The sequence below is a fragment of the Agrococcus carbonis genome, assembly GCF_900104705.1.
GTDB lineage: Bacteria > Actinomycetota > Actinomycetes > Actinomycetales > Microbacteriaceae > Agrococcus > Agrococcus carbonis.
In genome coordinates this window covers 1,784,809-1,897,002 of record NZ_LT629734.1, presented here as the reverse complement: position 1 = coordinate 1,897,002, position 112,194 = coordinate 1,784,809, and the positions used below count along the sequence as shown (strand labels likewise).

General features: G+C 73.5%; 101 protein-coding genes, 5 tRNA genes and 1 pseudogene (2 of these 107 cut by a window edge). 36 read left to right on the top strand and 71 right to left on the bottom strand.

Annotated features, from left to right (window positions below; genetic code table 11):
- Positions 1 to 3,286, bottom strand: partial view of a DNA-directed RNA polymerase subunit beta gene (gene rpoB / locus BLT67_RS09165; protein ID WP_092666731.1) — the 5' portion only. It extends 185 nt beyond the left edge of the window; the window shows 3,286 of its 3,471 coding nt (coding positions 1-3,286); its start codon is at positions 3,284 to 3,286; its stop codon lies beyond the left edge, outside the window.
- 253 nt (positions 3,287 to 3,539) lie between these two features.
- On the opposite strand from rpoB, the gene BLT67_RS09160 reads away from it, so the two are divergent.
- The gene (locus BLT67_RS09160) at positions 3,540 to 4,370 is read left to right on the top strand and encodes a spermidine synthase (protein ID WP_172802008.1); all 831 of its coding nucleotides are present in this window, start codon (positions 3,540 to 3,542) and stop codon (positions 4,368 to 4,370) included.
- Positions 4,371 to 4,376: 6 nt separating this feature from the next.
- Here the strand turns inward: BLT67_RS09160 and BLT67_RS09155 are convergent, their stop codons facing one another.
- The 6 genes from BLT67_RS09155 to BLT67_RS09130 form a co-directional block, all read right to left on the bottom strand.
- The gene (locus BLT67_RS09155) at positions 4,377 to 4,931 is read right to left on the bottom strand and encodes a hypothetical protein (RefSeq protein WP_092666730.1); all 555 of its coding nucleotides are present in this window, start codon (positions 4,929 to 4,931) and stop codon (positions 4,377 to 4,379) included.
- Complete coding sequence (locus tag BLT67_RS09150; protein WP_092666729.1) at positions 4,928 to 5,500, bottom strand: hypothetical protein; 573 nt, start codon at positions 5,498 to 5,500, stop codon at positions 4,928 to 4,930. Before BLT67_RS09150 ends, BLT67_RS09155 begins: the two co-directional genes overlap by 4 nt.
- Entirely contained in the window at positions 5,497 to 6,000 is a 504-nt protein-coding gene (locus BLT67_RS09145) for a hypothetical protein (RefSeq protein ID WP_092666728.1), read from the bottom strand. Before BLT67_RS09145 ends, BLT67_RS09150 begins: the two co-directional genes overlap by 4 nt.
- Positions 5,984 to 7,282 carry a hypothetical protein gene (locus BLT67_RS09140; protein ID WP_092666727.1) on the bottom strand — a complete coding sequence of 433 codons (1,299 nt, stop codon included), beginning with the start codon at positions 7,280 to 7,282 and terminating at the stop codon, positions 5,984 to 5,986. The genes BLT67_RS09145 and BLT67_RS09140 overlap by 17 nt, the downstream gene beginning before the upstream one ends.
- Positions 7,279 to 7,608 (bottom strand): hypothetical protein, encoded by a 330-nt coding sequence (locus BLT67_RS09135; RefSeq protein WP_092666726.1) that lies wholly within the window; start codon positions 7,606 to 7,608, stop codon positions 7,279 to 7,281. Before BLT67_RS09135 ends, BLT67_RS09140 begins: the two co-directional genes overlap by 4 nt.
- 79 nt (positions 7,609 to 7,687) lie before the next feature.
- Positions 7,688 to 8,635, bottom strand: a complete 948-nt coding sequence (locus BLT67_RS09130; protein WP_231945459.1) for a VOC family protein — start codon at positions 8,633 to 8,635, stop codon at positions 7,688 to 7,690.
- A gap of 181 nt (positions 8,636 to 8,816) precedes the next feature.
- Here BLT67_RS09130 and BLT67_RS09125 point away from each other — a divergent pair, with 181 nt between their 5' ends.
- From BLT67_RS09125 to BLT67_RS13740, 3 genes and pseudogenes are all read left to right on the top strand, one after another.
- Complete coding sequence (locus BLT67_RS09125) at positions 8,817 to 9,389, top strand: hypothetical protein (RefSeq protein WP_092666725.1); 573 nt, start codon at positions 8,817 to 8,819, stop codon at positions 9,387 to 9,389.
- Between the two features lie 75 nt (positions 9,390 to 9,464).
- Positions 9,465 to 9,923, top strand: coding sequence for a SprT-like domain-containing protein (locus BLT67_RS09120; protein ID WP_092666724.1), 459 nt, complete (start codon positions 9,465 to 9,467; stop codon positions 9,921 to 9,923).
- A gap of 137 nt (positions 9,924 to 10,060) precedes the next feature.
- Positions 10,061 to 10,675: pseudogene (locus BLT67_RS13740) on the top strand (spermidine synthase); the annotation flags it as partial.
- A 44-nt stretch (positions 10,676 to 10,719) separates the two neighbouring features.
- Here BLT67_RS13740 and BLT67_RS09110 read toward each other — a convergent pair.
- The 6 genes from BLT67_RS09110 to BLT67_RS09085 all read right to left on the bottom strand — a co-directional run bounded on the left by BLT67_RS09110 (position 10,720) and on the right by BLT67_RS09085 (position 17,625).
- Positions 10,720 to 12,210 carry an MFS transporter gene (locus BLT67_RS09110; RefSeq protein WP_092666722.1) on the bottom strand — a complete coding sequence of 497 codons (1,491 nt, stop codon included), beginning with the start codon at positions 12,208 to 12,210 and terminating at the stop codon, positions 10,720 to 10,722.
- 52 nt (positions 12,211 to 12,262) lie between these two features.
- Entirely contained in the window at positions 12,263 to 14,020 is a 1,758-nt protein-coding gene (locus BLT67_RS09105) for an SGNH hydrolase domain-containing protein (protein WP_092666721.1), read from the bottom strand.
- Positions 14,021 to 14,166: 146 nt separating this feature from the next.
- Positions 14,167 to 15,210, bottom strand: a complete 1,044-nt coding sequence (gene mgrA / locus BLT67_RS09100; RefSeq protein WP_092666720.1) for an L-glyceraldehyde 3-phosphate reductase — start codon at positions 15,208 to 15,210, stop codon at positions 14,167 to 14,169.
- A complete protein-coding gene (locus BLT67_RS09095) occupies positions 15,207 to 15,692 on the bottom strand; it encodes a hypothetical protein (protein WP_092666719.1) in 486 nt (161 codons plus the stop codon). The genes mgrA and BLT67_RS09095 overlap by 4 nt, the downstream gene beginning before the upstream one ends.
- A 78-nt stretch (positions 15,693 to 15,770) precedes the next feature.
- The gene (locus BLT67_RS09090; protein ID WP_092666718.1) at positions 15,771 to 16,310 is read right to left on the bottom strand and encodes an NUDIX hydrolase family protein; all 540 of its coding nucleotides are present in this window, start codon (positions 16,308 to 16,310) and stop codon (positions 15,771 to 15,773) included.
- An 85-nt stretch (positions 16,311 to 16,395) separates the two neighbouring features.
- Positions 16,396 to 17,625, bottom strand: coding sequence for a hypothetical protein (locus BLT67_RS09085; protein WP_092666717.1), 1,230 nt, complete (start codon positions 17,623 to 17,625; stop codon positions 16,396 to 16,398).
- Positions 17,626 to 17,694: 69 nt separating this feature from the next.
- On the opposite strand from BLT67_RS09085, the gene BLT67_RS09080 reads away from it, so the two are divergent.
- Positions 17,695 to 18,309 carry an alpha/beta hydrolase gene (locus tag BLT67_RS09080; protein ID WP_092666716.1) on the top strand — a complete coding sequence of 205 codons (615 nt, stop codon included), beginning with the start codon at positions 17,695 to 17,697 and terminating at the stop codon, positions 18,307 to 18,309.
- Positions 18,310 to 18,346: 37 nt separating this feature from the next.
- Entirely contained in the window at positions 18,347 to 19,039 is a 693-nt protein-coding gene (locus tag BLT67_RS09075; RefSeq protein WP_157674301.1) for a LysR family transcriptional regulator substrate-binding protein, read from the top strand.
- 40 nt (positions 19,040 to 19,079) lie between these two features.
- Here BLT67_RS09075 and BLT67_RS09070 read toward each other — a convergent pair whose 3' ends face one another.
- From BLT67_RS09070 to BLT67_RS09050, 5 genes are all read right to left on the bottom strand, one after another.
- Entirely contained in the window at positions 19,080 to 20,600 is a 1,521-nt protein-coding gene (locus tag BLT67_RS09070; RefSeq protein WP_092666714.1) for an MFS transporter, read from the bottom strand.
- Positions 20,597 to 21,832, bottom strand: coding sequence for an amidohydrolase (locus tag BLT67_RS09065; RefSeq protein WP_092666713.1), 1,236 nt, complete (start codon positions 21,830 to 21,832; stop codon positions 20,597 to 20,599). The genes BLT67_RS09070 and BLT67_RS09065 overlap by 4 nt, the downstream gene beginning before the upstream one ends.
- A 139-nt stretch (positions 21,833 to 21,971) precedes the next feature.
- Positions 21,972 to 22,062 (bottom strand) — tRNA-Ser (locus tag BLT67_RS09060).
- A 40-nt stretch (positions 22,063 to 22,102) separates the two neighbouring features.
- A complete protein-coding gene (locus BLT67_RS09055) occupies positions 22,103 to 22,615 on the bottom strand; it encodes a GNAT family N-acetyltransferase (protein ID WP_092666712.1) in 513 nt (170 codons plus the stop codon).
- Positions 22,612 to 22,980, bottom strand: coding sequence for a VOC family protein (locus BLT67_RS09050; protein ID WP_092666711.1), 369 nt, complete (start codon positions 22,978 to 22,980; stop codon positions 22,612 to 22,614). The genes BLT67_RS09055 and BLT67_RS09050 overlap by 4 nt, the downstream gene beginning before the upstream one ends.
- Positions 22,981 to 23,073: 93 nt before the next feature.
- On the opposite strand from BLT67_RS09050, the gene radA reads away from it, so the two are divergent.
- Positions 23,074 to 24,435: a DNA repair protein RadA gene (gene radA, locus BLT67_RS09045; protein ID WP_092666710.1), complete on the top strand. Its 1,362-nt coding sequence runs from the start codon at positions 23,074 to 23,076 to the stop codon at positions 24,433 to 24,435.
- A 117-nt stretch (positions 24,436 to 24,552) separates the two neighbouring features.
- Here radA and BLT67_RS09040 read toward each other — a convergent pair whose 3' ends face one another.
- From BLT67_RS09040 to BLT67_RS09025, 4 genes are all read right to left on the bottom strand, one after another.
- Positions 24,553 to 25,218: a hypothetical protein gene (locus BLT67_RS09040; protein ID WP_157674300.1), complete on the bottom strand. Its 666-nt coding sequence runs from the start codon at positions 25,216 to 25,218 to the stop codon at positions 24,553 to 24,555.
- A 25-nt stretch (positions 25,219 to 25,243) separates the two neighbouring features.
- Positions 25,244 to 25,768: an amino-acid N-acetyltransferase gene (locus BLT67_RS09035; protein WP_172802007.1), complete on the bottom strand. Its 525-nt coding sequence runs from the start codon at positions 25,766 to 25,768 to the stop codon at positions 25,244 to 25,246.
- 64 nt (positions 25,769 to 25,832) lie between these two features.
- Positions 25,833 to 28,034 carry a bifunctional metallophosphatase/5'-nucleotidase gene (locus BLT67_RS09030; RefSeq protein ID WP_172802006.1) on the bottom strand — a complete coding sequence of 734 codons (2,202 nt, stop codon included), beginning with the start codon at positions 28,032 to 28,034 and terminating at the stop codon, positions 25,833 to 25,835.
- A gap of 170 nt (positions 28,035 to 28,204) precedes the next feature.
- Positions 28,205 to 30,685, bottom strand: coding sequence for an ATP-dependent Clp protease ATP-binding subunit (locus BLT67_RS09025; protein WP_092666707.1), 2,481 nt, complete (start codon positions 30,683 to 30,685; stop codon positions 28,205 to 28,207).
- 202 nt (positions 30,686 to 30,887) lie between these two features.
- Between BLT67_RS09025 and BLT67_RS09020 the strand changes: the two genes are divergently transcribed.
- A complete protein-coding gene (locus tag BLT67_RS09020) occupies positions 30,888 to 32,414 on the top strand; it encodes a CPBP family intramembrane glutamic endopeptidase (protein WP_092666706.1) in 1,527 nt (508 codons plus the stop codon).
- A gap of 3 nt (positions 32,415 to 32,417) precedes the next feature.
- Here the strand turns inward: BLT67_RS09020 and BLT67_RS13595 are convergent, their stop codons facing one another.
- The 7 genes from BLT67_RS13595 to BLT67_RS08985 all read right to left on the bottom strand — a co-directional run bounded on the left by BLT67_RS13595 (position 32,418) and on the right by BLT67_RS08985 (position 39,034).
- Positions 32,418 to 32,711 (bottom strand): hypothetical protein, encoded by a 294-nt coding sequence (locus BLT67_RS13595; RefSeq protein ID WP_092666705.1) that lies wholly within the window; start codon positions 32,709 to 32,711, stop codon positions 32,418 to 32,420.
- A gap of 47 nt (positions 32,712 to 32,758) precedes the next feature.
- Positions 32,759 to 33,034: a hypothetical protein gene (locus BLT67_RS09010; RefSeq protein ID WP_092666704.1), complete on the bottom strand. Its 276-nt coding sequence runs from the start codon at positions 33,032 to 33,034 to the stop codon at positions 32,759 to 32,761.
- A 62-nt stretch (positions 33,035 to 33,096) separates the two neighbouring features.
- Positions 33,097 to 34,854: a lysine--tRNA ligase gene (locus tag BLT67_RS09005; protein WP_331712123.1), complete on the bottom strand. Its 1,758-nt coding sequence runs from the start codon at positions 34,852 to 34,854 to the stop codon at positions 33,097 to 33,099.
- A gap of 64 nt (positions 34,855 to 34,918) precedes the next feature.
- Entirely contained in the window at positions 34,919 to 35,776 is an 858-nt protein-coding gene (gene panC, locus BLT67_RS09000) for a pantoate--beta-alanine ligase (protein WP_231945458.1), read from the bottom strand.
- Between the two features lie 53 nt (positions 35,777 to 35,829).
- Positions 35,830 to 36,525: a DUF2520 domain-containing protein gene (locus BLT67_RS08995; RefSeq protein ID WP_092667605.1), complete on the bottom strand. Its 696-nt coding sequence runs from the start codon at positions 36,523 to 36,525 to the stop codon at positions 35,830 to 35,832.
- Positions 36,522 to 38,543, bottom strand: a complete 2,022-nt coding sequence (locus tag BLT67_RS08990) for a PH domain-containing protein (protein ID WP_092666702.1) — start codon at positions 38,541 to 38,543, stop codon at positions 36,522 to 36,524. The genes BLT67_RS08995 and BLT67_RS08990 overlap by 4 nt, the downstream gene beginning before the upstream one ends.
- Positions 38,540 to 39,034: a PH domain-containing protein gene (locus tag BLT67_RS08985; RefSeq protein WP_092666701.1), complete on the bottom strand. Its 495-nt coding sequence runs from the start codon at positions 39,032 to 39,034 to the stop codon at positions 38,540 to 38,542. Before BLT67_RS08985 ends, BLT67_RS08990 begins: the two co-directional genes overlap by 4 nt.
- 100 nt (positions 39,035 to 39,134) lie before the next feature.
- Between BLT67_RS08985 and BLT67_RS08980 the strand changes: the two genes are divergently transcribed.
- Positions 39,135 to 40,130, top strand: coding sequence for an LCP family protein (locus BLT67_RS08980; RefSeq protein ID WP_157674299.1), 996 nt, complete (start codon positions 39,135 to 39,137; stop codon positions 40,128 to 40,130).
- Between the two features lie 92 nt (positions 40,131 to 40,222).
- Here the strand turns inward: BLT67_RS08980 and BLT67_RS08975 are convergent, their stop codons facing one another.
- The 9 genes from BLT67_RS08975 to tilS all read right to left on the bottom strand — a co-directional run bounded on the left by BLT67_RS08975 (position 40,223) and on the right by tilS (position 48,381).
- Positions 40,223 to 40,690, bottom strand: a complete 468-nt coding sequence (locus BLT67_RS08975; protein ID WP_092666699.1) for a DUF3180 family protein — start codon at positions 40,688 to 40,690, stop codon at positions 40,223 to 40,225.
- The gene (folK, locus tag BLT67_RS08970) at positions 40,687 to 41,187 is read right to left on the bottom strand and encodes a 2-amino-4-hydroxy-6-hydroxymethyldihydropteridine diphosphokinase (RefSeq protein ID WP_092666698.1); all 501 of its coding nucleotides are present in this window, start codon (positions 41,185 to 41,187) and stop codon (positions 40,687 to 40,689) included. The genes BLT67_RS08975 and folK overlap by 4 nt, the downstream gene beginning before the upstream one ends.
- Positions 41,184 to 42,422, bottom strand: a complete 1,239-nt coding sequence (folP, locus tag BLT67_RS08965; protein ID WP_092666697.1) for a dihydropteroate synthase — start codon at positions 42,420 to 42,422, stop codon at positions 41,184 to 41,186. The genes folK and folP overlap by 4 nt, the downstream gene beginning before the upstream one ends.
- Positions 42,423 to 42,424: 2 nt before the next feature.
- Positions 42,425 to 42,991, bottom strand: coding sequence for a GTP cyclohydrolase I FolE (gene folE, locus BLT67_RS08960; protein WP_172802005.1), 567 nt, complete (start codon positions 42,989 to 42,991; stop codon positions 42,425 to 42,427).
- The gene (ftsH, locus tag BLT67_RS08955; RefSeq protein ID WP_092666696.1) at positions 42,991 to 44,946 is read right to left on the bottom strand and encodes an ATP-dependent zinc metalloprotease FtsH; all 1,956 of its coding nucleotides are present in this window, start codon (positions 44,944 to 44,946) and stop codon (positions 42,991 to 42,993) included. The genes folE and ftsH overlap by 1 nt, the downstream gene beginning before the upstream one ends.
- 138 nt (positions 44,947 to 45,084) lie before the next feature.
- A complete protein-coding gene (locus BLT67_RS08950; RefSeq protein ID WP_092666695.1) occupies positions 45,085 to 45,819 on the bottom strand; it encodes a hypothetical protein in 735 nt (244 codons plus the stop codon).
- Between the two features lie 56 nt (positions 45,820 to 45,875).
- The gene (gene hpt, locus BLT67_RS08945; RefSeq protein ID WP_092666694.1) at positions 45,876 to 46,436 is read right to left on the bottom strand and encodes a hypoxanthine phosphoribosyltransferase; all 561 of its coding nucleotides are present in this window, start codon (positions 46,434 to 46,436) and stop codon (positions 45,876 to 45,878) included.
- Between the two features lie 81 nt (positions 46,437 to 46,517).
- Positions 46,518 to 47,279, bottom strand: a complete 762-nt coding sequence (locus BLT67_RS08940) for a hypothetical protein (RefSeq protein ID WP_092666693.1) — start codon at positions 47,277 to 47,279, stop codon at positions 46,518 to 46,520.
- A gap of 109 nt (positions 47,280 to 47,388) precedes the next feature.
- Complete coding sequence (gene tilS, locus BLT67_RS08935; protein WP_092666692.1) at positions 47,389 to 48,381, bottom strand: tRNA lysidine(34) synthetase TilS; 993 nt, start codon at positions 48,379 to 48,381, stop codon at positions 47,389 to 47,391.
- A 47-nt stretch (positions 48,382 to 48,428) separates the two neighbouring features.
- Here tilS and BLT67_RS08930 point away from each other — a divergent pair, with 47 nt between their 5' ends.
- Positions 48,429 to 48,974 (top strand): inorganic diphosphatase, encoded by a 546-nt coding sequence (locus BLT67_RS08930; protein ID WP_092666691.1) that lies wholly within the window; start codon positions 48,429 to 48,431, stop codon positions 48,972 to 48,974.
- Between the two features lie 109 nt (positions 48,975 to 49,083).
- On the opposite strand, the gene BLT67_RS08925 is transcribed toward BLT67_RS08930, so the two are convergent.
- On the bottom strand, positions 49,084 to 50,499 hold the full coding sequence (locus tag BLT67_RS08925) for a M23 family metallopeptidase (RefSeq protein ID WP_092666690.1): 1,416 nt from the start codon (positions 50,497 to 50,499) through the stop codon (positions 49,084 to 49,086).
- Positions 50,500 to 50,749: 250 nt separating this feature from the next.
- Between BLT67_RS08925 and BLT67_RS08920 the strand changes: the two genes are divergently transcribed.
- The 4 genes from BLT67_RS08920 to BLT67_RS08905 all read left to right on the top strand — a co-directional run bounded on the left by BLT67_RS08920 (position 50,750) and on the right by BLT67_RS08905 (position 52,329).
- Positions 50,750 to 50,822: transfer RNA gene (locus tag BLT67_RS08920), tRNA-Glu, on the top strand.
- 56 nt (positions 50,823 to 50,878) lie between these two features.
- Positions 50,879 to 50,956: transfer RNA gene (locus BLT67_RS08915), tRNA-Asp, on the top strand.
- A 58-nt stretch (positions 50,957 to 51,014) separates the two neighbouring features.
- A tRNA-Phe gene (locus BLT67_RS08910) sits at positions 51,015 to 51,090 on the top strand.
- Positions 51,091 to 51,309: 219 nt separating this feature from the next.
- On the top strand, positions 51,310 to 52,329 hold the full coding sequence (locus BLT67_RS08905; protein ID WP_092666689.1) for a TerC family protein: 1,020 nt from the start codon (positions 51,310 to 51,312) through the stop codon (positions 52,327 to 52,329).
- A gap of 42 nt (positions 52,330 to 52,371) precedes the next feature.
- On the opposite strand, the gene BLT67_RS08900 is transcribed toward BLT67_RS08905, so the two are convergent.
- From BLT67_RS08900 to BLT67_RS08870, 8 genes are all read right to left on the bottom strand, one after another.
- On the bottom strand, positions 52,372 to 53,052 hold the full coding sequence (locus tag BLT67_RS08900; protein ID WP_092666688.1) for an NADPH-dependent F420 reductase: 681 nt from the start codon (positions 53,050 to 53,052) through the stop codon (positions 52,372 to 52,374).
- 78 nt (positions 53,053 to 53,130) lie between these two features.
- Positions 53,131 to 53,589 carry a pyridoxamine 5'-phosphate oxidase family protein gene (locus BLT67_RS08895; RefSeq protein ID WP_231945457.1) on the bottom strand — a complete coding sequence of 153 codons (459 nt, stop codon included), beginning with the start codon at positions 53,587 to 53,589 and terminating at the stop codon, positions 53,131 to 53,133.
- A 155-nt stretch (positions 53,590 to 53,744) separates the two neighbouring features.
- Positions 53,745 to 54,365, bottom strand: a complete 621-nt coding sequence (locus tag BLT67_RS08890; RefSeq protein ID WP_092666687.1) for a 1-acyl-sn-glycerol-3-phosphate acyltransferase — start codon at positions 54,363 to 54,365, stop codon at positions 53,745 to 53,747.
- Between the two features lie 56 nt (positions 54,366 to 54,421).
- Complete coding sequence (locus BLT67_RS08885) at positions 54,422 to 55,549, bottom strand: fatty acid desaturase family protein (protein WP_092666686.1); 1,128 nt, start codon at positions 55,547 to 55,549, stop codon at positions 54,422 to 54,424.
- 166 nt (positions 55,550 to 55,715) lie between these two features.
- Entirely contained in the window at positions 55,716 to 57,911 is a 2,196-nt protein-coding gene (locus tag BLT67_RS08880) for an acyl-CoA dehydrogenase family protein (RefSeq protein ID WP_092666685.1), read from the bottom strand.
- Between the two features lie 243 nt (positions 57,912 to 58,154).
- Positions 58,155 to 59,651 carry an amidohydrolase gene (locus BLT67_RS08875; protein ID WP_092666684.1) on the bottom strand — a complete coding sequence of 499 codons (1,497 nt, stop codon included), beginning with the start codon at positions 59,649 to 59,651 and terminating at the stop codon, positions 58,155 to 58,157.
- Between the two features lie 124 nt (positions 59,652 to 59,775).
- A complete protein-coding gene (locus tag BLT67_RS13420) occupies positions 59,776 to 59,934 on the bottom strand; it encodes a hypothetical protein (RefSeq protein ID WP_157674297.1) in 159 nt (52 codons plus the stop codon).
- 75 nt (positions 59,935 to 60,009) lie between these two features.
- A complete protein-coding gene (locus BLT67_RS08870) occupies positions 60,010 to 60,276 on the bottom strand; it encodes a hypothetical protein (protein WP_092666683.1) in 267 nt (88 codons plus the stop codon).
- Between the two features lie 143 nt (positions 60,277 to 60,419).
- Between BLT67_RS08870 and BLT67_RS08865 the strand changes: the two genes are divergently transcribed.
- On the top strand, positions 60,420 to 61,394 hold the full coding sequence (locus tag BLT67_RS08865) for a helix-turn-helix domain-containing protein (protein WP_092666682.1): 975 nt from the start codon (positions 60,420 to 60,422) through the stop codon (positions 61,392 to 61,394).
- A 15-nt stretch (positions 61,395 to 61,409) separates the two neighbouring features.
- On the opposite strand, the gene BLT67_RS08860 is transcribed toward BLT67_RS08865, so the two are convergent.
- The 4 genes from BLT67_RS08860 to glgX all read right to left on the bottom strand — a co-directional run bounded on the left by BLT67_RS08860 (position 61,410) and on the right by glgX (position 69,258).
- Positions 61,410 to 62,432, bottom strand: a complete 1,023-nt coding sequence (locus BLT67_RS08860) for a hypothetical protein (RefSeq protein ID WP_157674296.1) — start codon at positions 62,430 to 62,432, stop codon at positions 61,410 to 61,412.
- A gap of 47 nt (positions 62,433 to 62,479) precedes the next feature.
- On the bottom strand, positions 62,480 to 64,324 hold the full coding sequence (treZ, locus tag BLT67_RS08855) for a malto-oligosyltrehalose trehalohydrolase (protein ID WP_092666680.1): 1,845 nt from the start codon (positions 64,322 to 64,324) through the stop codon (positions 62,480 to 62,482).
- A 225-nt stretch (positions 64,325 to 64,549) separates the two neighbouring features.
- Positions 64,550 to 66,892, bottom strand: a complete 2,343-nt coding sequence (gene treY / locus BLT67_RS08850) for a malto-oligosyltrehalose synthase (protein WP_092666679.1) — start codon at positions 66,890 to 66,892, stop codon at positions 64,550 to 64,552.
- A gap of 14 nt (positions 66,893 to 66,906) precedes the next feature.
- Positions 66,907 to 69,258 (bottom strand): glycogen debranching protein GlgX, encoded by a 2,352-nt coding sequence (gene glgX, locus BLT67_RS08845; protein ID WP_231945456.1) that lies wholly within the window; start codon positions 69,256 to 69,258, stop codon positions 66,907 to 66,909.
- 187 nt (positions 69,259 to 69,445) lie between these two features.
- Here glgX and BLT67_RS08840 point away from each other — a divergent pair, with 187 nt between their 5' ends.
- Entirely contained in the window at positions 69,446 to 70,261 is an 816-nt protein-coding gene (locus tag BLT67_RS08840; protein ID WP_092666677.1) for a methyltransferase domain-containing protein, read from the top strand.
- A 4-nt stretch (positions 70,262 to 70,265) separates the two neighbouring features.
- On the opposite strand, the gene BLT67_RS08835 is transcribed toward BLT67_RS08840, so the two are convergent.
- The 3 genes from BLT67_RS08835 to BLT67_RS08825 form a co-directional block, all read right to left on the bottom strand.
- The gene (locus tag BLT67_RS08835) at positions 70,266 to 70,739 is read right to left on the bottom strand and encodes a YbaK/EbsC family protein (protein ID WP_092667602.1); all 474 of its coding nucleotides are present in this window, start codon (positions 70,737 to 70,739) and stop codon (positions 70,266 to 70,268) included.
- A gap of 96 nt (positions 70,740 to 70,835) precedes the next feature.
- Entirely contained in the window at positions 70,836 to 71,954 is a 1,119-nt protein-coding gene (locus tag BLT67_RS08830; protein WP_172802003.1) for an ABC transporter permease, read from the bottom strand.
- A complete protein-coding gene (locus BLT67_RS08825) occupies positions 71,951 to 73,036 on the bottom strand; it encodes an ABC transporter ATP-binding protein (protein WP_092666676.1) in 1,086 nt (361 codons plus the stop codon). Before BLT67_RS08825 ends, BLT67_RS08830 begins: the two co-directional genes overlap by 4 nt.
- A gap of 159 nt (positions 73,037 to 73,195) precedes the next feature.
- Here BLT67_RS08825 and BLT67_RS08820 point away from each other — a divergent pair, with 159 nt between their 5' ends.
- The 3 genes from BLT67_RS08820 to BLT67_RS08810 all read left to right on the top strand — a co-directional run bounded on the left by BLT67_RS08820 (position 73,196) and on the right by BLT67_RS08810 (position 75,917).
- The gene (locus tag BLT67_RS08820) at positions 73,196 to 74,107 is read left to right on the top strand and encodes an EamA family transporter (protein WP_231945455.1); all 912 of its coding nucleotides are present in this window, start codon (positions 73,196 to 73,198) and stop codon (positions 74,105 to 74,107) included.
- 211 nt (positions 74,108 to 74,318) lie between these two features.
- Positions 74,319 to 75,254, top strand: a complete 936-nt coding sequence (locus tag BLT67_RS08815; RefSeq protein WP_092666675.1) for a GNAT family N-acetyltransferase — start codon at positions 74,319 to 74,321, stop codon at positions 75,252 to 75,254.
- A gap of 162 nt (positions 75,255 to 75,416) precedes the next feature.
- Entirely contained in the window at positions 75,417 to 75,917 is a 501-nt protein-coding gene (locus tag BLT67_RS08810) for a hypothetical protein (protein ID WP_092666674.1), read from the top strand.
- 69 nt (positions 75,918 to 75,986) lie between these two features.
- On the opposite strand, the gene BLT67_RS08805 is transcribed toward BLT67_RS08810, so the two are convergent.
- The 6 genes from BLT67_RS08805 to BLT67_RS08780 all read right to left on the bottom strand — a co-directional run bounded on the left by BLT67_RS08805 (position 75,987) and on the right by BLT67_RS08780 (position 80,211).
- Complete coding sequence (locus BLT67_RS08805) at positions 75,987 to 76,760, bottom strand: LmeA family phospholipid-binding protein (protein ID WP_157674295.1); 774 nt, start codon at positions 76,758 to 76,760, stop codon at positions 75,987 to 75,989.
- A gap of 139 nt (positions 76,761 to 76,899) precedes the next feature.
- Positions 76,900 to 76,973: transfer RNA gene (locus BLT67_RS08800), tRNA-Gly, on the bottom strand.
- A gap of 285 nt (positions 76,974 to 77,258) precedes the next feature.
- Positions 77,259 to 77,576: a GNAT family N-acetyltransferase gene (locus tag BLT67_RS08795; protein WP_092666672.1), complete on the bottom strand. Its 318-nt coding sequence runs from the start codon at positions 77,574 to 77,576 to the stop codon at positions 77,259 to 77,261.
- Between the two features lie 38 nt (positions 77,577 to 77,614).
- A complete protein-coding gene (locus BLT67_RS08790; protein WP_092666671.1) occupies positions 77,615 to 78,481 on the bottom strand; it encodes a TerC family protein in 867 nt (288 codons plus the stop codon).
- A 44-nt stretch (positions 78,482 to 78,525) separates the two neighbouring features.
- A complete protein-coding gene (locus tag BLT67_RS08785) occupies positions 78,526 to 79,575 on the bottom strand; it encodes a lipoate--protein ligase family protein (RefSeq protein ID WP_092666670.1) in 1,050 nt (349 codons plus the stop codon).
- Positions 79,576 to 79,767: 192 nt separating this feature from the next.
- Entirely contained in the window at positions 79,768 to 80,211 is a 444-nt protein-coding gene (locus tag BLT67_RS08780) for a DoxX family membrane protein (RefSeq protein ID WP_092666669.1), read from the bottom strand.
- A 138-nt stretch (positions 80,212 to 80,349) separates the two neighbouring features.
- Here BLT67_RS08780 and BLT67_RS08775 point away from each other — a divergent pair, with 138 nt between their 5' ends.
- Entirely contained in the window at positions 80,350 to 81,045 is a 696-nt protein-coding gene (locus BLT67_RS08775) for a helix-turn-helix transcriptional regulator (RefSeq protein WP_092666668.1), read from the top strand.
- Between the two features lie 43 nt (positions 81,046 to 81,088).
- Here the strand turns inward: BLT67_RS08775 and BLT67_RS08770 are convergent, their stop codons facing one another.
- Positions 81,089 to 81,970: an alpha/beta fold hydrolase gene (locus BLT67_RS08770; RefSeq protein WP_092666667.1), complete on the bottom strand. Its 882-nt coding sequence runs from the start codon at positions 81,968 to 81,970 to the stop codon at positions 81,089 to 81,091.
- A gap of 237 nt (positions 81,971 to 82,207) precedes the next feature.
- Here BLT67_RS08770 and BLT67_RS13805 point away from each other — a divergent pair, with 237 nt between their 5' ends.
- Positions 82,208 to 83,299, top strand: coding sequence for a sugar transferase (locus tag BLT67_RS13805; RefSeq protein WP_092666666.1), 1,092 nt, complete (start codon positions 82,208 to 82,210; stop codon positions 83,297 to 83,299).
- On the opposite strand, the gene BLT67_RS08760 is transcribed toward BLT67_RS13805, so the two are convergent.
- Together BLT67_RS08760 and BLT67_RS08755 are read right to left on the bottom strand one after the other, a co-directional pair.
- Positions 83,286 to 84,527 carry a type III PLP-dependent enzyme domain-containing protein gene (locus BLT67_RS08760; RefSeq protein WP_092666665.1) on the bottom strand — a complete coding sequence of 414 codons (1,242 nt, stop codon included), beginning with the start codon at positions 84,525 to 84,527 and terminating at the stop codon, positions 83,286 to 83,288. The genes BLT67_RS13805 and BLT67_RS08760 overlap by 14 nt on opposite strands.
- Before the next feature lie 100 nt (positions 84,528 to 84,627).
- Positions 84,628 to 85,197, bottom strand: coding sequence for a TetR/AcrR family transcriptional regulator (locus BLT67_RS08755; protein WP_092666664.1), 570 nt, complete (start codon positions 85,195 to 85,197; stop codon positions 84,628 to 84,630).
- Positions 85,198 to 85,297: 100 nt separating this feature from the next.
- On the opposite strand from BLT67_RS08755, the gene BLT67_RS08750 reads away from it, so the two are divergent.
- A complete protein-coding gene (locus BLT67_RS08750) occupies positions 85,298 to 86,200 on the top strand; it encodes an alpha/beta fold hydrolase (RefSeq protein WP_092666663.1) in 903 nt (300 codons plus the stop codon).
- Between the two features lie 86 nt (positions 86,201 to 86,286).
- Here the strand turns inward: BLT67_RS08750 and BLT67_RS08745 are convergent, their stop codons facing one another.
- A complete protein-coding gene (locus tag BLT67_RS08745; protein WP_231945454.1) occupies positions 86,287 to 88,545 on the bottom strand; it encodes an ATP-binding cassette domain-containing protein in 2,259 nt (752 codons plus the stop codon).
- A gap of 267 nt (positions 88,546 to 88,812) precedes the next feature.
- Between BLT67_RS08745 and BLT67_RS08740 the strand changes: the two genes are divergently transcribed.
- The 3 genes from BLT67_RS08740 to BLT67_RS08730 all read left to right on the top strand — a co-directional run bounded on the left by BLT67_RS08740 (position 88,813) and on the right by BLT67_RS08730 (position 92,627).
- A complete protein-coding gene (locus BLT67_RS08740; protein WP_092666662.1) occupies positions 88,813 to 90,534 on the top strand; it encodes a thiamine pyrophosphate-dependent enzyme in 1,722 nt (573 codons plus the stop codon).
- A 135-nt stretch (positions 90,535 to 90,669) separates the two neighbouring features.
- The gene (locus tag BLT67_RS08735; protein ID WP_092666661.1) at positions 90,670 to 91,248 is read left to right on the top strand and encodes an NADPH-dependent FMN reductase; all 579 of its coding nucleotides are present in this window, start codon (positions 90,670 to 90,672) and stop codon (positions 91,246 to 91,248) included.
- Positions 91,249 to 91,319: 71 nt separating this feature from the next.
- Positions 91,320 to 92,627, top strand: coding sequence for a uracil-xanthine permease family protein (locus BLT67_RS08730; protein ID WP_092666660.1), 1,308 nt, complete (start codon positions 91,320 to 91,322; stop codon positions 92,625 to 92,627).
- Positions 92,628 to 92,785: 158 nt separating this feature from the next.
- Here the strand turns inward: BLT67_RS08730 and BLT67_RS08725 are convergent, their stop codons facing one another.
- Positions 92,786 to 94,354: an MFS transporter gene (locus BLT67_RS08725; protein ID WP_092666659.1), complete on the bottom strand. Its 1,569-nt coding sequence runs from the start codon at positions 94,352 to 94,354 to the stop codon at positions 92,786 to 92,788.
- A 122-nt stretch (positions 94,355 to 94,476) separates the two neighbouring features.
- Here BLT67_RS08725 and BLT67_RS08720 point away from each other — a divergent pair, with 122 nt between their 5' ends.
- A complete protein-coding gene (locus BLT67_RS08720) occupies positions 94,477 to 95,778 on the top strand; it encodes an MFS transporter (protein WP_407922503.1) in 1,302 nt (433 codons plus the stop codon).
- A gap of 76 nt (positions 95,779 to 95,854) precedes the next feature.
- On the opposite strand, the gene solA is transcribed toward BLT67_RS08720, so the two are convergent.
- Positions 95,855 to 97,021, bottom strand: coding sequence for an N-methyl-L-tryptophan oxidase (gene solA, locus BLT67_RS08715; protein WP_197674412.1), 1,167 nt, complete (start codon positions 97,019 to 97,021; stop codon positions 95,855 to 95,857).
- A 146-nt stretch (positions 97,022 to 97,167) separates the two neighbouring features.
- Between solA and BLT67_RS08710 the strand changes: the two genes are divergently transcribed.
- From BLT67_RS08710 to BLT67_RS08695, 4 genes are all read left to right on the top strand, one after another.
- The gene (locus BLT67_RS08710) at positions 97,168 to 98,346 is read left to right on the top strand and encodes an LLM class flavin-dependent oxidoreductase (protein ID WP_092667597.1); all 1,179 of its coding nucleotides are present in this window, start codon (positions 97,168 to 97,170) and stop codon (positions 98,344 to 98,346) included.
- The gene (locus tag BLT67_RS08705) at positions 98,343 to 98,957 is read left to right on the top strand and encodes an FMN reductase (protein ID WP_092666657.1); all 615 of its coding nucleotides are present in this window, start codon (positions 98,343 to 98,345) and stop codon (positions 98,955 to 98,957) included. The genes BLT67_RS08710 and BLT67_RS08705 overlap by 4 nt, the downstream gene beginning before the upstream one ends.
- On the top strand, positions 98,954 to 99,424 hold the full coding sequence (locus tag BLT67_RS08700) for a MarR family winged helix-turn-helix transcriptional regulator (protein WP_092666656.1): 471 nt from the start codon (positions 98,954 to 98,956) through the stop codon (positions 99,422 to 99,424). The genes BLT67_RS08705 and BLT67_RS08700 overlap by 4 nt, the downstream gene beginning before the upstream one ends.
- Before the next feature lie 69 nt (positions 99,425 to 99,493).
- On the top strand, positions 99,494 to 100,636 hold the full coding sequence (locus tag BLT67_RS08695; RefSeq protein WP_092666655.1) for an aminoglycoside phosphotransferase family protein: 1,143 nt from the start codon (positions 99,494 to 99,496) through the stop codon (positions 100,634 to 100,636).
- Here the strand turns inward: BLT67_RS08695 and BLT67_RS08690 are convergent.
- Both BLT67_RS08690 and BLT67_RS08685 read right to left on the bottom strand, forming a co-directional pair.
- Positions 100,621 to 101,283, bottom strand: a complete 663-nt coding sequence (locus tag BLT67_RS08690) for a response regulator transcription factor (RefSeq protein WP_092666654.1) — start codon at positions 101,281 to 101,283, stop codon at positions 100,621 to 100,623. The genes BLT67_RS08695 and BLT67_RS08690 overlap by 16 nt on opposite strands.
- Positions 101,268 to 102,881 carry a sensor histidine kinase gene (locus tag BLT67_RS08685; RefSeq protein ID WP_157674294.1) on the bottom strand — a complete coding sequence of 538 codons (1,614 nt, stop codon included), beginning with the start codon at positions 102,879 to 102,881 and terminating at the stop codon, positions 101,268 to 101,270. The genes BLT67_RS08690 and BLT67_RS08685 overlap by 16 nt, the downstream gene beginning before the upstream one ends.
- 115 nt (positions 102,882 to 102,996) lie before the next feature.
- On the opposite strand from BLT67_RS08685, the gene BLT67_RS08680 reads away from it, so the two are divergent.
- The 6 genes from BLT67_RS08680 to BLT67_RS08655 all read left to right on the top strand — a co-directional run bounded on the left by BLT67_RS08680 (position 102,997) and on the right by BLT67_RS08655 (position 108,489).
- A complete protein-coding gene (locus BLT67_RS08680; protein ID WP_092666652.1) occupies positions 102,997 to 104,220 on the top strand; it encodes a phosphotransferase family protein in 1,224 nt (407 codons plus the stop codon).
- A gap of 79 nt (positions 104,221 to 104,299) precedes the next feature.
- A complete protein-coding gene (locus tag BLT67_RS08675; protein ID WP_092666651.1) occupies positions 104,300 to 104,653 on the top strand; it encodes a hypothetical protein in 354 nt (117 codons plus the stop codon).
- A gap of 76 nt (positions 104,654 to 104,729) precedes the next feature.
- Positions 104,730 to 105,149, top strand: coding sequence for a MarR family winged helix-turn-helix transcriptional regulator (locus BLT67_RS08670; RefSeq protein ID WP_092666650.1), 420 nt, complete (start codon positions 104,730 to 104,732; stop codon positions 105,147 to 105,149).
- Positions 105,146 to 106,411 carry an MFS transporter gene (locus BLT67_RS08665; RefSeq protein ID WP_092666649.1) on the top strand — a complete coding sequence of 422 codons (1,266 nt, stop codon included), beginning with the start codon at positions 105,146 to 105,148 and terminating at the stop codon, positions 106,409 to 106,411. Before BLT67_RS08670 ends, BLT67_RS08665 begins: the two co-directional genes overlap by 4 nt.
- Positions 106,412 to 106,519: 108 nt before the next feature.
- A complete protein-coding gene (locus BLT67_RS08660) occupies positions 106,520 to 107,773 on the top strand; it encodes a peptidoglycan recognition protein family protein (RefSeq protein WP_231945453.1) in 1,254 nt (417 codons plus the stop codon).
- A 245-nt stretch (positions 107,774 to 108,018) separates the two neighbouring features.
- Positions 108,019 to 108,489, top strand: coding sequence for a DUF427 domain-containing protein (locus tag BLT67_RS08655; RefSeq protein ID WP_092666648.1), 471 nt, complete (start codon positions 108,019 to 108,021; stop codon positions 108,487 to 108,489).
- Between the two features lie 22 nt (positions 108,490 to 108,511).
- On the opposite strand, the gene BLT67_RS08650 is transcribed toward BLT67_RS08655, so the two are convergent.
- The 3 genes from BLT67_RS08650 to BLT67_RS08640 form a co-directional block, all read right to left on the bottom strand.
- Positions 108,512 to 109,315 carry a sulfite exporter TauE/SafE family protein gene (locus tag BLT67_RS08650; RefSeq protein WP_092666647.1) on the bottom strand — a complete coding sequence of 268 codons (804 nt, stop codon included), beginning with the start codon at positions 109,313 to 109,315 and terminating at the stop codon, positions 108,512 to 108,514.
- A 58-nt stretch (positions 109,316 to 109,373) separates the two neighbouring features.
- A complete protein-coding gene (locus BLT67_RS13730) occupies positions 109,374 to 110,228 on the bottom strand; it encodes a cytochrome b/b6 domain-containing protein (protein WP_231945451.1) in 855 nt (284 codons plus the stop codon).
- A 1,118-nt stretch (positions 110,229 to 111,346) separates the two neighbouring features.
- A protein-coding gene (locus tag BLT67_RS08640) for an electron transfer flavoprotein subunit alpha/FixB family protein (RefSeq protein WP_092667594.1) crosses the window boundary here: on the bottom strand, positions 111,347 to 112,194 show its 3' portion. The gene runs 148 nt beyond the window's last position; 848 of the gene's 996 nt are visible here — the last part of the coding sequence; the start codon falls outside the window, past its right edge; the stop codon is at positions 111,347 to 111,349.

Here is a 112,194-nt window from a genome sequence, read left to right as displayed (position 1 = left end):
CGGGCTCCTGGATGTTCTCGCCCTTGACGATGGCCTCGTACACCTTCACGCGGCCGACGATGTCGTCCGACTTGATGGTGAGCAGCTCCTGGAGCGTGTAGGCGGCGCCGTACGCCTCGAGCGCCCAGACCTCCATCTCGCCGAACCGCTGGCCGCCGAACTGGGCCTTACCGCCCAGGGGCTGCTGCGTGATCATCGAGTAGGGGCCGGTCGAGCGGGCGTGGATCTTGTCGTCGACCAGGTGGTGCAGCTTGAGGATGTACATGTAGCCGACCGAGATCGGGTACGGGTACGGCTCGCCCGAGCGGCCGTCGAACAGCTTCGCCTTGCCGGAGCCGTCGATGAGGCGCACGCCGTCGCGGGTCGGGAGCGTCGCGTCGAGCAGCCCGATGATCGACTCCTCGGTGGCGCCGTCGAAGACCGGCGTCGCGACCTTGGTGCCCGCAGGCGCCTCGAGCGTCGCCGGGTCGAGGCCCTTCGCCCACTCGGGGGTGCCCTCGACCTTCCAGCCCGTCTTCGCGATCCAGCCGAGGTGCGTCTCGAGCACCTGGCCGAAGTTCATGCGCTTCGGGATGCCGAGCGGGTTGAGCACGATGTCGACGGGCGTGCCGTCCTCGAGGAACGGCATGTCCTCCTCGGGCAGGATCTTGGCGATCACGCCCTTGTTGCCGTGGCGGCCGGCGAGCTTGTCGCCCTCGGTGATCTTGCGCTTCTGCGCGATGTAGACCACGACCTTCTCGTGCACGCCCGAGCCGAGCTCGTCGTCGCCGTCCTCAGCGCGGAACTGCTTGACCGCGATGACCGTGCCCTGCTCGCCGTGCGGCACCTTGAGGGAGGTGTCGCGCACCTCGCGGCTCTTCTCGTTGAAGATCGCGCGCAGCAGACGCTCCTCGGCGCTCAGCTCGGTCTCGCCCTTCGGCGTGACCTTGCCGACGAGGATGTCGCCGGGCACGACCTCGGCGCCGATGCGGATGATGCCGCGCTCGTCGAGGTCGGCCAGCAGGTCGGGGCCGACGTTGGGGAGGTCACGCGTGATCTCCTCCTTGCCCAGCTTGGTGTCGCGGGCGTCGACCTCGTACTCCTCGATGTGGATCGACGAGAGCACGTCGTCCTTCACCAGGTTCTGGCTGAGGATCATCGCGTCCTCGTAGTTGTGGCCCTCCCACGGCATGAACGCCACGAGCAGGTTCTTGCCGAGCGCGAGCTCGCCGTCCTCCGTCGCCGGGCCGTCGGCGATGACCTCGCCGGCCTCGATGCGGTCGCCCGCCGAGACGATGACCCGGTGGTTGTACGACGTGCCCTGGTTCGAGCGGTCGAACTTGCGCAGGAAGTACTGCTGCGTGCCGCCCTCGTCGAGCTGCACCGTGACGAGGTCGGCCGAGACCTCGGCGACCACGCCCGACGCATCCGCCGTGATGACGTCGCCGGAGTCGATCGCGGCGAAGCCCTCCATGCCGGTGCCGACGAGCGGCGCCTCGGAGCGGACGAGCGGCACGGCCTGGCGCTGCATGTTCGCGCCCATGAGCGCGCGGTTCGCGTCGTCGTGCTCGAGGAAGGGGATGAGGCTCGTCGCGACCGACGCCATCTGGCGCGGCGAGACGTCCATGTAGTCCACCGTCATCGGGTCGACGAGCTCGACCTCCTCGCCCTTGCGACGGGCGACGACTCGCTCCTGCGTGAAGCGCTTGTTCTCGTCGATCGGGTTGTTCGCGTGCGCGACGACGAACTCGTCCTCCTCGGAGGCGGTCAGGTAGTCGACCGTGTCGCCCACGACGCCGTTCTCGACGCGGCGGTACGGCGTCTCGATGAAGCCGAACGAGTTGATGCGGCCGAACGTCGCGAGGCGGCCGATCAGGCCGATGTTCGGGCCCTCAGGGGTCTCGATCGGGCACATGCGGCCGTAGTGCGAGGGGTGCACGTCGCGCACCTCGACGCCCGCGCGCTCGCGCGAGAGGCCGCCGGGGCCGAGCGCCGAGAGCGTGCGCTTGTGGGTCAGGCCCGCGAGCGGGTTGTTCTGATCCATGAACTGCGACAGCTGCGACGTGCCGAAGAACTCCTTGATCGCGGCGCTCACCGGGCGCACGTTGATCAGGGTCTGCGGCGTGATCGCCTCGATGTCCTGCGTCGACATGCGCTCGCGCACGACGCGCTCCATGCGGGCCAGGCCCGTGCGGACCTGGTTCTGGATGAGCTCGCCGACCGCGCGGATGCGGCGGTTGCCGAAGTGGTCGATGTCGTCGACGTCGAGGCGGATCTCGACCGGCTCGCCCTTGCGGACGCCCGGCAGCGTGGTCTCCTCGGCGTGCAGCGCGACGAGGTACTTGATCGTCGCGACGATGTCCTCGACCGAGAGCACCGAGTCGCTCATCGGCGCGTCGATGCCGAGCTTGCGGTTGATCTTGTAGCGACCCACCTTCGCGAGGTCGTAGCGCTTCGGGTTGAAGTAGAAGTTGTCGAGCAGCGCGCGGGCGGCCTCGGCGGCCACCTGCTCGCCCGGACGCAGCTTGCGGTAGATGTCGCGGAGGGCGTCCTCCTTCGACATCGGCGCGTCCTTCTCGAGCGTCGCCATGATCGACTCGTAGCCGGCGAACTCGGTCGCGATGTCCTCGCTCGTGAGGCCGAGGGCCTTGAGGAAGACGGTGACCGACTGCTTGCGCTTGCGGTCGATGCGGACGCCCACGGCATCCCGCTTGTCGATCTCGAACTCGAGCCACGCGCCGCGCGAGGGGATGACGCGCGCCGAGTAGACGTCCTTGTCGGAGTTCTTCTCGGGCGTGCGCTCGAAGTAGACGCCGGGGCTGCGCACGAGCTGCGAGACGACGACGCGCTCGGTGCCGTTCACGATGAACGTGCCCTTCTCGGTCATGAGCGGGAAGTCGCCCATGAAGACCGTCTGCGACTTGATCTCGCCGGTCTCGTGGTTCATGAACTCGGCCGAGACGTAGAGCGGCGCCGCGTAGGTCTTGCCGCGCTCCTTGCACTCGTCGATCGTGTACTTGGGCACGTCGAGCACCGGCTCCGAGAACGAGAGCTGCATCTTCTCGCCGAGGTCCTCGATGGGCGAGATCTCCTCGAAGATCTCCTCGAGGCCGGACTCGGCGTGCACGTGGTCGCGGCCGGACTCCGACGCCTCTGCGAGGCGGGCCTTCCAGGCGTCGTCGCCGATGAGCCACTCGAAGCTCTCGGTCTGCAGTGCGAGCAGGTCGGGGACGGTCAGGGTGTCCGTGATCCGCGCGAAGCTCAGGCGGCTCGCGTTTCGACCGGTCTTGGGGCTCAGTTCAGCCAAGGCAGATACCTCCGGGCCGGGAAGGGTTGCGGGTCTTCCCGGGATCGTGTCGTCGGTGAGAGACTCGTCAACACCCTGAAGCGCCCGGTGAGGGCGCGCGCCGACCGCAATATGAAGGCAGAGGGGATGTCTGTGAGCGCAACGCTCAACACTACGCCGCGCCCGCGCGAAAGTCCAGCCGCGACGGCGTGTCGGCTGGCAGGCCCGGCGCACCCGGTGCTAGCGGGCGCGCCGCACGCGGGAGAATGGCCGCATGACGACCCCCAGCCGCCGCCTCTCGAGCGGCCTGCACGCCGAGATGCGGTTCTCGGGGTCGGGCGGCTGGCAGCTCGTGGTCGACGGCACACCGCAGTCGCACGTCGACCCCGAGCGGCCCGAGCTGCTCGTGTACGAGTACGTGCAGCAGATGGGCCACGCGATCGACGCGCTGCCGGCCGGCCCCATCACCGCGGTGCACCTCGGCGCGGGTGCCCTCACCCTCCCCCGCTACGTCGAGGCGACGCGGCCGGGCTCGCGCCAGCAGGTGATCGAGCTCGAGCCGCTGCTGGTCGAGCTCGTGCGCGAGGTCGCGCCGCTGCCCCGCGGCGCGAGCGTGCGCGTGCGCTACGGCGATGCGCGCGAGCAGCTCGCGCGGCTGCCGCGCGGGCTCACGGGCGCGGTCGACCTCGTAGTGGTGGATGTGTTCTCCGGCGCGCAGACGCCGGCGCACGTGACGACGGTGGAGTTCCACGAGCTCGTGCGGCAGCTGCTCGCGCCGACCGGCGTCGTGGTGGTGAACATCGCCGACGACCGCACGCTGGCGTTCGCGAAGCGGCAGCTCGCGGCGCTGCTCGAGGTGCACGCCGAGGCGGCGGCGCTCGCCGACCCCGGCATGCTCAAGGGCCGGCGCTTCGGCAACGTCGTCGCGGTCGCGGGCGCCGAGCTGCCCGACCTCGACGCGGTCGGGCGCGCGCTGCGCCGCGACCCGCTGCCCGGCAAGGTCGTGGCCGGCGCCGAGCTGCGCCGGTTCCTCGGCGGCGCGCTGCCCGCGCGGGACGCGGACGCGACGCCGAGCCCAGCACCCGGGCGGGGCGTCTTCGGCTGAGCCGGCTCAGCCGGCGGCGGGCCGGAGGACGAGGCCCCGCAGCAGCTGGTCGAGCGGGCCGTCCTCTGCGGCGACGGGGGTCGGGGCCGCGTCGATCACCTCGATGAGCGCGATCGTGCCGTCCATCCGAGCGATGCGGCGCGAGATCGCCAGCATGCCCTGCTCGGTCTCCGCGAGCAGCTCGGCGGCCAGCGCCTCGTCGCAGCCCGTGCCCTCGATGCTGCGCACCGCCTGCGCACCGCCCTCGGCGCCGGCGAGCACGAAGGCCTCCGCCGGCTCGCCGGCCGCGTCGGCGAAGTAGAGGTGGGCGATCGCCTCCGGCGCCTGCGGCGACGGCAGCAGCCACAGCCGCTCGGCCGCCGCCTCGCGCGGCCCCAGCACGGCCGCGACCTCGGTGGCCCGGCCGATGATCGCGCGCCGCAGGTCCTCGCGGCCGTGGACCCGCGCATCCGCCACCCGCGCCGCCCAGGTGAAGACGTCGGCGTCCTCGCCGTCGGGGAACGCCAGGGGCACCCGCAGCCACTGCGTCGCCTCGAGGTCGAACGCGTACTGCATGCTCATCGCCAGCGCACCGTCTCCATGATCGTGTCGAGCAGCTCGACGTGGCCGCGCACGAGCTCGGCGTCCGTCCCGTCGGCGTGGGTGACCGAGCCGATGAACGCCAGGCCCTTGCGCTGATGCGGCTCGGGCAGCGGCATCCCGTAGAGCACGGTCACCGACCGCGCCATCGAGAGCTCGCCCTGCCCCCGCTGCTCGCGCTCGCCGCGGAACCACGGGCCAGCGGGGGTGTCGAAGCGCTCGAGCGTCGTGCCCGTGGTGGTCGCGAGCGCCTGCTCGAAGGTCGCCGGCGGCGGCGCGACGAACTGGCGCACGGCGATCGACATCGGCAGCAGCATCCGCTCGTCCTGCTCGGCGCGCAGGAAGACCTGACGGGCGAGCTGCGCGCGCAGCGCCGCCCACTGCTGGCGCAGGAGCTGCCGCATCTGCGCGTCGAGGTCGGGGCGCCCGATCGCCCGGAACCTCGCGCTGACGAAGCGCTGCACCTGGGCCAGGCCGTCATCGTCGACGGGGAAGCCGCGCCAGCCCGGCGGCAGCATCAGGTGGTAGCCCGTGGGCGAAGCGATCGTCATGCGCGCATCCGCCGTCCTTGCTCCGTCATCGCCCGGGCGCCGAGGGCGATCATGAGCACCATCGTCGCGATGCCGATCGCCAGGCCGATCCAGTGATCACCGGGCACCGTCTCGTCGACGCCGCGGTGGTCGGTCGAGACGACGGTCGGGAAGAGCAGCATCATGGCGAAGGGCAGGCAGATCGAGCCGGCCGCGACCAGGTTGATGGCGCGAGTGAGCCGACCGGTCTCCTCGGGCCGCACGAGCGCCGCCATCGGCACGAACGCCAGCAGCGTGACGGAGGAGACGGCGATCGGCAGCCACGGCTCCACCACGAACAGCGGCCACTCGACGATGTGGCCGTAGAGGTAGCCGAGGTCCTCGGCCATGCGGCCGCCGGTGAGGACCAGCCCGCCGACGAGGTAGCCCAGGAGCGTGAGGATGCCCAGGCCCGCGGCGGCGATGCCGACGGCATCGAGACGGGCGACCCAGCGCCCGCGCGCGTCAGCGGATCGGGCCATCGTCGACCGTGACCTGCTCCGCACCGAAGAAGCTCGAGAGGGCGCCGGTCGTGGTCGCGACGCCATAGCCGAACTCACCGACCCACAGATTGGTGTTCGCGCTCTGCAGCCACGGGGTCGGCATCGCGCGCGCCGTGTCGTCGGCGAGCTGGGCGAGCGTGCTCGCGTACGGCGAGGTGCGCATGGTCTGCACGAAGGTCTGGACCTGCGCGGTCTGCGCGCCGCCGAGGCGCATCGCCGTGAGCGGGTTGGTGAACACCCCCGGGTGGGGCAGCGCGGCGCGCGCGGCCGCCGGCGCGCGGAACCACTGCCAGGCGGTCGAGATGTTGCGGAACGGCGTGGAGAACCGCATCGCCGGCAGTGCCGAGCGGATGCTCGAGACGATCTGCCCGCGAGCGCCGCCCATGACGGCGCTCAGCGTCGGCGCGCCCTTCGACAGGACGCGCCCGATGCCGAACGGCAGCAGGGCGATGAGCGAGAGGGCGACATCGGCCAGCGTCGCCTGGCCGGCGGCGTACTGCACGAGCCGCCCGAGCGCCACCAGTGCCGAGAGGCCCAGCAGGATGCCCGCGAGCAGCCCGGTGAACGGGGCGCCGATGATGAGCGCGACGATGCTCAGCACCAGGATCACCCACCCGAGCGCGTCGAGGAAGTTGTCGAGCGCCTCCCAGAAGCCGTCGTCGTTGCCGGCGGTGTCCATCGCATGCTCGATGCCGTCGACGGCGGCGTCGTAGGCCTCGCTCCAGTCGCCGAAGGCGGTCTCGTACGTGGCCCACAGCGCGTTGCGGGTCTGCTCCTTGCCGGCGAGCTCGCCGCTGGCGGTGGCGACCGCCAAGGCCGCGGCCGCGGTCTGGGCCTCGGTGGGCTCGTCCTCCCACGGCATCACGCGGCGCAGCCCGTCGCGCTCGTCCTCCGCGTCGTCGAGGGCCCGGCGCGCCGCCTGGTACTCCTCCTCGGCGGTGCGGATGGTCTCGACGTTGGGGTTGATGCAGTCCTGGGCCTGGGCGAGGGCGACCCCGTAGGTCACGACCGCGTCGCCGGTGAGGTCGTAGCGCACCGACGCCGCGCGCAGATCCTCCTCCACCTCGGCCGCCGTGGTCGAGAGCTTGTCGGTCGCCTGGCTGCGGTACAGGGATGAGTCGCCCAGCTCGATCAGCCGATCGGCGGTCATGACCATCGTCTCGGCGAGCTCGCCGAGCACGCGGCCGTGCTCCTGGATCGCGGGGGCGTCGCCCTCGAGCGCGCGCAGCTCGTAGCCCTCGTTCGGGGATCGCATCGTCATGGCTCGTGAGTCAGGGTCGTGGTCCTGCCCTCGTCCTCGAAGTAGCCGGCGGTGTCGGCGTCCCACGCCGTCCACTGCTCGATGATCGTGCGCAGCGACTCATCGATGCCGTCGAGGTTGGTCAGCAGCTTCTCGCGCTTGTCGTTCCACCGGCCCTCGAAGTCATGCGCCTTGTCGCGCAGCGCCGACCGCCCGTCGGGGTTGCCGATGGCGGACTCGAGCCGGTCGTTCGTGCGACCTGCGGCCTCGAACTCGGCCACCGTGATCGTGAGTCCGCGATGCAGCTCGCGCATGCGCTCGAGGTCGAGCATGATGTCCTGGGCCATGGTCCTCCGTCCGGCCCTCCCACCCTAGGAGCTCGCTGCTGAGGGTCGCGATGGGGAGAAGTCCCCCGGCAGGCCGCGGCTATCCGGCGACGCGCAGCTCGACCACCGTGCCCCACGGGTCGGCCACGACGATCGCGCCGGCGGTCTCGTCGAACGCGGCTCCCGCATCCGTCAGCCTCGCTGCGACGACGTCGAGGTCGGCCTGCGCGGGCACGAGCACCTCGAGCGAGCCGAGGCCGAGCGTCTCGGGGCGCTCGCCCGCGCCCGCCGAGCCCCACGTGTTGGCCGCGAGGTGGTGGTGGTAGCCGCCGGCGGCGAGGAAGATCGCGCCGTCGGCGCGGGCGGTCACCGCGAAGCCGAGCAGGTCGGAGTAGAACGCCTCGGCCTGCCCCAGGTCGCCGACCTTCAAGTGGACGTGGCCGACGGTCGCGCCGCTGCCGGTGCCGGTGTCGGTGCCCGCGCCGAGGTGCTCGGCGACGAAGGCGTTGATGTCGAGCGGCGCGCTGCCCATCTGCACCTCGCCGTCCTCCCACACCCACAAGTCGCGGGGCGTGTCGACGTACAGCTCGACGCCGTTGCCCTCGGGGTCGGCGAAGTAGAAGGCGTGGCTGACCGCGTGGTCGGACGCGCCGCCGTAGAGGTGCGGGTAGGCGCTCGCGACGCCGACGAGGGCGCGCGCGAGACCGGGGGCGTCGTCGAAGCGGATCGCGGTGTGGAACAGGCCCGCGTCGGCATGGGCGGCCGGTGCGGCCTCGGCGGCGACGAGCCGCACGAGCTCGTGCCCGTGGGCGCCGAGCGAGACGACGTCGGCGGCGCGCTCGAGCACGTCGAGCCCGATGCCCGCAGGGCCGTAGTAGTCGGCCATGCCGTCGAGGTCGGCGGCGCGCAGCTCGACGGCGCCCATGCGGGTGTCCGCGGCGATGCTGCCCTGCGGCACGGCGGATGCGTCGACGCCGTTCTCTGCGCGACCGCCCGTCGCGAGCGCCGCGGCGGTGATGCCGCCGCCGACGACGGCGATCGCCAGCACGGCGGCGAGGATCCAGCGGGGACGGCGCGTCGAGGAGGTCACGTGGGAGGGCCAACGGCGCGCGGGCGCGCGGCATTCCACCTGCCCTGCCGGACGCCCGCACGGCGCTCGGCCCGGCGCGGTCGGCGGATCGCCGCGCGCGCTCCCGCGGATCCGGCTCGCGTGCGCGACGATGTCGGCCATGAGCCAGTCGATCGGCTACGACCAGACCGCGCTGCGCAACGCGGTCGACGTCGCCGCTGCCGCCCGCCGGCTGCGGCAGCTCGGCCGGGAGCGCTCGCTCGCGGCCGTCTCCGAGCGCGCGTGGCTGCTCGAGTCCATCGGGCGGCTCGACGACGCGCTCGTCGCCGCGAACGAGGCCGTGACCCTCGCGCGCGCCTCGGGCTCTCGCGACCGGGTCGCCGAGGCGCGCCTGCTGCGCGCATCCGTCATCCAGACCCGCGGCGACCTCGACGCGGCGCTGCGCGAGTGCACGGCGCTCATCGCCGAGTCGCGCGCGAACGACTGGGTCGAGCTGTGGGCGCACGCGCTGCAGCAGCGAGGCACGGTGCACTTCGCGCTCCGGCAGTGGCACGAGGCGTGCCTCGACTTCACGGTCGCGGTCGAGCTGTGCCGCGAGGCCGGCCTCGAGGCGGCGCAGCTCGAGGCCGCCGAGATCGCGCTCATGGTCGCGACCGACCGCGCGCAGACCGAGGCGCTGCGCGCCGAGCAGGACGTGCCTCGGGCGCGGCATCCGCTCTGGGGCGGGCGCTGACTCCACAGGCGACGGCCCGCGGTTGGCGCGGTCGCGCCCCGGGCTGGCATGCTCGCAGCCGGCGGAAGGGGTGTGATGGCTGATCTCGAGAAGGTGCGGGTGTGGGCGGAGGCCCTCATCCGGCTGCACCTCGACGACTCGTGGACCTTCGGCTTCGATCGCGCCGCCAAGCGCGCGGGGCTGACGAACTACACGCACCGCCGCATCACCGTCTCGAAGCACCTCGCCGCCCGCTGGGACGACGACGAGGTGCACCAGGTGCTGCTGCACGAGGTCGCGCACGCGATGGCGGGGCCGGCCGCGGGGCACGGGCCGGTGTGGCGGCGCACCGCGCGCGAGCTCGGCTACGTCGGCGGCCGCACCCATCGCGGCGAGATCGCCGCCGAGCGCGCCGGCTGGGTGGGCTCGTGCCCCGGCGGCCACGAGCACGTGCGCTTCCGCGCGCCCCGCGGTCGCTACGCGTGCACGCCCTGCACGCGCGCGGCGCGGCGCGTGGTCGAGGTGCGCTGGATGCGGCGCCAGGCCGCGGCGTGACGCGACGCACGCTCTCGAGCGGCCGCGACGCGGTCGTCGAGCGCGACGCCGCCGGGTGGACGCTGCGGGTGGGCGGCTTCGTGCAGTCGCACGTCGGCGACCCGGCGCAGCCGCCGAGGCTCGCGAGCGTGCGGTGGATGCTCGCCGCCGCGATCGAGGCGCTCGGCGGGCGCGCGGGCGCGACCGCCCTGCACCTCGGCGCCGGCGCGGCGACGCTCCCCCGCGCGCTGCAGCACCGCGACCCGACGATGCGCCAGCGCGTGGTCGAGGTCGAGCCGGCGCTCGTCGAGCTCGTGGCCGAGGTCGATCCGCTGCCGCACGGCGTGCGGCTCGAGCTGGGCGACGGGCGCGCCGCGCTCGAGGCGACGGCCGAGCCGGTCTCGCTCATCGTGATCGACGTGTTCGACGGAGGCCGCGTGCCTGCGGCCTTCACCACCGTCGAGTGCTTCCACGCGGCGCGCGAGGCGCTCGAGCCGGGCGGCACGCTCATCGTGAACTCGGTCGACGGGCCGCCGGCGCACTTCGTGCGCGCCCAGCTCGCGACCCTGCGCGCGGTGTTCGCGCACGTGGCCATGGTCACGCGGGGGTCGACGATCGCCGTGCGCGAGAGCAACATCGTGCTCATCGCGAGCGACGCCCCGCTGGCGCTCGACGCGATCCGCGCCCGCGTGCAGCGGGACTCGCCCGCTGCGGCGGCGATCGGCGGGGCCCGCATCGAGCGCTTCATCGCCGACACCGCCCCCGCGCCCGTCACCGACGCGACCGCCGTCGACCGCGCCGAGCCCGTGCTCGCGCGCTACTCGGCTCCGGGCGCCCTGCCGGCATCGCTCACCGCGCCGCCCGACGGATCCCGCGCGACCGGGTCCGCCGCATCCGGCCCGCCCTCGGTGACGCCCGCGCGCGCGGCCGGCGCGGGGCCCGGGGCACCGTCGGGTGACGCCTCGGCAGGGTCGTCGCCCTCGGGCACGGCCGCGTCGTAGCTCTCGCTGATGCGCCGATAGGACCGCGTCGTGAAGGCGAGCGCACCCGCGAGCGTCGTCACGATGCCCGCGACGAGGAAGATGAGGGCGATCCCGCGCGCCTCTCCCGTGCCGAGCAGCGGCTCGAGCGCCGCGGCGCCCTCGGGCGAGCGCGCCCAGGGCAGGATGAGGAACTGCGCGATGGGCGCGATGAGGAACGCGGTGATCGGGGCGGCCCCCGCTTCGAACGCCATCGCGAAGCCGAAGACGCGCCCCTGCCGATGCAGCGGCACGACGCGCTGGATGACGGTCTGCTCGGCGGCCTCGGCCGCAGGGATGATCGCCATGTAGGCCCAGATGCCGAGTCCGTAGAGCCACCACCACTCGCGGATCGTGAACAGCGCGCCGAGCACCCCCATCGCGATCACGACGAGCAGGAGCGTGCGGATGGGCCGGCGGCCGAGCCCGAACCGCGCGATCACGAGCCCGCCGATGATGAAGCCGGTCGACGAGACCCCGAGCACGGCGCCCCACGCCTCGACCTCGAACAGCTCGAGGCCGTACGGGTCCATGAGCGCCATGTAGACGCCGCCGATGAGGTTGTTGAACGTCGAGAAGAGGATGAGCGCGAACAGCCCGCCGATGCCGAGCACGGCGCGGATCGAGCCGCGCAGATCGATGCCGCGCGCCGCGTCGTCGGGCTGCTGGGCGACGACGTCCTCCGGGATGCGCAGCGTCAGCAGGTGGACGAGGCTGACCGCGATCGCGACGATCCCGATCGCGATCGTCCACCCCATGCCGAGCAGCCCGATCGAGAGCCCCGAGAAGACGCTCGTGATGGCGAACGCGACGCCCTGCACCGTGCCGACCATGCCGTTGGCGTTCGCGTGGCGCTCGTCGGGCACGAGCAGCGTCACGGTCGTCGAGAGCGCGATGTTGCGCAGCTGCTCGACGATCGACCCCGCGAGGATCACCGCCATGAACAGCCACAGCCAGGGGGCGGTGAGCTGCAGCAGCAGCGGCTCGGGCAGCAGCAGGATCATGACGCCCGCAGTCGCGAACGCGATGAGCGTGCACACGCCCGAGACGAGCATGACGCGCAGCTTGCGGTGGTGGTCGACGAGCGAGCCGAAGAGGATGCTGCCGAAGGCGACGAAGAGCATGTAGGCGCCGCCGACCACCCCGGTCGCGAGCACGCTCCCGGTCTCGAGGTACACCCAGAAGGTCAGCGCGAACCAGACGAACGCCGTCGTGATGTTCGCGAGCGCGGTGTTGGCGAGCACGTGCAGGAACGTGCGCTCGCCCTGGGACCTCGTCGTCGTGGCCACGGCGCAACGCTAGTGCGGGCCGCCCACACGCGACAGGGGCGGATGCGCTGCGTCAGCGGGCGGCCCGGCGCAGCTCCCACATGATCTTCGACGACACCGATGTGAGGTACGTCCCGGTGAGGTGGTGCGCGTCACGGTAGACGATGGCGCCGCCGATGACGAGCGGGCACGAGCCGTCGATGCAGAAGTAGCGCATGGGGTCGACGACGCGCACGCCCGGCACGAGCGCCGCGGCCTCGAGGATCGGGTCGTGCCCCCTCGTGCCGTATGTCTGCGGCACGGCGCAGCCGAACGGGGCCGCGCCCGGCGACTCCGTCACGCACGACAGCGCCCCGCCGATGTGCGGGAAGTCGCCCATGACGATGAGCGGGATGCCGGCATCGACGACCGGCCGCCAGGCGGCCGCGTAGCGGTCCCGGATCTCGACGGCCTCCTCGGGTCGGTCCGCATAGGGGAAGCGCAGCCCGGTGTAGACGACGAGGTCGTACTCGCCCGAGGCGGCGGCCGCGGCCAGCTGTCGGTACCGCGGCTCGCAGCCGTGGCCGCGGGGCACGTGCTCCCATCGGCAGCTGACGCCGAGGTAGCTGTCGACGCTCCAGTTCCAGTACTCGAACTCGCGCTTCATCGTCGCGAAGTAGCCGGCGGCGTGCGAATCGCCGATGAACGCCACGCGCAGCGCGTCCGACCGCGAACTGCCCGCGTGGCAGATCGGGACGAGGGCGGTCTTGTCGGACTGCCAGCACGCGCTCGAGAAGGCCCCGCCGGTCTGCGCGAACAGGCGGCTGCTGTCCGTGGTGGGCGCGAGCGCGCCGGCCGTGCCCGTCGTGGAGCACGCGGCGTCGAGGATGGCGGCCGCTCCGAAGCACGGCGGGTGCGCGGCGGCGAGCTGCTGCGGGGTCGAGAGCACGCGCAGCGCGAGCTGCGGCGCCGCCGCGACGACGAGGCCGCCGCCGGAGGGGACCACGACCCGGAGCCTGCTGATGCTCGCATCGCGCACCGTGTACCGCAGCGCGAAGGCGCCCGTCGATGACGCGTACGTCTGGACGATGGTCGTCCAGCCCCGCGAGGAGTAGCCCTCGAGCTTGACCCGCCGCCCCTCCAGCTGCGCGTAGAGCGCGCCCGTCACGACGTGCTCGGCGCCGATCGAGACGGAGCTCGTGCCTCTCGGCGTGACGTTCGCGATGCCGGGCTGGACGACGAACGACCGCGAGCGGCTCGCCGCGGCTCGGAGCCGCTCGTCCGCCAGGATCTCGGCCTTGATGCGGTAGCCCGACAGCGGCGTGAACGCGTACGTGAACCGGCCGTCGGCCCGCGTGGGCACCGTCGCGAGGAGCTCCCAGCGACCCGTGCGGGCGGAGAGGCCGACGATGCGCACAGGAGCGTCGGCGATGCCCGTCGATCCCTCCCACACCTTGCCCGTGACCGTGACCTTGCGGCCGAAGCGCACCCACGTGGCATCGGCCGTCATCCAGATCGACGGCAACGCGGTCGGCTCCGGCGCAGCGGGGCGGTCGAGCGCCTCGGGAGCGTCGGCGACCGGCGCCTCCGGGATCGCCGACGACGCGGTCTCCGTGGGAGCGGGCGTCTCGGTGGGAGGAGCGGACGGTGCGGGCTCGCTCGGCGCCGGGGTCTGCGTGGGCGCAGGCGGCTCGGTCGCCGTCGGCGACTCGGTCGCCGTCGGCGTCTCGGATGCCGTGACCCCGCCGACGGGATCCTGCGGCGCGCTCGTCGCGCTCGCGATCCCCGCGGGGCTCATGACGCCGAGCGCGACGCCGAGCGCCAGGACCAGGGCAAGGGGGCGACCGCGCATCTCGTGTGCCTCTCGTGGTGACCGTGCCGCGGAGGGCGCAGTCACCGATCCGCAGGTTGCCCGGGCGCGCGCAGCGGCGAAGCGGCAACGGTGCGGGGCACGGTCAGTCTACGCGAGGCGCATATCTGCGCAAGGCGCGATCCTGCTCAACCGCGCGAGTCGCGCGCCCCCGCCCACAGGTCGACGCCCGGCTCGTCGCGCGCGAGGTCGTCGATCGCGGCGAGCTCGTCGGGGGTGAGGGGCGGGCCCTCGAGGGCGCCGAGGTTCTGCTCGAGCTGCTCGACGCGCGAGACGCCGATCGTGAGCGACGTCATGCGCTCGTCGCGCAGCGCCCACGCGAGCGCGAGCTGCGCGAGCGTCTGCCCGCGCTGCTCGGCGATCGCGGCGAGGCCGCGGATGCGCTCGGCGGCGTCGGCCGAGACGTTCGGGTCGAGCGGCTTGCGGGCGGCGCCGCGCCCGGCGCGCGAGTCGGCGGGCACGCCGCCGAGGTACTTGCCCGTCAGCAGACCCTGCGCGAGCGCGGTGAAGCCGATGACCCCGATGCCGAGCTCGCCCGCGGTGTCGAGCAGCCCATCCGTCTCGATCCAGCGGTTGAGCATCGAGTACGACGGCTGGTGGATGGTCAGCGGCGTGCCGAGGTCGCTGAGGATCTCGTGCGCGCGCCGGGTGTCGGCGGCCGAGTAGCTCGACACGCCCACGTAGAGCGCGCGGCCCGTGCGCACGATGTGGTCGAGCGCGGCCATCGTCTCCTCGAGCGGCGTGTCTGGGTCGGGCCGGTGGTGGTAGAAGATGTCGACGTAGTCGAGGCCCAGGCGCGCGAGCGACTGGTCGAGGCTCGCGACGAGGTACTTGCGGCTGCCGCCGATGCCGTAGGGGCCGGGCCACATGTCCCAGCCGGCCTTCGTCGTCACGAGGATCTCGTCGCGATGGGCGGCGAGGTCGGTCGCGAGCACGCGGCCCGCGTTGACCTCGGCGGCGCCGAACGGCGGGCCGTAGTTGTTCGCGAGGTCGAAGTGCGTGATGCCGCGGTCGAACGCGGTCGTGAGGATGCTGCGCTGGCGCTCGAGCGGGACGTCGTCGCCGAAGTTGTGCCAGAGGCCCAGCGTGAGCTCCGGCAGCTTGAGGCCCGAGCTGCCCGCGCGGCGGTACCGCATCGAGTCGTAGCGGGCGGGGTCGGCGTTCCAGGTCATCGGTCTCCTCCGGCGGTGGCGGTGGCGTGGGCGTGGGCGTGGGCGGGCGCGAGCGCGGCGGCCTCGGCGCCCACGAGGGCCTTGGTCGCGCCGCGCAGCGCGACGGCGGCGGCGCACGCGATGGCGCACGCGGGGCTGTGGAAGTCGATGCCGAGCTCGGCGAGCGCGTCGACGACGCGACCGGCGACGAGCTGGTCGGCGGCGCTCGGGCGCAGCGACCCGTCGGCCCACCGCTCGCCCGCCGCCACGATCGCGATCGCCGCGCGCTCGCCGAGGCGCTCCTGCTCGTCGAGCGCGGCGCGCGCGACGACGTCGGCGTTCTCGAGCGTCGCCTCGAGGACGAGGGCGGTGCGGCCGGCGAGCCGGAGCAGCGCCTCGGTCTCCGGGCCGCGGTCGGCGTCGGCGATCACGATCACGTCGGCGACGGCCGCGCGCATGCCGGCCTCGCCCCACTCGAGGGTCACCTGGTGCTGGGCGCTCATGCCCGCAAGCCTACGGAGCGCGACCTCGCGCATCCTCCACACGGCGTCATCGCGCGCGCCCGACCCGGCGCGACGAGGTCACCGCAGCGCGCCGAGGTGCGCGAGGGCCGCGCGCACGAGCGAGCCGCGCCCGCCCTCCATCTCGCTCGCGACGAGCTCGCTCGCGGCCGCCTCGGGCGTGAGCCATGTGAGCTCGAGCGCGTCCTGGCGCGGATCGCACGTGCCCGTCACCGGCACGATGAAGCACAGCGAGACCGCGTGCTGCCGCTCGTCGTGGAAGATGCCGTCGCCCGGCAGCGGGAAGTACTCGGCGATGTGGAACGGCGCGGGCGCCGCCGGCAGCTGCGGGAAGGCCATCGGCCCGAGGTCCTTCTCGAGGTGGCGGTAGAGCGCGTCGCGCACGCGCTCGCCGCGCATGACGCGGCCCGAGACCACGGTGCGCGTCATCTCGCTCTGCGCGTTCATGCGCAGCAGCAGCCCCACCTCGGTCACCTGCCCGAGCCCGTCGACCCGCACCGGGATCGCCTCGACGTAGAGGATCGGCAGCCGCTCGCGCGCCTGCTGCAGCTCGTCGTCGCTGAGCCAGCCGGGGTTCGGGTCGGGGGTGCGCACTGCCATGGCCCCCATTGTGCCCGGCTCGCGGGCGCTGGGGCGAGGCGGGCGGATGCGGCTGCGGCCTCCGGGGCCGGATCCGGCGGCCTGCTCAGGGGCGAAGGCGGCGCCCCGAGCGGTCGGCCCAGAGCGCGAGCAGCAGCCATGCCGCCGCGACCGCGAGCCCGAGGACGATCGACGGGATGTCGCCGAGCCGCGCGAACCACGCGACGGGGCTCGGGGTCGCCGCGTCGAGCGCCGTGCGCAGCGCGAGCGTGACGCCGACGGCGAGCAGGCTGATGCGGCCGACGGCCGCGAACGGCCGCGCGAAGGGCCCGAGCGCCGAGGTGCCCCCGCGCAGGTCGGTGTCGATGGCCGGGTGCATCGCGGTCGCGAGGAGCGCCGCGAGCGCCGCGACGGCGAGCGTGAGCGGCGGGGTCCAGAGCGCCGTCGACGGCTGCAGCGGCTGCTGCCCCCACACCGTCGGGGTGAAGTAGGCGAGGATCCCGAGGATCGAGAACAGCAGCGCCGCGAGCAGCCCGTAGCCGATCACGCGGCCGCGCTGGTGGGCGGTGACGCTGCGGGCCCGCAGCAGCGCGTGCACGAGCGCGGCGCCTGCGGCCGCGGGCAGCGCGAGGCCGAGCCCGCCGAGCACCGTGGCGAGGCCCGCGGTGACGAGCGGGTCTGCCGTCGTGCCCGCCGCATCCGCGACCCCGGTCACGACGAGCGTCGCGGGGCTGCAGCGGTCGCTCAGCTCGCCGCACAGCGCCGTGGCGAGCCAGAGGGCGCCGGCGCCGAGCAGCGTCGCGACCGCGACCGCGAAGGCCCATCCCGCCCAGCTGCGCGCGAGGAGGCCGAGGAAGCCGAGCGCGGCGGTCGCGACGCCGAGCTGCACGAGCGGGCCCGTGACGCGGATGCGCTCGAGGCCGCCGAGCGTGCCCGCCTCGGGGTCGAAGGCGATGCCCGCGCCGGCGCCCGCGACGAGCGCCGCGACCGCGGCGATGAGCATGCCGAGCAGCAGCAGCACGAGCGTGCGCCGCACCACGCGACCGCCGGAGGTCCAGTCGCGGTGCTGCGCCATCGCGTGCGCGCACCCCATCACGAACGCGAACGCGGGCAGCACGACCGCGTCGAGGCCGACGCTGCCCCACGCCTCGGAGGCCGGGAAGGGGCGCCGGGGCGCGGCGAGCCAGAAGGCCGTCGCGAGCACGAGCATGCCGCGAGCGGCGTCGAGCGAGACGACCCGGTCGATGCGGCCCCGGCGCGCGGGTCGGCGCCGGCCGCCCCCGCGCCCGCCGCCGACCGGGGCGAGCACCTTCGTGGTCGCCGAGGTGTCAGCCATGCTTCGAGGCTACGGTGTCCTCGAGGGCTCCGCCGCACGGCGGACGCCGGGCGAGAGGGGGCGGTCGACGTGCAGATCGACGCGGATGCGGTGCAGTGGCGCGAGGGCGCGGACGGGGGCGACCTGCTGGTCGTCATGCACGGGATCGGCTCGCACGAGGGCGACCTCATCGGGCTCGCGCCGCACCTGCCGGCCGCGATGACGGTCGCGTCGCTGCGCGCGCCGATCCCCTACGGCGGCGGCTTCGCGTGGTTCGAGTTCTCGCCCGTCGACAGCGACGACCACACGCTGATCGACGAGGCCGCGCACGCGGTGCTCGCGTGGCTCGACGGGCTCGAGCGGCCCTTCGCGCGCGTGCACCTGCTCGGCTTCTCGCAGGGCGGCGCGATGGCGGTGCAGCTCGCGCGCCTCGCGCCCGACCGCTTCGCCTCGATCGTGCACATCGCATCCTTCGTCCACGCGGGCGAGCTGCCCGGTGACGCGGCGCTCGCCGCGCGCGAGCCGCGCATCCCGCTGCTGACGACGATCGGCGACCTCGACCAGGTCATCCACCCCGACAAGATCGCGCGGTCGCACCCGTGGCTCGATGCCCACTTCGCGGTCGAGCGCCGCACGTACCACCGCGCGCACTCGATCGTCGCCGAGGAGCTCGCCGACGTCGTGGCGTTCCTCGAGCGGGTCTGAGCCGGGCGGCGCCGCCCGCGCACGGCAGACTGGGCGCATGGAGCGGTTCCGGCTGGGAGGCGTGCCGGGGGTGACCCCGGCGAAGTGGCTGCGCGTCTGGGCCGAGCGCGTGCCCGACGTGCCGGCCGAGCTCGTCGCGATCGACGAGGCTGATGCGGTCGCCGCCCTCCACGAGGGACGCGTCGACGCGTCGCTCCTCCGCCTCCCGGTCGCCGAGGACGGCCTGCACGTCGTGCGGCTCTACGACGAGCTGCCGGTCGTCGTCGCCGCGAAGGGGCATCCGATCGTGGCGTTCGAGACCGTCACGACCGCCGACCTCGCCGGCGAGCCCATGCTCGAGCAGGGCTCGATGACGCCGCAGCAGCTGCTCGAGACCGCTGCGACCGGGGCGGGCCTCGCGATCGTGCCGATGGCCGTCGCGCGCGCGCTCGCGGGGCCGGAGACGCGGCACCGCGTCGTCACCGACCTGCCGCGCACCACGATCGCGCTCGCGTGGCTGCGCGCCGCCGACTCGCCGCTGCACCAGGAGCTCATCGGCATCGTGCGCGGCCGTCGGCCCGGCTCGTCGCGCGGCGAGCGGGATCGCGAGCCCGAGCCGACCGGTTCCGGGCGGCCGACCGGCGCGAAGCCGCGGCCGTCAAAGCCGAAGCCCACGCCGCCGCCGAACCGGCCTCGGCGCCGCGGCGGCCACGGGCGCGGCGGCAGGCCCGGTCCGGGCGGGCGGCGCTGACGCGCCTCGCACCCGGCCGCGCCGGCGACGCCGGCCCCGGTCAGTTGCCGATCGGCGGGGGCGGGACCTCCTTGCGCTCGCGCTCCGCCCTCGGCCGGTCGCGCGGCACCGTGAGGATGATCGACGCGATCGCGATCGCCACCATCAGCACGTTGAACAGCAGGCCGAGCGCACCGCCGAAGCGCAGCGCGAGGTTGTCCTGCCGGCCGAGGAAGAGCCCCCACGACTCGATGATCGACGGGTCGACGCCCTGCCCCGCGACGAACAGCGCCGCCGAGATCGCGACGCCGATCGCGTTGCCGAGCGACGAGGCCATCTTGTAGATGCCGCTCGCCGCGCCGACCTGGGCGTCGGGCACGTTCGAGAGCGCCGCATCCGTCGACGGGGTGGCGTAGAACCCGAGGCCGATGCCGAAGAGCGTGAAGCCGATGACGCTCAGCACGATGTACTCGCCGATGTGCAGGAACGTCATCGAGCACAGCAGGATGCCGACGCCCGTGATCATCGATCCCCACAGCATCGGCCGGCGCGGCCCGAAGCGCTGCAGCAGCTTCTCGCCGACCCGGATGGTGGCGAGGATCGCGATGAGGTAGCCGAGCGTCAGCAGCCCCGACTGCAGGGCGCTCAGGCCCGCCGCGACCTGCACGAGGCCGAGCGAGACGATGAGGGTGCCGGCGGCGCCGTTCAGCAGGAAGTTCGACAGCGTCGCGCCCGTGAAGGTGCCGTTCGCGAAGAGCTTCAGGTCGAGGAACGCGTGCGCGTGCTTCGTCTCGATCTGGAGGAAGAGCAGCCCCGCGATCACCGCGAGCGCGATGAGCCCGAGGCCGGCGGGCGAGAACCACCCGAGCTGCGGCCCCTGCGAGATGTAGACGTTGCTCGCGAGGAGCGCCACGATGAAGGCGGCGAGCCCGCCCCAGTCGAAGCCGTGGCGCGTGCCGTCCGCGCGCGGCGCCCGCGACTCGGGGGTGCCGCGCAGCAGCAGGAGGGCGAGCAGCGAGAGCACGATCGAGATCCAGAAGATCGAGCGCCAGCCGAGGAACGACGTCGCCATCACGCCGCCGAAGAGGGCGCAGAGCCCCGAGCCGCCCCACGAGCCGATCGACCAGAACGACAGCGCGCGCTGCCGCTCCTTGCCGTCGTAGTACGCCTTGATGAGCGCCATCGACGACGGCATGACGCACGCCGCCGAGAGTCCCTGCACCGCGCGGCCGCCCAGCAGCATCGCGTCGGTCAGCGCGCCGGCGTCCTCGGGGGTGAGCGCGATGAGCAGCGACCCGGCGATGCTCAGCCAGATGCCGATCGCGAGGATCCGCATGCGCCCGATGCGGTCGGCGAGGCCGCCCGCGACGACGATGAAGATGCCCGAGAACAGCGACGTGAGCGAGACGGCGAGGTTGGCGATCGTCTGCTCGACGCCCAGCTCGCCCTGGATGCCGGGGATGATGTTGAGCAGCGTCTGCGCGAAGAGCCAGAAGTTGATGACCGCGAGCACGATGCCCAGCAGCCAGCGGTCGTTCGGCCGCCAGTCGGTGGCGGATGCGGTGGGCGCCTGCGCGGTCATGCTGCCTCCTCGGGTGCGAGCCAGGCGAGCGCCGCGATCGCGTGCGCCCGCACCATCGTCTCGAGCGTCGGGTCGATCGCCGGCGCGAAGCCGGGCTGGTGGTTGGCGGGCACGTCGGCGGCGACGGTGCCGCGCTCGACGGCCGCGCGGTAGACGTCGGCGGGCGTGGAGCCGACGAACCAGTAGGTGTACGGCGTGCCGAAGGCGTCGGGGACGCGGGAGAAGTCCTCGGATGCGGTGGCCGGCACCGCCTGCACGACCCGGTCGGCGCCGAAGCGGCGACGGAACGCATCCGTCACCCGTGCCGTGACGGCCGGGTCGTTGTCGGTGAGCGGGAACCGGTCGTACGGCTCGAACTCGGGCTCCCTCGGCGAGCCGGCCGCGGCGCACTCGCCCCGCACGATGCGCTCGATCGCCGCGAGGATGCGCTCGCGCAGCGCCGTGTCGTAGGTGCGCACGTTGAGCAGCAGCTCGGCGCGGTCGGGGATGACGTTCGACTTCGCGCCCGCGTTCGAGGCGCCGACCGTGACGACGGCGAACTGCCCCGGCTGCGTCTCGCGCGAGACGATCGTCTGCAGCCGCAGCACGATCGAGGCGGCGAGCACGACGGGGTCGACGGCGTTGTGCGGCATCGAGCCGTGGGCGCCGCGGCCGTGCACCGTGATGCGCAGCGAGTCGCCGGCCGAGAGCACCGGGCCCGCGGCGGTCGCGACGACGCCCGCCTCGAAGGGCATCACGTGCTGGGCGAGCGCGACGTCGGGCTTCGGGATCCGGGCGACGAGCCCGTCGTCGAGCATCGCCTGGGCGCCCGCGGCGGTCTCCTCCCCGGGCTGGAACAGCGCGATGTGCGTGCCCGACCACGCGTCGCGGTGCGCGGCGAGCTGCCCCGCCGCGCCGAGCAGCGCGACGATGTGCAGGTCGTGGCCGCACGCGTGCATGACGCCGGGGGTCGCGGATGCGTAGTCGAGCCCCGTGGCCTCCGTGACGGGGAGCGCGTCGGTGTCGGCGCGCGCGAGCACCACGGGTCCCGGGCCGTTGGCGAGCACCCCGACGACGCCCGTGCCGCCGATGCGGTGGATCGCGTAGCCGAGCGGCTCGAGCTCGGCGGCGATCCTGTCGGCCGTCGCGTGCTCGGCCATGCTGAGCTCGGGCGCGCGGTGCAGCTCGCGGTAGAGCGCCCGCAGGCGGTCGAGCTGCGCATCCAGGGATGCGAGCGGGTCGGGACCGGGCATCGGGCCTCCTCGGGAGCGCCGTCGCCGCCGCGGCCGCGGTGGCGTGCGCTGCGTCGGCACCATCAAGCCAGACGCGCGCGCAGAAGTCCAGACCCCGCACAGACGACGGATGCCCCGCCTGCAGGGGCGGGGCATCCGGTGGCGGTGACGGTGGGATTTGAACCCACGGTAGGGGGTTGCCCTACACGACTTTTCGAGAGTCGCACCTTCGGCCGCTCGGACACGTCACCAAGGGGATACCTTACACGAGCCCGGAACCGCGCGCGAACGTCACGGGGCGAGGCTGCGCACGAACCGTCGCTCGTGCATGCCCTCCTCGACCTTCTCGCCGTCGTCGCAGCGCCAGCCGTGCGACTCGTAGAAGGCGGTCGCGCGGGCGTTGCCGAGCAGCACCCACAGGTAGGCCGCGTCGTGCCCGTCGGCGCGCAGGCGCCGCTCGGCCTCGGCGAGCAGCGCGTGGCCGACGCCGCGCGACCAGCGGTCGGCGAGCGCGTAGATCGCGTAGAGCTCGCCGGTCGCGGGGGCGTCCTGGTCGCGCGCGGGGCCCGCGAGCGCCCAGCCGACGACCTCGCCGTCGACGACCGCAACGAGGTCGTGCACGCGATCGTCAGCGTGCAGCTCGTCCCAGTGCTCCATGCGGCGCGCGGTCTCGCGGTCGACGTCCATGCGGTCGAGCATCTCCTGCGGCACGAGGCCCCCGTAGGCCGCGCGCCACGTCTCGACGCGCACGCGCGCGATGCCCGCCGCGTCGTCGATCGTGGCGTCCCGCACGTTGGCCGTCATGCCGCGGCTCCCGGTGCCGCGTCGACGACGCAGAATCGGTTGCCCTCGGGATCCTCCATGATCACGTAGTCGGCGTCGTCGGGGCGCTTGGGCCAATGCACGCGCTGGGCGCCGAGCGACTCGAGGCGCTCGACCTCGGCCGGCTGGTCGTCGGCGTAGAGGTCGAGGTGGATGCGCGGCGGCAGGACGCGCTCGGACGGCACGGCGTCGAGCGACACGTTGGGGCCGGCGCCGCCGCGCGGACGCAGCAGCGCGAAGTCGGTCTCGAGCGGGAGGCGCGGCTCGTAGTCGAGCGCCGCCGTCCAGAACATCAGCTGGCGCTCGAGGTCGGTGCAGCGGATCACGATGGAGCCGACGGTGAGCATGTCGCTTACGCTAGCCGGTCGCGGGCCGTCGGCGCTGACAGGCGGGCGCGGCGGTCGCACGGCGCGTCGGCGGCCGGCGATAGCCTCGCTCCCATGGCCAAGGCTCCCGCGTTCCGCTGCTCCGAGTGCGGCTGGACGTCGCTCAAGTGGGTCGGGCGCTGCGGCGAATGCCAGCAGTGGGGCACCGTCGAGGAGGCCGGCGCTCCCGTCGGCCGCGTGCGCCCGGCCGCGGTGCCCGCGGGCCGGGCCGCACGCCCCATCACCGAGCTCGAGGCCACGGATGCGCCGCGCTGGCCGACCGGGATCGGCGAGTTCGACCGCGTGCTCGGCGGCGGCATCGTGCCGGGAGCGGTCGTGCTGTGCTCGGGCGAGCCGGGCGTCGGGAAGTCGACGCTGCTGCTCGCGGTCGCGGCACGCGCCGCGGCCGCCGGTCGGCGCGTGCTGTACGTCTCGGGCGAGGAGTCGCTCGCCCAGGTGCGGCTGCGCGCGGAGCGCACGGGCGCGCTCGAGCCGCAGCTCTACCTCGCGAGCGAGACCGACCTCGCGACGATCCTCGGCCAGCTGCGCGACGCGGAGCCCGAGCTCGTCATCGTCGACTCGGTGCAGACGGTCGCCAACGCCGACAACGACGGCCTCGCGGGCGGCCCGAGCCAGGTGCGCGACGTCGCGGCCGCGCTCACGCGCGCGGCGAAGTCGGCCGACGTGCCGCTGCTGCTCGTCGGGCACGTGACGAAGGACGGCTCGGTCGCAGGCCCCCGCGCGCTCGAGCACCTCGTCGACGTCGTCGCGCACTTCGACGGCGACCGACAGACGGCGCTGCGCTTCGTGCGCACGTCGAAGAACCGCTTCGGGCCGACGGATGAGGTGGGCTGCTTCGAGATGACCGGCGACGGCATCGTCGAGGTGCCCGACCCCTCGGGCCTGTTCCTCTCGCGCTCGACGACCCCGCTCGCGGGCACGTGCGTCACGGTCGCGCTCGAGGGGCGCCGCGCGATCCCCGTCGAGGTGCAGGCGCTCGTCGTCGACGCATCCACCCCGCAGCCGCGACGGGTCGTCAACGGCGTCGACTCGTCGCGCGTCGCAATGGTGCTCGCGGTGCTCGAGCGGCACACGGGGCTGCGGCTCGGCGGCAAGGACGTCTACGTCTCGACGGTCGGGGGCATGCGGCTCACCGAACCCGGCGCCGACCTCGCGATCGCGCTCGCGATCGCGAGCGCCGAGCACCAGGTGGCGCTCCCCCGGCGGCTCGCGGCGGTCGGCGAGATCTCGCTCGCGGGCGAGATCCGCGCGGCCTCGAGCGCGAAGCGGCGGGTCGCCGAGGCGCGGCGGCTCGGCTACCAGCGGGTGATCGACGAGGACGTCGCGCTCGTGCGCAACGCCATCCCCGAGGCGATCAGCGCCGGTCGGCGGGAGAGCGCGCCGGTGCGGCAGCCCGTCGCCGTGCCGGAGTTCTGAGGGCTGCGGGCGCAATGCTGCGCAGCAGCGTTGCGCCCGGAGCCCCAGCGTTGAGGAGGGCGCTGCGTCGAGGAGGGCGCGGCCGGAGGCCGCACCCGTCGCGAGACCCAGCCGCCCCTACTCGAGGATGAACTGCCGCTCGTCCTGGCTCGTGTACTCGCCCACGCTCACGCTGAGCCAGTAGGCGGCGCCGCCCGCCGTGACCGGCTGCCCCTCGCCCGAGCACGCATCGCTCGACGAGCGCGTCCGGTCCCATTCGATCGGCACGGTCGACTGCGGGGCTCCCGGCTGCAGCGCCACGACGTTGTCGCTCACGTCGGTCGCGCAGTCCGTCCAGCGGTAGACGACCTCGTCGCCGGTGCGGATCTCGTACTCCTGCACGCTCGTGCCCGCGTTGAGCGCGCACGCGGCCTCGCCGGTGTTCTCGATCGTGAACGAGAGCCGCACGGGGTCGTCGCCGGAGTAGATGCTGCGATCGGTCTGCGGCGTGAGGCGGATCTGCTCGGGCTCGCACGGCGCGCTCGCCGCGGCCGACGGGTCGCCGCCGATCGGCGTGAACGGCTGCGACTGCGTGGGCTCGGGCGTCTCGCTCGGCTGCGGCGCCTCGCTCGCGGCATCGGGCGTCTCGCTCGCGGCTGGCGACTGCGGGGCGTCGGCGCCCTCCCACGGGCGCCACACGAGCAGCGCGACGAGCGCCGCGATCAGCACGAGCACGCCGAGGCCCAGCATCGTGCGACGCCGCCGCACGGCTGCGCGGCGCTTCGCCGATGGTCCCCTGCTCACCGATCCAGGGTAGGCGAGCCGGGGCTCAGAGCTGCTTGAGCATGCGCGTGTTGCCGAGCGTGTTCGGCTTCACGTGCGCGAGGTCGAGGAACTCCGCGACGCCGCCGTCGGGCGATCGCAGCAGCTCGGCGCGCACGGCGTCGTCGACGATCTCCTCGCCGACCTCCCGGTAGCCGTGCCGGCCGAAGAACTCGGTCTCGAACGTCAGGCAGAACAGGCGCGAGAGGCCGAGCGCGCGTGCGCGCTCCTCGAGCGCCTCGAGCATCGCGTGGCCGACGCCCTTGCCCACCGCGCCCTCGGCCGCGGCGATCGTGCGCACCTCGCCGAGGTCCTCCCACAGCACGTGGAGGGCACCGCATCCCACGAGCTCCCCGTCGCGCTCGGCGACCACGAACTCCTGCACCGCCTCGTAGAGGGTGACGAGCTCCTTGCCGAGCAGGATGCGCCGCCGCACGTAGGGCTCGATGAGCGCCTGCATCGCGCGGACGTCGCCCGTGCGCGCGGGCCGGACGCTGATGGCGGATGCTGTCGTCGCCGCTCGTGTGGTCACCGTCCGAGCCTACGCGCGCAGCGGGGGCCCGAGCGCGTGCCCGAGCCCCCGATGCGCGTGCGGATCAGAAGGCGCGCTTGCCCTTGCCGGGGAGCTCGCCGAAGACGGGGTGCTCACCGCCGCGGCCGACCGCGCGGCCGGGGTGGTCGTCGCCGTGCACCGGGTGCGCGTCGCCGAACACCGGGTGGCCCGGACCGGAGCCGGTCGCCGGGGCGGGGGTCACGAGCACCTGGAACGGGATGAGCGTGCCGTTGTCGGCGCGCAGCGCGTAGGTCTGCAGCGCCGGCTCGGTGCCGTCGCCGGCGAAGGTCGCCGTGAACGTGACCTCGGCCGCGGTCGTGAGCGGGGCGCCCTGGGCGTCGTTCTGGACGACGACGTCGCCCGAGCCGATGACGGCTCCGCTCTCGTCGACGACCTCGACCGTCGTCGACGCCTCGGCGCCGAGCGAGCGGATCCGGTCGACCTGGCGCACCTCGACGGCCACCTCGGCGCCGGCGTCGACCGCGCCGTCGGGCAGGCCCACGACGTCGACGTGGCGCACGCTGTAGTCGGGCGCGAGGCCCGGGTTCGCGGCGAGGTACGCGAGCAGCGCATCCTGGTCGACGAGGCCCGAGTCGCGCTCGTCGGTGCCCTCCGCGAACGCCCAGAAGTTGTCCCCCGGCGTGCCGCCGTTGACGCCCATGAGGAACGACGCGCTCGCGACGCGGATCTCCTGGTCGGGCGTGATGAGCTCGCCGTCGATCGCGATGTCGCTCACGCGGTCGTCGAACGCGCGGCTGGGATCGGAGACGTAGGTCACGTTGTCGCTCAGGCCCAGCTGCAGATACGTGCGGCCGGTCGTGAGCGGCTCGCCCGCGGCGGTGCGCTGCCACTGCTGCTCGAGCAGCGTGTCGAGCTGCGCGCCCGTCATCGTGATCGACCACAGGTTGTTGATGAACGGCAGCATCGTGTTGGCCTCGGCGAGGCGCACGATGCCGGGCTCGGTCTCGGGCGCGGTGGGCTCGTAGAGGAAGCTGTCGCGCACGCCGCCGGGGTTGACGACGCCGATGTCGGCCCCGCCGCGGCTCGCGTCGGCGAGCTGGTCGCGGTACATGTTGGCGACCATCTGCGCGGAGGTCGACTCCTCGCCGCGGTTGCCGTTCGAGAGCGCGGGCACCGTGATGGGGCCCGAGATCGTGCCGACCTCGACGTTGCCGATGACCGCGGCGCGGTCGACGGCCGCGTCGACGATCTGCTGCACCGCCGCCGCGCGCGGGTACTCGGCGACGAGCCCGGCGACCGCGTCGGTCGTGCGCGCGTGGTTCGCGAGCACCTCGACGGAGACATCGCCGCTCGCGCGGTCGACGGCGAGGACGACCTGGCCGATGAGGTTGGAGTACTCGTTCGACTGGACGATCGGGCGCGTCGCGCCCTCGACGCCGGGGACGGGCGCGAGCCACGAGTAGGTGCGGTGCGTGTGGCCGTTGAAGATCACGTCGACGTCGGCGGAGAGGCCGTTGACCATGTCGCCGAAGGCGCCGCCGGCTGCCGCGTCGGGCGCGAAGGTCGCCTCCTGCTCGGACTGCGGGGCGTTCGCCGGCAGGGTGAGCTGCGAGCCGTCGTGGATCTCGGCGACGACGACGTCGGCCTCGCCGTTGGCGGCGTCGCCGTCGCTCAGCTCAGCCGCGACCGCGTTGACGGCCGCGACGGGGTCGCCGAACTCGAGGCCGACGATGCCGGAGCCGTCGACGAGGCTCGGCGTCTGCTGGGTGACGGCGCCGACGACGGCGACCGTGATGCCGTCGATCTCGAAGGTCTCGAAGGCCGGCCCGATGGGCGCACCGTCGCGCGTGACGTTGGCCGAGAGGTAGGGGAAGTCGGCGAGGGCGTCGACGCGCCCCGTGAGGTCGTCGACGCCGCGGTCGAACTCGTGGTTGCCGACGGCGGCCGCGTCGACCTCGAGCGCGTTGAGCACCTCGAGCGTCGGCTCGTCCTGCTGCGACGCGGAGGTGAAGTTCGAGGCGCCGATGTTGTCGCCGCCCGAGAGCAGCACGGTCGAGGACGGGTAGTCGGCGCGGAGGCGCTCGATCGTGCCGGCGAACTGCACGGTCGTGGCCTTGTCGAGCCGGCCGTGGAAGTCGTTGAAGTGGAGGAGGCTCACGACCGCCGTGGTGTCGGGGTCGACGTCGATCGGGGCGGCGACGGCCGCCTGCGGCAGGGCGACGAGGCCCAGTCCGACGGCGCAGGCGGCGCCGATCGCCGCGCTGCGCTTCATGGTCTTGTTCACAGGATCTCCGGATGCAAGGGGACGGGACCGGCGCATGACGCACCACACGAGAGCCTAGGGAGCGTCGACGCGGATCGCGAGAGATTTCTGTGGCGGCATGGTGAACAGCCGGTGAAGCACGGAGCGCGCGGCGGCCCGGGAGGGCCGCCGCGCGCTCGCGGTGGGAGGGATCAGGCGTCGACGGGCTCGAGCTCCGGCTGGTGCGGCTCGGGGGTGTCGTGCGTGAACACGAACTCCCCGTCGGCGAAGTCGACCGACACGTGCTCGCCCGCGCCGAGCTCGTTGTGCAGGATCTTCTCGCTCAGCACGTCCTCGATCTCGTGCTGCACCGCGCGACGCAGGGGCCGCGCGCCGAGCGCCGGGTCGTGGCCGATCTCGATAAGCCGGCGCTTGGCCGCCTCGGTGAGCTCGATCGTCATGTCGCGGTCCAGCAGGCGCTCCGAGAGGCGCTTGATGAACAGGTCGACGATCTGCAGCAGCTCGTCGGGGCTGAGCTGCGGGAAGACGATCGTCTCGTCGACGCGGTTGAGGAACTCGGGCTTGAAGTTCTTCTTGAGCTCCTCGCGGACCTTCGCGCGCATCCGCTCGTAGTCGTTCTCGCTCGAGCCCTCCATGACGAAGCCGACCGGGCCGCCCGAGATGTCCTTCGTGCCGAGGTTGGTCGTCATGATGATGACGGTGTTCTTGAAGTCGACCACGCGACCCTGGCCGTCGGTGAGGCGGCCCTCCTCGAGGATCTGCAGGAGCGAGTTGAAGATGTCGACGTGCGCCTTCTCGATCTCGTCGAAGAGCACCACCGAGAACGGCTTGCGGCGCACCTTCTCGGTGAGCTGGCCGCCCTCCTCGAAGCCGACGAACCCGGGAGGGGCGCCGAAGAGCCGCGAGACGGTGTGCTTCTCGCTGAACTCCGACATGTCGAGCGAGATCAGCGCGTCCTCGTCGTCGAAGAGGAACTCGGCGAGCGCCTTCGCGAGCTCGGTCTTGCCGACGCCCGTGGGGCCGGCGAAGATGAACGAGCCCGAGGGGCGACGCGGGTCCTTGAGGCCCGCGCGCTGCCGACGGATCGTCTTCGCGAGCACGCTGACGGCCTCCTCCTGGCCGATGACGCGCTGGTGCAGCGCCTTCTCCATGAAGACGAGGCGAGCCGACTCCTCCTCGGTGAGCTTGAACACCGGGATGCCGGTCGCGTTCGCGAGCACCTCGGCGATCACGCCCTCGTCGAGCACGCCGGTGGGGCCGCCGTTGCCCGAGCGCCACTGCTTCTCGAGGCGCAGCCGCTCGCCGAGCAGCTCCTTCTCCTCGTCGCGCAGGCGCGCTGCCGCCTCGAAGTCCTGGCCCTCGATCGCGCCCTCCTTGCGGGAGCGGACGTCGGCGATGCGCTCGTCGAACTCGCGCAGCTCGGGCGGAGCCGAGAGGATCGACAGCCGCAGGCGGGCGCCGCCCTCGTCGATCAGGTCGATCGCCTTGTCGGGCAGGAAGCGATCCTGCACGTAGCGGTCGGCGAGGTTCGCGGCGGCGACGAGCGCGCCGTCGGTGATCGTCACCTTGTGGTGCGACTCGTAGCGGTCGCGCAGGCCCTTGAGGATGTTGATCGTGTGGGCGACCGACGGCTCGTTCACCTGGATCGGCTGGAAGCGGCGCTCGAGCGCGGCATCCTTCTCGAAGTGCTTGCGGTACTCGTCGAGCGTCGTCGCGCCGATCGTCTGCAGCTCGCCGCGCGCGAGCAGCGGCTTGAGGATGTTGGCCGCGTCGATCGCGCCCTCCGCGGCACCGGCGCCGACGAGCGTGTGGATCTCGTCGATGAAGGTGATGATGTCGCCGCGGGTGCGGATCTCCTTCGTCACCTTCTTCAGGCGCTCCTCGAAGTCGCCGCGGTAGCGGCTGCCGGCGATGAGGCTGCCGAGGTCGAGCGTGTAGACCTGCTTGTCCTTGAGCGTCTCGGGCACCTCGCCCTTGACGATCGCCTGCGCGAGGCCCTCGACGACGGCGGTCTTGCCGACGCCGGGCTCGCCGATGAGCACCGGGTTGTTCTTCGAGCGGCGCGAGAGGATCTGCATGACCCGCTCGATCTCCTTCTCGCGGCCGATGACCGGGTCGAGCTTGCCGTCGCGCGCGGCCTGCGTGAGGTTGCGGCCGAACTGGTCGAGGATCTGCGAGCCCTTGGCGTCGGACTGCTGCGTCTGGTCGCCGCCGACCGTCGTCGACTCCTTGCCCTGATAGCCGGCGAGGAGCTGGTTGACCGTCTGGCGCACGCGGTTGAGGTCGGCGCCCAGCTTCACGAGCACCTGCGCGGCGACGCCCTCGCCCTCGCGGATGAGGCCGAGCAGCACGTGCTCGGTGCCGATGTAGTTGTGGCCGAGCTGCAGCGCCTCGCGGAGGCTCAGCTCGAGCACCTTCTTCGCGCGCGGCGTGAAGGGGATGTGGCCCGTGTTCTGCTGGCTGCCGGTGCCGATCATGTCCTGCACCTGCGCGCGCACCGCGTCGAGCGAGATGCCGAGCTGCTCGAGCGCCTTGGCGGCGACGCCGTCGCCCTCGTGGATGAGGCCGAGCAGGATGTGCTCCGTGCCGATGTAGTTGTGGTTGAGCAGCTTCGCCTCTTCCTGGGCGAGCACCACGACCCGGCGAGCGCGGTCGGTGAATCTCTCGAACATCGCTGCCTCCCTTCCTTGCCTCCGAGCGTAGCCGCGGGGCCCGGCGCGACGCGTGCGTGTTCGCTGTCGGCGCGACGGCGGATGCGGTGCCGCAGCCGGCGGGCCCGCGCCGCCCGGCGGGGCCCCGCGAGTGCCTCTCGGTCGATCCTCATCGAACGCAGAACCGACGCCGATAGCCTCGAGGGGAGACACGAGGAGCACGGTGACCGATCAGCCTCAGCCCTGGGATCCGCAGGCCCAGCCCCAGCAGCCCCAGCAGCCCCAGCACCCGCAGCAGCCCCCGGCGCAGCCCACGCACGCCGAGCTGTACCCGCAGCCGGAGTATGGACAGCCGCAGCCCGGGCAGGCGCAGCACGCGCAGCCGGAGCACGCGCAGCCGACCTACGGGCAGCCGACCTACGGGCAGCCGCAGTACGGGCAGGCGCAGTACGGACCGGCGCAGCACGGACAGGCGCAGTACGCGCAACCGGCCTTCGGGCAGCCGCAGTACGGACAGGCGCCCTACGGGCAGCCGCAATACGCACAAGCGCCGTACGCATCCGGCTACGCCCAGCCGGGCTACCCGATGCAGCCGCCCCCCAAGAAGCCCGCGCTGCTGCCCGCCGCGCTGCCGATGTCGGGCCTCGCCTACACGCAGGTGCTCCAGCCGCTCGAGCGCCGCGTGGGCCGCTGGTTCCTCGCGTGGGCGATCGCGATCGGGTTCTTCTTCGCCGGGCAGCTCATCTCCCTCGCCCTGCTCATGCCGGGCATGGTCGACTTCTTCCTGCGGCTCGACCCCACCGCGGTCCCGACGGACGAGACCGAGTTCGCGGCGGACATGATCGCCGAGACCATCGGCTCGCCGCTCGGCATGGCGGGCGTCAACCTCGCGTGGGCGTCGATGATCCCCGGCACGATCGTGGCGATCGCCGCGTTCGGGAAGCGCGCCGCGGGCTTCGCCTCGAGCGTCGTCGGCCGCTGGCGCTGGGGCACCGCCGGCCGAGCCGCGATCGTGATCCTGCCGATCTTCGCGCTCTACATCGGCCTCTCGCTCTGGCTCGACCCGTCGATCGAGTGGCAGTGGAACCCCAACTGGGGGCTCGTGGCCGTCGTGCTGCTGACGACGCCGCTGCAGGCGACCGGCGAGGAGTTCACCTTCCGCGGCCTGCTGCCGCAGATGATGGGCGGCTGGTTGCGGCACCGCTACGTGCCGGCGCTCGTGATGCTGCTGCCGGTCGCCGCCGTCATGCTGCTGCAGCCCGCGACGTGGTGGCTCTCGCTGCTCGCGCTCGCCGCCGCGGCGATCGGCCCGTGGGTGCTCCGCGGCCGCTTCGGCAACGCGGTCTGGACGGGGCTCGCGACGGGACTGCTCTTCGGCGCCATGCACGCGCATCCGTCGATCTCGGCGACGCTGCAGCTCTCGCTCGTCGGCTTCACGTGCTCGATGCTCACGTACCGCACCGGCGGCCTCGAGGCCGCGTCGGTGCTCCACACCGCCAACAACGTGTTCATCATGGTGCCCCTGGCACTCACCGGCACGTCGGCGTTCGGCGCCCAGCCGGTCGCGGGCGAGGACTGGCTCTCGTTCGGCATCACCCTGCTCGCGCTCGCGCTCGCCTACCTCGCGGTGCACTTCACGATGCGCCGCGAGCAGCAGCTCACCGAGGGCAGCCCCGCGGCCGACCTGCTCGCTCCCCCGGCTCCGTCGGTGCAGCAGCCGCAGCCGGTCGGCGCGCCGGCGGCGCCGTAGCGGCTACTCGGTGCGCTCGCCCGGCGCGGGCGCACCCGGCCCGGCATCGGGGGCGGATGCGGCGGGCGCGGGAGCCGCGACGTCGGCGGCGGGTGCGGATTCGGTGCCCGGCGCGGGCGCTGCGCCCTTGGGCGGCAGGCCCAGCTTGGCGCGCTCCTCGGCCTCGATGCGGTCGTAGCGGCTGCGGGCCGTGCGGTCGCCGCGGATGATCGAGCGCAGCACCATCCAGAACAGCAGCCCGAGCACGATCGTCGGGATGAGCGAGAAGATCGCGTTCCCCCACCAGCTCTCAGGCATGGCTCGAGTCTACCGCCGGCGCGACGGCGGGCGTCCCCGTGCTCGCGTCAGTGCGCGGGCGGGGCAGGCGGCTGGCCGTCGCGGAGGTGCTGGTGCAGCTGCTGGTCGCGCAGGTGCTGCTGGTGGGCCTGCTCGTGGTGCCGCATGTGCTGCCCGTGGTGCAGGTTGTGCGGGTGCATGGGGTTCGTGAGGTCGTGCTCGGAGGTGCCGACGCCGGCGCCGCCGCGGGAGACCGCGCGCACGACCGCGACGACGATGCCGACGACGACGATCGCGCCGACCGCGAGGATGCCGATGGTGACGAAGTCGAACGCGATGCCCATGGCGGCACGCTAGCGCGCCTGCGACCTCGGGGGCCACGAAGACTTCGCGACCCGCCGGGGGTTCAGGTCAGCAGCTCCCGCACCCGCTCGCGGCCGATCGCGAGCAGCAGGGTCGGGATCCTGGGGCCCGTCTCGCGGCCGACGAGCAGGCGGTAGAGCAGCGCGAAGAACGCGCGCTGCGCGGCCGAGAGCTCCTTGTCGCCCTTGACCATCGCATCCGGCTCGAGGCCCCGCTGCACCTTCGCGACGCCGTAGACCTGGAACGTGAGCCCGTCGAGCGTCCACGCCTCCTCGATCGGGGGCAGCCCGTGGCCGCCGTCGAGCAGCAGGCGGATGCCGTCGCGCTCGGTCTCGGTGAGCGCGTCGAGGGCGTCGCGGTCGGGCTCCGTGCGCACCGCCGTGTGCTCCTCGGCGGGCATGTGCGTCGCGACCCACGTCTCGACCCGGTCGAGGCGCGGCCGCAGCGGGTCGAGGCTCGTGATCGGATCGTCGGCGTCGAGCCCGCCCAGGATCCGCAGGATCTGCGCCTCGTCGCCGAAGGTGATGTCGACGACGGATGCGAGGGTCCGGTAGGCGACGCGTCGCGGCGTCTCCGGCAGCGGCCCGTGCGCCGTCGAGGTCGCGCGCTCGAGCGCCGCGAGCTCGGCGTCGCCCGCCGTGCCGGCCGCGGCCTTGCGGGCGAGCGCATCCCACTCGTCGTAGGTGCGCTGGAGCTCGGAGCCGAACGCGACGTCGAACGACTGGTTCATGCGGCGGCGCGCGTAGAGCCAGCGCAGCACGGGCGCCTCCATGACCGCGAGCGCGTCGAGCGGGGTCGGCGCCCCGCCGCGCGAGGACGACATCTTGGCGACGCCGCCGAAGCCGACGAACGCGTACATCGGGCCGAGCGGGCGCTCCCAGCCGAAGACCGGCGCGAGCTCGAGCCCCACCTGGAAGGACGAGCCGGGGCTCTGGTGGTCGACGCCCGAGGGCTCGAACACGACGCGCTCGTACGCCCAGCGCATCGGCCAGTCGACCTTCCAGACGAGCTTGCCCGAGCGGAACTCGCGCAGCAGCACCGTCTCGCGGTGCCCGCACGTGCACGAGTAGGTCATCTCGGTCGAGTCGTCGTCGTACGCCTCGATCGTCGTGAAGTCCTTGCCGCAGCGCGTGCAGTACGGCTTGTAGGGGTAGTACTCGGCGCCGCCCGAGCCGTCGCCCTCGCTCGCGGCGCCCGAGGAGGCGTCGAGCGCGCGCTGCAGCTCCTCGTCCTCGTCCTTCGCGGCAGGCAGGGTGCGGAACTGCGCGAGGATCGCGTCGATCTCGCGGCGGTGGCGCATCGCGTGCAGGATCTGCTCGGTGTAGGCGCCCGCGGTGTACTGCTCGGTCTGGCTGATGCCGCGGTACCGGATGCCTGCGGCCGCGAAGCCCTCCTCGGCCTGCGCGCGGAAGTGCGCCGCCCACGAGTCGTGGGCGCTGCCCGGAGGGGCGGGCACGCTCGTGAGCGGCTTCCCGATGTGCTCGGCCCACGCCTCGTCGACGCCCTCGATGCCCGCGGGCACCTTCCGGAAGCGGTCGTAGTCGTCCCAGCTGAAGATGTGCTCGGCGTCGACGCCCCGCCGCTGCAGCTCGTCGACGACGAGGTGGGGGCTCATGACCTCGCGGAGGTTGCCGAGGTGCACGGGGCCCGAGGGCGAGATGCCGGATGCGGCGACGGGCTTCGTGCCCCGGCGCGCGGCCTCGGCGACGACCTCGTCGGCCAGGCGCGAGACCCAGTCGGCGCGCTCGTGCTCGGGGGCGGCGGCGGGCTGGGCGGTGCTCAGGTCAGGCGTCTCGGTCACGACGTCCGATCCTACCGGCGGCGCCGCATCCGCCCCCGGTCGCTCGCGCTGCGTGGTGGTCGCGCTACGGGACGGTCGTGATGAGGTTGTCGATGAGCCGCACGGTGCCGACCCGGGCGGCCACGAGCACCTGCACGCGGCCGCGGTGGTCGGCGGATGCGGGGGTGAAGGTCGCGGGGTCGACGACGGCGAGGTAGTCGAGCTGCGCGCCCGAGTCGGCCTGGAACACCGACTGGGCAGCCGCGAGCATCGCCTCGACGCCGCGGTCGGACGCGGCGCCGGCCGCCTCTAGCGCGCGCGAGAGCACGAGCGCATCCTGCCGCTCGCCGCCCCGCAGCAGCGCGTTGCGGCTCGAGAGCGCGAGGCCGTCGGGCTCGCGCACCGTCGGCACGCCCACGACCTCGACGGGCAGGTTGAGATCGTCGACCATGCGGCGGACGAGGAAGAGCTGCTGCGCATCCTTCTCGCCGAACACCGCGACCTCGGGCTGCACGATCGAGAGGAGCTTCGTGACGACGGTGAGGACGCCGTCGAAGTGGCCGGGGCGGCTGCGCCCCTCGAGCACGGTGCCGAGGTGGCCGGCGGTGACGACGGTGCTCGAGCGCCCGTGCGGGTACATCTCGTCGGGCTCGGGCATGAAGACCGCCTCGGCGCCGAGCACGATCAGCTGCTGCGTGTCGGCCTCGGGCGAGCGCGGGTAGCGGTCGAGATCCTCGTGCGGGCCGAACTGCATCGGGTTGACGAAGACGGATGCGACGACCGTGTCGGCGTGCTCACGCGCGACGCGCACGAGCTCAAGGTGGCCCTCGTGGAGCGCGCCCATCGTCGGCACGAGCGCGATGCGGCGGCCCGCGGCGCGCTCGGCGGCGACGAAGGCGCGGGCGTCGGCGACGGTCGCGAGGGTCTGGATCGCTCGGGGCACCACGTCAGGATATGCGCGCGCCGGTGCCCGCCCGGTGCACGGGGCGCGCGGCGTCAGGGCTCGAGCGGCGGATCGGGGTAGCGCGCGAGCGCGGACTCGACCGCCGAGCGCACGACGCCGCCGATGACGCGCGAGGGGCGCTCGACGCCGAGCTCGTGCAGCTGGCGCAGCGCCTGCGCGACGATGCCGTCGGCGAACTCGCCCGCCGCCGCGAGCGCCTCGGCGTAGGCGGGCCGGTCGGCCTCCTCGATCACGATCGGCTCGGCGCCCATCTCGACCGCGAGCGCCTGCCCGATCGGCAGCACCGGGCCGGGCGCGGTGACGGCGACGGTCGACTCCTGCAGCTGCACGAGGTCGAGGGAGGTGCCGGTGAAGCGCATCGCGGGGTGGAGGGCGAGCGGGATCGCGCCGCGCTCGAGCGCGGGCCGCAGCACCGCGACGCCGTGCTCGGCGGCGGTGTGCACAACGAGCTGGCCGGGCTGCCACGCGCCGGTCGCCGCGAGCCCGGCGACGAGGTCGGCGAGCGCGCCGGTCGGCACCGCGAGCAGCACGAGCTCGCTGCGCTCGACGATCGTCGGCGCGTCGAGCACGGGGACACCGGGCAGCATCGCCTCGGCGCGCTCGATCGCGTCGTCGCCGGTGGCATCGATGCCGATGATGGCGTGCCCCGCGCCCGCGAGCGCAGCGCCGAGCACGGGGCCGACGCGACCGGCGCCGATGATGCCGACCCCGAGCCGACCGGGCCTCATCGCTCGTCGCGCGGGCGCTGCCAGCGCGGGTCGTGCGGCGGCGCCGGAGGCTGCTCCTGCTGCGGCGCGTGCGCCGCGGGCGGAGCGGGCGGCCACGGCTGCTGCTGGGCCGGCTGCCAGGCCTGCTGCTGCGCCTGCGGCGGCGACGGCTGCGGCGCAGGCGGCTGCGGCCACGGCGGCTGGTGCTGCGGCGGCCACGGCTGGTGCTGCGGCGGCCACGGCTGCTGCTGCGCGGGCGGCTGCCACGGCTGCTGCAGCGCAGGCGGCTGCGGCTGCGGAGGCGCCCAGGGCTGCGGCTGCTGCTGCGGCATCGGCGCGCGCTGCCCGAACGACGCGGGTGCGCCGTCCGCCGGCGGCGCCCACGGCGCGCGCGGCTGCGGCACCGGAGCCGGCATCAGGCCGTCCTGCACAGCGGGTGCGGTCTCGAGCACCGCGTTCCGCGTGAGCGACGCCGCCCACGACTCCGACGCATCCCGGTCGATGCCCGCCTTCACCGTGCGCATCGCGTGCTCGAAGAGCGTCGCGGCATGCTGCTGGTCGATCGCGCCGAGCGATGGCGAGAGCACCGAGCCGGGCACGTGGAACTGCACGCGCGCGAGGCGCGCGAGCCCGTAGATGGGGCCCTGCTGCACGGCGACCGACTGCACGCGCGCCTGCGGCACGAGCTGCATCGAGCGCCAGATGCGCCCGTGCCGCAGCACGAAGGCGGCGTCGTGCACGTGGAAGCCGTTGCGGCGCACCGAGAACCAGCGGAACGGTCGCGCGCGCGGCGGGCTCACGACGAACGCGTCGGGAGCCTGCCCCATGAGGCCCTGGTCGATGAGCGGCGAGTGCGCGAGCTCGGGCAGCACGAGCCCGATGACGGTGCGCACGTCGCGCAGGTCGCCGACCGGCAGCAGGTAGTTGGCCATCTGCTGCGCCTGCCCGCTCTGGCCGCTGCCGTCGCTCGAGACCCGGCCCGCTCGCGTGAACGTCACCTGCCACCAGCCGAAGGGCCGCCACAGCAGCGGCTGCTTCACCTGCAGCGCGAAGATGCGCCCCGGCGGCAGGATCTCGGTCGTCGTGGAGGCGAGCCCGTACGCGAGCCGGATCCCGTCGGGCGTCGCGGCGATCGAGTAGCGCAGCTTCGCGCCGAGCGACCGCATGCCGGCGGCGAAGAACGCGATCGCGGCCGGGAGGATCGCGAAGATCGCCCACCACTGCTGGAAGCCGAAGATGACGACGAGCGTGCCGACGACGTACAGCAGCGCCCACACGATCCAGCCGTCGAGCAGCGACGACAGCACGATGCGGCGCACGGGGATGCGCACGAGCGAGTCGGGCGCGAGGTGCGCGATCTCGGCGTCGGGCCGCAGCAGCTCGTCGACCACGCCGCCGCCGGCCTGCCGCGCGGCGGCGAGGCGGTCGGCGTCGGCCGTGGAGCGGCCCGACGCGCGGTTGAGGATCTCGTACCGCAGCGCATCCGCCACCGACGAGCTCAGGTAGTTGAGGTCGACGTTGGAGTCGCTGCCCGCCTGCTGGATCTCGAACTTGCACGCGCCGAGCAGCCGCGCGAACCAGGGCTTGCGGATGTTGATGCCCTGGATGCGCGCGAGCGGCGCGCGGCGGTGCTTCTTGACGAGGATGCCCTGCTCGACCTCGACCGCGTCGCCCGTGATGCGGAACCGGTGCACGCGCCACGCGAGCCAGAACAGCGCGATGAGCACGAGCACGAGCACGACGACGCCGAGCGCCACCCACAGGATCTGGTCGACGATGAAGTCGCCGAACGGATCCTCGTTCCACTCGTCGAACTCGCTCGGCACGAACGCGCCGATCAGCCGGTCGCGGAAGCTCGAGACGATGACGCCGAGGAAGATGATGAGCGCGAGGCCGCCGCGCAGCAGCGGGGTCGCCGGGTGCAGCCGGTGCCACTCGCCGTCGACGAGGTCGATGGCCTTCGCGCGCGCCTCGGTCGCCTGCGGCACGCTCGCGGGGGCGGCGGCGGGCGCCGGATGCGGGGGTCGGGGATCGGTCACAGACCGGCCCGTCGCGACTCGGAGACCGCGACGAGGTGGTCGCGCAGCTCCTCTGCGGAGGACCCGGGCATGCCCGGGATCGTGATGGCGCTCGACGCGGCCGCCGTGACGAACTTCAGGGTCTTGAGCCCGAACATCCGCTCGATGGGACCCTGCGTGATGTCGACGATCTGCATGCGACCGTAGGGCACGGCGACGAAGCGCCGGAAGAGCATGCCGCGGCGCACGAGCAGGTCGTCCTCGCGCTCGAGGTAGCCGATCGTGCGGGTGCGCAGGAACGCGAAGACGACGCCGATCACGATGAGCGCAGCGGCGGCGGCCGCCGGCAGCCAGCCCCACCAGGGCATGCGGCCGTCGTTCGCGAGCCAGATGGGCACGGTCGCGCCCGCGCCGAGGATGGCCCACCAGAGCACCGTGCCGATCGAGTCGACGACGGCGTACCGCATGCTGATGCGCTGCCACGCGCCGGTGACGTCCAGGCGCTCGCCCACTGGCCCTCCTCGAAGGTCGCTCGGCGGTCCTCGTCGAAGATCGCTCGGCTCTCCAGGCTAGTGCGAGGGGGCTGATCAGATCACCTGCGATACTGCCACCGTGACGGCAGAGACCCCCCAGAAGCAGCGATACGTCGGCCGATGGATCGCCGTGAGCATCGTCGGCGTGATCGTGCTGGCGCTGCTGGCGGCGATCGGCTGGTACTTCCTCCGCATCAACCCGTCGGTGCAGCAGGTCGAGACGATCGAGTCGGCCTTCCCCGACGAGTCGCTGCGGCCCGAGGCCGAGACGACCGACGCGGGTGCCCCCGTGAACGTGCTGCTGCTCGGCACCGACACGCGCGGCCAGAGCGACTCGCTGCTCACCGACCTCGGCGACCGCGCCGACGTCATCCTCGTCGCGCACATCCCGCCCGACCGCGAGACGGTGCAGATCATGTCGATCATGCGCGACTCGTGGGTCGAGATCCCGGGCCACGGGAACGCGAAGGTCAACGCCGCGCTCGCGCTCGGCGGCGTGCCGCTGATGGTGCAGACGGTCGAGACGATCATCGACCAGCGCATCGACCACGTCGGCATCATCGACTTCGAGGGCTTCGAGGGGCTCACCGAGGCGCTCGGCGGCGTGCGGCTGCAGAACGACATCGCCTTCAGCGTCGACGAGTTCGACTACCCGAGCGGCGAGATCACCATCTCGGGCGAGGAGGCGCTCGCCTACGTGCGCGCCCGCTACCCGTTCTCGGACGGCGACTACCAGCGCACCCACAACCAGCGCGCGTTCCTCCGTGGGCTCATGACGCAGACGATGACGCGCGAGAACCTCACGAACCCCAACCGCATGGCCGACATCTTCGCGACCGTCTCGCCGCACGTCGCCACGACCGACACGTTCCAGCTCGGCTCGTCGCTGCCGCTCGCGGCATCGCTCGCGGGCATCGACAACTCGAGCATCAACACCTTCACGATGCCGACGCTCGGCACCGGCATGGAGGGCAGCCAGTCGGTCGTCTACGTCAACTGGGACGGCGTCGAGGAGATCCGCGCGGCGTTCGACGAGGAGTCGATGACGACGTTCGAGCCAGCGCCCGAGCGTTGATGCCGCAGGGCGCGATGCCGCAGGCGTTGCGCCCGGAGGCAGCAAGGTCGAGGAGCGCGCGGCGCAGCCGCACGCGTCGCGAGACCGGAGGCCTACGCCGCGCTCCCCGCGGCCGCGGTCGCGTCGTCCTCGTCGTCGGGCGGCAGCACGCACCAGTGCTCGGCGACGAGGCCCGCGACGAGCTGCATGAGCGCACCGCCCGCCACGATCGCGAGCGTGAGCACGGCGTCACCCGCGACGACCGCGCGCGTGCCGAAGAACCCGAGCGCGCCGAGCGCCGCGCCGCCGAGCAGCGCGCCGACGACCGACGACGCCTTCGCGAAGCCGAGGACGCTCGTCGCGTGCCGGTAGTCGATGCGCCGCGCGCCGCGCGCCGCCTGCCGCACGGGCCACGCGAGCAGCAGCAGCACGACCGCGAGCAGGGCGAGCGCGGGCCCGAGGGTCACCGGCGGCACGAGCGCCGGCCTGCCCGTCATCACGAGCATCCACTCGAGCAGCCACGCGACCGCCGCGGCGAGCAGCGCGATGAGCGCGATCGCGAGCGGGCTCGTGCGGCTCAAGCCAGCCTCCACGCGTCGCCGTCGGCGTAGTCGGCGAGCTCGGCGATCGGCCCGTGCCCGGGGAGCACGGCATCCGGCTCGACCTCGAGCCACGGCTGCAGCACGAACTGCCGCTCGTGCGCGCGCGGGTGCGGCAGCACGAGGCGGTCCTCGGCGCGCTCGATGCCGCCCATCGTGACGATGTCGATGTCGATCGTGCGCGATCCCCACCGCTCCGCGCGCACGCGGCCGAGCGCATCCTCGACCGCTCGCGTCGCATCGAGCAGGTCGAGCGGCTCCATCGTCGTGCCGACGACGAGCACGATGTTGACGTAGTCGGGGGTCAGGCCCTCGCCGTCGGGGTGCCACGACGGCGACTCCCACGCGCTCGAGCGGGCGATGGCGCGGATGCCGTCGATCGCCTCGAGCGCCCGCACTGCCGCGTCGATGGTCGCCACCCGATCGCCGAGGTTCGCGCCGAGCGACAGCACGGCGCGGCGCTCGGCCTGCAGCCTCATCGTGCCCCCGCCGACCGGTGCACGGTCACGGCGACGTCGTCGAACGCCACGGCGATAGGCGCTGCCGGCTTGTGCACGGTGACGGATGCGTGCTGCACGCGCGGGTGCGCGAGGCACACGCCCGCGAGCCGGTCGGCGAGCGTCTCGATGAGGTCGACGGGGTCGCGCTCGATCGCTCGGACGAGCTGCTCGGCGAGCTCGCCGTAGTGGACGGTGCTCGCGACGTCGTCGGCGGCGACCGCGTCGTGCACGTCGAGGCCGAGCGCGACGTCGACGACGAACTCCTGGCCGTCCCGTCGCTCCTCGGGCAGCACGCCGTGGTGGCCGCGGGCGCGCACGCCGCGCAGCTCGATCACGCCGTGGCGCTCGGGGTCGACGCTCGCGCCGGTGCCGAGCTCGATCGACCAGCCCTGCGTCGCTCCTGGTGCGCCCGCGGCGCCGGTCGTCGCGTCGAGGACCCGCAGCGCCGAGACGGTCGAGGCGACGTCGTGGACCCGCACCGCGGCTGCGCCCGCCTGCGCGGCGAGCAGCGAGGTGGCGGCCGTCGCGGCGTCGCGCTCCGCGGCGTCGGCGCCGTCCGGCAGCAGCGTGCCGAGGAACCGCTTGCGGCTCGTGCCGACGAGCAGCGGCAGGCCGAGCCGGCGCGCGAGCAGCGGGAGCGCGGCGAGCAGCCGCCAGTTGGCGTCGGGATCCTTCGAGAAGCCGAACCCCGGGTCGAGGATGATGCGCTCCGCCGGGATGCCGGCGGCGATGGCCGCCGCGACCCGCTCCTCGAGATGCGCCAGCACCTCCTCGACGACGTCGTCGTAGTGCGTGTCGACCGTGACGTCGATGCCGCGCGAGTGCATGAGCACGATGCGCACGTCGCCCTCGGCAACCGCGCGGAGCATGTCGGTGTCGTGCGTGCCGGCGGTGACGTCGTTCACGATCTCGGCACCGGCCTCGACGACGGCCCGGGCGGTGGATGCGTGGATCGTGTCGACCGAGACCCGCATGCCCTCGCGCACGAGCTCGCGGATCACGGGCAGGATGCGCGCCTGCTCCTCGGCGGGGTCGAGCGGCTGGGCGCCGGGCCTCGTCGACTCGCCGCCGACGTCGATGACGTCGGCGCCCTGCGCGCGCATGCGCCGCGCGTGCGCGATCGCCGCGCCCGCGTCGACGTAGCGACCGCCGTCGCTGAACGAGTCGGGTGTGACGTTGAGGATGCCCCACACCTCGGTCCGCCGCTGCACCACGCCTACCTCCGCTCGCCGATGAGTGCCATGATCTCCGCCCGCTCGAGCGGCTCGGCGAGCTGGCCGCGGCTCGCGACCGTGACCGCCGTCGAGCTCGCCTGCCGCGCCCCGCGCGCCTGCACGCATCCGTGTGCCGCCTCGATCACGACGAGCACCCCGCGCGGAGCGAGGCCCGCCACGAGCGCGTCGGCGATCTCGTCGGTCAGCCGCTCCTGGATCTGCGGGCGGGAGGCGACGACGTCGACGACCGCGGGGATGCGGCCGAGGCCGACGATGCGGTCGCCCGGCAGGTAGGCGATGTGGGCGACGCCCGTGAACGGCAGCAGGTGGTGCTCGCACATCGAGCGGAACTCGATGTCGCGCAGCAGCACCATCTCGCCCGTCTCGCCCTCGAGGCCGAGGGTGTCGAGCTGCGCCGTCGGGTCGGCGCCCACGCCCGCGAAGTACTCGGCGTAGGCGGTCGCGACGCGACGCGGGGTGTCGCGCAGCCCCTCGCGCTCGGGGTCGTCGCCGATGGCCGCGAGCAGCTCGCGCACGGCCGCCTCGACGCGCTCGCGATCGACCGCCATCAGGCCGAGGCTTCGCTCTCGACGTCGGGCTCGACCGCCTCGTCGACGTGCTGCGAGACGGGCAGCTCGATCGGCGGGCGATCGCTCACCGGCCGGTCGGGGTGCGAGAGCCACTGCGGGCGCTCGGGCAGCTTCTGCACGTCGGCGAAGATCTCCTCGAGCGCGAGGTGGTCGAGCGTCTCGCGCTCGAGCAGCTCGGCCGCGAGCCGGTCGAGCACATCGCGGTTGGTGTTGAGCACCTGCCACGCCTCGGTGTGGGCCTGCTCGATGAGCCCGCGGATCTCGCGGTCGACGGCCTCCGAGAGCGTGTCGGAGAAGTCGCGCGCCGAGCCGGTGTCGCGGCCGAAGAACTGCTCCCCCTGCGCGCTGCCGAGCTTCACCGCGCCGATCGCGCTCGTCATGCCGTACTCGGTCACCATCTTGCGGGCGATGCCGGTGGCCTTCTCGATGTCGTTGCCGGCGCCCGTGGTGGGGTCGTGGAAGACGATCTCCTCGGCGACGCGGCCGCCCATCGCGTAGGTGAGCTGGTCGAGCAGCTCGTTGCGCGTGACCGAGTACTTGTCGTTCACCGGGAGCACCATCGTGTAGCCGAGCGCGCGGCCGCGCGGCAGGATCGTCACCTTCGTCACCGGGTCGGAGTGCCGCATCGCCGCCGCCGCGAGCGCGTGGCCGCCCTCGTGGTAGGCGGTGATGAGCCGCTCCTTGTCGTTCATGACGCGGGTGCGCCGCTGCGGGCCGGCCATCACGCGGTCGACCGCCTCGTCGAGCGCGGCGTCGGTGATCTGCGTCGCGTTGTTGCGGGCCGTGAGGAGCGCCGCCTCGTTCAGCACGTTGGCGAGGTCGGCGCCCGTGAAGCCGGGGGTCTTCCGCGCGAGCACGTCGAGGTCGACGCCCTCGGCGATGGGCTTGCCCTTCGCGTGCACCCTGAGGATCGTCGCGCGACCCTTCATGTCGGGTGCGTCGACGCCGATCTGGCGGTCGAAGCGGCCCGGGCGCAGCAGCGCCGGGTCGAGGATGTCGGGGCGGTTCGTCGCCGCGATGAGGATGACGTTCGTCTTGACGTCGAAGCCGTCCATCTCGACGAGCAGCTGGTTGAGCGTCTGCTCGCGCTCGTCGTGGCCGCCGCCGAGGCCCGCGCCGCGGTGGCGGCCCACGGCGTCGATCTCGTCGACGAAGATGATCGCCGGGGCGTTCTGCTTGGCCTGCTCGAAGAGGTCGCGCACGCGGCTCGCGCCGACGCCGACGAACATCTCGACGAAGTCGGAGCCCGAGATCGAGTAGAAGGGCACGCCCGCCTCGCCGGCGACCGCGCGGGCGAGCAGCGTCTTGCCGGTGCCGGGAGGGCCGTAGAGCAGCACGCCCTTCGGGATGCGCGCGCCGACCGCCTGGAACTTCGAGGGGTCCTGCAGGAACTCCTTGATCTCGCCGAGCTCCTCGACGGCCTCGTCGGCGCCGGCGACGTCCGAGAACTTCACCTGCGGCATGTCCTTGGTGATGAGCTGCGCCTTCGACTTGCCGAACTGCATCACGCCGCGGTTGCCGCCGGCCATGCGCGTCATGAAGAAGTAGAACAGGCCCACGAGCAGCAGCACGGGCAGCAGGAGGCCCAGCATCGAGAGCAGCCAGTTGCCCTGCGGCACCTCGTCGATGTAGCCGCCCTCGGGGTCGGCGGCGTCGATCGCGTCGATGACGGCCTCGCCGCGGGGCGCGACGTAGTAGAACTGCACGCGCTGGCCGAACTCCTCGTCGGCCTCGGTGAGGACGAGGTCGACGCGCTGCTCGCCGTCGACGATCTTGGCCTGCTGCACGCGGCCGTCCTCGATCATCTGCATGCCGACATCCGTCTGCACGGGTCGGAACTGCGGCGTCATGAAGAAGCTGAACGCGATGCCGACGATGAGGAGCGCGGCGATGATCCAGGGGATCGGACCGCGCAGGAACTTCTTGAAGCTCATGGCACCCTTCCGGGTCGGGGATTCCTCCAGGCTAGTCGCCGGAGGGTCGGCCGCACCCGGTGTTCGCTGTGGGCCTGCCCTGGAGGCCTGCGCCCCTCCGCCTCCGCTGGGCCGGCGCCGTCCGCGCCGGCCCCGCGGCTACTGCTGGAGCTCGAGCGACATGAGGATGGCGCGGATCGTCCGGTACTCCGGGTCGCCGAGGTAGGCCTCGGCGTCGCCGAAGGATGCGACCTGCCACGCGCTCGCGTCGCCCGCGCCCTGCACGACGACCTCCGAGCCGAAGGCGATGGTGCCGGCTGCGCTGTCGAACGCGTTGACGATCGGGCAGCGCGGCGTCTGCGCGTCGGGCGCGGGGCGGAGCCCGACGCTCATCACCCACTGCTGGCCGAGCTGCACGGCGGCGGCGCCGAACGCGATGCCCGACGCCCCCTCGAGGCTCACGTCGGAGCGCTCGAGCAGGGAGGTGCGCCAGCCGACCGCCGCGCCCGAGGCGTCGCGGCACGCGCCGTCGCCCGTGTCGGGGCTCTCGCGGTAGAGCAGCTGCCGCTGCCCGTCGGCGCGCAGCAGGTCGAGCCCGCCGTCGGCCTCGCGCGTCGTCCAGTCGGCGGGGATGCGGAACGTCGCGGCGCCGCTCGGCGTCGGGATCTGCTGCCAGTCGCTCGTGTCGACGCCTGCGATCTCCGCAGGCAGCGACGACTCCACCTCTGGCGCCTCGGGCGTCGGGGTCGCCGGCTGCGTGGGCGGCGGCGCGGTGATGCCCGGAGGGATCGACGGGTCGGTCGACGGGTCCGGCGTCGCTCCCGAGCAGCCGGCGAGCAGCACGGCCGCCACGAGCAGTGCGACGGGTGCGGCTGCGCGAGCGTGGGGCTTCATCCGGCCATGATCCCAAACGCGGCCGCGACTGCGCTCGGAACCCGCCGCATCCGCCGTCAGCCCTTGTCGCTGTAGACGTGCGGGGCGAGCACGCCGATGCCGCGCATGTTGCGGTACTGCTCGGCGTAGTCGAGCCCGTAGCCGATGACGAACTCGTTGGGGATGTCGAAGCCGCAGTACTTGACGTCGACCTCGACCTTGAGCGCGTCGGGCTTGCGCAGCATCGTGCAGATCTCGACCGACGCGGCGCCGCGGGACTCGAGGTTGCCGCGCAGCCACGAGAGCGTGAGCCCGGAGTCGATGATGTCCTCGACGATGAGCACGTGGCGACCGGTGAGGTCGCTGTCGAGGTCCTTGAGGATGCGCACGACACCCGACGACGTGGTGCCGGAGCCGTAGGAGGAGACGGCCATCCAGTCCATCTCGATGTGCCGGTTGAGCGCCCGGGCGAGGTCGGCCATCACCATGACCGCGCCGCGCAGCACGCCGACGAGCAGCAGGTCCCTGCCCTCGTAGTCCGCCTCGATCTCGCGCGCGAGCTCCTCGAGCTTGTCGTGCAGCTCCTGCTCGGTGATGAGGGTCTTGGCGAGGTCGCCCTCGACGTGCTCGAACTCCATGTGCGCTCCTCGGGTCGCGGCGGCGGTGGGAACCAACCTACCGGCGCGGGCGGCACAGTTCGCGCGTGCGGCGGTCGCGGCTCAGCGGCTCGCGAACGACGCGAGCACCGTGCGGATGTCGCCGTACTCGTCGGTCTCGAGGTAGGCGCGCGCCGCCTCGAAGCTCGCGAACGAGGGGTACGCGAGCCCGTCGTCGGCGACGATCTGCAGCAGCAGGTAGTCGTAGCCGGCCGGGCCGTCCTCCTGGTACAGGGCGAGGATGCCCGGCTCGCACGCGCCCTCGGCATCGTTCTCGGAGACCCCGGCCGCGAAGACGACCCGCCCGTCGTCGCCCGCGTAGGCGACGGCGACGGCAGCGGCGCCGGGGTCGACGACGTGCTCCCCCAGCGGCAGCGACTCGAGCACCTCGGCCTCGGGCCGCTCGCACGGCGAGAAGTCGGTCGCGTACTGCCCGCCGCTCCCGACGGCTTCGAAGCGCAGCATCGGGATGCCCGCCGCGTCGCGCACGAGGCCCCGATGGTCGGTCCAGTCGGCGCGGCCTTCGATGACCTCGGTCGTGATGTCGGCCGTCCAGTCGGCGGGCATCGACCAGCTCGTGTGCCCGTCGCCGAGGTCGAAGCGCTGCCAGTCGGCGGGCACCGCGACGCCGCTCGCCTCGGTCGGCGACGAGCTGGGCTCCTCCTGTGCCGGCGTGCCGATCGGCGTGGGTGACGCGCTGGTGGTCGCAGGCGCGGTCGCGACGGGCGGCGCGGTCGCCTGCGGTGCGGCGGGCGCGCAGCCGGCGAGCGCCAGGAGCGCGATGAGCGCGGGGGCGGCGACTGCGGCGGGGCGGAGCGTGGCCATGGGGTTCCTCTCGGGCGCTGCGGATGCTCGTGCACCCTGAGATGTCCGGCTGCGCCCGTCGGTCACGCGGATGCGCTCGGCAAGCGATGCGGTCGCGTCGGCCGGGCGCTCAGGCCGCGACGAAGACGAGCCGACGGCCCTCCCGCGTCACCCGGATGCCCGGCAGGTGGATCGGCCCCTGGCCGTGCCAGTCGGTGACGAGCCGCGAGACCTCGAGGGTCTGCTGGCGCGAGAGCGCCGTGTGGAACTCGCTCTGCACGGCCAGCCGGATGATGCGCTGGCGCAGCGCCGGCGGGTTGGCCGCGAGCGCCCCCGCGTCGAGCGAGAGGCCGCCCTCGGCGTGCTCGACGAGGTCGCCGATCTGCTCCTGCGCGAAGTGGGCGAGCGCCTCGGCGTCCTCGCGCAGGGTGTCGGCCGTGCGGGTGAGGGCCTGCGCGACGCCGCCGCCGAGGACCTCGTCGAGCATCGGCAGCACCCGGTGGCGCACGCGCACGCGCAGGAAGCGGTCGTCGTCGTTGTGGGGGTCGCGCCACGCCTCGAGGCCCGCGTCGACGCACGCGGCGTGGGTCGTCGCACGGCGCACCTGCAGCAGCGGCCGGCGGAGGAAGCCGATGCGCGGATGCATGCCCCACAGGCTCTCGGCGCCCGAACCGCGTGCGAGGCCGATGAGCACCGTCTCGGCCTGGTCGTCGAGCGTGTGGCCCAGCAGCACCGCAGCGGCGCCGAGCTCCTTGCGCACCTGCAGCAGCGCCGCGTAGCGCGCCTGGCGCGCGGCCGCCTCGGGGCTGCCCTCGCCCGAGACCTGCACGCGCACGACGCGCACGGGGTCGAGCCCCAGCATCCGCGCCTGCTCTGCCGCGCGCTCGGCGATCTCGGCGCTGTCGGGCTGCAGCCCGTGGTCGACGATCACGGCGCCGGCGCGATGGCCCGCGCGCGGGGCCTCGAACGCGGTCGCCGCGGCGAGCGCGAGCGAGTCCGGTCCGCCCGAGAGCGCGACGAGCACGAGCGATCCCTCCGGCAGGTCGGCGGTCGCCTCGCGCACGGCCCGACGCACGTCGGCGACGGCGGGCGTCAGCCGCGGACGGCGGTCGCTTTCGGGCATGAAGTAACCTTATGCCGATTCCGCACCCCCACGAGAAGGAGCCGCTCTTGGCCGCCTACGACGTCGTCATCGAGATCCCGAAGGGGAGCCGCAACAAGTACGAGGTCGACCACGAGACGGGCCGCGTCTACCTCGACCGCGTGCTGTTCACGACCTTCGTCTACCCGACCGACTACGGCTTCTTCGAGGGCACCCTGGGCCTCGACGGCGACCCCGTCGACGCGCTCGTGCTGCTCGAGTACCCGGTGCCCCCTGGCGTCTTCGTCAAGGTGCGCCCGGTCGGCCAGCTCAACATGGAGGACGACGGCGGCATCGACACGAAGGTCGTCTGCGTGCTCGAGAAGGACCCGCGCTGGGCCCACATCCAGGACATCGACGACGTGCCGCAGCAGGTGCGCAACGAGATCGAGCACTTCTTCGTGCACTACAAGGACCTCGAGCCCGGCAAGTGGGCCAAGATCGGCGGCTGGGAGGGCGCGGCCGCGGCCGAGGCGACCGTGCGCGCCGGCTTCGAGGCGTTCGACGCCGCGCACGGCGACGAGACCGGCGAGAGCGTCGAGAAGCCCGAGGGTGGCCGCGACGTCACCGACTGACCTCAGCTGACGAGAGCGGGGCGCGCCTTCGGGCGCGCCCCGCTTCGTCGTGCTGCGGCGGATGCGTCAGCGCGCGTCGGGCGCGCAGGGCCGGTCCGCGCCGGGCCGGTCAGCGCAGGCGCACGCCTCGCGCGGCGAGGAACGGCTCCGGGTTCACGAGCGAGCCGTTCACTCGCACCTGGAAGTGCAGGTGGCAGCCGGTCGAGTGGCCCGTGCTGCCCTCGTAGCCGACGACCTGGCCGGCGCTCACGCGCTGGCCCGGGTAGACGGTCGCCGGATACGCCATGTGGGCGTACTCGGTCTGGACGCCGCCGGCGTGGCGGATGTAGAGGATGTTCGCCCCGTAGATGTCGTAGCCGCGCAGTGCGACCGTGCCGGCCGCCGCGGCGTAGATCGGCGAGAAGCAGCCGCCGACGATGTCGACGCCCGCGTGCAGCTTGCGGCCGAGCAGCCCGACGGGGTCGTTGCGCCAGCCGTAGCCCGAGGTGAAGCGGCCGTAGTGCGGGGTGACCCAGCCCGAGCTCGCGGGCGGCGTCACGGGCACGGACCCGCCGCCGCTGCTCGAGCCGTTGTTCTGCGACGCGTTCCGCGCGGCCTCCTCGGCGAGACGGCGCTGCTCGGCGAGCCAGCGCTGACGGGCCTCCTCGCGCTCGCGGGCCTCGCGCTCGCGGCGCAGCCGCTCCTGCTCGGCGAGCCAGCGGCGGTGAGCCTGGCCCGCCTGGTAGTCCTCCTCGGTCGCGCGCCGGTTCTCGACGAGCACCGCGAGCTGCGCCTCGAGCTCGACCTTGTGCTCCTGCTGCGCGACGACGGCGGCCTGCGCCGCCTCGGCGGCCTGCTGCGCGGCGACGAGCGCCTCGTCGGCCGCGACCTTCAGCTCGTGGAGCGCGTCGCGCGCGACGGTCGCCTGATCCTGCAGCGCCTGCGCGGTGTTCGCATCCTGCTGGGCCTGCTGGTAGAGCGAGTCGGCGGTGCCGGCGACGCGGTCCATCATCCCGAGCCGGTAGAGCCACGTGTCGGCGGAGCCCGGGTTGGCGAAGAGCTCGGCGCTCATGTCGCCCGTGCCGCCGGTGCGCGCGAGCTGCGCCGCGAGCTGGCCGGCCGCGGTCTGCGACTCCTCGGCGCGCGCGCTGGCCTCGTCGGCCTGCTCCTGCAGGCGCTCGGCGACGGCCACGGCCTCGTCGTAGACGCGCTGCGCCTCGATGGCCTCGGCGGCCCGCTGCTGCGAGAGGGCCTCGGCGGCGGCGGCCTCGTTCTCGAGCCGCGAGATGAGCCCGCGGATCTCGGAGATCTGGCGGTCCTTGGCGTTGACGTCGCTGCGCGCCGCCTCGACCTCCGCCCAGGTCGGGAAGCCGTACTCGTCGACCGCCTGCGCTTCGGGAACCACGGGCACGACGAGCGTGGCGACGAGCGCGGCGATCGCCGCAGTCGCGGAGGCGGCGAAGCGGAGGCCGCGCCAGCGGGCGCGCCGTCGCTCGAGGTCCGCCTGCCGCTCGGGCTTCGCCATGGTCTCCCCGTCTTGCGGCATGGGTCTGCCGCGTCATCGTGCATCGCCGCAGCCTCAGCTCCCGCCGGGCGCGGCACAATCGGAGCAACGCTAGCAACATTCATGCTCGACTAGAAGGTTTGCTTGCGGAAGGCTGAGGCGGGCGTGTCGCCCTCGGTGGCCTTGCGCCAGCCCTGAGCGAGGGCAACGCGCCGGTCCGGCGCAGCCGATTTGCACGGAGGCGCGACCGCCCTGTAACGTGTCTCCTCGGTAGTCGCGTGCTTCGGCACACGGCCCCATCGTTTAGCGGCCTAGGACACCGCCCTTTCACGGCGGCAGCACGGGTTCGAATCCCGTTGGGGTCACTCTCTTCGGATTCGGTTCGTGCGATCGGGTTCTGTACGATGGGTACTGCCAGTAAGGCCCTGTAGCGCAGTCTGGTTAGCGCGCCGCCCTGTCACGGCGGAGGTCGCGGGTTCAAGTCCCGTCAGGGTCGCCATTGCGGCGGGCCCTCTCACAGCGAGAGGGCTTTCTGCAAGGAGCGGACGAGAGTCCGAGGCTCTGTAGCTCAGTTGGTAGAGCGCACGACTGAAAATCGTGAGGTCACGGGATCGACGCCCGTCGGAGCCACCAGTGAAGCCCCCGGTCACCGCCGGGGGCTTCCTCGTGCCCCCGGTCGCACGTTTCCTTTGACGACCGCAGCCGCCCACTCGTATCGTGGGATGCGGAGGGGAGTAGTCCCCCGGCATCCGTCGTCACTCCGTGCCCGCCATCGGGCTCCGGCGGATGCGGGACCGCCGACAGGCGGCCCCCGGTCGAGACCTCCAGTTGCACCGCCGACTGGAGGAACGCATGGGTGCTCCCCTCGCCGCCTGGCTCGCCGTCCTCGCGATCATCCTCGCGATGCTCGCGATCGACCTCTTCGCCCACCGCCGCGCGCACGTGATCGGCGTGCGAGAAGCGCTCGCGTGGTCAGTGGCGTGGGTCGGCGTCGGCGTCGGCTTCGGCCTCGTCGTCTGGAGCGTCTGGGGCGCCGAGTACGGCCAGCAGTACTTCGCCGGCTACCTCATCGAGAAGTCGCTCGCCGTCGACAACGTCTTCGTGTGGGCGATCATCTTCGCCTCGTTCGCCGTGCCGCGCGAGCTCCAGCACCGCGTGCTGTTCCTGGGCGTGCTCGGTGCGCTCGTCTTCCGCGGCATCTTCATCGCCGCCGGCGCGGCGCTCATCGAGCGCTACTCGTGGATCCTCTACGTCTTCGCCGCGTTCCTGATCCTCACGGGCATCCAGATGCTCCGCACGCGCCACGAGCACCCGCATCCGGAGCGCTCGCGCACGCTGCGGCTGTTCCGGCGCCTCGTGCCGACGACGGACGCGTACTACGGCCAGCGGTTCCTCGTGCGCCGGGCGGGCGTCGTGATGGCGACCCCGCTGCTCGCGGTGCTCGTGCTCGTCGAGGTGACCGACATCATCTTCGCGGTCGACTCCATCCCGGCGATCTTCGCGGTCACCGCCGAGCCCTTCATCGTGTTCACCGCGAACGCCTTCGCGATCCTGGGCCTGCGCGCGATGTACTTCCTGCTCGCCGACCTCATGCACCGCTTCGTCTACCTCAAGGTCGGGCTCGCGGTCGTGCTGCTGTGGGTGGGAGCGAAGATGGCGCTCCTCGACGTCCTCTACATCCCGACGCCCGTCTCGCTCGCGGTCGTCGCGGCGATCATCGCAGCGTCGGTCGTCGCGTCGCTCGTGCGCACGCGCGGGCAGGGTCGCCGCGCCGTCGAGGCGGAGCCGGCCGGCGCCTACCGCATGGCGACCGCGGCCGAGCTGGCCGAGGTCGAGCCGCTGGTGCGCCGGCGGGCCCGAGCGGCGCGCTGATGCAGCGCGGCGGCGCCTCGGGATGACGCCGGCGCGCCGCTCTCAGGCGGTCGCGATGAGCTCGCGCAGCGTCGCGGCGTCCTCGTTCGCGCCGAAGGCCGGCCAGCCCGGCTGCAGGTGCAGGCCGTCGGCGAGCGTCGGCAGCACGACGGGGTCGAAGCCGAAGCCGTCGACGATCCCGGCGACCTCCGCGACATCGGCCGGGTCGTCGCCCGCGACGGCGATCGCGCGGCGCTGCGGGTGCCCGGCCGGCCGCGGCCAGTCGGCGAGGTCGTGGTAGCCCATGTGGTTGAAGGCCTTCACGACGCGCGACTCCGCCAGGAACTCCTGCACGATCGTGCTGGTCGGGCGATCCGGGTCGGTGAACTCGTCGCGGATGCCGTCGGTCTCCCACCAGTAGTTCATCGCGTCGATCACGAGCTTGCCGCGCAGCTGCTCCACCGGCAGCCGCTCGTACTGCCCGAGCGGCAGGGCGAGGATGACGACGTCGGCCGCGGCAGCCGCATCCGCCGACACCATCGCCTCAGCGCCCGGCGCGAGGTACTCCACGATGAGGCGGATGCGGGCCGCGCTGCCCGAGCCCGCGATGAGCGTGCGGTGCCCGGCGGCGAGCGCGTGCTTCGCCAGCACGGTGCCGATCTTGCCGGCGCCGAGGATGGCGATCGTCTGGGTCGCGGCGCTCGCCTCGACCGTGCTGGCGCCCGATGCGGCCGGCTGCGTCATGCGTCTCCTCTGGCTGCGTGTGCTCTGCGTCGTGTCACGACGGAGAACGCGCGCAGCGCAGCCGCCATTCCGCGGCGCTCAGTCGCTCGAGTCGACGAGCGGCTCGTTGTCGGCGTCCGGCTCGGGCCAGCGGTGGAAGCGGCGGCCGGAGACCCGGGAGAGGTCGATGCGCACGTACTCGCGCTTGACCGTCGGCACGAGCGGGTGGATGGGCAGCCTCGAGGCGGCCTCGACCTCGTCGCTCGACTCGAGCCGGCGCGCCTTGCCGTGGCCGATGACGCTCCACGCCTCCTTGACGCCGATGTTGTCGATCTCGAAGACGACGTCGTCGGCGAGCAGGACGCCGGCGAGCTTCGTGCCGGGCGCGGTGCGGAACGTGATCTCGTTCCCGGACGCGTGGTAGTTGATGGGGAACACCTCGAGCACGTCGCCGACGCGGAACGCGATGCGCCCGAACTCGAAGGCGGAGAGCAGCTTGCGGCACTCCTCCGGGCTGATCTCGTGCACCGGCTCGTCGCGTCCCTGCATGTCGGTCATGGCCTCATGGTGGCATCGCACGCGCCGTCGCGCCAGGGCGTGCGGCGCGGCGCCAGCGGTGCAGCAGCGCTCAGCGCACGGCCGGTCAGCGCAGGGCAGGGCCGATCAACGCAGCGCAGGGCCGATCAGCGCAGGGCCGATCAGCGCAGGGCCGATCAGCGGAGGGCCGCTCCCCCGCCGCGCTCAGCGGCCAGGCGCTCGCTGAGGCCCGCCTCGTCGGCGAGCCGCGGCTCGGTGGTGCGCTCGGGGATGATGCCGCGCTTGTCGGCGTAGAAGGCGCGGATGCGGTCCATGTCGGCGGGCACATCCCCCGTGAGCGCGATCGTCGGCCCGAGCCCCGTCGTGCCGGTGACCGAGTCGACCCAGCCGAGCGTGACGGGCACGCCCGCTTCGAGCGCGATCCGGTAGAAGCCGCTGCGCCACTGGCGCGAGCTGCGCGTGCCGTCGGGCGTCACGACGATCGCCGCGTGCGGGTCGGTGCGCGCGAGCTCGGCGACGCGGTCGACGAGCCCCGCCGGGTCGTCGCGGTCGACGGGGATGCCGCCGAGCCGCAGCATGAGCCCGCCGAGCGGCCCGCGGAAGAGTTCGCGCTTGCCGAGCCAGCGCACCGGGAGCCGCGCATCCCACGCGATCGCGAGCATGAGCACGAAGTCGCGGTTGGAGGTGTGCGGGGCGCCGATCAGCAGGCGCGGCCCGTCGTGGGCGGGCGACTCGCGCACGAGCCGCCACGGGCTCACCGCCCAATGCAGCTGCGCGATCGCGTGCCGGAGCGGCATGCGCCTACGAGGCGTCCGCGCCGCGCTCGAGCGCGCCCCGCGCATCCGTCCCCCGGTCATCCGCGCCGCTCGGTCGCCTCGATGCGGCGCGCCGACAGCATCGGGCACTCGAACGGGTCGCGGGCGGCGAGGCCGACGCGGTTGAGGTAGCGGACGACGGATGCGTAGGCGCCGACCATGCCGGTCTCGGTGTAGGGGATGCCGTGGGTCGCGCAGTGGAGGCGCACGATGTCGCTCGCCGCCCGGAGGTGCGGGCGCGCCATGTTGGGGAAGAGGTGGTGCTCGACCTGGTAGTTCAGGCCGCCCATGAGCGCGCTCATGCCCCATCCGCGGATGTTGCGCGACGTGCGCACCTGCTTGCTGAAGAAGTCGAGCTTGGCGTCACGGCTGACGGTGGGCATGCCCTTGTGGTTGGGCGCGAACGACGCGCCCATGCCGACGCCGAACACGGCGAGCTGCACGCCGAGGAACGCGAGCGCCATCCACGGCGGCATCACGAGCAGGAGGAACGCGATGAGCACGGCGAAGCGCGCGGCGATCATGCCGAGCTCGAGCCAGCGGCCCACCACGGGGCGTCGCTCGAGCAGCGTCGCGACCGAGCGCACGTGCAGGTTGAGGCCCTCGAAGGTCAGCAGCGGGAAGAACAGCCAGCCCTGGCGGCGGGTGATCCAGCGCTGGATGCCCCGGGCACGCTTGGCGTCGGAGGGCAGGAACGAGATGGTGTCGACCTCGATGTCCGGGTCGCGGCCGATCTGGTTGGGGTTGGCGTGGTGGCGCGAGTGCTTCGTCATCCACCACTGGTGGCTGATGCCGACGACGCCGGCGGCGAGGATGCGGCCGAGCCGGTCGTTCGCGGGCCCGGAGCGCAGCACCTGGCGGTGCGAGGCCTCGTGGGCGATGAAGGCGATCTGCGTGAGCACGACGCCGAGCCCCGCGGCGATGAGCAGCTGGAACCAGCTGTCACCGAGCAGCACGGAGCCCGCGAGCAGCGCGACGAGCGCGACCCCGAGGCCGACGAGCAGCCAGCTGTAGAAGCCGACCGTCCGCTCGAGGAGGCCCGCGTCGCGCACCGCCTTGGCGACGACCCGGAAGTCGGCGCGGCGATCCTCCTCGGAGCGGGCGGATGCGGGGGTGGTGGTGCGCACGGCGCCGAGCGTGGCGCTCGTTGCGGTGATCGAGGTCATGGGTCCCTTCGGGGTCGCGACGACTTCCCAGCCGGTGGAGGCCGGTCGACCGTCGTGGTCGGGACCCCGGATGCTTTCAGCGTATGCCGTACGCAATACCGCTGGCCGCATACGCCCTATGCGTTGCGCCTGAGCTGCTCGCGTGCCTTCCCGACGCTCGACGACGTCAGCGCGCGGCGACCTCCGCGCTCTCGGCGGCCGGCGCATCCATCGACGGGTCGGCGGAGTCGGCCGCGGCGGCCGACTCGCCGTCGATCGCCGAGGGCGGCACGGGCGCGGCGCCCGCGGCGACGATCGGCTGCGCCTCGACATCCGTCGCGCGCGAGCGCTTCTCGGGCACGGGCAGCTCGCCCGCGGCCCGCAGCGCGTCGTAGTGCGCCTGCGCCTCCGCCTGACGACGCCCCTCGGCACCCGTGGCGATGTGGGCGCGCAGGTGCTCGTCGCCGAGCCCGAACGCCGCGACGAGGTCGAGCGCGTGCGGGCGCAGCTTCTGCAGCAGGCGGTCGATCGTCGAGGTGACGGCCTGCGAGCGGGCGCCCGAGAGGCGGCCGTGCTCGAGGTGCCATGCGGCGTGCTGCTCGATGATCGTGAGGGCGAAGAGGTCGCGCAGGTGCGTCAGCACCTTCTTCGTCGCCTCGGGGCTGCGCTCGACCGCGGCGTCGAGCGCGTCGAACTGCTGCAGCTCGACCCACGCGCGAGCGGCCTCGATCAGCTGGTGCTGCTCGTCGTTGAACGCGGCGGCGGCCTTGGCCTGATCCTTCGGCGCGTGGCGCAGGCGGCCGGCGATGTCGGCGACCATCGTCTCGACGCGGTCCTCGAGGAGGTCGCGCTGGAACTCGCGGTCGCGCAGCGCGATCGACGACTTCTTGACGTTGCGGAGGTCGCGCACGTCCTGCGAGAAGGTGCGCAGGCCCACGAGCGTCGTCGCGCGCTCGAAGAACTGGTCGGCGGCGAAGCGGGCGATGTCAGCCTTCGACGCGCCCTTGAACTGCTTCGCGAAGTCGCCGAGCAGGCGCTTGCCGACGAGCTGCAGCAGCACCGTGTTGTCGCCCTCGAACGTCACGTAGATGTCGAGGTCGGCGCGCAGCTGCACGAGCCGGTTCTCGCCGAGGAAGCCGGCACCGCCGCACGCCTCTCGGGCCTCCTGGAGGGTGTCGAGCGCCTGCCAGGTCGAGAGCGCCTTGAGGCCTGCCGCGAGGGTCTCGAGGTCCTCGCGCTCCTCCGGGGTGTCGGTGCGGCCCGAGAAGACGCCGTCGAACTTGGTCAGCAGGCGCTCGTGCGCGTAGGTCTGCGCGTAGGCCTTGGCGAGGCGCGTGAAGAGGCGGCGCTGGTGGCGGCGGTAGTCGAGCAGCACCTCCTCGTGGGTGTCGCTCGACGCGTTGAACTGCCGCCGCTCGGCGCCGTAGCGGATGGCGATCGCGAGCGCCGCCTGCTGGGCGACCGCCGCGGCGCCGTCGAGGGAGACACGGCCCTGCACGAGGGTGCCGATCATCGTGAAGAAGCGGCGGCCGGGGCTCGCGATCGGGCTCGAGTAGGTGCCGTCGGGGGCGACGTCGCCGTAGCGGTTGAGCAGGTTGGTGCGGGGCACGCGCACGTGCGTGAAGTGGAGCCGGCCGTTGTCGATGCCGTTGAGGCCGCCCTTGTAGCCGTCGTCCTCGCCGCCGACGCCCGGCAGGAACGCGCCCTCGTCGTCGCGGATCGGCACGTAGAACGCGTGCACGCCGTGGTCGATGCCGCGGGTGATGAGCTTCGCGAACACCACCGCGTGCTTGCCGTGCAGGGCGGCGTTGCCGAGGTAGTCCTTCCACGCGCCGCGGAACGGCGTGTGGATGACGAACTCCTCGGTCTCCGCGTCGTAGGTCGCGGTCGTGCCGATCGACGCGACGTCGGAGCCGTGGCCGGTCTCTGTCATCGCGAAGGCGCCCGGCACCTCGAAGCGCATGATCGCGGGCAGGAACGTGTCGTGGTGGTGCTGCGTGCCGAGGTGCAGCACCGCGGCGCCGAACAGGCCGAACTGCACGCCCGACTTGATCTGGAGGCTCGGGTCGGCGAGCACGAGCTCCTCGAAGCCGGCGATGTTGCCGCCGTGGTCGTCCTCGCCGCCGAGGCGCTTCGGGAATGCGGCGAGCACGGCGCCGTCGTCGACGAGCAGCTGCAGCTGCTCGAGGGCGCGCTGCCGGTGGTCGGCCATCGTGAGGTCGTCGATGCGCTGGTAGCGCGGGTCGGCGACCTTCTGGCGTGCCGCGAGGCGGCGCTCGGCCCACGTGCCGAGCAGGTCGCGGCCGAGCCAGTCCACGTCGACCTTCCCGATGCGCCGCGGCTCCTCGCTGCGCTGACGGCGGTTGCGGTTGGTGTCGGCCATGGCTCCCCCTCGGACTCGGCGGTGCGGCAGGCGCGCGGATGCGGCGCCGTCGCAGGTGCGCCCCCACGGTAGGCAGGGCGTCGGCCGAGCGGCGCGGAGGTTGGCCCGGAGCACAAGCGGGGGCGCACCGCCGCGCGCGGTGGTTGTGCGGGGGCCACAACGGGGTGAGGGATCCGCTGTCGGGGTCGACAGGTGGTCGTGCGCCGACGGAGGCGGTGCGGCGTGGCGCGCGGCGGCGGCGCGTCAGAGCGCGCCGTGCACGGGCTCCCCCTCGATGAGGGTCGCTCGGACGGCCGTCGCGCGGAGGCGCTCGGCCGAGCCCCCCGGGTCGTGCGCGATCTCGTCGGCGCTCGGCAGCGCATCCGCGAGCACCACGAGGTCGGCCGGCTGGCCGGCGGCGATGCGGGTGCGCGCCGAGGCGGCGATCGCCCGCTCGAGCGAGATCGCCTCGTCGGGCTGCCACGGGCGCTCGGCGTCGCGCGTGCGGGTGACGGCGGTCGCGATCGCGCGCCACGGATCGAGCGGCGTCACCGGCGCGTCGGACCCGAGCGCGATCGCGACGCCGGCGTCGACGAACGAGCGGATGCGGAAGGCGTCGGCCGCGCGGTCGCCCCAGAGCGCGGCGGTCAGCTCGCGGTCGTCGAGCGCGTGCTCGGGCTGGATCGACGCGACGAGGCCGAGCCTCGCCATGCGGGGGATGTCGGCCGCCGCGACGAGCTGCGCGTGCTCGATGCGGTCGCCGGCCACGTGGCGGCCCGCGGCCGCGGCGCGCTCGAGAGCGTCGATCGCGGCGGAGACCGCGGCGTCCCCGATCGCGTGGACCGCGGCGCCGAGGCCGAGCGCGGTGGCGTCGCCGAGCATCCGGTCGAGCGCATCGCCGTCGACGTTGCGCGTGCCGGTGCCCCCGCCCGTCGCGCCGTCGTACGGATGCGCCGTCCACGCCGTGCGGGTGCCGAGCGAGCCGTCGGTGATGACCTTGAAGGGCCCCACGCGCGCGCGGAGCGCTCCGCGGCCGCCGGGAGCGACGAGGGGCGCGCCGCCGGGCAAGCCGCGCGCGGCCGCGAGGTCGAGGTGCTGCGGGTAGATGCCGGCATCGACACGGGTGGGGGTGCCCCTGCCGGGCCGTGCCCAGGCGCCGACGGCGTCGTCGAACTCGAGGTCGACGACGCCCACGACGCCGAGCGAGGCGGCGTCGGCGAGGGCCTCGACGACGTGCCGGTCGAGCTCGTCGTCGTCGAGCAGCCCGTCGAGCGCCTGGAGCGCGTCGAAGGCTGCCTCCTCCCGCAGCAGCGACGCATCCGTGTCGATGCCGAGCCGCGCGAGCATCGCGCTGTTGGGCCACGAGCAGTGCACGTCGCTCGAGACGACGAGGGTCGGGATGGCGCCGGTCGCCTCGTCGAGCAGCGCGCGCGTGGGCGGCGCGGGCCAGAACCCGTCGCGCATGCCGACGAGCACGAGCGGCCCGGTGCCGCTGTGGCGGTGCGCGGCTGCCCCCGCGATCGCGGCGGCCTCCTCGGCGCTGCCGGCCTCGAGCACGCTCGGCCGCATGCGGTGCCGCGCCCACTGCCCCATGTGCGTGTGCTCGTCCCAGAGCCCAGGCACGACCGTCGCGCCCTCGAGGTCGTGGCGCTCGCCGACGACGGGCGTGGAGCCGGCGGGGCTCACGCGTTCGATGGAGCCGTCGAGCACGTCGATGTCGACCAGGGTGCCGTCGACGAGACGGCCGTTGGCGAGACGCATGCTCGCACGCTACCCGGCGATCTCTCGGGTGGCGCGCACGCCGGCGGGCGCGGTGGATGCATCGGGCGCGCTGGGATCCGGTGGGCGCCACCGGCGTCGGCGCCCCCGCGGGTGCCGGGCGGCGTCAGGTGCGGCGGGCGACGCGGCTGCGGTCGATGCGCACGCGCGGCGTCATCTGCCGCACGAGCATCACCGCGGTCGCGAAGCCGCCGAGCACCGCGATGCCCCCGAAGACCGTCAACCACGTGGGGTCGGCGGCCGCGCTGTCGAGCCAGGTGTGCATGCAGCAATGGTGCGCCCGCCGAGGCGGGCGCACCAGGGGTGGATTCGAGGACGGGTTCGCGCTGCAGCCGGATGCTCAGACGCCCCCGGCCCAGAGCTGCGCGACGCGCTCCCGCTGCGGGGCGCGCGTGCGGGCGTGCCGATCGGCGGCGACTCGGGCGTCGAGGCGGGCTGCCTCGGCGCGCGCCTCGCGGTCGGCCACCGCGTCGCGCAGCCGCGCGAGACGCTCGGCGTCGATGGGGGTGCGGGGCGCGCGTCCTCGCAGGGCGGTGACGACCGCAGAGGCCGCCGCGACGATGGCGATGATGCCGATGGCGATGAGCCAAGTGCTGTTGGTGTCCATGGCAGAAAGTGTGCTCTTGCCAATATCCAGCCACCAGCGGCAGAATGGTCAATAGTCGGTAAGATCCTGCCAGCACCACGAGGCGCAGATTCGAGGGCGACCACGACGTCGCCGGGTTGGCCGAGGTCCACGAGGAGGCTCCCATGCTCACCATCGCCTGCATCGTCGATGACGACGCGACCGCGTTCGAGCTCGGCGTCGCCGCCGAGGTCTTCGGCACCGACCGCTCCGATCGCGGCGTGCCGCGCAACGACTTCCGCGTCGTGACGGCGACCCCCGGGCCCGTGCGGCTCGCCGGCGGCCTCGGGCTGCCGATCATGGTCGAGGAGGGCCTCGAGTTCGCGGATCGCGCCGACGTCGTGATCGTCCTCCCCTACGACGACTGCAGCGACGACGCGGAGTGCAGCCTGCCGGTCGCCCGGGTGCTGCAGCGCGCGGTGGTGCGCGGAGCGCGCGTGCTGACGCTGTGCACCGGCGCGTTCGTCGCCGCTCGCGCCGGCGTGCTCGACGGGCGTCGGGTCGCGACGCACTGGCGGCACACCGACGCGCTCGCCGAGCAGTTCCCCGAGCTGGTCGTCGACCGCGACGCCCTCTGGGTCGACGACGGCCCCATCACGACGAGCGCCGGCACCGCCGCCGCGATCGACGCGGCCCTGCACATCGTGCGCGAGCTGCAGGGCGCGCAGGTCGCCGCGACGATCGCGCGCTCGATGGTCGTGCCGCCGCTGCGCGACGGCGGCCAGTCGCAGTTCGCGGTCGGCCCCGTGGCCGAGCAGCGCGCCGAGACGCTCGCGCCGCTCATCGACTGGATGGTCGAGCACCTCGACCAGGAGCACTCCGTCGCGGCACTCGCCCGCCGCGCGAACCTGTCCGAGCGCACGTTCGCCCGCCGGTTCCGCGAGGAGCTCGGCGCGACGCCCGCGGCGTGGCTCACCTCGCAGCGCGTGCAGCGCGCGCAGGCGCTCCTCGAGGCGACCGACCTGGGGCTGGATGCGGTGGCGCAGCAGGCCGGGTTCGGCACGGCGGCCCTGCTGCGGCACCACTTCTCGCGGCAGCTCGGCGTCTCTCCGTCGGCGTACCGACGTCGGTTCGCGTGCCCCGAGCCCAGCATGGCCTGACTCCGGACGCGCGCCTCAGCCGAGCGCGCTCCACCCCTCGGGCATGTAGCCCTCCGCCTCGAGCACGAAGCGGCCGATCGCGGTCGGCGGGCGCTTCTGCACCTTCGCGGTCGACGAGCGCAGCTCCTTGAACGGCTTCGCGTAGACCGTCACCTCGCGCGCATCCTGGTGGGCGACGCCGGGTCGCGGCATCGCGATCGTCAGCACGCGCCCCGCCGCCCACTCGGGCTCGACGGGCATGACCGGCTGCAGCTCGATCGTGCGCCCCTCGGGCAGCAGGAACCCGCCGAACGCCACCGGGGCGCCGCCGTCCACGGGGGTGAGCCACCGCATCCACTGCCCCGGGTCGAAGTCGGGCAGCGGCGACGCCGCGACCGACTCGATCGCGCGCCGCGAGCCGACGTGCCAGCGCTCGTACGGGCGGTCCTCGTCGCCGTCGAAGGCGTAGAGCTGCAGGTCGAGCAGGGCATCGGGGCCGGCGAGCAACTGCTCCTCGATCACGAGCGTGTCGGCGCGCGTCGCCCCGTAGACGAACGGGTGCAGCGACTTGCCGTAGCGCGTCGCCGCCTCGACGACGGCGCCCCCGGTCTCGTCGTCGAGCTCGACCTCGACGCGGAAGGCCGCGCCCGCCTCGTCGAGCGCCCACAGCCCGAACGGGTTCACCGGCTGCGCGCCCTCGCGCTCGAGCGGCGCCTGCTCCTCGGGCAGGAGGTCGATGGAGGATGCGAGGAAGAGGTCGCGCTCGTCGGCCTCCCACTCGTCGTCGAGCGTCGTGTCGGCGCGCACCGCTGCCGAGCGCGACTCGGGCTCGAGCTCGGCCTCGATGAGCCATCCCCCGCGGTCGTCGAGGTCGACCACCTGCTTGATCGCCGTGCTGTAGACCCCGGCGGGCAGCTCGCCCGCGCCCTCGGGCACGAGCACGTAGGTGCGTGCGAGGCGCGCGGGCGCGTTCGAGAGGCCGATCTCGACGATCGGGCCGCGCCGGGTCTCGAGGAAGCCGTGGAGGGGGAAGTCGAGCTCGCCGACGGTCTGCGTCACGGTGACCACGGTAGCCGCGTCCCCGCCGAGCCCGCGCGGCCTCTCGATCAGGTCAGCAGCGCGCCCGACCCCGGCGGCAGCGACAGCTCGCCCGAGAACGCGACGTCCGGATGCGTCCGGAACCGGATGCGCTGGTGCGTCACCGGGAAGGACTGCGGCCGGTCGCCGAAGTTGATGACGATCTCGGCGCTCGCCTGCCGCGCCTCGGTCTCGTGCCGCGGCCGGCCGACGATCGCGCCCGCCCCATCGGCGCCGCCCTCGCCCGCGCCCGCGCGCTCGCCGTCGCCACCCGCCGCCGCCTCCGGCACGCCGCGCAGCAGCCGCAGCACCCCGGCCTCCTCGAACGCCTCGACGCGGTTGCGCGTCCAGCGGGGGTCGGTGAGCGCGGGCAGCTCGCGGCGCAGCGTCGCGAGCTGCCGGTAGCCGTCGAGCACCCGCGCGTGCCGGTCGCGCCGCAGCTCGCTCCAGTCGAGCTTCGAGCGCTCGAAGGTCGCCGGGTCCTGCGGGTCGGGCACGACCGACTCGTCCCACCCCATCCGCGCGAACTCCGCGAGCCGCCCCTCGGCCGTCAGACGGCCGAGCTCGGGCTCGGGGTGCGAGGTGAAGAACTGGAACGGCGTCGACGCCGCCCACTCCTCGCCCATGAAGAGCATCGGCGTCGAGGGGCCCGCGTAGAGCAGCAGCGCCGCGCACAGCAGCTGCGACTCGGTGAGCGCCTCGGTGATGCGGTCGCCGCGGGCGCGGTTGCCGATCTGGTCGTGGTTCTGCGCGCTCACGACGAGCCGCCACGACGGCGAGCGCTCGACGTCGATCGGATGCCCGTGCTCACGATCCCGGAAGGTCGAGAAGGTGCCGTCGTGGAAGAAGCCGCGCTCGAGGGTCTTCGCGAGCGCGCCGAGCGGCGCGAAGTCCTCGTAGTAGCCGTGCGTCTCGCCCGTGAGGGCCACGTGCAGGCCGTGGTGGAAGTCATCCGACCACTGCGCATCCAGCCCCCAGCCGCCGCCCTCGCGCGGCGTGATGAGCTTCGGGTCGTTCATGTCGCTCTCGGCGATGAGCTCGAGCGGGCGGCCGAGGTGGGCCGCGAGCGCCGCGGTCTCGATCGCCATCTCCTCGAGGATGTGCGGCCGGCCCGCCTCGACGCTCGCATCGTCGACGAGCGCGTGCACGGCGTCGAGCCGCAGCGCGTCGACGTGCATGGTCTCGAACCAGTAGCGCACGTTGTCGAGGATGATGCGGCGCACCTCGGGCTCGGCGAGGTTGATGAGGTCGCCCCACGTCGAGCGGCCCTCGGTGAGGTACGGGCCGTAGAGCGGCAGGTAGTTGCCGGAGGCGCCCAGGTGGTTGTAGACGACGTCCTGCACGACCGCGAGACCCGCCTCGTGCGCCGCATCGACGAAGCGCTGGTAGGCCGACGGGCCGCCGTAGCCCTCGTGCACCGCGAACCACGCCACGCCGTCGTAGCCCCAGTTGTGGGTGCCGTTGAAGCCGTTGACCGGCAGCAGCTCGACGTGGGTGACGCCGAGCTCGAGCAAGTGGTCGAGCCGCTCGGCCGCGGCGTCGAGCGTGCCCTCCTGCGTGAACGTGCCGATGTGCAGCTCGTACAGCACGCCGCCCGCGATCGGTCGGCCCGTCCAGTCGCCGTCCTGCCAGTCGTGGGCGGATGCGTCCCATACGCGGGAGCGCTCGTGGACGCCGCGCGGCTGGCGCAGCGAGCGCGGGTCGGGCCGCACCGCGTCGTCGTCGCCGATCTGGAAGCCGTAGTCGCCGGCGGGAGCGGTCGCGTGCCACCAGCCGCCCTCGCCCGCGGTCATCTCGACGGATGCGTCGTGGGCGACCACGCGCATGCGCTCGGCGTGCGGGGCCCAGACGGAGTACTCGTGCTGGTGGGTCATCGTGCCTCCTGTGGCTGGGGTCTGGTCTCGATACGGCGCCTGCGGCGCCTACTCGACCACCGTGGCCTGGGCGTCGCCTGCGGCGCCTACTCGACCACCGTGGGCTGGGCGTCGCCTGGGGCGCGTGCTCCACCACCGTGGGCTGGGCATCGCCTGCGGCGCCTACTCGACCACCGTCGCCTGGGGCGCGTGCTCCACCACCGTGGGCTGGGCGTCGCCTGCGGGTCAGTCGCGCGTGAGGAGCGCCACCGGCGCCGTGCCGAGCAGCAGGTCGAGGCGCGTCTCGCCGCCGCGCAGCGCACGGCCGGTCAGCAGCTCGACCCAGTGCCCCTCGGGCAGCTCGATCGTCGTGTCGCCCCAGCCGCCTCGCGCGGCGAGCGCGATCGGCAGCCGCGTCGCGATCGCGATCGCGCCGCCTCGGTCGAACGCGATGGCGTGCTCGGCCGCCTCCCCCTGCGGTTCGAGCGCCCGGTAGCCCTCGAACCGCTCGGGGTGCGCGCGCCGCAGGCGCAGCGCCTCGCGCACGAGCCGCACCTTGGCGACCTCGAGCGACCACCCGCCCGACAGGGGCTCGCGCGCCCGCTCGCGCAGCGCATCCATCTGCCCCCAATCGACCGGGCGGCGGTTGTCGGGGTCGACGAGCGACTGCTCGAGGGCCTCGGCGCCCTGGTAGACGTCGGGGAAGCCGGGGATCGTGAGGTTGAGCAGCTTGGCCGAGAGCACGTTGGCGCGGAAGCCCTCCTCGGTCTCGGCGAGGAACGCCTCGACGTCGCGGCGCGCGGGATCGGCGAGCACGTGCCGCACGAGCTCGGCGAGCTGCGACTCGAACGTCGCGTTCGGGTCGGTCCAGTGGGTGTGGGCGTCGGCCTCGCGCGCGGCCTTGCGCATGTAGTCGACGAGCCGCTGCTCGTCGGCGGGCCACGCGCCGACGACCGCCTGCAGCAGCAGGTTGACGAAGGCCCGGCCCTGCGCGGGCGCGAAGACGAGCAGGCGGTCGAGCAGCGCCTCCCAGCGGCCCGGCAGCTCGGCGATCGTCGTGATGCGCGCCCGCACGTCCTCGCCGCGCTTCGTGTCGTGGGTCGAGAGCGCGTTCATCGCGTGCGGCCACTCGGCCTGCCGGCGCCGCATGAGCGCGTGGAACTCGGCAGGATCGACGGCGAAGACCTCGGGGTCGCCGCCGACCTCGTTGAGGCTCGTGAGGCGCGAGTAGCGGTAGAACGCGGTGTCCTCGACGCCCTTGGCCATGACCATGCCGCTCGTCTGCTGGAACCGCAGCGCCGCATCCTGCCGGGGATCCGCGAGCACCGGCAGCAGCCGCTCGATCGTCGCCGCGAGGTCGGGCCGAGCCTCGGCCGCGCGCGCGGCAGCGGTGCGCAGGTGCTCGATCCCCTCGGGCAGGTACGAGCGGTAGACGGGGAAGCACGCGAGCAGCTCGGCGATCGCGTCGGCGGTGTCGGTCGGCGCCGCCGTGCCGCCGTGCGCCTCGTCGAACGCGCGCGACGCCCGCACCTCGCGCTCGAGCCGCAGCACCTCGGCGCGCAGGATCGTATCGGCGATGCGGCGCTTCGTGCGGTGGGTCATCTCGGCCCAGTCGACCCGCTCGCCGCCGCGCAGGCGCTGGTCGATCGCGTCGAGGGCGGCCTCGGCGGATGCGTCGGTCAGCACGCGGTCGATGAGGCCGAGCGTGTCGTAGCCGGTCGTGCCGGCGGTCGCCCAGCGCGGCAGCTGCTCGCCCGGCTCGAGGATCTTCTCGACGAGCACGAACGCGCCGCCGGTGAGCCGGTCGAGGTCGTCGAGGTAGCCCGCGGGGTCGCGCAGCCCGTCGGGGTGGTCGACCCGCAGGCCCTGCACGAGCCGCTCGTCGAACCAGCGCTCGATCTCGACGTGCGTCGCCTCGAAGACCTCGGGCAGCTCGACCCGCACCGCCGCGAGCGACGTGACGGCGAAGAAGCGCCGGTAGTTGAGCCGGTCGTCGGCCTGCCGCCAGTGCACGAGCCGGTAGTGCTGGCGCTCGAGCACCTGCTGGGCGAGGCCGTCGCCCGTGCCGGGCGCGACCGGCAGCCGCGTGTCCCAGTAGCGCAGCGCCCGCGCCTCGCCGTCGGGTCCGCGCTCGACGCTCAGGTGCGCGACCGTGCCGTCCTCCGACCAGTCGTCGTCGCCGACGATCGGCAGCAGCAGCGTGCCGCCGCCCGCCTCCCAGTCGATGTCGAACGCGTCGGCGAGCGGGCTCTCCTGCCCGCCCTCGAGCACCTGCCACCACCAGCTGTTGTGCTCGGGGGTCGCGACGCCCATGTGGTTGGGCACGATGTCGACGAGCACGCCCATGCCGAGCCGCTGCGCCTCGGCCGCGAGCGCATCCAGCCCCTCGCGCCCGCCGCGCACCGGATCGACGCGCGCGTGCGAGACGACGTCGTAGCCGTGGTCGCTGCCCGGCTCGGCCTGGAGGATGGGCGAGAGGTAGACCCAGTCGACGCCGAGGTCGGCGAGCGCCTCGAGCCGCTCGGCCGCGTCGAAGAGGGTGAACGCCTCGGTGATCTGCAGTCGGTACGTGCTCTGCGGCGTGCGCACGGGATCTCCTCCGGTCAGGCTCTCGGCTCGGTGTCGGGTTCGGTGTCGGGCTCGGTGTCGCCGCCGGGCACGACGCCGTCGGCGCCGGGCTCGACGGGCGCGTCGGGCGCGGGGGTCGGGGCGGATGCGTGGAGCGGGCGCTCACCGGTCGGGTGCGGCTCGCGCGTGGCCACGCGGCCGTCGGTCGCGCTCGCCGCCGCGATCGACGCGGCGACCGAGTGGTCCTGGTCGACCGGCGGCACGTGCTCGCGCAGCAGCGCGAACGAGCGCGGTGCGAGCCGGCCGACGTCGCCCGCCTGGATCGGGCCCACCGCCTCCTCCTCCGCGCCCGTGTCGATGAGCACATCCCACGCCTCGGCGTACTCGGCCGGCGGGATGGTGATCTCGCGCTCCTCCTCGGAGGCGTTGCAGTAGATCAGGAAGTGGTTGTCCACGATGCGCTCGCCGCGCACGCCGCGGCCGGGGATGCCGTTGCCGTTGAGGTACATGCCGAGGGTCTTCTCGGCCTCCATCGCCTGCCAGTCGTCGGCCTCCATCGGCGTCGCGTCGGGGCGCAGCCACACGATGTCGTTGAGCCGCTCGCCGTCGCCGGTGCGCACGGTGTTGCCGGTGAAGAAGCGCTTGCGGCGGAAGGCGGGGTGCTCGCGCCGCAGCCGCGCGACGGCGGCGGTGAACTCGATGAGCGGCTGGTCGACGCTCGACCAGTCGATCCAGCTGAGCTCGGAGTCCTGCGCGTACGTGTTGTTGTTGCCCTGCTGGGTGCGGCCGAGCTCGTCGCCGTGCAGCAGCATCGGCACGCCCTGGCTCAGCAGCAGCGTCGCGAGGAAGTTGCGCTGCTGGCGCGCGCGGACCGCGAGGATCGCGGGATCGTCGGTGGGCCCCTCCACGCCGTAGTTGTAGGAGCGGTTGTGGCTCTCGCCGTCCTGCCCGCCCTCGCCGTTGGCGTCGTTGTGCTTCTCGTTGTAGCTCACGAGGTCGCGGAGCGTGAAGCCGTCGTGCGCGGTGACGAAGTTGATGGAGGCGACGGGCCGGCGCCCCGAGTGCTCGTAGAGGTCGGCCGAGCCCGAGAGGCGGGTCGCGAACTCGCCGAGCGCCGTGGGCTCGCCCCGCCAGAAGTCGCGCACCTGGTCGCGGTACTTGCCGTTCCACTCGGCCCACACGGGCGGGAAGTTGCCGACCTGGTAGCCGCCCGGGCCGATGTCCCACGGCTCGGCGATGAGCTTCACCTGGCTGATGACCGGATCCTGCTGCACGAGCTCGAAGAAGGTGGAGAGCTTGTCGACGTCGTAGAACTCGCGCGCGAGCGTCGCCGCGAGGTCGAAGCGGAAGCCGTCGACGCGCATCTCGGTCACCCAGTAGCGCAGGCTGTCCATGATCATCTGCAGCGGGTGCGGGCGCGAGACGTTGAGGCTGTTGCCCGTGCCCGTGTAGTCCATGTAGTGCTGCTCGTCGCCCTCGACGAGGCGGTAGTACGCCTGGTTGTCGATGCCGCGCCAGCTGAGCGTCGGACCCAGGTGGTTGCCCTCGGCGGTGTGGTTGTAGACCACGTCGAGGATCACCTCGATGCCGGCCTCGTGCAGCGACTTCACCATCGCCTTGAACTCCTGCACCTGCTGGCCGCGCTCGCCGGCGCTCGCGTACTCGGCGTGCGGCGCGAAGAAGCTCAGCGTGTTGTAGCCCCAGTAGTTGCGCAGCCCCTTCTCGACGAGCACCGCGTCGTGCACGAACTGGTGCACGGGCATGAGCTCGATCGCGGTCACGCCGATCTTCTGCAGGTGGGCGATGACGGCCGGATGCGCGATGCCGGCGTAGGTGCCCCGGAGCGCCTCGGGCACCTCGGGGTGCGTCTGCGTGAGCCCCTTGACGTGCGCCTCGTAGATGATCGTCTCGTCGAGCGGCGTGCGGGGGTGGCGGTCGCCCGTCCAGTCGAAGAACGGGTTGATCACGACGCCCTTGACCATGTGCGGCGCGGAGTCGTCCTGGTTGAGGCTCAGCGGGTCGCCGAAGTCGTAGCTGTGCAGCGGCTGGCCCCACTCGATCGTGCCGCTCGTGGCCTTCGCGTAGGGGTCGAGCAGCAGCTTCGCGGGGTTGTGCCGCAGGCCCTGCGCGGGGTCGTACGGCCCGTGCACGCGGTAGCCGTAGCGCTGGCCCGGCTGCACCGTCGGGAGGTACGCGTGCCACACGAACGCGTCGACCTCGGTGAGCTCGACGCGCGTCTCGACGTCGTCGTCGTCGAAGAGGCACAGCTCGACCCGCTCTGCCGACTCGGAGTAGATCGCGAAGTTCGTGCCGGTGCCGTCGAACGTGGCGCCCAGCGGGTAGGCCTCGCCGGGCCAGACGGGGAGATCGGCTGTCGTGTCAGTCACTCTGCCGAGTGTAGGTCGCTCCATCCGGCGGGGCCTGAGTGCCGCCGAACGGCGTTCGGCAGCCTGCGTGCCGCCGGACGACGAGGGCGGATCCGACAGCCGGCCGCCCGGCGACTCGTCGGCCGCGCGCACCTTGCCGCGGCCCGCACGCGGAGATATCTTGACGTCAAGATACTTTGGAGGCACCGTGACGAGCTCGACCCCCGAGGCCGGACCCCGGCGCCACACCTGGGACCCGCAGCAGTACCTCGCCTACGCCGACGAGCGCGGGAGGCCGTTCGTCGAGCTCGTGGCCCGCGTCGGCGCCGAAGCCCCCGGGCGCGTCGCCGACCTCGGCTGCGGCCCCGGCAACCTCACCCAGCTGCTCACCGACCGGTGGCCCCGTGCGCGCGTGACGGGGGTCGACGCATCCGCCGCGATGATCGAGCGGGCGCGCGCGGATCACCCGCTGCTCGAGCACCCGCGCCTCGACTGGCAGCTCGCCGACGCGCGCGACTGGCGGCCCGAGGCGCCGCTCGACGTGCTGGTGACGAACGCGACGCTGCAGTGGATCCCCGGCCACCTTGAGCTGCTGCCGCGGCTGGTCGGCATGCTCGCGCCGGGCGGCTGGCTCGCGATGCAGGTGCCCGGCAACTTCGGCGAGCCGAGCCACACGCTGCGCGACGAGGTCGCTGCGCTGCCCGAGTTCGCCGAGCACACGCGCGCGGCGCACCGCCCGCAGGCGCACGACGCCGCCGACTACCTGCGCGCGCTCACGGCGCTCGGCCTCGAGGTCGACGCGTGGGAGACGACCTACCTGCACGTGCTGCACGGGCCGGATGCGGTGTTCGAGTGGGTGCGCGCGACCGGCGCGCGGCCCGTGCTCGAGGCGCTGCCGGTGGAGCTGCGGCCCGCGTTCGAGTCGGCCTTCAAGGCCCGGCTGCGGGAGGCCTATCCGGCGGATGCCGAGGGGCGCGTGCTGCTGCCGTTCCGGCGCGTGTTCGCGGTGGGCCGGCGCGACTGAGCCGTCAGTCGCCGACGACGCGCTCCTCGCCGCCGGTGATGCGCAGCAGCTCGTCGTAGTCGAGCATGAAGACCGTCTCGGGGGTGCCGGCCGCGGCCGAGAGCCGCGGGTAGTCGCGCAGCGCGACGTCGACGATCGTGCGGATGGGCGCGGGGTGACCGAGCGGCGCGACGCCGCCGATCACCTGACCGGTCGCGGCGCGCACCTGCTGCGGGTCGGCGCGCTCGATCGGGCCCTCGCCGAGCTGCTCGGCGAGCGCGGCGGTGTCGACGCGATGGCGACCCGACGTCATGACGAGCAGCGGCGCATCCGCCATCCAGAACACGAGCGAGTTGGCGATCGCGCCCACTTCGATGCCGAGCGCGGCGGCCGCGGCCTTCGCCGTGTGGACTCCCTCGGGGAAGTGGATGATCTCGCGGTCGATGCCCATGTCGCGCAGCTGCTGCTGGATGGAGGCGGCCTTCGTCGGGAGCGTCATGGCCTCATGATGCCGGACCGCGGCGATCTCGACGGCCATGCGGCGCGGATGTGCACGTCACGTGCACATCCGTCGCGCATGGCCGTTGAGTGGATCTCAGGCGATGCGGCTGCCCGGCGCGAGCGTGCGGGCCGGGGCGCGCACCGCGACGATCGCGCCCCAAGTCGCGAGCGCCGCGAGCCCCACGTGGATCGCCATGCCGACGAACCAGCTCGGCGCCGTGCGGTCGAAGACGCCCTCGGCCGGATCCTCCCATGCGCCGCGCGCGTCGTAGTCGGCGCACGACTCGATGTGCGGCGGCTCCTGCGCCATGCGGACCATGAGGGCGATCTGCCCGAAGAGGTCGTCGGGGTAGCCGCCCGAGTCGAAGTGCGGCGGGGTCGCGTCGGCGAGGATGACGTAGGGGTTCGCCGCGAGCATCCACCACACGCGATCGGTGCGCGGCACGACCGTCTCGTAGGTGCGGCCCGTGTCGATGCACGTCGCGTTGCCGGTCGTCTCGTCGTACTCCCACGTCAGCTCCGGCCGCTGCTCCTCGGATTGGAGCGCGATCGTCGCGACCCCGAAGCCGATGAGCGTGCCGACGGCGAAGGTCGCGACGACGAGGTAGCTCACGACCGTCGAGAGCACGGGCTTGCGGATGACGCCCGAGAGGCCGACGCCGATCGCCGAGACCACGCCGATCTCCAGCACGACGATCGGGATCGAGACGAGCACCGCCTCGGGCCGCAGGCCCCCGAGCGCCGCGGCGGCGAGCATGAACGGCACGCAGACGGCGAGGAAGCCGAGCGACGCGATCCAGGAGCCGACGACCTTGCCGAGCACGAGCTGCGTCGCCGACACCTGGGTGACCTGCGTCGAGGCGAGCGTGCCCGCTTCGCGGTCGCCGTTGATCGCGTTGCCCGAGAGCGCGGGCGTCACGAGCGAGGTGACGAGCATGACGAGGAAGATCGTGGTCGCGAAGATCGCCCCGCCGATGTCGCGCTGGTAGCCCTGCAGCGAGAGCCACAGCACGACGATGACGCCGCCGACGACGAGCGCGACGACGCCGAGCAGCACGTACCAGGCGACCGAGCGCACGCGCTGGCGCAGCTCGAGGCCCACGACGACCCACAGCATCCGGAGCCACGCGCCGAGGCCCGCGCGCGCATCCGGCGCCGGACGCGCCTCGGGCGGCGCCGCGGGGGGCGGGGTCTGCGCCTGCGTCTGCGTCATCGTGCACCTCCGGTGCCGGGGCCGCCTGCGAGCCCGAGGTAGGTGCGCTCGATGTCGCCGACGGCGGGCGCGAAGTGGGTGATGGCGACGCCGGCGCGCACGAGGTGCGCGAGCACGGCCGCGGCCGCCTCGTCGCTCTCGAGGCCGACGTGGGCGAGCTCGCCCTCGATCCGCACCCGGTCGAACGGCACGCCGATGTGGGCGAGCTGGTACGAGAGCGCCGCGGCGTCGAGCGCGCGGATGCGCCACTCGCGCACGGCCTGCCGGGCGAGCACGAGCCGCTCGCCGCCGACGACCTCGCCGCGGTCGACGAACACGGCGTCCTCGGCGAGTTCGTCGAGCTCGGAGAGGTCGTGGCTCGAGATGAGCACGGTGCCGCCGCTCGCCGCGAAGCCGCGCAGCAGCTGGCGCAGCTCGAGGCGCGAGGTGGGATCGAGGCCCGCCGCCGGCTCGTCGAGCAGCAGCACGCTCGGGCGGTGCACGAGCGCGCGGGCGAGGCCGAGCCGCTGCTGCTGGCCGCGGGAGAGCACGCGGCTCGGGCGGTCCGCGAGCTCGTCGAGGCGCGCCTGCGCGATGAGCTCGTCGGCGCGGGCGCGGGCGGCGTCCCGCGGCATGCCGTGCAGCCGCCCGACGGTCGTGAGGATCACGCGGGGGCTGAGCGAACGCCACGTGCCGAGCACATCCGGCATCCATCCCATCGCGCGGCGCACCGCCGCCGGGTCGCGCACGGGATCGGCGCCCGCGATGCGGATCTCGCCCGCGTCGGGCGCGAGGAGCGATGCGAGCATGAGCAGGAGCGTCGTCTTGCCCGCGCCGTTCGGCCCGATGAGGCCGGTGACGCGGCCGGGCTTCGCGTGGAAGGTCATGTGCCGCACCGCCTGCACCGCGCCGAAGCTGCGGCCGACGCCGTCGACGACGATGCCGCCCGCGTCGAGCGACGGGCGCGGCTCGCCGTGCGCGAGCGGGTCGACGAAGACGGGGGCGGATGCCGCGAGCGGCTCGGGCGCGCCGGCGACGGCGAGGTGCGGGGCCGCGGACGGCTCTGGAGTGCTCGCCGCGGGCGGCGGGGGCGCGGATGCCATGCGCTGATCCTCGCCCGCCGCGGGGCCGGGCGGGGCGCGCCGCGCGCAAGATCATCCGCGCGGATGAGGCGGGTGCTGCGGGGGGGGGGGGGGGGGGGGGGGGGGGGCGATGCGGGCGGCTCGGCAGGCGGACGACGGCCGCGCACCTAGGCTGGGGCGGTGCCCCGCATCCGCCGCCTCTCCCCCGGTGGCGCGGTCGCGGGCCTGCTGCTCGTGCTGTGCTCGATCGCGTCGGTGCAGCTCGGCGCCTCGATCGCCAAGACCGTCTTCGACCGCATCGACCCCGCCGCGCTCACGCTGCTGCGGCTCACGTTCGCAGCGGTCGTGCTGCTCGCGATCGCGCGGCCGCGCATCCGCTCGTGGGACGGGGCGGCGTGGCGCTCGATCGTGGCGCTCGGCATCGCGCTCGCGGGCATGAACCTGCTGTTCTACCTCGCGCTGCCCCGGATCCCGATCGCCGTCGCCGTGACGCTCGAGCTCGTCGGGCCCCTCGTGCTCGCGCTCGTGCAATCGCGGCGGCTCGTCGACGTCGCGTGGGTCGGGCTCGCGGCGATCGGCGTCGGAGTGCTCGGCGCGCAGTCGATCGGCGGCGACCTCGACCCGCTCGGGGTCGTGCTCGCCCTCGCGGCGGGCGGCTGCTGGGCGGCGTACATCCTCGCCTCGGCCGCCGTGGGGCGGAACGTGCCCGGCGTCGGCGGGCTCGCGGGCGCGCTCGTGATCGCGACGGTCGCGGTGCTGCCGTTCGGGCTGCTCGGCGCGATCGACGCGGTGGCCGCCGACGCGAGCGTGCTGCTGCCGGCGTTCGCGATCGCGATGCTCTCGAGCGCGATCGCGTACGGCCTCGAGCTGCTCGCGCTGCGGCGCGTGCCGACGCGCGTGTTCGGCATCCTCATGGCGCTCGAGCCCGCGGCGGCGGCGATCTTCGGGTTCCTCGTGGTGGGCGAGCTGCTGAGCGGCTGGGACCTGCTCGCGCTCGCGCTCGTCGTCGCGGCCTCGGCGGGCGTCGCGGTGACGGCGGCGCGGGCGCGGCCGATGCCCCCGGAGACGGGGCAGGTGCCGCTCATCCCGTAGGCGGCTCGCCGCGGGCTGTGGCTGGCGGCCGGGATCCGGCGCCCGCACGCCCGGCCCCTGCGCTACGCTCGCCGCATCCCGGTGCGGCCGGGCGATCGAGAGGGGGCACCGATGCCTGTGCACATCGCCGCCCTCGACGTCGCCGCCGCGCGCGCCGAGATCGGCTGACCGCTCGCGGCCGCACCGTCGCGGCCGCCGACTGGAGGACGCCATGGAGCTCCGCTCCCCCGCCTCGACCGACGAGGCGATCCGCTGGCTGCGCGCCGGCACCCCCACGATCGACACCCCCGCCAACCGAGCCCGGCTCGCGAGCGGGGCGCTCGAGCGCGGCTTCGCGCTCGGCCACCGCAGGCCCGAGCTCGTCTGGGCGGCGACCGCCGGCCCCCGCGTGCTCGGGCTCGTCGCTGCGCGCGAGGTGGGCGACGCTCGTCTCATCGACGTGCTGTGCCTGCCCGACGACGCCGACGCATCCGCCGCCCTGCTGCGCCGAGCGACCGAGTGGGCGCTGCCGAGCGACGACGCCGAGGTGTCGTTCGGCGGGCCGGCCCACGAGCCGCTGCGCGCGCCGGGCGTGCGGCGCGTGCTCGAACCGCTCGAGGCGCTCGGGTGGCGGCTGCGCGCCGCGCGTCGGCACTACGAGCTGCCCGCGTCGGCCGTGCGGGCTGCCGCGCCGCAGCCGGGCCTACGGCTCGAGCGCGCGGCACCGGGCGACGAGCACCGGCTCACGATGCTGCTCGAGACCGTGCTCGACGGCTCGCTCGACGCTCGCGACCGGCGCGCGGTCGACGAGCACGGGCTCGAGGGAGCCGCCCGCGGCCTCGCCCACGAGCTGCTCGCGGCGGACCCCATCGAGTGCATCCGCTTCGCCGTCGACGACGGGGCGGATGGGCGGCGCGACGTCGGCGTGGCGTCGTGGCTCGTGATGCCGAGCGGCCACGGCTACCTGCTGCGGGTGGGGGTCGCGCGGGCGGCGCGCGGGCGGGGCCTCGGGCGCGCGCTCGTGGCCGCGGCGACCGCCGACCTGCGCGCCGGTGGCGCCCACACGCTCATCGCCGACACCGACGACGAGAACGCGCCGATGCAGCGCGCGTTCGCGGCCGCGGGCTGGGCGCCGACGGAGTCGCGCATCGAGCTCGTGCTCGCGTAGCGCTCGCGCCGCGCCGCGTCGGCGCCGCCCAGCAGAGTGTCGGGAGACTGCGCTTCGCGGCGGGCTCCGGTGCAATCTCCTGGCACGCTGGCCATGCACGCGGCGGACCGGGTCGCCGAGCCGGGCCGGGCGGGCCGCCGGGCGCGCTGGGAGGATGGAGGCGTGGACGGGCGCGACGAGGATGCGCGGCGGTGGGCGCCGCCGGGACATCCGGCCGCGCCTGCGGATCGCGGCGAGTCGCCGGCCGACGAGCCGCAGCACTCGGCGGCCGCGCCCTGGACGCGCGGACGCGCGCCGGCCGCGCGGCCCCGCGACGCATCCGTGCCGTCGGAGCTCACGCCGCCGGTGCCGCCGTGGGAGGCGCCGCCGGAGGTCGACCCCGGCGCGCCGCGCGAGCGCTCGATGCTGCCCACGGCGATCGGCGTCGCGCTGCTCGCGGTGCTCGCGTGCGTGCCGCACTGGGTCGCGCCGACGGTGTCGCTCATGGTGTCGCTCGTCGGCGTGCCGATCGCGTGGGGGTTCCGCCGCATCTCCCACGGGCGGCGGCGCGTGCAGTACATCGTCGTCGTGCTGACGCTCCTGCTCGTCGCGGCGCTCTCAGTGGTCGCGCCGATGACGTGGCTCGAGCTCGGCGTGCTCCAGCCGCTGACGGTGCCCGAGTGAGCGTGCCCGGCTGACCAGGCCCGCACGACCGTGCCCGCCTGAGCCGGCTGCAGGGTCGCGGAGCCGACGTCAGCAGGCTCCGGGCTCCTGCAGCGCGGGGTCCGAGAGGATGCGGCCGTCGACGTCGAAGCCCGCGACGACCTGCTCGTCGACGACCTCGACCGATGTGAGCGTGAGCGCCGACGGCAGGTGCTCGGCGATGCACACGCTGCGATCCTGCAGCAGCGGGTCGAGCAGGCCGCCGAGCCGGCCGCGCAGCTCGTCGGCGGTGACCGACGCCTCGCCGATCGTGCCCTCGACGGGCGTGAGCACGATGTCGCCGTCGGCCGCGGACGGCTCGAGCGCGACGCCCACGGGGATCGCCGCGCCGAGCAGCTCGACCTCGCCCGAGGCAGCGACGTTCGGCGCGTCGAGCTCGACCGACTCGGCCGGGAAGCCCTCGATCGTCGCGAGGAGCGTCCGGAGCTGCTCGGTCGTCATCCGCACCTCGCCGGTCGCGCCGTCGGCGGGCGCGTCGCCCCGGATGGGCACGCCTTGCGCCTCGACGTGCATGTCGCCGCCGACCGGCCCGACGACGACATCCTGCGATGCGACGGTCACGTGGTCGAGCGCGCCCGCGACGAGCTGCGGCAGGAGGATGCCGTCGACCGCGACATCGATCGGATGGTCGGCGGGCAGGTCGAGCTGCTCGGCGACGCCCGAGCGGATGGTGCCAGGCACGACCTGCCGCGCGACGAGCTCGGCGACCACGACGAGCGCAGCGACGGCGACGAGCACGAACACCACGACGATCGCGCCGCGGCCGCGGCGGCGCCGACGGGCAGGCACGGGGACGGCGGTCACGAGTGCGCCCGATCGAACGGACGGCGTGCAGGTGCGGGTGCGGCAGTCATCCCGGCGATCGTAGGGGCGCGATCTCGACGCCAGCCGAGAGGAGAGAGCGGACCCGGGACCGCTCGGCTGCCGGAGCAGCGGGGGACGATGGAGCGGATGACGGGAATCGAACCCGCGCTATCAGCTTGGGAAGCTGAAGTTCTACCATTGAACTACATCCGCGTGGCCGCGTGCGCGGCTCCCACCATGGTACGCCACGATGCCTGGTGGTCTCGAGCGGTGCAGCGGCGGGGTCTCGAGACGGCCCTGCGGGCCTCCTCGACCGGCGAGGGAACGAGCGGCGCGACAGCCGGGTCTCGAGACGGCCCTGCGGGCCTCCTCGACCGACGAGGGAACGAGCAGTGCGGCGGCTTGGTCTCGTGACGGCCCTGCGGGCCTCCTCGACCGACGAGGGAACGAGCCCTGCGGCACCCTCGACCGGCGAGGGAACGAGCGGGCGAGCGGGCGTCAGCCCTCGTACGCGTGCGCGACGAGCGCCTGGTGCTCGGGGTGCTTCTGCAGCCACGACTGCACGAACGTGCACTGGGGCACGATCCTGTGCCCCGCATCCGTCGCCTGCCGCATCGCGAACTTCGCGAGCTCGCTGCCGACGCCGTGCCCGCCGAACGCGTCACCGACGACCGTGTGCTGCAGCACGCGGTTGCCGTCGGCGTCGTCGACGTACGACAGCACGCCCGCGAGGTGGTCGCCGATGTGCGCCTCGTAGCGCCCGCGGTCGGTGTCGTCACCGACGACCACGTGGGTGGAGGGATCGCGCTCGGTCATGGCCCCATCCAAGCCGGTCGGGCGGATGCGGACAAGGCTCAGGCGCCCTGTCGCGGCTCCGCCGGCCCGCCCGCGCCCGGCGCGGCTCCCTCGTCGACGGCCGACGGCTGCCCCGTCGCGGCGCCGGCGAGCGCGGACTCGGGGGTCATGGTGTCGTGGAGCCGCACCGGCTCGGCGTGCGCGCCCGCGCGCTTGCGCTTCCGCGCCGACGCCCAGAGGTTGAGCGACTCGACGAGCACCGCGAACACCATCGGGCCGTAGATGAAGGCCTTGTCGATGTGGAAGCCGAAGCCCTCGGCGACGAGGAAGACGCCGATGAGCAGCAGGAACGACAGCGCGAGCATCTTGACCGTCGGGTGGCGGTTGACGAAGTCGAAGATGTAGCGCGCGGCGAACAGCAGGATGCCGAAGGAGATGACGACGGCGGCGATGATCACGATCATGTTGCTCGTCATGCCGACGGCCGTGATGACCGAGTCGAGCGAGAAGACGAGGTCCATGAGCAGGATCTGCACGAGCACGGCGCCGAAGGTCGCCTTGACCGCGCTCGAGGCGTGCTCCTCCTCGCCCTCGAGCTTGAGGTGGATCTCGTGCACGGCCTTGTAGAGCAGGAAGCCGCCGCCCGCGATCAGGATGAGCTCGCGCCCCGAGAAGCCCATGCCGAAGATCGAGAAGAGCTCGTCGTTCAGCGTGATGATCCAGCCGGCGAGCAGCACGAGGCCGACGCGCATGACCATCGCGAGCGTGAGGCCGAGCGTGCGCGCCTTCGCCTGCTGGCTCTCGGGCAGCTTCGACGCGAGGATCGAGATGAAGATGACGTTGTCGACGCCGAGCACGATCTCGAGCACGAAGAGCGTGAGGAAGATCGCGATGAGGTCGGGCGTGAATTCGAGCGAGAAGTCCATGAGAGGACTGAGCCTAGGTCGCGAAGGTTGCGCGGAGCCGAGAATCACGGCACGCGGTGCAGCCACTCCCGCGTGCCGAACTTGGTGCGGATGCGCTCGGCCGCGGTCTCGAGCTCGGCCTCGGTGAGCGCGCCGTCGGTGCCGCCGTAGAGCTTGCGGAACGTCGCCTTCAGCGCCTCCTGCACCTCGGCCTTCGGCATGCCCGTCTGCGACTTGAGCGGGTCGACCCGCTTCTTGGCGCTCGTCGTGCCCTTGTCGCTCAGCTTCTCCTTGCCGATGCGCAGCACCTCGGTCATCTTGTCGGCGTCGATGTCGTACGACATCGTCGCGTGGTGCAGCACCGCGCCGGCCGCGAGCCGCTTCTGCGCGGCGCCGCCGATCTTGCCCTTCGCGCTCGTGATGTCGTTGAGCGGCGCGTAGAACGCGTCGATGCCGAGGGCCTTGAGCGCTTCGATGACCCACGCATCCAGGAACGCGTACGAGTCCTGGAAGCTCATGCCCTGCACGAGGTCGCCCGGGACGTAGAGCGAGTAGGTGATGGCGTTGTCCGGCTCCGAGAACATCGCGCCGCCGCCGGTGATGCGGCGGATGACAGGGATGCCGTGGCGCTCGGCGGCCTCGGGCTCGACCTCGTTCTTGTAGCTCTGGAAGGAGCCGAGGTAGACGGCGGGGCCTGCGAGGTTCCAGAAGCGCAGCGTGGGGCCGCGGCGTCCGGCGCCGACCTCCTCGGTGAGCACCTCGTCGAGCGCGACGTGCAGCAGCGGCAGGCGCGGCTCGTCGTCGATGATCGTCCACGCGTAGTCGGCGAACGAGGTCGCGTGCTGCAGCGCGCGGCGGATCGCGACGCCGACCGACTCGGGCGTGAAGCCGAGCAGCACCGCGTCGGCGGGCAGCCCCGCCTTGATCGCCTCGCCGATCTCGGCGGCGGATGCGGTGACGGGCAGGCCGTTCACGGCCGCGTCGATCGCCCCGAGCGCCTCGTCGGGCTCGAGGAAGAAGTCGCCCGCGAGGCGGAAGCCGGCGATGCGGCCGTCCTGCTCGTCGAGGTCGACGACCACGAGCTTGCCGCCGGGGACCTTGTACTCGCCGTGCATAGGGCCCAGCCTACGGCGGTGGCGCCCGCCGCTCGCGAGAGGGGGAGCGCGCTGCCGGCTCGGGGTGCCCTCCCCTTCCGCGGACCCCTTCCACCGACGCGGACCTGGTGCACCGGGTCGAAATGGGTGGAGCAGGTCCGCGTCGGTGGAGCAGGCCCGGCTGCGGCGGCGTCCGGTCCGCCGCGCGACCCGTCAGGCGCGGCGAGCGCGGCCGTCGTGCTCGCGGGCGAGCAGCGCGAGGGCGAGCGCCCCGGCGAGCAGGCCCACGTCGCGGAGGGCGACGTCGAAGTAGCCCGGCAGCGTCAGCAGGTTGACGATGATGCCGAGCAGCCACGCCGCCACGACGAGCCCGCCCCAGCGGGGTGCGATCGCGACGAGCAGGCCGGCGGCGATCTCGACGACACCGACGCCCCACATGGCGAACTGCGCATCGCCGGGCACGATGCCGTCGATCCAGGGCGCGAGGTACTGCGTCCAGTCGGTCAGCAGGTTGAAGAACTTGTCGACGCCGAACACGATCGGCGCGACCGTGAACGCCGAGCGCAGCAGCATGAACGCCCACGCGGATGCGCTGCGGCGCGAGGCGGCCGCGGCGACGGTCGTGGTGGTGGTGCGCGAGGAGGCTGTCGTGGCCATGGCACCGCTCCCTTCTGGAGGGATCCGCGAGCGGTGCGATCCGCCGTCGGACCGTTTCTAACTGATAGTGCCTTGCACGATAGACCCGGCGTACTCTAACGTCAAGATCCATCACCGAAATGGGGAGCGAGGCGGCGCATGACGAGCGACGAGGACGTGACCGCGGTCGGGGCGATCGCCGACGACGCCCGCCGGCGGCTCTACCGCTACGTCATCGCACAGCCGCGGCCCGTGGGCCGCGAGGAGGCGGCCGAGGCCGTCGGGATGCCGGTGCACCGCGCGCGCTTCCACCTCGAGAAGCTCGAGGACGCCGGGCTGCTCGAGACCGACTACGCGCGCCCGGCCGGCCGCTCCGGCCCCGGTGCCGGGCGCCCCGCGAAGCGCTACCGCCGCGCCGAGCGCGAGGTCGCGGTGTCGCTGCCGCCGCGCCAGTACGACCTCGCGGGCGCCGTGCTCGCCGAGGCGATCGACACCGCCGCCGAGACCGGCGAGGCGGTGACGGATGCGGTGGCCCGCGTCGCCGAGGCGCGCGGGCGCGCGCTCGTGGCCGGGGGCGCCGAGGCACGAGGCGGGGCGGACGCCGCGCTCACCGACGCGGCCGCCCTGCTCGCCCAGCACGGCTACGAGCCGCGGCGCACCGACCGCGGGATCGAGCTCGCGAACTGCCCCTTCCACGAGCTGTCCCGCACCCACACGCGGCTCGTGTGCGGCATGAACGAGGCGCTGCTGACGGGTGTCGCCGAGGAGCTCGCGCCCGGGTGCCTGCGGGCGCGGCTCGACCCGGCGCCCGGCCGGTGCTGCGTCGTCATCGAGCCCGACGCATCCGCCGGCTGAGCCGCCCGGCGGCTGTCGGCCGACGCCCGGGCGCCGGGGACGATCAGGCGTCGCGCGCCGGTGCGAGGCGCGCGTCGAGCCACGCGACGAGGTCGTCGAGCACCTTCGCGCGGTTGATCTCGTTGAGGATCTCGTGGCGCGCACCGGGGTAGACGGTGACGGTGACGTCGGTGAGGCCCGCGCGTCGGCGGTAGGCGTCGCCGAGCCGCTCGAGCGAGCGCGTGCCGCCGAGCGAGTCGTCGGAGCCCCCGGCGATCAGCAGCGGGAGATCGGTGCGGATGCCTCGAGCCGGAACGCCGTAGAGGCGCGCCCCCTCGATCGGTCCGAAGAGCGCGAGCACCCGCGCCGGGAAGGTGAGGGGATCCCGCACGAACGCCTCGACGATGGCGGGGTCGCGCGAGAGCCACTCGTAGCCCGTCTCGCCCAGGTGCGCGTGGCGCGCGTTGAGGTCGCCGGCGTTCATCCAGCCGGGCATCCGGTAGGCGGTGCCGGTGAGCACCGCGGCGTCGACGAGCTCGGCGCGGCGGTTGAGCAGGATCTGCGTCGAGAGCGATCCCCACGAGTGCCCGAGGATCGCGACCGGCAGTCCCGGGTGCTCGGCGCGGATGCGCTCGAGCGCGAGCACGAGGTCGGTCACGACCGCGCGCATGCCGCCGCGGCCGAGCCGACCGAGTCGCGACACGTCGCCGCTGTGCTGCTCGATGCCGGTCGCCCCGTGCCCCCGCTGGTCGATCGCCCAGACGGCGTAGCCCGCGGCGACGAGCCGCTGCGCGATGTGCTCGTAGCGCAGCGCGTGCTCGCCGAGGCCGTGGGCGATGAGCACCGCGCCCTTCGGCTTGCCGGGCTTCCACCGGTAGAGGTGCACCGTGACGCCCTGGGGGTCGACGAAGGTCGACTCCTCGCGGATGGCGGTGAACTGGGGCACAGGCGGATTGTACGTCGGCGCCTCGGCGCGCCCCGCATCGCCGAGCGGCGCGCGCTGCGGCGCCCGGCGGCCTCGCGCGGCAGGGGCCGGTGCCACGCATCCGACCGCGGCCGCGCGCGGCGCTATATTGGGCGTCCCCGATGGAGGGACGAGCGTGGAGCTGGCGCACCGAGACCGTGCAGGCCGCGCTCGCGTGCGCGTGTGCGCATCCCCCCGGCCGCACCGCCGGGAGGCGTGATGGGCGATCCGACGGTCCCCGCCGAGCGCAGGCGCTACGACGCCGTCAAGCGCTCGCTCGATGTGCTCGCGGCGGGCACGGGGCTGGTGCTCGCCTCGCCGGTCATGGCCGCGACCGCGGTGGTGGTCGCGGCCACGCTCGGTCGGCCGGTGCTCTTCCGGCAGCAGCGCCCGGGCCGAGGCGGCCGCCCGTTCGAGATCGTGAAGTTCCGCACGATGCGGGAGCCCGACGCGACGGTCGGCGACGACAACTCCGAGGCGCGCATGACCCGAGCCGGGAGCCGCATCCGCTCGCTCAGCGTCGACGAGCTGCCCAACCTCTGGAACGTGCTGAAGGGCGACATGAGCATCGTCGGCCCGAGGCCGCTCAAGACCGCGTACTTGACCCGCTACTCGCCGCGGCAGCTGCGGCGCCACGAGGTGCGCCCGGGCCTGACCGGGCTCGCGCAGGTGAGCGGGCGCAACGCCCTGTCGTGGGACGACCGGCTCGAGCTCGACGTCTGGTACGTCGAGCACCGGAGCCTCCGGCTCGACCTCACGGTGCTCGTGCGCACGATCGGCAAGGTGCTGCGCCGCGAGGGCGTCGCCGAGGAGGGCCACGCCACGGTGCGGGAGTTCTTCGGCCCGACGCCGACCGATCTGCGGCTGATCGAGCTCGCCGCGGTCGGGCTGCCGGCGAGGCCGGACGGCTCCGCCGCTCCACCGGGCGGCGCGCCGGGCGCGTCGTGGGCGCTCGCGGACGCCGCGACCCTCGAGGTCGTGGCGGGATCGCGACAGGGCGATCCGGGCCGGATGGATTGGGTCGCCGTCGACCGCTCAGGGCGGCCGATGACGTGGTGCGGATTCACCGAGCTCACGCCGACGACGGCCCGGATCTACATCGTCGCGTGCGCCGAGCCGGCCGATCGAGGCCTCATCCGGCCGACCCTCCAGCTCCTCATCGCCCGCGCCCACGACCTCGGCCTCAAGCAGCTGCGGCTGGAGGTGGACGCGCAGGACGCCGAGTCGAGGCGGACGTTCGCCGACCTGAGCTTCCGCGAGACCGGCGCCCGCGACAGCACCACGATCCCGATGGCCCTCACGCTCGTGTGATGACGGCCGGATCGGCGGCGACCCCGGCCTCCTCGTACCGGATGCTGCCCTGCAGGTACTCCTCCGCTCCCCACGGCGTGCGGACGAGGGTCAGCCGGCCGCGCTCGTCCCGCACGTACACCGCCGGGAGGTACTGGATGAAGAGCGGCTGGAAGCACATCGTGTACGCCCCGACCTTCCCGTAGACGACGCGGTCCCCCTCCGCGAGCGCCGGCGCGTGGCTGAGGCGCATGATGCGGTCGTGCTCCATGCACGTGAAGCCGCTGATGATCTGGTGCTCGGCGGTGTCCGCAGAGGCGGTCGAGAGCGTGTACTCGTACGGCAGCGCACGGCTGTACCGCGGGTCGATGTTCGAGCGGCTGCCGTCGGTGACGACGATCGTGCTGGCACCCACCGGCTTCACGTCGATCACGCTGCTGTGGAACTCGACCGGCACCGCGATGAGGCACGCGCCGGGCTCGACGATCAGCCGGGTGCGCTCCGCGTCGACGGCATCGCCGAGCGCCTCGCGGATGACCTCCATGTAGCGGTCGAACGTGGGGGCGCCGTCGTCCTCGCTCCCCAGGAAGCCGCCGCCGATGTCGACGAAGTCGAGGTCGAGGCCCCTCATCGAGACGAGCTCGCTCGCGACCGTCGCCGCCGCCTCGAACACGGCGACGCTCCGCGTCGGGGAGCTGACGTGGAGGTGGAGTCCCGCCACTCGCACACCGGCGTCGCGCAGGGCCGCGAGCGCGTCGTCGAGCTCACCGCGGTCGACGCTGAAGCCGAAGCGTCCCCCCTCGTCGGGTGTGGCGCTCTCGCCCGGGCATCGCGCCTCCAGATCCCAGTTGACGCGGAGCCCGACCGCGAGCTCCCGATCGGGGCGCTCCCTGGCGAGCTCCGACGCCCACCGCACCTCGCGATGGGAGTCGAGGTTGACGACAGAGCCCTCGACGAGCGCCGCGCGGAGGCGCTCCCGCCCCTTCACCGGCCCGTTGAAGACGATCCGATCGGGTGTGTACCCGAGCGCGAGCGCGAGTTCGTACTCCGTGTCCGACACGACCTCCGCCCACGCGCCTCGCTCGCGCATGTAGCCGACGAGCCACGGCAGCGAGTTCGTCTTGAACGAGTACGCGACGATCGAGTTCGGCCAGTGCGTCGCGAGCGCCGCCTCGAAGCGGTCGCAGAATCGCCCGAGCGTCGGCTGATCGACGACGAACGACGGCGTGGCGGGCAGCTCGGGGCTCACGGGACCGCCTCCTCGCGCTCGGGGACAGAGGTGCGCCAACGATAGACCACCGGCGCCGCCGGGGACCGCGCCGGCCCGCCGGGCTCTGCCGCGGCAGCCGTCAACCGTCGCCCGGCGCCGAGAGCGCGCCCCGCACGGCCACCGCGATCGCGGGGCGCGGATCCGTCTCGTCGTGCCGCGCGACGCGGTGCAGGATGATGCCCTCGCACAGCGCCATGAGGGCCTCGGCCGCGGCGGGCGGATCGGCGGCATCGAGCTGCTCGAGCACGGCGACGACCGAAGCGACGTAGGCGCGGCGGTCGCGGCTCAGCCGGTCGCGGAGCGCCGGGTCGTGCGCCGCCTCGAGGAAGAGCACGTGGCGGGCCGCCGTCGTCACCCGCATCGGCCCGGTCAGCAGCTCGACGAGCGCCGCGAGCTGCTCGACGAGCTCTTCGGCCGTCGCGGGATGCACGGCCTCGGCCTCGCGCAGCTCGCCCGCGACGAGCCCGTCGATGACCCCGCCGAGCAGCGCCGCTCGCGACCGGAAGTGGTTGGAGGTCGAGCCCTGCGGCAGGCCCGCCCGCTCGTCGACCCGCCGGTGCGTCAGCGCCCGCGCGCCCTCGGTGCCGAGCAGCTCGATGCCCGCGGCGACGATGCGCCCTCGGGTGCTGCCCGGATCGACGACGCTCACGGGTGCTCCCTCCCGGCCATCACCCCGGGCGATGGCCTGTCGCCCTCATCGTACGACGATCGTAGTTCCCGGATCACTACGATCGTAGTAGCATGCGCGCATGAGCACGATCTCGATTCCCTCGATGCCGCACATCGACGGCATCGCCCACCGCCGCATCCGGGTCGGCGACCTCGAGGTGCACGTCGCGGAGGCCGGGCCGGCGAGTGCGACGCCCGTGCTGCTGCTGCACGGCTCCCCCGTCCACTGGCTCGAGCAGGCGGGCGTCATGCGCGAGCTCGCCGGCGACCATCGGGCGATCGCACCCGATGCCCGGGGCCTCGGCTGGACGACCGGCCCCGCCGACCGCATCACCGAGGCGTCCCTCGTCGCCGACGCGCTCGGACTGCTCGACGCGCTCGGCATCGACCGCGTCCATCTCGTGGCGCAGGACTTCAGCATGTTCGCCGGCTGGCGCCTGGCGTTCGACCACGCCGATCGGATCGCCTCGCTCGTCGCGCTGCAGTCGCCGCACCCGTGGATGCGGCCCACGGCGGCGATGCTGCGGCAGGCGTGGCGGCTGTGGTTCCAACCGGTGATCGCGGCGCCGGGGCTCGGCCCGCTCGTGCTCCGCTCCGGGCGGCAGCGGCTCATGCGGCACCTGCTGCGCTACGGCGGGCACGAGGTGACGGGGGTCGCGCTCGCGTCCTTCCTCGAGCGGATGCGGCAGCCGGACGTCGCGCGCGGCCTGTCGACCGCCTATCGGCAGCTCATCCTGCCGGGGATGGCCGCGCTGCCGAGGGGCCCGTTCGACGGCCGGCACCTGGCGGTGCCCACGCGCATCCTCGTCGGGCTCGACGACCCGGTGCTGCGGATCGACGGGATGGGCCCGTGGCGCGGCACGGCAGGCGATCTCGAGGTGCGGCCCGTGGAGCGGGCGGCGCACTTCGTCGCCCTCGAGCGCCCCGACGCCGTCGCGGCGGCGGTGCGCGAGCTCAGCGCCGCGGCGCCGACCGGCGCGTGAGCTGCCGGCGCGCGGACGGCCGGCGCGCGAGCTGCGAGCGCCCGACCTGCGCGCGCCGGAGCGTCAGGCCCGCTCGAGCCGGAGCGTCAGGCCCGCTCGAGCCGCTTCGCGAGGTGGCGCCCCGTGAGCGACTCCCCGGGCGATGCCGCGAGCGCCGCGGGCGTGCCCTCGAACACCACGCGCCCGCCCTGCGCGCCGGCGCCGGGGCCGAGATCGATGAGCCAGTCGGCGCGCGCGACGACGTCGAGGTTGTGCTCGATCACGATCACGGTGCGGCCGTCGTCGACGATGCGGTCGAGGAGGCCTATGAGGTTGTCGACGTCGGCCATGTGCAGGCCCGTCGTCGGCTCGTCGAGCACGATGACCGACGCCGTCGTGCCCATCTCGATCGCGAGCTTCAGCCGCTGCCGCTCGCCGCCCGAGAGCGTCGTGAGCGTCTGCCCGAGCGTGATGTAGCCGAGCCCCACGTCGACGAGGCGCGCGAGCATCGGCGCGACCTGCTTCTCGGTGAAGAACGCGGCGGCCTCCTCGGCCGACATGTCGAGCACGTCGCCGATCGACGCACCGCGCAGCTCGTACTCGAGCACCTCGGCCGTGAACCGCCGTCCGCCGCACAGCTCGCACGGCGTCGTGACCCCCGCCATGAAGGCGAGGTCGGAGGAGATGACGCCCAGCCCCTTGCACTCCGGGCACGCGCCCGCCGAGTTCGCCGAGAAGAGCGCGGGCTTCACCCCGTTGGCGGATGCGAAGGCCTTCCGGATGGGCTCGAGGATGCCCGTGTAGGTGACCGGGTTCGACCGCCGCGACCCCTTGATCTCGCGCTGGTCGACGAAGGTGACGCCGTCGCGCGGCAGCGAGCCGTGGATGAGCGACGACTTGCCGGAGCCCGCGACCCCCGTGACGGCGACGAGCACGCCCGTGGGCACGTCCACGTCGACGCCCGTGAGGTTGTGCTCGCGCGCGTCGCGGATCTCGAGGCGGCCGACGGGCTCGCGGACGGCCTCCTTGATGCGCTGCCGGTGCTCGAGGTGGTCGCCCGTGCGGGTGCCGGAGGCGCGGAGGTCCGCGAAGGTGCCCTCGAAGACGACCCGGCCTCCGTGCGTGCCGGCACCCGGCCCCATGTCGACGATGCGGTCGGCGATCGCCATGACCTCGGGCTTGTGCTCGACGACGAGCACGGTGTTGCCCTTGTCGCGCAGCCGCTGCAGCAGCCCGTTCATGCGCTCGACGTCGTGCGCGTGGAGGCCGGCGGTCGGCTCGTCGAAGACGTAGGTGACGTCGGTGAGCGCCGAGCCCATGTGGCGCACCATCTTGGTGCGCTGCGCCTCGCCGCCCGAGAGGCTGCCTGCCGGGCGGTCGAGCGAGAGGTAGCCGAGCCCGATCGCGTCGAAGGTCTCGAGCAGGTCGACGAGCTTCGCGCGCAGCGGCGCGGTCGCGGCGCCGCCCGCGTCGGGCGGGATCGACGCGATGAACGGCGCGAGGTCGGTGAGCTGCATCGCGGTCGCCTCGGCGATCGTGCGACCCTGCACCCTCACCTCGCGCGCCGCCTCGTTGAGCCTGGACCCGCCGCACTCGGGGCACGCCTCGAAGGTCGCCGCACGCTCGACGACGGCGCGCAGGCCCGGCTTCATCGCGTCGACGTCCTTGACGAAGACCGACTTCCGCAGCTTGGGGATGAGCCCCTCGTAGGTCATGTTGAAGCCCGCGAAGTTCACGCGCCGCTCCTCGCCGTAGAGGAACGTGTGCAGCTCGTCGGCCGTGTAGTCGGCGACCTTCTTGTCGGGGTCGAGCATGCCCGACTCGGCGTAGATCTTCCAGTACCAGGTGTTCACCGTGTAGTTCGGGAAGTCGATCGCGCCCTCGTTGAGCGACTTCGAGCGGTCGACGATGACGTCGACGTCGATCGTCGAGATGCGGCCGAGCCCCTCGCACGCCATGCACATGCCGCGCGGGTCGTTGAACGAGAACATGACCGACGACTCGAGCCGGGGCGTGCCCGCCCGCGACCACAGGATTCGCAGCATCGTGTACGCATCCGTCGCCGTGCCGACCGTCGAGCGCGAGTTCGCGCCCATCTGGTCCTGCCCCACGAGGATGGCCGCGGTCAGCCCGTCGAGGCTGTCGGCGTCGGGCTGCGGCGCAGGCGGCATGAAGCCCTGCACGAACGCGTCGTAGGTCTCGTCGATCAGCCGGCGCGACTCCGCCGCGACGGTGCCGAAGACGAGGCTCGACTTGCCCGAGCCCGAGACCCCGGTGAAGACGGTCAGCTGCCGCTTGGGGATGTCGACGTCGACGCCCTGCAGATTGTTCTCGCGCGCTCCGCGCACGCGGATGTGCTCAGTCACGGCTCGACCGTACTCGCACCCGCCCACAGCGAAGATCCAGCGACGGATGCGCCGCTTTGGTCGAGCAGATGGCTCGCGCTGTTGCGCAGACGCAAAGAAGCGGCGAACTTTCGCTCCCGCATCGCGCTCCGGGACGCGTCGCGACTCCCTAGCCTCAAGAGCAGCACGGCACCACCGTTCCTCCCGAGCGCGCTCGACATCCCTGGGCGCCCGACCCGCAGCGCACGCGGTGCGCGCGGCCTCCTCCTCGTCGCCGAAGGAACTCTCGTGACCCAGCTCGCCTCCGCGCCCGCGTCCTCGCCGGCGCCCGCCCCGCATCCCCACACCGACGCCCCGACCGCGCTCGGGGCCCCGCCCGTCACCGAGTCGGCCGGCCACGCGATCGTGCGCGTGCTCGAGGAGCACGGCATCCCGCGCGCCTACGTCGTGCCGGGCGAGAGCTACCTCGAGGTGCTCGACGGCCTGCACGACTCGACGATCGAGACGGTCGTGTGCCGCCACGAGGGCGGCGCCGCCTACATGGCCGAGGCCGAGGGCAAGCTCGGGCACCTGCCGGGCGTCGCGATGGTGACGCGCGGACCGGGCGCGGCGAACGCGCTCGTCGGCGTGCACACCGCCTGGCAGGACTCGACGGCGATGGTGCTCTTCATCGGCCTCATCCCGGTTGCGCACCGCCACAAGGAGGCGTTCCAGGAGTTCGACGTCAACGGATGGTTCGCCGCGGGCGCCAAGCAGGTCATGGTGCTCGACGTCGCCGAGCGCGCGCCCGAGGTCGTCGCCGAGGCGCTCTTCACGGCGCGCGCCGGCCGCCCGGGCCCGGTCGTGGTGGGGCTGCCCGAGGACGTCATCCGCCAGCAGATCGCGAAGCGCCCCCAGCCCGTGCTGCCGGTCGCCGACGGCGGCATGACCGCGGGCGACATCGAGGCGCTGCGCCGCGCGCTCTCGGAGTCGCGGAAGCCGCTGTTCGTCACGGGCGGCAACGACTGGGACGAGACGGCGTCGTGGCGGCTCACCGCGTGGCTCGAGCAGCACCGGCTGCCGGCGGTCGCCGAGTGGCGCACCGAGGGCATCGTGCCCTTCGACTCGCCCTCCTACGCGGGCCCGATCGGCTACGGCCGGCCGAAGCCGACGCTCGACGTGCTCGAGGAGTGCGACCTCCTCGTCTTCATCGGCACGCTGCCCGGCGACGTCATCACCGACGGCTTCCTCGTGCGGCAGGACTGGAGCCGCCGCAACTTCCTCGTCTCGATCGACCCGACGCTGCGCGGCCGCTCGGGCGCGGTGAGCCACCACATCCTCGCCCGGCCGCGCGCGTTCGTGCGCGACCTCGAGCAGATCGACCTCGCCCCCGACGAGCGCCGCGCCGAGTGGACCGAGCGCCTGCGGCAGCAGCAGACCGCCTTCAGCGCGCTGCCCGAGCGCACGCCGGGCGACGGCCGCGCGTCGATGGACACCGTGATGGCCCACCTCGTGCCGCGTCTGCAGCACGACGCGATCGTCACGTTCGGCGCCGGCGAGCACACCAACTGGGCGCACCGCTGGTTCCCCACCCGCACCTTCCCCTCGATGCTCTCGTGCGGCAACGGGTCGATGGGCTACTCGATCCCCTCGGCGGTCACGGCGTCGCTGCGCTTCCCCGAGCGCCAGGTCGTCTCGATCGCGGGCGACGGCGAGTTCCTCATGAACGGCCAGGAGCTCGCGACCGCGAAGCAGCTCGGCGCGACCCCGCTCGTCATCCTCGTCGACAACCAGGAGTACGGCACGATCCGCACGCACCAGGAGCGCCACCACCCCGGCCGCATCTCGGGCACGCAGCTCGAGAACCCCGACTTCGCGATGCTCGCGCGCGCCTACGGCGGCCACGGCATCCGGGTCGAGACGGATGCGGAGGTGCCGTCGGCCGTCGACGCCGCGCTCGCCGCGTGGCGGGAGCGCGAGGCGTTCGTGCTGCTGCACGTGATCACCGAGCAGCGCTCGCAGGCGTACTGACACGCGCGAGGCACGAGTTCCGCCCGGGCGGGAATACTTCGATTTTGCATGGGTTGTACCGTGCTGGGCGTGCACCGATCAGACATCGGATCGCGCGACACCCATCCGAACACCCCTCTCGAGGAGATCGCACACATGACGAAGATCGCCATCATCACCGGCAGCACCCGCCCGGGCCGCATCAACCTCGGCGTTGCCGAGTGGGTCACCGAGCTCGCGCAGCAGCGCAACGGCGGAGCGGAGTACGAGCTGGTCGACATCGCCGACTACAACCTCCCGCTGCTCGACGAGGCCCTGCCGGCCGCGTACGGCCAGTACAGCAACGAGCACACCCAGCAGTGGGCGGCGAAGATCGCCGAGTTCGACGGCTTCGTGTTCGTCACGGGCGAGTACAACCACTCGGTCACGCCGGCGCTCGCGAACGCGCTGTCGTTCCTGAACGCCGAGTGGGCCAACAAGGCCGCCGGCATCGTGGGCTACGGCTCGGCGATGGGCGTGCGCGCGGTGGAGCACCTCCGCGGCATCCTCTCGGAGCTCCAGATCGCTCACGTGCAGAAGACGGGCATGTTCTCGCTCTTCACCGACTTCGAGAACTTCTCGACTTTCAAGCCCACCGAGCTGCAGGCCGAGTCGGTCCCCCCGATGCTCGACCAGCTCGAGGCGTGGACCGCTGGCCTCAAGTCGGTCCGCGAGGGCGCGCTCGTCGGCGCCTGAGCCACGACACGCATCGCAGCGGGCTCCCCAGGACGGGGGGCCCGCTGTCGCGTGCGGGCTACGATCCCCCCATGTTCTCCTGGCGCCGGCGCGATGACGCCCACCTCTCCGCGACCGAGCTCGTCTACCCCGAGGAGCGGCTCGGCTGGGGCCGCACGATCGGCCTCGGCATGCAGCACGTCGTCGCGATGTTCGGCGCCACGTTCCTCGTGCCGATCATCACGGGCTTCCCGCCGTCGACGACGCTGCTCTTCTCCGGCATCGGCACGATCCTGTTCCTCCTCATCACGAAGAACCAGCTGCCGAGCTACCTCGGCTCGTCGTTCGCGTTCCTCGCACCGATCGGCGCCGCGACGACCCTCGGCGGCCCCGGCTTCGCCCTCTCGGGCGTCATCCTCGTCGGAGCGCTGCTCGCGATCGTCGGCGTCATCGTGCACTTCTCGGGCACCCGCTGGATCGCCGCGCTCATGCCGCCGGTCGTCTCGGGCACGGTCGTCGCGCTCATCGGCTTCAACCTCGCGCCGGCCGCGCGCGACAACTTCGCCGAGGACCCGGGCCTCGCCGCGATCACGCTCCTCGCGATCATCCTCACCGCGGTGCTCTTCCGGGGCCTCGTCGGCCGCCTCTCGATCCTCGTCGGCGTCGTCGTCGGCTACGCCGTCGCCGGTGCGATGGGCAAGGTCGACTGGGAGAAGGTCGCGGACGCCCCGTGGCTCGGGCTGCCGCAGTTCACGACGCCCACGCTCGACCCGGCGCTGCTGCCCGCGATCCTCATGTTCGTGCCCGTCGTGCTGCCGCTCATCGCCGAGAACATCGGTCACGTCAAGGGCGTCGGCCAGCTGCTGCGCCGCGACCTCGACCCGCTCGCGGGCCGCGCGCTCTTCGCCGACGGCATCGCGACGACGCTCGCGGGCACCTTCGGCGGATCGCCGACGACGACCTACGGCGAGAACATCGGCGTCATGAGCGCGACCCGCGTCTTCTCGACCGCGGCCTACTGGATCGCGGCGATCACCGCCATCCTGCTGGGCCTGAGCCCCAAGGTGGGCGAGATCATCTTCGCGACCCCCGCGGGCGTGCTCGGCGGCGTGACGACCGCGCTCTACGGCCTCATCGGCATCATCGGCGTGCGCATCTGGATCGAGAACCAGGTCGACTTCTCGGTGCCGCGCAACCAGTTCGCCGCGGGCGTCGGCCTCATCGTGGCGATCGCCGACTTCACGATCGAGAGCGGCCAGCTCTCGTTCCGCGGCATCGTGCTCGGCACCGTCGCGACGCTCGTGATCTACCACCTCATGGCGGGCCTCGAGCGGCTGCGCGGCGGGGGCCGCGAGCGCGAGGATGCGGCGACGCGGCCGGACCATGCGCCCCCGCTCTAAGGGCGGAGACCCTTTCGGGTCTCCGCGAACGGGGGCGCGGCGCCTCGTCCCGAGGCGACGGCCGGCGACCGACCCCGCGAGCTGACGCAGCGCATCCGCCCCCAAGCGCCCCGACGGCCCCTCCCCGCATGCGGGAGGGGCCGTCGCGCGAGTCCGGCCTACCGGTCGGCGCCGGCGAACTCAGGCTCGCGCGGCTCGACGAGCGGCATCGACGACGTGTCGATGAGCGGGTTGTCGTCCTGCCCGCGCACGAGCGCGACCGCCTCGGCGCGCGTCTCGACCGTCGGCACCGAGCCGATGAGCGGCGCCTTCGCGGTCTCGCGCATGCCGAGCACCGCGAGGCCGCCGAGGATGCCGAAGAGCATGATGTAGAACGCCGGCATGAAGGTGTTGCCCGTCAGGTCGATGAGCGCCTGGCTGAACAGCGGCGTCGTGCCGCCGAAGAGCGAGACCGACAGGTTGTAGGCGATCGCCATCGCGCCGAAGCGCGACGCGGTCGGGAAGAGCGCCGGGAGCGTCGCGGCCGAGCAGCCGATCCACAGCGCGACCGGCACCGCCATCATCGCGAGCGCGATCATCACGGCCCACAGCTGCCCGAGCTGCATGAGCGCGAACGCGGGCACGACGAGCAGCACGACGGATGCGGCCGCCATGAGGTACACGGGCTTGCGGCCGATGCGGTCGGAGAGCCGGCCGACGAGCGGCAGGCACGCCGACATCGCGAGGAGCACGGGCACGGTCGCGATCGCCGACATGAGGCTGCTGAGGCCCACGGTCGTCTCGAGATAGGCGGGCATGTAGCTCGTGAGCGCGTAGCCCGCGGTGTTCGTGGCGGCGACGACCGCCATCGCGATGAGGATCGCGCGCCAGTGGTGCTTGAGGATGCCGAGGATGCCGTGGCGCGCCATCGGGTCGTCGGCCGCACTCGCGGCGTCGGCGTCGGCCTCGGCGTCGGCCTCGGCCTCGTGCGTCGCCTCGAACGCGGGTGTCTCGGGGATGCGGAGGCGGAACCAGATGGCGGCGGCGCCGAGCGGGATGGCGATGAGGAAGGGGATGCGCCAGCCGTACTCGACCATCGCGTCGGGGCCCGAGAGCGTCTCGACGATGCCCGTGGTGATCGCGACGACCGAGGCGCCCGCCGCGAAGCCGACGTAGGAGCCGACGTCGAGCCACGACGACCAGAAGCCGCGCGAGCGGTCGGGGCTGAACTCCGACACGTAGGTCGTCGCGCCCGCGTACTCGCCGCCGGTCGAGAAGCCCTGCACCATCTTCAGCAGGTAGAGCGGCAGGATGGCCCACGCGCCGATCTGCGCGGCGGTCGGCAGCAGGCCGATGAGCGCGGTCGCGAGCGCCATCATCGCCATCGTGAAGAAGAGCACCTTCTGGCGCCCGATGCGGTCGCCGAGCGGCCCGAGCACGAGCCCGCCGAGCGGCCGCACGAGGAACGAGATCGCGAAGCCCAGCAGCACGACGAGGAGGCCGAGGGTCTCGTCCATGCCGGCGGTGAACACGGCGGTCATCGTCACGGCGAGGTAGCCGTAGATGCCGAAGTCGAACCACTCCATGAAGTTGCCCACGACGGTGCCGGTGATGGCCTTCCGCACCTTGCCCGTCCGCACCACGAGCACGTCGTCGACCTCGAGCCTTCGTCCGCCGTGCACGGCGGTGGCGGATGCGTCGGGGACGCCGTTCGGGCGCGCGGACGGGGTCATGTGCTCGGAAGACATGGTCGGCGACGATAACGAGCCACCTGCAGAGGCGCTCTGAGGCAGGTTTGGTATGGCACCACCGACGCACGTCCCGCATCCACCCCTGTCGCCCCGCGCATCCGCGTGCCATCGTTGGCCTGTTGAGGACCGCGAAGGGGGTGCCCGTGCTGCCGAGCCCGCGTCGCGTGCAGGGCACCTACTACGTGCTGCTGCTGGGGAACACGCTCGCGGCCTCGTTCATCTGGGGCATCAACACGCTGTTCCTCCTCGACGCGGGGCTGACGAACCTCGAGGCCTTCGCCGCGAACGCCTTCTACACGCTCGGCGTGCTGATCTTCGAGATCCCGACCGGCGTCGTCGCCGACACGATGGGGCGCCGCTGGTCGTACGTGCTCGGCTCGGCGACCCTCGCGGTCACGACCGGCCTCTACTGGCTCATGTGGCTGTGGGAGGCGCCGTTCTGGGGCTGGGCGCTCGCGTCGCTGCTGCTCGGGCTCGGGTTCACGTTCTTCACCGGCGCGCTCGACGCGTGGGTCGTCGACGCGCTGCAGGCGACGGGCTACCGGGGCAGCCTCGAGCAGATCTTCGGGCGCTCGGTGGTGGTGGGCGGCGCGGCGATGCTCATCGGCTCGGTGCTCGGCGGCGTCGTGGCGCAGCTGACCGACCTCGGTGTGCCGTTCCTGCTGCGCGCCGGGATCCTCGTGCTGATGGTGGCGATCGCGCTGCCGCTCATGCGCGATCTCGGCTTCACGCCTGACCGCAGCGAGGGGCCGCTGCGCGCCACCCGCACGGTGCTGCGCGCGTCGATCACGCACGGGCTGCGCAACCCCCCGGTGCGCTGGCTGATGCTCGCGAGCCCCTTCACCGCCGGCGTCGGCTTCTACGCGTTCTACGCGCTGCAGCCCTACCTGCTCGAGCTGTGGGGCGATCCGGACGCCTACTCGATCGCCGGCCTCGCCGCGGCGCTGCTCTCTGGCTCGGCGATGCTCGGCGGCTTCCTCGCGCCGGCGGTGCGGCGCCGGTTCCGCAAGCGCACGTCGACCATCCTGCTCTCGACCGTCACGGGCGTCGTCGTGCTGCTGGGGCTCGGGCTCATCCAGAGCTTCTGGGTGGCGATCGTGCTCGTGGCGGTGTGGGGCGTGATGACGTCGATCGACGACCCGGTGCACCGCGCCTACATCAACGACATGATCCCCTCGAAGCAGCGCGCGACCGTGCTCTCGTTCGACTCGCTCATGGGCTCCGGCGGCAGCGCGATCGCGCAGCCCATCCTCGGCCGCTCCGCCGACCTCGGCGGCTACGGCTTCTCGCTGCTGCTGAGCGGCGCGATCTCGGCGCTCGCGATCCCCTTCGTGCTCCTGAGCCGCCGCGAGGGGCATCCGGCCGACACCGCGAGCGCCACGCTCGAGGGCTCCGCGATCGATCCCGCCACCAGCGTCTGAGCCAGACGCAACGGCCATGCGCGACGGATGTGCGCGCACGCGACACATCCGCGCCGCATGGCCGTTGAGCCCGAGATCACGGGCGGGCGAAGCGCGCCGGGTCGAGGAAGCCGATGTCGGCGAACGGCGGCTCGTCGACCGTGAGCTGCGCCGCGGCCTCGCCGAGCGCCGCGGCGTGCTTGAACGAGTGGCCCGAGCAGCCGCCCGCGACGACGACGCGGTCGGATGCCGGGGTGCGGCCCACCACGAACTGCCCGTCGGGCGTGTGGGCCATGATGCAGGTGACCGCCTCGGCGGGCTCGGGCTCGAGGTCGGGCAGCGCCGCAGCCACGAGGTCGCGGATGCCATCGGTCTCCCCTGCATGCACCTCGCGATCGATCGCATCGGGGTCGTCGGCGTCGAAGGGCCCGTCGAACTCGGGGCCGACCTTCGCGAGGTCGCCCGGGAGCGCGCCGTGCCCCCAGATCCAGTGCTGACCGCCGGTGCCCGGCACGCTGCGGATGAACACGGGCAGGCGGTCGACGGATGCGTCGTGGCCGTCGCGCGCGTCGAACCACGTCATGACGACGCGGTGCGGCGTGATCGGGAGGCCGGGCACGAGCTGCGGCAGCCACGGGCCGGCCGTCACGACCGCGCGGCGCACCCGCAGCGAGGCCCCCGCGAGCCGGATCGTGACGCCCTCGGCGTCGGGCTCGACCGCGAGCACCCGCTCGCCCGTGCGGACGCGCGCGCCGGCGGCCCGCGCCGCGTCGACGGCGGCGACGATGGCCGCCTCGGGACGCAGCACCCCGGCCTCGGGGTCCCAGAGCGCGACGTCGCCGTCGTCGAGCCGCGCGTGCGCGGGCGCCCGGGCGGCGAGCGCGGCGCCGTCGAGCCGCTCAACGGGCAGGGCGTGCGCCGCGGCCGCGGCGAGCGTGCCCTCGATGATGCGGCTGCCGGGCTGGCCGATCATCACGGCGCCGGTCTGCACGAGCAGCGGCTCGCCGCTGGCCGCCTCGAGCTCGCGCCAGAGGTCGCGCGCGCGGCGCGCGATCGGCGTGAGGCCCGGATGCTCGAGGCACGCGACCCTGAAGAGCCGGGTACGCCCGTGCGAGCCGCCCCACGGGTGGCCGGGCTCGTGCTGCTCGACGCCCACGACGTCGAGCCCGCGCGCCGCGAGCCGCCAGAGCGCGCTCGACCCGATGGCGCCGAGGCCCACCACCGCGACATCCGCGTCGAAGCCCGTCACCGCATCCGCTGCCATGCCCCGACCCTACGGTCGAGCGCGTGCCGCCGCGGTTCCATGGCCGGATCCAGGGTGCGGGAATACCCTTGCCGCACGACCCGTTGCACTCATCGTTCAGATTTGAAAGACTTGTCCGCGACGGAAGGACCACACCCATGAGCAGCATGCAGTTCGGCATCTTCTCGGTGAGCGACATCACCCAGGATCCGACGACCGGCCGCACGCCCACCGAGCACGAGCGCATCAAGGGCTGGATCGCGATGGCGAAGAAGGCCGAGGAGGTCGGCCTCGACGTCTTCGCCGCGGGCGAGCACCACAACCCGCCGTTCTTCTCGTCGTCGCCGACCACGACCCTCGGCTACATCGCCGCCCAGACCGAGCGCATCATCCTCTCGACCGCGACGACCCTCATCACGACGAACGACCCGGTGAAGATCGCCGAGGACTTCGCGATGCTGCAGCACCTCGCCGACGGCCGCGTCGACCTCACGCTCGGCCGCGGCAACACCGGCCCCGTCTACCCGTGGTTCGGCAAGGACATCCGCGACGGCATCGAGCTCGCGATCGAGAACTACGCGCTGCTGCACAAGCTGTGGCGCGAGCCGGTCGTCAACTGGCAGGGCAAGCACCGCACGCCGCTCACCGGCTACACCTCGACCCCCGCACCGCTCGACGGCGTCGCGCCCTTCGTCTGGCACGGCTCCATCCGCTCGCCGCAGATCGCCGAGCAGGCCGCGTACTACGGCGACGGCTTCTTCCACAACAACATCTTCTGGAACGTCGAGCACACCGAGCGCATGGTCAAGCTCTACCGCTCGCGCTTCGCGCACTACGGCCACGGCGAACCCGAGCAGGCGTTCGTCGGCCTCGGCGGCCAGGTCTTCATGAAGTCGACCGAGCGCGAGGCGAAGGAGCGGTTCCGCCCCTTCTTCGACGTCGCCCCCGTCTACGGCCACGGCCCGAGCCTCGAGGACTTCACCGAGATGACGCCGCTGACCGTCGGCACCCCCGAGCAGGTCATCGAGCGCACGCTCTCGTTCCGCGACTGGGCGGGCGACTACCAGCGCCAGATGTTCCTCATCGACCACGCCGGCCTGCCGCTGACGGAGGTGCTCGAGCAGATCGAGATCCTCGGCACCGAGGTGGTGCCGGTGCTGCGCCGCGAGTTCGACAACGGCCGCCCCGCGAACGTGCCGGATGCACCCACGCACGCCGCCCGCGTCGCCGCCGCCCGCGAGGCGGGCACGCAGCTCGGCGAGCAGGGCAACGCCTGGAAGGAGCAGGGCGCGCGCGACGACCTCGACACCGGCGCCGCCATCGCACGACAGGTGGGTGAGGCATGACGAACCCCCGCATCGCCGTCGTCTCCGCCGGGCTCGGCGAGCCGTCGAGCACGAAGCTGCTCGCCGACCGGCTGCGCGACGCCACGATGACGGCGCTCACGGCGCACGGCCAGCACGCCGAGCCGGTCGACATCGTGCTGCGTCCGCTCGCGCAGGACATCGCGAGCCACATGCTCACGCACAACCCCTCCGAGGCGCTCGACGCCGCCATCAAGGAGGTCGTCGACGCCGAGGCGATCATCGCCGTCACGCCGACGTTCAACATGAGCTACTCGGGGCTGTTCAAGTCGTTCTTCGACGTCATCGAGGAGGGGCAGCTCGCCTCGATCCCGACGGCGCTCGGCGCGACGGGCGGCAGCGCCCGCCACTCGATGGTCATGGACACCGCGATGCGGCCGATGTTCTCCTACCTCAAGGCGCAGGTCGTGCCGACGGGCGTCTTCGCGGCCTCCGAGGACTGGGGCGCCTCCGGCCTCGACCGCCGCATCGCGCGCGAGGGCCAGGAGCTCGCCGACCTCATGGTCGCGATGCCCCGCCGCCGCGAGGCCGACCCCTTCGACGTCGAGGGCGACGCGTTCGTGTCGTTCGAGCAGATGCTGGGGCACGCGTGAGCGAGCGCGATCGCGCGCTGCGGGCGTGGCGGGCCTACTTCGAGGGCTCCCGCCTGCTCGAGAACGAGCTCGAGCGCCGCATGAAGGCGAGCTGCGGCATCGACCTCGGCGACTACAACGTGCTGCTCGTGCTCTCGGAGGCCGAGTCGTCGCGCATGCGCATGGGCGACCTGGCGCGGGCGCTCGCGTTCGCGCCGGGCCGGCTCACCTATCGCGTGGCCGCGCTCGAGCGCGAGGGCCTCGTCGCCCGCGAGCCGAGCACGGCCGACGGCCGGGGCACGGATGCGGTGCTCACGGATGCGGGGCGGTCGCGCCTGCGCCGCACCCGCCCCGTGCATGCGCGGCACATCGACGAGCTCTTCCTCGCGGGCCTCGACGCGGCGCAGGTCGAGATGCTCGACGCCGTCTTCGGGCCGCTGCGCGCGCGCATGCTCGACCGCGCCGACGACGGCGCCGGCGAGCCGTAGGAGCGCGCGGCTCGCCCGGCTGTGGACGGCGCTTCGCGTGTCCCAGCCCGCGCCTGGCACGATGGAGCGATGCTGGAGCAGCGGCTGCTGGAGAAGGCGATCGGGAGCCCCGGTCGCCTGATCTCGGCTGAGCCCTTCGGCGACGGGCGCATCGCGCGCCTCACGGTCGACGACGGACCCGACGCCGGCGAGTGGTTCGTCGACACCTCGCGCCAGGCGGTCGCGAAGGAGACCGGCTTCGTCATCCGCGACGGCGACGGCTCGACCGTCGCGCGCATCTGGAAGCATCCGCTCGACCCGCGGCTGCCGGCGCTGCGCACCGCGCTCGACCCCGACCGGCTGCGGCGCATCGCCGAGTACGGCGGCAGCACGACGGGGCCGATCGAGGCGCGCGTGCTGAGCTACCGCCCGGGCCGACGAGCGGTCGTGCGGATGACGCAGCACGGCCGCCACATGTTCGTGAAGGTCGTGCGGCCCGCGGAGGCCGAGGAGCTCGCGCACATCCATCAGGCGTGCCGCGACGCCGGCGTCCCCGCGCCGCGGGTCGCCCACTGGGCGCCCTCGGGCGTGCTCGTCGTGCGCGACGCGGCCGGCATCCCGGGCCCCCTCGCCGCCGCGACCGTGCCGCCCGAGCGCATCGTCGACGCGGTCGACGCGCTGCGCGAGCAGCTGCTCGGCGTGCGCACCCACCGCATCGCGCGCGCATCCGTCGGCACCCGGCTCGAGTGGCACATCGACCGGCTCGCGGCCGCCCTGCCGGGGCGCGAGCGCGAGCTGCACCACCTGCTCGCGCTGCTGCTGCCGAGCATCCGGCGCGTCGGGCCGCCGCGCGTCATCCACGGCGACCTCCACATCGGCCAGCTGTTCTTCACCGACGAGTCGATCTCGGGCGTGATCGACGTCGACACGACGGGGCTCGGCGACCCGAGCGACGACGCGGCGGCCTTCATCGGCCACGCCACCGCATCCGCCGTGCGCAACGAGACGGCGGGCCGCGCCGGCGACGCCCGCATCCTGCACGCGCTCGGCGAGGCCGCGGCCGACCGCTGGATCCGCGACCGCCACACCGCGGCGCTCGCGTCGCTGCACCTCGTCGGCCACGCGATCCGCGCGGCCGAGCGCAACCTCGAGGGCGCCAACCTCATGCTCGACGAGGCGCTCGACCTGCAGCGCCTCGCGCCGTCGGTGCCGGAGCCTCAGACCAAGCGGTAGCCCATGCCGCGCACGGTCTCGATGCGCTCGGCGCCGAGCTTGTTGCGCAGGTAGCGCACGTAGACGTCGACGACGTTCGAGCCCGGGTCGAAGTCGTAGCCCCACACGCGCGAGAGCAGCTGCTCGCGCGAGAGCACCTGGCCCGCGTGGCGCAGCAGCTCCTCGGCGAGCGCGAACTCGCGGCCCGAGAGGTCGACCTCGCGCCCGTCGACGGTCGCGCGACGCGTGCGGATGTCGAGCTCGAGGCCCTGGTGCGCGAGCGCGGGCGCCGCGGCCGCGCCGTTCGCGTGCGAGGCCATGCGCAGCCGCACGCGCGCGAGCAGCTCGTCGAAGCGGAAGGGCTTGGCCATGTAGTCGTCGGCGCCGCCCTCGAGCCCCGCGACGGTGTCGGCGCCGCCGGCGCGCGCCGTGAGGATGATCACGGGCATCGTCGAGCCCGAGCCGCGCAGCTGCGCGAGCACCTCGAAGCCGTCCATGCCGGGCAGCCCGATGTCGAGCACGAGCAGGTCGAACTCGTCGGTGAGCGCGAGGTCGAGCGCCTCGGGGCCGGTCGTGGCGACGCGCGTGGTGTAGCCGGAGGCGCGCAGGCCCTTCTCGACGAACGACGCGATGCGCGCCTCGTCCTCGGCGATCAGGATCGATGCCATGGCTGCTCCTCGGGGGCGTCGGGCGGATGCGCTGCGGCCGCACCGCCCCCATCCTCCCCTGCGCGGTCGGGCGCGCCGGGCTCCGCCGCGGCGGGTTGCCCGGGGTGCGTCGGCTCGTTCGGCGCCTGCTCGTCGGGCTCCTGGTCGGCCACCGCCTCGTCGGCGACGACCGCGCCCGGCAGCGCGAGCACGAACTCCGCGCCGAGCCCGTCCGGCGGATCGATCACGCTCGCGCGCCCGCCGTGCGTCTGCGCGATGAGCTGCACGATCGAGAGGCCGAGCCCCGAGCCGCCGTCGCCGCGCCCCTCGGCCTCGCCGCGGCGGAAGCGCTCGAAGATGGTCTCGCGCAGGTCCGCCGGCACGCCGGGCCCGCGGTCGCGGACGAAGAGCTCGACGTCGTCGCCGCGCACGCGCGAGCCGATCGCGATCGGCCCCCTCGCGTGCCGCACGGCGTTGGCGACGAGCTGCAGCATCGCCTGCGTGATGCGGTCGGGGTCGAGCCGCGCGGTGACCGCCGCCGTCGGGACGTCGGCTTCGAGGTCGGCGCCGTCGATCGCGCGCGCCTTCGAGGCGATCTGCTCGGTGAGCGCCGCGAGGTCGGTGGGGCGGATCGAGAAGGCGCTCGGGTCGCGCAGCCGCGCGACGGCGCGCAGGTCGTCGACGAGCCGCGCCATCCGGTCGAGCTCGTCGATCGCGAGCTCGCGGGTCGCCTCGACGTCACCGGGGTCGGCCGGGTCGACGACCTCGAGGTGGCCGCGCACGATCGTGAGGGGGGTCTTCAGCTCGTGCCCGACGTCGCGCAGCAGCTCGCGCTGGCTGGCGAGCGCGCCGCCGAGCCGGTCGAGCATGCCGTTGACGGTGACCGCGAGCTGCGAGACGTCGTCGCGCGACTCGCCGACGGGGATGCGCTCGGCGAGGCTCGCGGCCGACGAGCGCTCCGCGACCTCGCGCATCCGCCGGATCGGCCGCAGCAGCCGCCCCGAGACCCAGAGCCCCACGAGGAACGTCACCGCGACGGCGACGATCGCCGTGATCGTGAACACGCGCGCCGCCTCGTTGATCTCGGCGAGCTCGCCCGCGATGTCGTACGCGGTCACGAAGACGGCCGACGACTGCGGCGCGGCATCGCCGCCGTCCCCGAGCAGCACGGGCGCCGCGACGTAGCGCACCGCGCGCCCCTGCTCGTCGACGAACGTGCCCATGACCGTGCGATCGCCGGCGGTCTCGGCGACGACGCGCTCGACGAAGCCCGGCAGCGACTCGAGCTGCAGGTCGGTCGGGATCCCGGGTCGCCAGGCGGCGCGCCCGTCGACGATGCCGAGCGTGCCGGTGTTGTCGTCGGGGGCGAGCCGCTGCACGACCGCGCGCAGCGCCTCCTCGGTCGACGGCCACGGCGACTCCGCGCTCGCGACCGTGAAGCTCGCGCCCTCGAGCGCCGACTCGAGGTTGCGGTCGACCTGCTCGAGCACCCGGGCGCGCTCGACGAGGTAGGCGACGCTGCCGGCGGCGAAGACCGACGCGAGCGTGAGCGCCGTGAGGAGCCCGACGATCCGCGAGCGCACCGTCCAGGTGCGCAGGCGCGGGCGGGAGTCAGGCATGGCCCCATTCAAGCGGCTCGCCCCCCCGCGAGGGCGCGCGTGTGAGAGAATCCTCACCGAGCCCCACCCGCGCCGGTGTGCGCCCGGCGCCCGCATCTGCTGAGATCGTGGGGTGGTGGACGAGACGAGCCCTGCGGGGGTGAGCGCCGAGGAGCAGATGCTGCGCGACGCGCTCGGCGACGACCTGCGGGGCGAGCTGCGCGTGCTGAGCCGCGAGCCCTACGGCTCGGGCTCGCTCACCGGCTTCGAGGAGGCCGCCTCCGCCGACTCGCCTGCGCGCTACTGGTACGTCGACACCTCGGGCAAGGCCGTCGAGGCCGAGACCGGGTTCGTGCTCGGCGACCCCGAGCATCCCGAGGCGCGCATCTGGCTGCACCCCGCCGACCCGCGGCTGCCCGCGCTCGCGCCCGCGAGCTTCCCCGAGGCCGCCGCGACGCTCATGGGCCGCATGGGCGTCGCGATCGACCAGCGGCCCGAGCTGCTCGTCTACCGGCCGGGCAAGCGGGCGATGTTCCGGATGCGCGCGGGCGACCGGGAGACCTACCTCAAGATCGTGCGCCCGACGGCCTCCGCCTCGATCGTGCACCTGCAGGAGTCGCTGCGCGCCGGCGGCGTGCCCGTGCCGCACATCACCGGCTGGTCGGAGCTCGGCATCGTCCTGACCGAGACCGCGGCGGGCGTGCCGGTGACCGCGCGGCTCGACGAGCTCGACCCCGCGCGCCTGCTCGACTCGATCGAGGCGCTCCGCGAGCGGATGGGCGCGGTCGACACGGGGCGGGATGCCCGCGCCTCGCTCGCCGCGCGCCAGGACTGGTACCTCCGCCGCCTCGACGCGGCGCTCGCGCGCTGGGCCGGAGCGGATGCGCCCGCGGGCCTGCGCGCCGACCTCGCGACGCTCACCGACCGCATCGCGTCGGCCGACGCATCCGCCCTCGATCTCGACGACGCCGAGCGCCGCACCGTGCACGGCGACCTGCACATCGGGCAGCTCTTCGTCGCCGCCGACGACCCGAGCGCGGTCTCGGGCGTCATCGACATCGACACGTGCGGCCTCGGCGACCCGGCCGACGACGAGGCGGCGCTCATGGGGCACCTCGTCGCCTCGATCGTGCTCGCCCGGCAGGACCCGGCGCGCGCGGCGGGGTTCCGGCGGCTGCTCGACGCCGCGGCGTCCCGCTGGCTCGCGCCCGGGCGCCCCGGCCGCGAGCGCGTCGCGCACCGCACCGCCGTGCACGTGCTCGCGCACGCGCTCGCCCCGACCGAGCGCGGCGACCTCGCCGGTGCGGCCGCAGAGCTCGCGCTCGGGGTCGCGCTGCTCGAGCGGCAGAGCGCCGCGTGATCGACGCGCGGTGCGCGGATGAGAGATTCCTCATGCGCGCCACTGCCCCGTCTCACCCGCAGGGCGCATGATGGAGGGCATGAAGCGCAGTCAGTGGATCCTGGCCGGCACGGCCGGGGCCCTCAGCATCGCCGTCCTCTCGGCCGGCGCCATGAGCATGGCGAGCGCGCTCCAGGTGCGCGACGCGAGCGGCGCGCCCGTCGCGGGCGCCGAGATCCGCGGCGTCGCGGTGAGCGCGGTCGACGCCGCGATCGGCAAGGCGGGGCAGGCCGACGGCATCGTCGCGCCGACGCCGACCTCGACGCCGACGGCCACCACGCCGGCGGCCGCGAGCGTGCCCGAGCCGGAGCCAGCGCAGGCACCCGCGCCCGCCGACTCGGCGCCGTCGCCGGTGTCGATCGCCTCGCCCGTGTCGGCCGCCTCGAACGACTGATCCGGGCCGGACGCACACCGCTCGGTGTTCGCCACGGGCGAGGCCGGCTGCGGAAGTCGTGAGGTAGACTAACGACATGCCGACCATCACGATCGCCGCCTCCCTCCGGGTCGCGCTCGTGCGCCTGGGCCGCAGGATGCGCCGCGAGCACGGCGACGAGGCCCTCGCGATCCACCACCTCTCGGCGCTCGGCGCGATCCAGCAGCTCGACGAGCCGACCCTCGCCCGCATCGCCGCGTGCGAGGGCGTCAAGCCGCCGAGCATGGTGAAGACGCTCCAGCACCTCGAGTCGCTCGGCTACATCGAGCGCCACCCGCACCCCACCGACGGGCGCATGCAGGTGCTGCGCATCAGCGACAAGGGCGAGGAGATGATCGCCGAGCTCCGCGAGCGCCGCAACCGCGCGCTCGCAGCAGCGATCGACGAGCTCACGCCTGAGGAGCGGGACGTGCTCGAGCGCGCCATCCCGATCCTCGGGAGGCTCGCCGAGCGATGATGTTCCGCAGCCTCAAGCGCTTCAACTACCGCACCTGGTTCACCGGTGCCCTCATCTCCAACGTCGGCGCGTGGATGCAGTCGACCGCGCTGTCGTGGACGGTGCTCACCGTCCTGACGGCGAACGACGCGACCGCCGTCGGCCTCAACATGGCGCTGCAGTTCGCGCCCCAGCTGCTGCTCGTGCCGGTGTCCGGCCTCATCGCCGACAAGTACGACCGCCGCAAGGTGCTGCTCGTGACGCAGTCGACGATGGGCGTGCTCGCGCTCGTGCTGGGCATCGTCGTCACGACCGGCGTCGTCGAGCTGTGGCACGTGCAGCTGTTCGCCCTCGCGTTCGGCATCGTGCAGGCCTTCGACATGCCCGCGCGGCAGGCGTTCGTCTCCGAGCTCGTCGGGCAGGACGACATCGCGAACGCGGTCGCGCTCAACTCCGCGTCGTTCCACGGCGCGCGCCTGCTGGGCCCCGCCGTCGCGGGCGTGCTCATCGCGCTCGTGCAGCCCGGGCCCGTCTTCCTCATCAACGCCGTGACGTTCATCGCCATGCTCGTCGCGCTCATGCGCATCCGCACCGCAGAGCTCGTGCCGAGCCCGCGCGGCGCCAAGGGCCTCGGCGACATCGTGCAGGGCTTCCGCTACGTGAAGAAGCGCCACGACCTGCTCGTGATCTTCGTCATGGCGTTCATCCTCGGCACGTTCGGGCTCAACTTCCCCATCTACATCTCGACGATGACGGCGACCGAGTTCCGCGCCGACGCCGACACGTTCGGCGTGCTCTCGAGCGCGATGGCGATCGGCTCGGTCACGGGCGCGCTGCTCTCGGCCCGCTCGGCGCGCCCGCGCTGGACGGTCGTGATCGGCGGCATCGGCGCGTTCGCGATCGCGTGCACCTTCGCGGCGTGGGTGCCGAGCATCTGGCTCTTCGGCGCGGCGCTCGCGGTCGCGGGGTTCACCGCGCAGCTGTTCATGACGAACGCCAACTCGATGGTCCAGCTCACCTCGGCGCCCGAGGTGCGCGGCCGCGTCATGGCGCTCTACGGCGCCGTCTTCATGGGCGGCACGCCGATCGGCGCGCCGATCGTCGGCTGGGTCGCGGATGCCTTCGGCCCGCGCTGGGGCATCATGGTCGCCGCGTTCACGTGCCTCGCGGCCTTCGCGATCGGCGCCGTCTACTTCGCGCGGGTGCGCCGCGACGACCGCATGAGCCGCACGGGCACGCTCACGCTCCCGCCGCCCACGGAGTCGATCGACGTCGTCAAGTGATGATGCGGAATGGGCAGTTCTGCCCGTAGGCAGGATGCCGGGCGCTCCATAGCCTCCTGAGAGCGTCGGCGCAGCAGCGCGCCGGCGACGCAGCAGCGAGGAGTCACGATGCCCGACGCACCCCACGGCCCCGACCTCGGCGCCGGCGCGCACGGCGCCCACGATCACCACCGGCACGGCCACAGTGCCGGGGGCCACGGTCCCGGCGGCCACGGTCCCGATGCGCTCGGCGGCCACGGTCCCGACCCGCTCGAACCCGGCGCCGCATCCGCCGCCGAGCGCGCGAGCGAGGGGCGCCTCTCGCGCCGCATGCTCTTCGGCGGGATGCTCGGGGTCGCCGGCGCGTTCGCGCTCGCGGGCGGGGGTGCGGCGTCGCCGGCGCTCGCGGCGGTGTCGCGGCCGTCGATCATCTCGTGCGCGAGCTGGGGCGCGGCAGCCGCGCGGAGCGCGATCTCGATGAGCTCGACGCCGCAGCGCATCGTCGTGCACCACACGGCCTCGTCGAACGGCACGGGCACGACGCTCGCGGCGGCGCACTCGATCGCGCGCAACATCCAGCAGTGGCACTTCGCGCGCGGCTGGCCCGACACCGGGCAGCACTTCACCGTCGCGCGCGGCGGCTACATCCTCGAGGGTCGCCACCGGACGCTCGAGGGGCTCGCGACCGGGCGCAGCTTCCCGATCGGCGCGCACGTCGCGGGCTACAACTCCACCTCGCTCGGCATCGAGACCGAGGGCACCTTCACGTCGGTGCAGCCCACGAGCGCGCAGTGGTCGTCGCTCGTGTCGCTGTGCGCCTACCTCTGCCAGACCTACGGCATCGCGCCGAGCTCGATCGTCGGCCACCGCAACCTCGGCTCGACGCTCTGCCCCGGCGACCTGCTCTACGCGCGCCTCGGCGAGCTGCGGAACGCGGTCGCCGCGCGGCTCGGCGGCGGGGGCGGCGGCGTCGACACCAGCCGGCCGTGGCCGAACCTGCGCCGCGGGGCGACGGGCTTCCGCGTGACGGCCGCCCAGCGGCTCCTCCGGCACTCGGGGCGCTCGATCACGATCGACGGCTCGTTCGGGCCGGCGACCGAGTCGGTCGTCATCGCCTTCCAGCGCGCGAAGGGCATCGTCGCCGACGGCGTCATCGGGCCGCAGACCTGGGAGTCGCCGCTCGCCGTCACGCTGCAGCAGGGCGCGAGCGGCGCCGCGGTGCAGGCCCTGCAAGGCGCGCTCTCGGCGCGCGGCCACTCGCTCGTCGTCGACGGCTCGTTCGGTCCCGCGACGCTCTCGGCCGTCCGGGCCTACCAGTCGTCGCGCGGGCTCGCGGTCGACGGATCGGTCGGCCCCGTCACCTGGGCGCACCTGCTGCGCTGACGCCGGCGCGCGCTCGATCGGGCAGAGCGGCCACCCGGCGTCGCCGGCGCGGATGGCGGTGCGCCCAGCCCGATCGAGCGCACCGGCACCGCTGGCGCTCGCCGGGGCGGTGGCCGAGGAGGCAGCCGGCCGTTGCTCGCGCATGGGTTGCCCATGGGCGGCGCATCGGCCGCTCCAGAGCCCGGCCGCGTAGCCTCGCGCCACGGCCCGCCGCGGCGGGCGAGCTGGGCAGCGAGGAGGCACGGATGCGCACGGTCGAGTCGGTGTGGGACTACCCGCGGCCGCCACGGGTGGAGGCGAGCGACGAGCACGTGCGCATCGTGCTCGGCGGCGAGGTGATCGTCGAGACGCGCGAGGCGCTGCGCGTGCTCGAGACGAGCCATCCGCCCACCTACTACCTGCCGCGCGAGGCGTTCCGCGAGGGCGCGCTGGCACCGGGCGGCGGCGCGAGCGCGTGCGAGTGGAAGGGCGCGGCGAGCTACTTCGACGTCACGGGCGGCGGCACGACCGAGCCGCGCGCCGCGTGGCACTACCCGAGCCCGCTGCCGGGCTTCGAGTCGCTCGCCGGGCACGTCGCCGTCTACGCCGGCCGCATGGACCTCGTCGAGGTCGACGGCGAGCGGGTCGAGCCGCAGCCCGGCCGCTTCTACGGCGGCTGGATCACCTCGCGCGTGCGCGGCCCGTTCAAGGGCGCGCCGGGCACCATGGGCTGGTGACCCCGCGCGCTGGTCCCGCGCGCTACTCCTTGTGCCCGAGCTTGATCGCCTCGACGACGAGCCGCACGATGAGCACCACGAGGAACGCGCCGAAGATGATGGATGCGGTCTGCGGGTCGAGCGCGACGGCCGCGGCCGCGCCGAGGGCCGTCGTGACGCACGCGGCGAGGCCGACGATGAGGGCGGCGACGAGGTCGACGTTCTTGCGGCGCAGGTTGCCGATCGTGCCCGAGATCGCGGTGGGGATCATCATCGCGAGCGACGTGCCCTTGGCCGCGACGTCGCCGAGGCCGAAGAGCAGGATGAGCATCGGCACGATCACGATGCCGCCTCCGACGCCGAGGATGCCCGAGAGCACGCCGGTGACGAAGCCGAGCACCACGAGGCCGATGATGGGCAGCACGTCGAGCTCGAGCTCGGCGTCGCGCGAGGGCACGATGAGGAACAGGCTCACGGCGACGGCGGCGAGGAAGACGATGAACGCCCAGCGGATCGCCTGCACCGGCAGCTTGTGCAGCAGGTGCGCGCCGACCTGCGCGCCGGCGACCGAGCCCACGACGAGGATGAGCGCGACGAGCCAGTCGACGTTGCCGAGCGCGGCGTAGCTCGCGACGCCCACGAGCGCGGCCGGCACGATCGCGCCGAGCGAGGTGCCGGCGGCGAGGCGGCGCGGGAACTTCGCGAGCAGCACGAGCAGCGGCACGATCACGATGCCGCCGCCGATGCCGAACATGCCCGAGAGGAAGCCCGAGAGCAGTCCGATCCCGACGAGGGCGAAGATCGGTCGGCGGCGCTCGGTCTCGGTCTCGTCGGTCACGCCCTCCATCCTGCCGTGCCCCGGCGCATCCGCCCGACGCGGGCGCCGCGAGGCGCCGTGCCGCCCGTCAGCGCGCCGTGACCTTGCCGAAGAGGCTCGCGATGGGGCTGAGGATCGCCGGCCGGGCCGCCGCCATCGCCGCCCCGACGACGAGCATGGCGCCGGCGAAGAAGGCGAAGCCGACCCAGTCGTCGTCCGCCTTCGCGGCGAACATGTGGTTGAGGTTGCGCAGCGCCCCCGTCGTGAACACGAGCAGCACGTGCACGACGATGAAGGCGACGAAGTAGAGCATCGTCGGGAAGTGCACGGCGCGCGCCCACTCGATCGGGTAGGCGCGATCGAGGCGCTCGTTGCCGCGGGGCCACCAGCCGCTCATGCGCACGCCCGTGACGATCGCGAGCGGCGCGGCGACGAAGACCGTCACGAAGTAGGCGAGCTGCTGCAGGGCGTTGTAGTTGACCCAGCCGTCCTCGAGCGGCCAGTCGAGCGACGCGTACTGCAGGCCGGCCGAGATCGCGTGCGGGAAGACCTCCCAGCTCGTCGGCACGATGCGCATCCACTGGCCGGTCGCGAAGAGCAGGATGACGAACACGAGGCCGTTGACGACCCACAGCACGTCGAGGCTCGTGTGGAGCCAGACGGTGATGGATGCCTTGTGGCCGGTGCGCTTCGACGTCACGTAGGCGGCGGGCTTGCGCTCGCGCCGCACCTGGAGGCCCGAGCGGATGATGAGGGCGATGAGCAGCAGGTTGAAGAAGTGCGACCAGTTGAGCCACACCGGCAGGCCGACGGGCGCGCCCTCGGGCAGCGGGTAGGTGCCGGGATACTGCGCGATGAACGCGGCGACCGGCTCGAGCCCGATGAGCCAGCGCACGGCCGCGACGACGATGGTCGCGAGGCCCACGGCGGCGAGCGCGAGCACCGCGCCGACCCCGACCCACTGCTTGAGGCTCGTCGGGCGGAGGCTCGCGGCTGACGCCGCCTCGGCCGCGGGGGCCGGCGCTTCCCTCGTCGGTCGAGGAGCGCGCGCCGCAGGCGCACGCGTCTCGAGACCCGCCGCCTCCTCCGCTGATCGAGCAGGCGCCGCAGGCGCCGTATCGAGACCATCCGCTGCAGCCGGCGCTTCAGCAGCGGTCTCGTGACGCGTGCCGGCTCCGCCGGCGCGATCCTCGACCGACGCTGCTGCGGCAGCCGCCGCGGGCGCCGCCTCTTCCTCCGCCGGTCGAGTAGGCGCCGCAGGCGCCGTATCGAGACCATCCGCTGCGGCAGGCGCCACTTCCTCCGCCGGTCGAGGAGCGCGCGCCGCAGGCGCACGCGTCTCGAGACCCGCCGCTGCCGGCGCGACTCCGGCCGGCGGCCACGGCTCACCGCCGGGCACGCGCGGGAGCCCTCGGCGCAGCTGCTGTCCGGAGACCGGTACCGGATGGTCGTCCGACACCTCGGCGCGCGGCATCTCGGTACCGCTCTGCGCGGACACGGCCCCGGTCGGGGCGTCGGGCTCGGGCACCGACGTGGCGGGGGGCGCGGTCGCCGGGGCCGACGCCGCTGCGCTCGCCGCCTCCTCCGCCGGTCGAGGAGCGGGCTCCGCAGGCGCACGCGTCTCGAGACCGACCGCTGCCGCGGGCGCGACGCCTGCGGGCGGCCACGGCTCGCCGCCGGGCACGCGCGGGAGTCCACGGCGGATGGCCTGGCGGCTCGCGCGGGCGGCATCGGTCGGCGGCTCGCTGACCGTGGGGGTCTCGTGACGCGAGTCGGCTCCGCCGACGCGCTCCTCGACCGGCGAGGGAGCGACCGACGAAGGAGCGACCGAAGGGGCGGCGGTCTCGTGACGCGTGCCGGCTTCGCCGACGGGCTCCTCGACCGACGAGGGAGCGACCGACGAAGGGGCGACGGGCGAAGGGGCGACCGGCGAGGGGGCGACCTGGGAGGGGGCGGGCGCGGCGCCCGCCGGCGGCCAGGGCTCGCCGCCGGGCGTGCGCGGCAGGCCGCGCCGCAGCGCGACCGTCGGGCTCGCGCCCGCGCCCTCCCCCGCGACCACCGCTACGCCTTCCGCGCCTCGAGCGCCGCGATCACCTGCGGCACGATCGTGAACAGGTCGCCCACGACGCCGAGGTCGGCGATCTCGAAGATCGGGGCGTTCGCATCCTTGTCGATCGCGACGATCGTCTTCGCCGTCTGCATGCCGGCGCGGTGCTGGATGGCGCCCGAGATGCCGAGCGCGAGGTAGAGCTCCGGCGAGACCGACGTGCCCGTCTGCCCCACCTGCAGCGTCGGCTCGACGTAGCCGGCGTCGACGGCCGCGCGCGAGGCGCCGACCGCGGCACCGAGCGCGTCGGCGAGCTGCTCGACGAGCGCGAACTGCTCCTTCGAGCCGAGCCCGCGGCCGCCCGAGACGATCTTCTTCGCCGAGCGCAGGTCGGGCCTCGCCGAGACCTGCTGCACGGCCTCGACGGCTTCGACGGCCGCAGCCGGCCGGCCGGATGCGGGCACCTCGAGCTCGGTGGCGGCGAGCGGTGCCGCTTCGGCGCGCGCGTCGACCGCGCCGAGGCGCAGCGTCACGAACAGCGGCCCGTAGGTCGCGGCCGACGTCACGTCGTACGCGCCGCCGTAGACGGAGTGCCGCGCGACGATGCCCTCGTCGTCGCGCTCGACCCCGACGGCGTCGGCGGCGAGCGGCGCGCGCAGCCGCACGGCCGCGCGACCGGCCGCATCCGCGCCCTCGATCGTGTTCGGCACGAGCACGGCGGCCGGCTGCACCTGGGCCACCGCGGCCACGAGCGCGTCGGCGGCGGGCACGCCGAGCTGCGCGGTGTCGAGCGCGGCGGTGAGCACCTGCGTCGCGCCGAGCTCCGCTGCGCGCTCGGCGAGCGTCGGCAGCGCGTCGGCGG

Coding starts and splice junctions, on each gene's coding strand:
- BLT67_RS08660 (WP_231945453.1), top strand. CDS start 106,520: ATGCCCGACGCACCCCACGGCCCCGACCTCGGCGCCGGCGCGCACGGC.
- BLT67_RS08650 (WP_092666647.1), bottom strand. CDS start 109,315: ATGGAGGGCGTGACCGACGAGACCGAGACCGAGCGCCGCCGACCGATC.
- BLT67_RS09145 (WP_092666728.1), bottom strand. CDS start 6,000: ATGGCCCGATCCGCTGACGCGCGCGGGCGCTGGGTCGCCCGTCTCGAT.
- folE (WP_172802005.1), bottom strand. CDS start 42,991: ATGGCGGTCGATCGCGAGCGCGTCGAGGCGGCCGTGCGCGAGCTGCTC.
- BLT67_RS09010 (WP_092666704.1), bottom strand. CDS start 33,034: ATGGGCATCGCGTTCGACTTCGTCACCATCGGCATCCTCGCGGTCGGC.
- BLT67_RS08995 (WP_092667605.1), bottom strand. CDS start 36,525: ATGAGGCCCGGTCGGCTCGGGGTCGGCATCATCGGCGCCGGTCGCGTC.
- BLT67_RS08710 (WP_092667597.1), top strand. CDS start 97,168: ATGCAGTTCGGCATCTTCTCGGTGAGCGACATCACCCAGGATCCGACG.
- folK (WP_092666698.1), bottom strand. CDS start 41,187: ATGAGGCTGCAGGCCGAGCGCCGCGCCGTGCTGTCGCTCGGCGCGAAC.
- BLT67_RS08950 (WP_092666695.1), bottom strand. CDS start 45,819: ATGAAGCCCCACGCTCGCGCAGCCGCACCCGTCGCACTGCTCGTGGCG.
- BLT67_RS08780 (WP_092666669.1), bottom strand. CDS start 80,211: ATGGCCACGACAGCCTCCTCGCGCACCACCACCACGACCGTCGCCGCG.
- BLT67_RS08790 (WP_092666671.1), bottom strand. CDS start 78,481: ATGGACTTCTCGCTCGAATTCACGCCCGACCTCATCGCGATCTTCCTC.
- BLT67_RS08865 (WP_092666682.1), top strand. CDS start 60,420: ATGCTCACCATCGCCTGCATCGTCGATGACGACGCGACCGCGTTCGAG.
- BLT67_RS08905 (WP_092666689.1), top strand. CDS start 51,310: ATGGGTGCTCCCCTCGCCGCCTGGCTCGCCGTCCTCGCGATCATCCTC.
- BLT67_RS08940 (WP_092666693.1), bottom strand. CDS start 47,279: ATGGCCACGCTCCGCCCCGCCGCAGTCGCCGCCCCCGCGCTCATCGCG.
- BLT67_RS08705 (WP_092666657.1), top strand. CDS start 98,343: ATGACGAACCCCCGCATCGCCGTCGTCTCCGCCGGGCTCGGCGAGCCG.
- BLT67_RS08835 (WP_092667602.1), bottom strand. CDS start 70,739: ATGACGCTCCCGACGAAGGCCGCCTCCATCCAGCAGCAGCTGCGCGAC.
- BLT67_RS08875 (WP_092666684.1), bottom strand. CDS start 59,651: ATGCGTCTCGCCAACGGCCGTCTCGTCGACGGCACCCTGGTCGACATC.
- mgrA (WP_092666720.1), bottom strand. CDS start 15,210: ATGACCTGGAACGCCGACCCCGCCCGCTACGACTCGATGCGGTACCGC.
- BLT67_RS08825 (WP_092666676.1), bottom strand. CDS start 73,036: ATGGCATCCGCGCCCCCGCCGCCCGCGGCGAGCACTCCAGAGCCGTCC.
- BLT67_RS09135 (WP_092666726.1), bottom strand. CDS start 7,608: ATGGCCCAGGACATCATGCTCGACCTCGAGCGCATGCGCGAGCTGCAT.
- BLT67_RS09095 (WP_092666719.1), bottom strand. CDS start 15,692: ATGAGCGCCCAGCACCAGGTGACCCTCGAGTGGGGCGAGGCCGGCATG.
- BLT67_RS13595 (WP_092666705.1), bottom strand. CDS start 32,711: ATGCCTGAGAGCTGGTGGGGGAACGCGATCTTCTCGCTCATCCCGACG.
- BLT67_RS08665 (WP_092666649.1), top strand. CDS start 105,146: ATGATGTTCCGCAGCCTCAAGCGCTTCAACTACCGCACCTGGTTCACC.
- BLT67_RS08900 (WP_092666688.1), bottom strand. CDS start 53,052: ATGACGCAGCCGGCCGCATCGGGCGCCAGCACGGTCGAGGCGAGCGCC.
- BLT67_RS09155 (WP_092666730.1), bottom strand. CDS start 4,931: ATGAGCATGCAGTACGCGTTCGACCTCGAGGCGACGCAGTGGCTGCGG.
- BLT67_RS09085 (WP_092666717.1), bottom strand. CDS start 17,625: ATGGCTGACACCTCGGCGACCACGAAGGTGCTCGCCCCGGTCGGCGGC.
- BLT67_RS09065 (WP_092666713.1), bottom strand. CDS start 21,832: ATGCCCGGTCCCGACCCGCTCGCATCCCTGGATGCGCAGCTCGACCGC.
- BLT67_RS08685 (WP_157674294.1), bottom strand. CDS start 102,881: ATGCCTGACTCCCGCCCGCGCCTGCGCACCTGGACGGTGCGCTCGCGG.
- BLT67_RS08895 (WP_231945457.1), bottom strand. CDS start 53,589: ATGACCGACATGCAGGGACGCGACGAGCCGGTGCACGAGATCAGCCCG.
- BLT67_RS09090 (WP_092666718.1), bottom strand. CDS start 16,310: ATGGCAGTGCGCACCCCCGACCCGAACCCCGGCTGGCTCAGCGACGAC.
- BLT67_RS09050 (WP_092666711.1), bottom strand. CDS start 22,980: ATGCTCACCGTCGGCTCCATCGTGATCCGCTGCACCGACCTCGAGCGC.
- BLT67_RS13420 (WP_157674297.1), bottom strand. CDS start 59,934: ATGCACACCTGGCTCGACAGCGCGGCCGCCGACCCCACGTGGTTGACG.
- BLT67_RS09120 (WP_092666724.1), top strand. CDS start 9,465: ATGGCTGATCTCGAGAAGGTGCGGGTGTGGGCGGAGGCCCTCATCCGG.
- BLT67_RS08830 (WP_172802003.1), bottom strand. CDS start 71,954: ATGACGCAGACGCAGGCGCAGACCCCGCCCCCCGCGGCGCCGCCCGAG.
- BLT67_RS08785 (WP_092666670.1), bottom strand. CDS start 79,575: ATGCACGGCGAGTACAAGGTCCCCGGCGGCAAGCTCGTGGTCGTCGAC.
- BLT67_RS08690 (WP_092666654.1), bottom strand. CDS start 101,283: ATGGCATCGATCCTGATCGCCGAGGACGAGGCGCGCATCGCGTCGTTC.
- BLT67_RS08675 (WP_092666651.1), top strand. CDS start 104,300: ATGAAGCGCAGTCAGTGGATCCTGGCCGGCACGGCCGGGGCCCTCAGC.
- treZ (WP_092666680.1), bottom strand. CDS start 64,324: ATGACCCACCAGCACGAGTACTCCGTCTGGGCCCCGCACGCCGAGCGC.
- BLT67_RS09070 (WP_092666714.1), bottom strand. CDS start 20,600: ATGACCGCGCAGGCGCCCACCGCATCCGCCACCGACTGGCGGCCGAAC.
- BLT67_RS08815 (WP_092666675.1), top strand. CDS start 74,319: ATGGAGCTCCGCTCCCCCGCCTCGACCGACGAGGCGATCCGCTGGCTG.
- BLT67_RS08880 (WP_092666685.1), bottom strand. CDS start 57,911: ATGGCCGACACCAACCGCAACCGCCGTCAGCGCAGCGAGGAGCCGCGG.
- BLT67_RS09055 (WP_092666712.1), bottom strand. CDS start 22,615: ATGACGGCCAACGTGCGGGACGCCACGATCGACGACGCGGCGGGCATC.
- BLT67_RS08890 (WP_092666687.1), bottom strand. CDS start 54,365: ATGCCGCTCCGGCACGCGATCGCGCAGCTGCATTGGGCGGTGAGCCCG.
- BLT67_RS08735 (WP_092666661.1), top strand. CDS start 90,670: ATGACGAAGATCGCCATCATCACCGGCAGCACCCGCCCGGGCCGCATC.
- BLT67_RS08725 (WP_092666659.1), bottom strand. CDS start 94,354: ATGTCTTCCGAGCACATGACCCCGTCCGCGCGCCCGAACGGCGTCCCC.
- BLT67_RS09075 (WP_157674301.1), top strand. CDS start 18,347: ATGGAGCGGTTCCGGCTGGGAGGCGTGCCGGGGGTGACCCCGGCGAAG.
- BLT67_RS09125 (WP_092666725.1), top strand. CDS start 8,817: ATGAGCCAGTCGATCGGCTACGACCAGACCGCGCTGCGCAACGCGGTC.
- BLT67_RS09150 (WP_092666729.1), bottom strand. CDS start 5,500: ATGACGATCGCTTCGCCCACGGGCTACCACCTGATGCTGCCGCCGGGC.
- BLT67_RS08730 (WP_092666660.1), top strand. CDS start 91,320: ATGTTCTCCTGGCGCCGGCGCGATGACGCCCACCTCTCCGCGACCGAG.
- hpt (WP_092666694.1), bottom strand. CDS start 46,436: ATGGAGTTCGAGCACGTCGAGGGCGACCTCGCCAAGACCCTCATCACC.
- ftsH (WP_092666696.1), bottom strand. CDS start 44,946: ATGAGCTTCAAGAAGTTCCTGCGCGGTCCGATCCCCTGGATCATCGCC.
- BLT67_RS09140 (WP_092666727.1), bottom strand. CDS start 7,282: ATGACGATGCGATCCCCGAACGAGGGCTACGAGCTGCGCGCGCTCGAG.
- BLT67_RS08795 (WP_092666672.1), bottom strand. CDS start 77,576: ATGACCGAGCGCGATCCCTCCACCCACGTGGTCGTCGGTGACGACACC.
- BLT67_RS08695 (WP_092666655.1), top strand. CDS start 99,494: ATGCTGGAGCAGCGGCTGCTGGAGAAGGCGATCGGGAGCCCCGGTCGC.
- BLT67_RS08775 (WP_092666668.1), top strand. CDS start 80,350: ATGACGAGCGACGAGGACGTGACCGCGGTCGGGGCGATCGCCGACGAC.
- BLT67_RS08670 (WP_092666650.1), top strand. CDS start 104,730: ATGCCGACCATCACGATCGCCGCCTCCCTCCGGGTCGCGCTCGTGCGC.
- BLT67_RS08655 (WP_092666648.1), top strand. CDS start 108,019: ATGCGCACGGTCGAGTCGGTGTGGGACTACCCGCGGCCGCCACGGGTG.
- BLT67_RS09160 (WP_172802008.1), top strand. CDS start 3,540: ATGACGACCCCCAGCCGCCGCCTCTCGAGCGGCCTGCACGCCGAGATG.
- BLT67_RS09025 (WP_092666707.1), bottom strand. CDS start 30,685: ATGTTCGAGAGATTCACCGACCGCGCTCGCCGGGTCGTGGTGCTCGCC.
- BLT67_RS08925 (WP_092666690.1), bottom strand. CDS start 50,499: ATGCCGCAAGACGGGGAGACCATGGCGAAGCCCGAGCGGCAGGCGGAC.
- solA (WP_197674412.1), bottom strand. CDS start 97,021: ATGGCAGCGGATGCGGTGACGGGCTTCGACGCGGATGTCGCGGTGGTG.
- BLT67_RS13805 (WP_092666666.1), top strand. CDS start 82,208: ATGGGCGATCCGACGGTCCCCGCCGAGCGCAGGCGCTACGACGCCGTC.
- BLT67_RS08870 (WP_092666683.1), bottom strand. CDS start 60,276: ATGGACACCAACAGCACTTGGCTCATCGCCATCGGCATCATCGCCATC.
- tilS (WP_092666692.1), bottom strand. CDS start 48,381: ATGCCCGAAAGCGACCGCCGTCCGCGGCTGACGCCCGCCGTCGCCGAC.
- BLT67_RS08885 (WP_092666686.1), bottom strand. CDS start 55,549: ATGACCTCGATCACCGCAACGAGCGCCACGCTCGGCGCCGTGCGCACC.
- BLT67_RS09105 (WP_092666721.1), bottom strand. CDS start 14,020: ATGCGCGGTCGCCCCCTTGCCCTGGTCCTGGCGCTCGGCGTCGCGCTC.
- radA (WP_092666710.1), top strand. CDS start 23,074: ATGGCCAAGGCTCCCGCGTTCCGCTGCTCCGAGTGCGGCTGGACGTCG.
- BLT67_RS08750 (WP_092666663.1), top strand. CDS start 85,298: ATGAGCACGATCTCGATTCCCTCGATGCCGCACATCGACGGCATCGCC.